The 115,343-nt window shown below is 66.7% G+C and carries 111 protein-coding genes (1 of these 111 running past the window's edge); 58 read left to right on the top strand and 53 right to left on the bottom strand.

The features are described from left to right. Positions 1 to 690 carry the 5' portion of a tRNA guanosine(34) transglycosylase Tgt gene (tgt, locus tag AB4Z27_RS03210; protein WP_092298860.1) on the bottom strand. It extends 441 nt beyond the left edge of the window, so the window shows 690 of its 1,131 coding nt (coding positions 1-690); its start codon is at positions 688 to 690; the stop codon falls past the left edge of the window. A 15-nt stretch (positions 691 to 705) separates the two neighbouring features. After that, positions 706 to 1,758 (bottom strand): tRNA preQ1(34) S-adenosylmethionine ribosyltransferase-isomerase QueA, encoded by a 1,053-nt coding sequence (gene queA / locus AB4Z27_RS03205; RefSeq protein WP_441592274.1) that lies wholly within the window; start codon positions 1,756 to 1,758, stop codon positions 706 to 708. A gap of 151 nt (positions 1,759 to 1,909) precedes the next feature. On the opposite strand from queA, the gene recG reads away from it, so the two are divergent. The 5 genes from recG (at position 1,910) to ubiA (ending at position 7,117) form a co-directional block, all read left to right on the top strand. Continuing rightward, the gene (recG, locus tag AB4Z27_RS03200) at positions 1,910 to 4,096 is read left to right on the top strand and encodes an ATP-dependent DNA helicase RecG (protein WP_092298866.1); all 2,187 of its coding nucleotides are present in this window, start codon (positions 1,910 to 1,912) and stop codon (positions 4,094 to 4,096) included. A 110-nt stretch (positions 4,097 to 4,206) separates the two neighbouring features. Next, positions 4,207 to 5,163: a LysR substrate-binding domain-containing protein gene (locus AB4Z27_RS03195; protein WP_092298869.1), complete on the top strand. Its 957-nt coding sequence runs from the start codon at positions 4,207 to 4,209 to the stop codon at positions 5,161 to 5,163. Between the two features lie 201 nt (positions 5,164 to 5,364). Next, positions 5,365 to 5,559, top strand: coding sequence for a hypothetical protein (locus AB4Z27_RS03190; protein ID WP_092298872.1), 195 nt, complete (start codon positions 5,365 to 5,367; stop codon positions 5,557 to 5,559). A 90-nt stretch (positions 5,560 to 5,649) separates the two neighbouring features. Beyond that, on the top strand, positions 5,650 to 6,135 hold the full coding sequence (locus AB4Z27_RS03185) for a Dps family protein (RefSeq protein ID WP_092298875.1): 486 nt from the start codon (positions 5,650 to 5,652) through the stop codon (positions 6,133 to 6,135). Between the two features lie 88 nt (positions 6,136 to 6,223). After that, positions 6,224 to 7,117 carry a 4-hydroxybenzoate octaprenyltransferase gene (gene ubiA / locus AB4Z27_RS03180; protein WP_092298878.1) on the top strand — a complete coding sequence of 298 codons (894 nt, stop codon included), beginning with the start codon at positions 6,224 to 6,226 and terminating at the stop codon, positions 7,115 to 7,117. A gap of 43 nt (positions 7,118 to 7,160) precedes the next feature. Here the strand turns inward: ubiA and proC are convergent, their stop codons facing one another. Continuing rightward, on the bottom strand, positions 7,161 to 7,991 hold the full coding sequence (proC, locus tag AB4Z27_RS03175) for a pyrroline-5-carboxylate reductase (protein ID WP_092298881.1): 831 nt from the start codon (positions 7,989 to 7,991) through the stop codon (positions 7,161 to 7,163). An 81-nt stretch (positions 7,992 to 8,072) separates the two neighbouring features. Further along, positions 8,073 to 8,762, bottom strand: a complete 690-nt coding sequence (locus AB4Z27_RS03170; protein WP_092298884.1) for a YggS family pyridoxal phosphate-dependent enzyme — start codon at positions 8,760 to 8,762, stop codon at positions 8,073 to 8,075. Between the two features lie 65 nt (positions 8,763 to 8,827). Here AB4Z27_RS03170 and AB4Z27_RS03165 point away from each other — a divergent pair, with 65 nt between their 5' ends. The 3 genes from AB4Z27_RS03165 (at position 8,828) to AB4Z27_RS03155 (ending at position 11,582) form a co-directional block, all read left to right on the top strand. Beyond that, the gene (locus AB4Z27_RS03165; RefSeq protein ID WP_092298887.1) at positions 8,828 to 9,871 is read left to right on the top strand and encodes a type IV pilus twitching motility protein PilT; all 1,044 of its coding nucleotides are present in this window, start codon (positions 8,828 to 8,830) and stop codon (positions 9,869 to 9,871) included. Between the two features lie 15 nt (positions 9,872 to 9,886). Further along, positions 9,887 to 11,026, top strand: a complete 1,140-nt coding sequence (locus AB4Z27_RS03160; RefSeq protein ID WP_092298890.1) for a PilT/PilU family type 4a pilus ATPase — start codon at positions 9,887 to 9,889, stop codon at positions 11,024 to 11,026. 61 nt (positions 11,027 to 11,087) lie between these two features. Further along, on the top strand, positions 11,088 to 11,582 hold the full coding sequence (locus AB4Z27_RS03155; protein WP_092298893.1) for a glutathione peroxidase: 495 nt from the start codon (positions 11,088 to 11,090) through the stop codon (positions 11,580 to 11,582). Positions 11,583 to 11,605: 23 nt separating this feature from the next. On the opposite strand, the gene AB4Z27_RS03150 is transcribed toward AB4Z27_RS03155, so the two are convergent. The 9 genes from AB4Z27_RS03150 to AB4Z27_RS03110 form a co-directional block, all read right to left on the bottom strand. Continuing rightward, positions 11,606 to 12,298: a helix-turn-helix transcriptional regulator gene (locus tag AB4Z27_RS03150; RefSeq protein ID WP_092298896.1), complete on the bottom strand. Its 693-nt coding sequence runs from the start codon at positions 12,296 to 12,298 to the stop codon at positions 11,606 to 11,608. A gap of 112 nt (positions 12,299 to 12,410) precedes the next feature. Continuing rightward, a complete protein-coding gene (locus AB4Z27_RS03145; RefSeq protein ID WP_092298899.1) occupies positions 12,411 to 13,136 on the bottom strand; it encodes an LrgB family protein in 726 nt (241 codons plus the stop codon). Next, positions 13,133 to 13,522, bottom strand: a complete 390-nt coding sequence (locus AB4Z27_RS03140) for a CidA/LrgA family protein (protein ID WP_092298902.1) — start codon at positions 13,520 to 13,522, stop codon at positions 13,133 to 13,135. Before AB4Z27_RS03140 ends, AB4Z27_RS03145 begins: the two co-directional genes overlap by 4 nt. A gap of 185 nt (positions 13,523 to 13,707) precedes the next feature. Next, positions 13,708 to 14,958, bottom strand: coding sequence for a glycolate oxidase subunit GlcF (gene glcF, locus AB4Z27_RS03135; protein WP_092298905.1), 1,251 nt, complete (start codon positions 14,956 to 14,958; stop codon positions 13,708 to 13,710). A gap of 28 nt (positions 14,959 to 14,986) precedes the next feature. Next, entirely contained in the window at positions 14,987 to 16,093 is a 1,107-nt protein-coding gene (gene glcE / locus AB4Z27_RS03130; protein WP_441643891.1) for a glycolate oxidase subunit GlcE, read from the bottom strand. Between the two features lie 40 nt (positions 16,094 to 16,133). Continuing rightward, positions 16,134 to 17,096, bottom strand: coding sequence for an ion transporter (locus AB4Z27_RS03125; RefSeq protein WP_092298912.1), 963 nt, complete (start codon positions 17,094 to 17,096; stop codon positions 16,134 to 16,136). A 60-nt stretch (positions 17,097 to 17,156) separates the two neighbouring features. Next, the gene (locus tag AB4Z27_RS03120) at positions 17,157 to 18,665 is read right to left on the bottom strand and encodes an FAD-linked oxidase C-terminal domain-containing protein (protein WP_092298915.1); all 1,509 of its coding nucleotides are present in this window, start codon (positions 18,663 to 18,665) and stop codon (positions 17,157 to 17,159) included. 195 nt (positions 18,666 to 18,860) lie between these two features. Beyond that, positions 18,861 to 19,751: a LysR substrate-binding domain-containing protein gene (locus tag AB4Z27_RS03115; RefSeq protein WP_092298918.1), complete on the bottom strand. Its 891-nt coding sequence runs from the start codon at positions 19,749 to 19,751 to the stop codon at positions 18,861 to 18,863. A gap of 15 nt (positions 19,752 to 19,766) precedes the next feature. Continuing rightward, positions 19,767 to 21,185 (bottom strand): FAD-binding oxidoreductase, encoded by a 1,419-nt coding sequence (locus AB4Z27_RS03110; RefSeq protein ID WP_441643890.1) that lies wholly within the window; start codon positions 21,183 to 21,185, stop codon positions 19,767 to 19,769. A gap of 140 nt (positions 21,186 to 21,325) precedes the next feature. On the opposite strand from AB4Z27_RS03110, the gene AB4Z27_RS03105 reads away from it, so the two are divergent. The 4 genes from AB4Z27_RS03105 (at position 21,326) to AB4Z27_RS03090 (ending at position 27,314) form a co-directional block, all read left to right on the top strand. Further along, positions 21,326 to 21,880, top strand: coding sequence for a cob(I)yrinic acid a,c-diamide adenosyltransferase (locus tag AB4Z27_RS03105; RefSeq protein WP_092298924.1), 555 nt, complete (start codon positions 21,326 to 21,328; stop codon positions 21,878 to 21,880). Positions 21,881 to 22,073: 193 nt separating this feature from the next. Then, positions 22,074 to 24,020, top strand: a complete 1,947-nt coding sequence (gene dnaK / locus AB4Z27_RS03100; protein ID WP_441643889.1) for a molecular chaperone DnaK — start codon at positions 22,074 to 22,076, stop codon at positions 24,018 to 24,020. A gap of 173 nt (positions 24,021 to 24,193) precedes the next feature. Then, complete coding sequence (gene dnaJ, locus AB4Z27_RS03095) at positions 24,194 to 25,327, top strand: molecular chaperone DnaJ (protein WP_092298930.1); 1,134 nt, start codon at positions 24,194 to 24,196, stop codon at positions 25,325 to 25,327. A 115-nt stretch (positions 25,328 to 25,442) separates the two neighbouring features. After that, positions 25,443 to 27,314: a chorismate-binding protein gene (locus tag AB4Z27_RS03090; RefSeq protein WP_441643888.1), complete on the top strand. Its 1,872-nt coding sequence runs from the start codon at positions 25,443 to 25,445 to the stop codon at positions 27,312 to 27,314. A 24-nt stretch (positions 27,315 to 27,338) separates the two neighbouring features. Here the strand turns inward: AB4Z27_RS03090 and AB4Z27_RS03085 are convergent, their stop codons facing one another. The 9 genes from AB4Z27_RS03085 to AB4Z27_RS03045 all read right to left on the bottom strand — a co-directional run bounded on the left by AB4Z27_RS03085 (position 27,339) and on the right by AB4Z27_RS03045 (position 34,978). After that, positions 27,339 to 28,016, bottom strand: coding sequence for an energy-coupling factor ABC transporter ATP-binding protein (locus AB4Z27_RS03085; protein WP_092298936.1), 678 nt, complete (start codon positions 28,014 to 28,016; stop codon positions 27,339 to 27,341). Beyond that, positions 28,013 to 28,711 (bottom strand): ABC transporter permease, encoded by a 699-nt coding sequence (locus tag AB4Z27_RS03080; RefSeq protein WP_092298938.1) that lies wholly within the window; start codon positions 28,709 to 28,711, stop codon positions 28,013 to 28,015. Before AB4Z27_RS03080 ends, AB4Z27_RS03085 begins: the two co-directional genes overlap by 4 nt. Before the next feature lie 10 nt (positions 28,712 to 28,721). After that, positions 28,722 to 29,543 (bottom strand): 3-methyl-2-oxobutanoate hydroxymethyltransferase, encoded by an 822-nt coding sequence (gene panB / locus AB4Z27_RS03075; protein ID WP_092298941.1) that lies wholly within the window; start codon positions 29,541 to 29,543, stop codon positions 28,722 to 28,724. 52 nt (positions 29,544 to 29,595) lie between these two features. Further along, positions 29,596 to 30,237, bottom strand: a complete 642-nt coding sequence (locus tag AB4Z27_RS03070) for a deoxynucleoside kinase (RefSeq protein ID WP_092298944.1) — start codon at positions 30,235 to 30,237, stop codon at positions 29,596 to 29,598. Between the two features lie 32 nt (positions 30,238 to 30,269). Then, entirely contained in the window at positions 30,270 to 30,788 is a 519-nt protein-coding gene (gene folK / locus AB4Z27_RS03065) for a 2-amino-4-hydroxy-6-hydroxymethyldihydropteridine diphosphokinase (RefSeq protein WP_092298947.1), read from the bottom strand. Position 30,789: 1 nt separating this feature from the next. After that, positions 30,790 to 32,367: a polynucleotide adenylyltransferase PcnB gene (gene pcnB, locus AB4Z27_RS03060; protein ID WP_441592287.1), complete on the bottom strand. Its 1,578-nt coding sequence runs from the start codon at positions 32,365 to 32,367 to the stop codon at positions 30,790 to 30,792. A 1-nt stretch (position 32,368) separates the two neighbouring features. Beyond that, entirely contained in the window at positions 32,369 to 33,043 is a 675-nt protein-coding gene (locus AB4Z27_RS03055; protein ID WP_092298953.1) for an HAD family hydrolase, read from the bottom strand. A 105-nt stretch (positions 33,044 to 33,148) separates the two neighbouring features. Beyond that, positions 33,149 to 33,856, bottom strand: coding sequence for a DnaA regulatory inactivator Hda (gene hda / locus AB4Z27_RS03050; RefSeq protein ID WP_092298957.1), 708 nt, complete (start codon positions 33,854 to 33,856; stop codon positions 33,149 to 33,151). A 51-nt stretch (positions 33,857 to 33,907) separates the two neighbouring features. Further along, positions 33,908 to 34,978: an AI-2E family transporter gene (locus AB4Z27_RS03045; RefSeq protein WP_092298960.1), complete on the bottom strand. Its 1,071-nt coding sequence runs from the start codon at positions 34,976 to 34,978 to the stop codon at positions 33,908 to 33,910. 184 nt (positions 34,979 to 35,162) lie between these two features. Here AB4Z27_RS03045 and purM point away from each other — a divergent pair, with 184 nt between their 5' ends. Further along, positions 35,163 to 36,215: a phosphoribosylformylglycinamidine cyclo-ligase gene (gene purM, locus AB4Z27_RS03040; RefSeq protein WP_092298963.1), complete on the top strand. Its 1,053-nt coding sequence runs from the start codon at positions 35,163 to 35,165 to the stop codon at positions 36,213 to 36,215. Between the two features lie 93 nt (positions 36,216 to 36,308). On the opposite strand, the gene AB4Z27_RS03035 is transcribed toward purM, so the two are convergent. From AB4Z27_RS03035 to mutL, 3 genes are read right to left on the bottom strand one after another with little or no spacing between them, the layout of a single operon-like run. Continuing rightward, positions 36,309 to 36,806, bottom strand: coding sequence for a GNAT family N-acetyltransferase (locus AB4Z27_RS03035; RefSeq protein ID WP_441643887.1), 498 nt, complete (start codon positions 36,804 to 36,806; stop codon positions 36,309 to 36,311). Between the two features lie 43 nt (positions 36,807 to 36,849). Beyond that, complete coding sequence (gene miaA, locus AB4Z27_RS03030) at positions 36,850 to 37,824, bottom strand: tRNA (adenosine(37)-N6)-dimethylallyltransferase MiaA (protein ID WP_441643886.1); 975 nt, start codon at positions 37,822 to 37,824, stop codon at positions 36,850 to 36,852. 10 nt (positions 37,825 to 37,834) lie between these two features. Continuing rightward, positions 37,835 to 39,793 carry a DNA mismatch repair endonuclease MutL gene (gene mutL, locus AB4Z27_RS03025; RefSeq protein WP_441643885.1) on the bottom strand — a complete coding sequence of 653 codons (1,959 nt, stop codon included), beginning with the start codon at positions 39,791 to 39,793 and terminating at the stop codon, positions 37,835 to 37,837. A gap of 110 nt (positions 39,794 to 39,903) precedes the next feature. Here mutL and AB4Z27_RS03020 point away from each other — a divergent pair, with 110 nt between their 5' ends. Next, a complete protein-coding gene (locus tag AB4Z27_RS03020; RefSeq protein WP_092301041.1) occupies positions 39,904 to 40,569 on the top strand; it encodes a VTT domain-containing protein in 666 nt (221 codons plus the stop codon). Positions 40,570 to 40,587: 18 nt separating this feature from the next. Here the strand turns inward: AB4Z27_RS03020 and AB4Z27_RS03015 are convergent, their stop codons facing one another. Further along, entirely contained in the window at positions 40,588 to 41,436 is an 849-nt protein-coding gene (locus tag AB4Z27_RS03015; protein WP_092301038.1) for a SirB1 family protein, read from the bottom strand. A gap of 13 nt (positions 41,437 to 41,449) precedes the next feature. After that, positions 41,450 to 43,000, bottom strand: coding sequence for a murein biosynthesis integral membrane protein MurJ (gene murJ / locus AB4Z27_RS03010; RefSeq protein ID WP_092301035.1), 1,551 nt, complete (start codon positions 42,998 to 43,000; stop codon positions 41,450 to 41,452). A 285-nt stretch (positions 43,001 to 43,285) separates the two neighbouring features. Here murJ and rpsT point away from each other — a divergent pair, with 285 nt between their 5' ends. Further along, on the top strand, positions 43,286 to 43,552 hold the full coding sequence (gene rpsT / locus AB4Z27_RS03005; RefSeq protein ID WP_092301032.1) for a 30S ribosomal protein S20: 267 nt from the start codon (positions 43,286 to 43,288) through the stop codon (positions 43,550 to 43,552). 159 nt (positions 43,553 to 43,711) lie between these two features. Here the strand turns inward: rpsT and AB4Z27_RS03000 are convergent, their stop codons facing one another. Beyond that, positions 43,712 to 44,017, bottom strand: coding sequence for a DUF3579 domain-containing protein (locus tag AB4Z27_RS03000; protein ID WP_092301029.1), 306 nt, complete (start codon positions 44,015 to 44,017; stop codon positions 43,712 to 43,714). Positions 44,018 to 44,441: 424 nt separating this feature from the next. On the opposite strand from AB4Z27_RS03000, the gene argF reads away from it, so the two are divergent. Next, complete coding sequence (gene argF, locus AB4Z27_RS02995; protein WP_092301026.1) at positions 44,442 to 45,365, top strand: ornithine carbamoyltransferase; 924 nt, start codon at positions 44,442 to 44,444, stop codon at positions 45,363 to 45,365. A 77-nt stretch (positions 45,366 to 45,442) separates the two neighbouring features. Then, positions 45,443 to 45,754, top strand: coding sequence for a pyrimidine/purine nucleoside phosphorylase (ppnP, locus tag AB4Z27_RS02990; protein WP_441592300.1), 312 nt, complete (start codon positions 45,443 to 45,445; stop codon positions 45,752 to 45,754). Between the two features lie 31 nt (positions 45,755 to 45,785). Here ppnP and murB read toward each other — a convergent pair whose 3' ends face one another. Beyond that, a complete protein-coding gene (murB, locus tag AB4Z27_RS02985) occupies positions 45,786 to 46,796 on the bottom strand; it encodes a UDP-N-acetylmuramate dehydrogenase (RefSeq protein ID WP_441643884.1) in 1,011 nt (336 codons plus the stop codon). 78 nt (positions 46,797 to 46,874) lie between these two features. Here murB and AB4Z27_RS02980 point away from each other — a divergent pair, with 78 nt between their 5' ends. Beyond that, the gene (locus AB4Z27_RS02980) at positions 46,875 to 47,360 is read left to right on the top strand and encodes a YajQ family cyclic di-GMP-binding protein (RefSeq protein ID WP_092301017.1); all 486 of its coding nucleotides are present in this window, start codon (positions 46,875 to 46,877) and stop codon (positions 47,358 to 47,360) included. 42 nt (positions 47,361 to 47,402) lie between these two features. Here the strand turns inward: AB4Z27_RS02980 and AB4Z27_RS02975 are convergent, their stop codons facing one another. From AB4Z27_RS02975 to AB4Z27_RS02965, 3 genes are all read right to left on the bottom strand, one after another. Then, complete coding sequence (locus AB4Z27_RS02975; protein ID WP_092301014.1) at positions 47,403 to 47,864, bottom strand: DUF192 domain-containing protein; 462 nt, start codon at positions 47,862 to 47,864, stop codon at positions 47,403 to 47,405. A gap of 168 nt (positions 47,865 to 48,032) precedes the next feature. Continuing rightward, the gene (locus tag AB4Z27_RS02970) at positions 48,033 to 48,224 is read right to left on the bottom strand and encodes a hypothetical protein (RefSeq protein WP_092301011.1); all 192 of its coding nucleotides are present in this window, start codon (positions 48,222 to 48,224) and stop codon (positions 48,033 to 48,035) included. A gap of 110 nt (positions 48,225 to 48,334) precedes the next feature. Next, positions 48,335 to 48,961 carry a pseudouridine synthase gene (locus AB4Z27_RS02965; protein WP_092301008.1) on the bottom strand — a complete coding sequence of 209 codons (627 nt, stop codon included), beginning with the start codon at positions 48,959 to 48,961 and terminating at the stop codon, positions 48,335 to 48,337. 238 nt (positions 48,962 to 49,199) lie between these two features. Between AB4Z27_RS02965 and icd the strand changes: the two genes are divergently transcribed. After that, on the top strand, positions 49,200 to 50,450 hold the full coding sequence (gene icd, locus AB4Z27_RS02960) for an NADP-dependent isocitrate dehydrogenase (protein WP_441643883.1): 1,251 nt from the start codon (positions 49,200 to 49,202) through the stop codon (positions 50,448 to 50,450). Positions 50,451 to 50,540: 90 nt separating this feature from the next. Here icd and AB4Z27_RS02955 read toward each other — a convergent pair whose 3' ends face one another. Next, complete coding sequence (locus AB4Z27_RS02955; protein WP_092301002.1) at positions 50,541 to 51,272, bottom strand: carbonic anhydrase; 732 nt, start codon at positions 51,270 to 51,272, stop codon at positions 50,541 to 50,543. Between the two features lie 200 nt (positions 51,273 to 51,472). Here AB4Z27_RS02955 and AB4Z27_RS02950 point away from each other — a divergent pair, with 200 nt between their 5' ends. Then, complete coding sequence (locus tag AB4Z27_RS02950) at positions 51,473 to 51,937, top strand: VOC family protein (protein ID WP_092300999.1); 465 nt, start codon at positions 51,473 to 51,475, stop codon at positions 51,935 to 51,937. Between the two features lie 206 nt (positions 51,938 to 52,143). On the opposite strand, the gene AB4Z27_RS02945 is transcribed toward AB4Z27_RS02950, so the two are convergent. Next, complete coding sequence (locus tag AB4Z27_RS02945) at positions 52,144 to 52,350, bottom strand: cold-shock protein (RefSeq protein ID WP_092300996.1); 207 nt, start codon at positions 52,348 to 52,350, stop codon at positions 52,144 to 52,146. 538 nt (positions 52,351 to 52,888) lie between these two features. On the opposite strand from AB4Z27_RS02945, the gene clpS reads away from it, so the two are divergent. The 4 genes from clpS to AB4Z27_RS02925 all read left to right on the top strand — a co-directional run bounded on the left by clpS (position 52,889) and on the right by AB4Z27_RS02925 (position 57,550). Continuing rightward, positions 52,889 to 53,215, top strand: coding sequence for an ATP-dependent Clp protease adapter ClpS (gene clpS / locus AB4Z27_RS02940; protein ID WP_008644942.1), 327 nt, complete (start codon positions 52,889 to 52,891; stop codon positions 53,213 to 53,215). Beyond that, positions 53,212 to 55,509, top strand: a complete 2,298-nt coding sequence (gene clpA / locus AB4Z27_RS02935) for an ATP-dependent Clp protease ATP-binding subunit ClpA (protein WP_092300994.1) — start codon at positions 53,212 to 53,214, stop codon at positions 55,507 to 55,509. Before clpS ends, clpA begins: the two co-directional genes overlap by 4 nt. 184 nt (positions 55,510 to 55,693) lie before the next feature. Continuing rightward, entirely contained in the window at positions 55,694 to 56,701 is a 1,008-nt protein-coding gene (locus tag AB4Z27_RS02930) for a tripartite tricarboxylate transporter substrate binding protein (protein WP_092300991.1), read from the top strand. A 3-nt stretch (positions 56,702 to 56,704) separates the two neighbouring features. Beyond that, positions 56,705 to 57,550: a VOC family protein gene (locus AB4Z27_RS02925; protein WP_441592305.1), complete on the top strand. Its 846-nt coding sequence runs from the start codon at positions 56,705 to 56,707 to the stop codon at positions 57,548 to 57,550. Between the two features lie 22 nt (positions 57,551 to 57,572). Here AB4Z27_RS02925 and dut read toward each other — a convergent pair whose 3' ends face one another. The 6 genes from dut to AB4Z27_RS02895 form a co-directional block, all read right to left on the bottom strand. Then, positions 57,573 to 58,070, bottom strand: a complete 498-nt coding sequence (gene dut, locus AB4Z27_RS02920) for a dUTP diphosphatase (RefSeq protein WP_092300984.1) — start codon at positions 58,068 to 58,070, stop codon at positions 57,573 to 57,575. Between the two features lie 84 nt (positions 58,071 to 58,154). After that, positions 58,155 to 59,189 carry an LLM class flavin-dependent oxidoreductase gene (locus AB4Z27_RS02915; protein ID WP_441643882.1) on the bottom strand — a complete coding sequence of 345 codons (1,035 nt, stop codon included), beginning with the start codon at positions 59,187 to 59,189 and terminating at the stop codon, positions 58,155 to 58,157. Positions 59,190 to 59,201: 12 nt separating this feature from the next. Beyond that, on the bottom strand, positions 59,202 to 60,401 hold the full coding sequence (gene coaBC, locus AB4Z27_RS02910) for a bifunctional phosphopantothenoylcysteine decarboxylase/phosphopantothenate--cysteine ligase CoaBC (protein WP_441643881.1): 1,200 nt from the start codon (positions 60,399 to 60,401) through the stop codon (positions 59,202 to 59,204). Positions 60,402 to 60,423: 22 nt separating this feature from the next. Continuing rightward, positions 60,424 to 60,966 carry a signal peptidase II gene (gene lspA / locus AB4Z27_RS02905; RefSeq protein ID WP_092300975.1) on the bottom strand — a complete coding sequence of 181 codons (543 nt, stop codon included), beginning with the start codon at positions 60,964 to 60,966 and terminating at the stop codon, positions 60,424 to 60,426. Continuing rightward, a complete protein-coding gene (gene ileS / locus AB4Z27_RS02900) occupies positions 60,966 to 63,845 on the bottom strand; it encodes an isoleucine--tRNA ligase (protein ID WP_441592311.1) in 2,880 nt (959 codons plus the stop codon). Before ileS ends, lspA begins: the two co-directional genes overlap by 1 nt. A gap of 113 nt (positions 63,846 to 63,958) precedes the next feature. After that, positions 63,959 to 64,957, bottom strand: a complete 999-nt coding sequence (locus AB4Z27_RS02895) for a bifunctional riboflavin kinase/FAD synthetase (RefSeq protein WP_441592313.1) — start codon at positions 64,955 to 64,957, stop codon at positions 63,959 to 63,961. Between the two features lie 190 nt (positions 64,958 to 65,147). On the opposite strand from AB4Z27_RS02895, the gene AB4Z27_RS02890 reads away from it, so the two are divergent. Then, positions 65,148 to 66,953: an ATP-binding response regulator gene (locus AB4Z27_RS02890; protein WP_441592315.1), complete on the top strand. Its 1,806-nt coding sequence runs from the start codon at positions 65,148 to 65,150 to the stop codon at positions 66,951 to 66,953. A gap of 69 nt (positions 66,954 to 67,022) precedes the next feature. Here AB4Z27_RS02890 and AB4Z27_RS02885 read toward each other — a convergent pair whose 3' ends face one another. Then, complete coding sequence (locus AB4Z27_RS02885; protein ID WP_092300966.1) at positions 67,023 to 67,682, bottom strand: response regulator; 660 nt, start codon at positions 67,680 to 67,682, stop codon at positions 67,023 to 67,025. Positions 67,683 to 67,916: 234 nt separating this feature from the next. On the opposite strand from AB4Z27_RS02885, the gene purN reads away from it, so the two are divergent. The 6 genes from purN (at position 67,917) to nadC (ending at position 74,946) form a co-directional block, all read left to right on the top strand. Further along, on the top strand, positions 67,917 to 68,576 hold the full coding sequence (purN, locus tag AB4Z27_RS02880) for a phosphoribosylglycinamide formyltransferase (RefSeq protein ID WP_092300963.1): 660 nt from the start codon (positions 67,917 to 67,919) through the stop codon (positions 68,574 to 68,576). Then, the gene (locus AB4Z27_RS02875) at positions 68,573 to 69,973 is read left to right on the top strand and encodes an RsmB/NOP family class I SAM-dependent RNA methyltransferase (protein WP_092300960.1); all 1,401 of its coding nucleotides are present in this window, start codon (positions 68,573 to 68,575) and stop codon (positions 69,971 to 69,973) included. Before purN ends, AB4Z27_RS02875 begins: the two co-directional genes overlap by 4 nt. Before the next feature lie 12 nt (positions 69,974 to 69,985). Then, positions 69,986 to 71,299: a mechanosensitive ion channel family protein gene (locus AB4Z27_RS02870; protein ID WP_441643880.1), complete on the top strand. Its 1,314-nt coding sequence runs from the start codon at positions 69,986 to 69,988 to the stop codon at positions 71,297 to 71,299. A gap of 302 nt (positions 71,300 to 71,601) precedes the next feature. Then, positions 71,602 to 72,792, top strand: coding sequence for a DesA family fatty acid desaturase (locus tag AB4Z27_RS02865; RefSeq protein ID WP_092300954.1), 1,191 nt, complete (start codon positions 71,602 to 71,604; stop codon positions 72,790 to 72,792). Positions 72,793 to 72,931: 139 nt separating this feature from the next. Beyond that, positions 72,932 to 74,086, top strand: coding sequence for a quinolinate synthase NadA (gene nadA, locus AB4Z27_RS02860; RefSeq protein WP_092300951.1), 1,155 nt, complete (start codon positions 72,932 to 72,934; stop codon positions 74,084 to 74,086). Beyond that, the gene (gene nadC, locus AB4Z27_RS02855) at positions 74,083 to 74,946 is read left to right on the top strand and encodes a carboxylating nicotinate-nucleotide diphosphorylase (protein WP_441643879.1); all 864 of its coding nucleotides are present in this window, start codon (positions 74,083 to 74,085) and stop codon (positions 74,944 to 74,946) included. The genes nadA and nadC overlap by 4 nt, the downstream gene beginning before the upstream one ends. Before the next feature lie 58 nt (positions 74,947 to 75,004). On the opposite strand, the gene nadB is transcribed toward nadC, so the two are convergent. The 4 genes from nadB to radC form a co-directional block, all read right to left on the bottom strand. Next, positions 75,005 to 76,624 carry an L-aspartate oxidase gene (gene nadB, locus AB4Z27_RS02850; RefSeq protein WP_092300945.1) on the bottom strand — a complete coding sequence of 540 codons (1,620 nt, stop codon included), beginning with the start codon at positions 76,622 to 76,624 and terminating at the stop codon, positions 75,005 to 75,007. 180 nt (positions 76,625 to 76,804) lie between these two features. Then, on the bottom strand, positions 76,805 to 76,975 hold the full coding sequence (gene rpmG, locus AB4Z27_RS02845; protein WP_008644909.1) for a 50S ribosomal protein L33: 171 nt from the start codon (positions 76,973 to 76,975) through the stop codon (positions 76,805 to 76,807). A 13-nt stretch (positions 76,976 to 76,988) separates the two neighbouring features. Next, the gene (rpmB, locus tag AB4Z27_RS02840) at positions 76,989 to 77,222 is read right to left on the bottom strand and encodes a 50S ribosomal protein L28 (RefSeq protein ID WP_006575661.1); all 234 of its coding nucleotides are present in this window, start codon (positions 77,220 to 77,222) and stop codon (positions 76,989 to 76,991) included. 204 nt (positions 77,223 to 77,426) lie between these two features. Beyond that, entirely contained in the window at positions 77,427 to 78,119 is a 693-nt protein-coding gene (radC, locus tag AB4Z27_RS02835) for a RadC family protein (protein WP_092301061.1), read from the bottom strand. A 118-nt stretch (positions 78,120 to 78,237) separates the two neighbouring features. Here radC and AB4Z27_RS02830 point away from each other — a divergent pair, with 118 nt between their 5' ends. The 7 genes from AB4Z27_RS02830 (at position 78,238) to AB4Z27_RS02800 (ending at position 85,447) form a co-directional block, all read left to right on the top strand. Beyond that, complete coding sequence (locus tag AB4Z27_RS02830) at positions 78,238 to 78,729, top strand: FKBP-type peptidyl-prolyl cis-trans isomerase (protein ID WP_092300942.1); 492 nt, start codon at positions 78,238 to 78,240, stop codon at positions 78,727 to 78,729. 26 nt (positions 78,730 to 78,755) lie between these two features. After that, positions 78,756 to 79,721 (top strand): 4-hydroxy-3-methylbut-2-enyl diphosphate reductase, encoded by a 966-nt coding sequence (gene ispH, locus AB4Z27_RS02825; protein WP_177220010.1) that lies wholly within the window; start codon positions 78,756 to 78,758, stop codon positions 79,719 to 79,721. Positions 79,722 to 80,398: 677 nt separating this feature from the next. Then, a complete protein-coding gene (locus tag AB4Z27_RS02820) occupies positions 80,399 to 81,601 on the top strand; it encodes a branched-chain amino acid ABC transporter substrate-binding protein (protein WP_092300936.1) in 1,203 nt (400 codons plus the stop codon). Positions 81,602 to 81,819: 218 nt separating this feature from the next. Beyond that, a complete protein-coding gene (locus tag AB4Z27_RS02815) occupies positions 81,820 to 82,755 on the top strand; it encodes a branched-chain amino acid ABC transporter permease (RefSeq protein WP_092300933.1) in 936 nt (311 codons plus the stop codon). Positions 82,756 to 82,768: 13 nt separating this feature from the next. Beyond that, a complete protein-coding gene (locus AB4Z27_RS02810) occupies positions 82,769 to 83,923 on the top strand; it encodes an ABC transporter permease subunit (RefSeq protein WP_092300930.1) in 1,155 nt (384 codons plus the stop codon). A gap of 13 nt (positions 83,924 to 83,936) precedes the next feature. Beyond that, positions 83,937 to 84,713, top strand: coding sequence for an ABC transporter ATP-binding protein (locus AB4Z27_RS02805; RefSeq protein WP_092300927.1), 777 nt, complete (start codon positions 83,937 to 83,939; stop codon positions 84,711 to 84,713). Between the two features lie 17 nt (positions 84,714 to 84,730). Continuing rightward, complete coding sequence (locus AB4Z27_RS02800) at positions 84,731 to 85,447, top strand: ABC transporter ATP-binding protein (protein WP_092300924.1); 717 nt, start codon at positions 84,731 to 84,733, stop codon at positions 85,445 to 85,447. Between the two features lie 79 nt (positions 85,448 to 85,526). Here AB4Z27_RS02800 and AB4Z27_RS02795 read toward each other — a convergent pair whose 3' ends face one another. Together AB4Z27_RS02795 and AB4Z27_RS02790 are read right to left on the bottom strand one after the other, a co-directional pair. Beyond that, positions 85,527 to 86,714 (bottom strand): acetylornithine transaminase, encoded by a 1,188-nt coding sequence (locus AB4Z27_RS02795; protein WP_092300921.1) that lies wholly within the window; start codon positions 86,712 to 86,714, stop codon positions 85,527 to 85,529. Between the two features lie 278 nt (positions 86,715 to 86,992). Then, positions 86,993 to 88,048, bottom strand: a complete 1,056-nt coding sequence (locus tag AB4Z27_RS02790) for a CDP-6-deoxy-delta-3,4-glucoseen reductase (protein ID WP_092300918.1) — start codon at positions 88,046 to 88,048, stop codon at positions 86,993 to 86,995. Between the two features lie 10 nt (positions 88,049 to 88,058). On the opposite strand from AB4Z27_RS02790, the gene AB4Z27_RS02785 reads away from it, so the two are divergent. The 14 genes from AB4Z27_RS02785 to AB4Z27_RS02720 all read left to right on the top strand — a co-directional run bounded on the left by AB4Z27_RS02785 (position 88,059) and on the right by AB4Z27_RS02720 (position 102,617). Continuing rightward, positions 88,059 to 89,087: an NAD-dependent epimerase/dehydratase family protein gene (locus AB4Z27_RS02785; RefSeq protein ID WP_441643878.1), complete on the top strand. Its 1,029-nt coding sequence runs from the start codon at positions 88,059 to 88,061 to the stop codon at positions 89,085 to 89,087. A 216-nt stretch (positions 89,088 to 89,303) separates the two neighbouring features. Continuing rightward, on the top strand, positions 89,304 to 90,266 hold the full coding sequence (locus AB4Z27_RS02780) for an ABC transporter substrate-binding protein (RefSeq protein WP_092300912.1): 963 nt from the start codon (positions 89,304 to 89,306) through the stop codon (positions 90,264 to 90,266). Between the two features lie 52 nt (positions 90,267 to 90,318). After that, positions 90,319 to 91,164 carry an ABC transporter permease gene (locus AB4Z27_RS02775; protein ID WP_092301058.1) on the top strand — a complete coding sequence of 282 codons (846 nt, stop codon included), beginning with the start codon at positions 90,319 to 90,321 and terminating at the stop codon, positions 91,162 to 91,164. Continuing rightward, positions 91,161 to 91,940: an ABC transporter ATP-binding protein gene (locus tag AB4Z27_RS02770; RefSeq protein WP_441592329.1), complete on the top strand. Its 780-nt coding sequence runs from the start codon at positions 91,161 to 91,163 to the stop codon at positions 91,938 to 91,940. The genes AB4Z27_RS02775 and AB4Z27_RS02770 overlap by 4 nt, the downstream gene beginning before the upstream one ends. A gap of 5 nt (positions 91,941 to 91,945) precedes the next feature. Continuing rightward, complete coding sequence (hutC, locus tag AB4Z27_RS02765; protein ID WP_092300906.1) at positions 91,946 to 92,719, top strand: histidine utilization repressor; 774 nt, start codon at positions 91,946 to 91,948, stop codon at positions 92,717 to 92,719. A 145-nt stretch (positions 92,720 to 92,864) separates the two neighbouring features. Beyond that, complete coding sequence (gene hutH, locus AB4Z27_RS02760; RefSeq protein WP_441643877.1) at positions 92,865 to 94,427, top strand: histidine ammonia-lyase; 1,563 nt, start codon at positions 92,865 to 92,867, stop codon at positions 94,425 to 94,427. Between the two features lie 57 nt (positions 94,428 to 94,484). After that, positions 94,485 to 96,179 (top strand): urocanate hydratase, encoded by a 1,695-nt coding sequence (hutU, locus tag AB4Z27_RS02755; protein WP_441643876.1) that lies wholly within the window; start codon positions 94,485 to 94,487, stop codon positions 96,177 to 96,179. Between the two features lie 32 nt (positions 96,180 to 96,211). Next, a complete protein-coding gene (locus AB4Z27_RS02750) occupies positions 96,212 to 96,817 on the top strand; it encodes a HutD/Ves family protein (protein ID WP_441592332.1) in 606 nt (201 codons plus the stop codon). Next, a complete protein-coding gene (gene hutI, locus AB4Z27_RS02745) occupies positions 96,814 to 98,067 on the top strand; it encodes an imidazolonepropionase (protein WP_441643875.1) in 1,254 nt (417 codons plus the stop codon). Before AB4Z27_RS02750 ends, hutI begins: the two co-directional genes overlap by 4 nt. After that, entirely contained in the window at positions 98,064 to 99,470 is a 1,407-nt protein-coding gene (locus AB4Z27_RS02740) for a formimidoylglutamate deiminase (RefSeq protein WP_092300897.1), read from the top strand. The genes hutI and AB4Z27_RS02740 overlap by 4 nt, the downstream gene beginning before the upstream one ends. Positions 99,471 to 99,497: 27 nt before the next feature. Further along, entirely contained in the window at positions 99,498 to 100,313 is an 816-nt protein-coding gene (gene hutG / locus AB4Z27_RS02735) for an N-formylglutamate deformylase (protein ID WP_092300894.1), read from the top strand. 207 nt (positions 100,314 to 100,520) lie between these two features. Next, positions 100,521 to 101,228: a hypothetical protein gene (locus AB4Z27_RS02730; protein WP_441592335.1), complete on the top strand. Its 708-nt coding sequence runs from the start codon at positions 100,521 to 100,523 to the stop codon at positions 101,226 to 101,228. Next, the gene (locus AB4Z27_RS02725) at positions 101,225 to 102,232 is read left to right on the top strand and encodes a M35 family metallo-endopeptidase (protein ID WP_441643874.1); all 1,008 of its coding nucleotides are present in this window, start codon (positions 101,225 to 101,227) and stop codon (positions 102,230 to 102,232) included. Before AB4Z27_RS02730 ends, AB4Z27_RS02725 begins: the two co-directional genes overlap by 4 nt. A gap of 10 nt (positions 102,233 to 102,242) precedes the next feature. After that, entirely contained in the window at positions 102,243 to 102,617 is a 375-nt protein-coding gene (locus AB4Z27_RS02720; protein WP_441643873.1) for a hypothetical protein, read from the top strand. Positions 102,618 to 102,714: 97 nt separating this feature from the next. Here the strand turns inward: AB4Z27_RS02720 and AB4Z27_RS02715 are convergent, their stop codons facing one another. From AB4Z27_RS02715 to AB4Z27_RS02700, 4 genes are all read right to left on the bottom strand, one after another. Next, on the bottom strand, positions 102,715 to 104,343 hold the full coding sequence (locus tag AB4Z27_RS02715) for a bifunctional aspartate transaminase/aspartate 4-decarboxylase (protein ID WP_092300882.1): 1,629 nt from the start codon (positions 104,341 to 104,343) through the stop codon (positions 102,715 to 102,717). Between the two features lie 19 nt (positions 104,344 to 104,362). Continuing rightward, positions 104,363 to 106,048 (bottom strand): aspartate-alanine antiporter, encoded by a 1,686-nt coding sequence (gene aspT / locus AB4Z27_RS02710; RefSeq protein ID WP_092300879.1) that lies wholly within the window; start codon positions 106,046 to 106,048, stop codon positions 104,363 to 104,365. Positions 106,049 to 106,319: 271 nt separating this feature from the next. Continuing rightward, on the bottom strand, positions 106,320 to 107,081 hold the full coding sequence (locus AB4Z27_RS02705) for a M48 family metallopeptidase (RefSeq protein ID WP_441643872.1): 762 nt from the start codon (positions 107,079 to 107,081) through the stop codon (positions 106,320 to 106,322). Positions 107,082 to 107,213: 132 nt separating this feature from the next. Next, positions 107,214 to 107,468 carry an RNA recognition motif domain-containing protein gene (locus AB4Z27_RS02700; RefSeq protein WP_092300873.1) on the bottom strand — a complete coding sequence of 85 codons (255 nt, stop codon included), beginning with the start codon at positions 107,466 to 107,468 and terminating at the stop codon, positions 107,214 to 107,216. Between the two features lie 194 nt (positions 107,469 to 107,662). On the opposite strand from AB4Z27_RS02700, the gene ppk2 reads away from it, so the two are divergent. Genes ppk2 through AB4Z27_RS02685 form a run of 3 tightly spaced genes read left to right on the top strand, consistent with a single transcriptional unit; the run spans position 107,663 to position 110,271 of the window. Then, entirely contained in the window at positions 107,663 to 108,520 is an 858-nt protein-coding gene (ppk2, locus tag AB4Z27_RS02695; RefSeq protein ID WP_441643871.1) for a polyphosphate kinase 2, read from the top strand. A 51-nt stretch (positions 108,521 to 108,571) separates the two neighbouring features. Beyond that, positions 108,572 to 109,201, top strand: a complete 630-nt coding sequence (locus AB4Z27_RS02690; protein WP_441643870.1) for a SulP family inorganic anion transporter — start codon at positions 108,572 to 108,574, stop codon at positions 109,199 to 109,201. Beyond that, positions 109,117 to 110,271, top strand: coding sequence for a SulP family inorganic anion transporter (locus AB4Z27_RS02685; RefSeq protein ID WP_441643869.1), 1,155 nt, complete (start codon positions 109,117 to 109,119; stop codon positions 110,269 to 110,271). Before AB4Z27_RS02690 ends, AB4Z27_RS02685 begins: the two co-directional genes overlap by 85 nt. On the opposite strand, the gene AB4Z27_RS02680 is transcribed toward AB4Z27_RS02685, so the two are convergent. Next, entirely contained in the window at positions 110,229 to 111,293 is a 1,065-nt protein-coding gene (locus tag AB4Z27_RS02680; protein WP_218158059.1) for an AraC family transcriptional regulator, read from the bottom strand. The genes AB4Z27_RS02685 and AB4Z27_RS02680 overlap by 43 nt on opposite strands. A gap of 182 nt (positions 111,294 to 111,475) precedes the next feature. On the opposite strand from AB4Z27_RS02680, the gene AB4Z27_RS02675 reads away from it, so the two are divergent. Genes AB4Z27_RS02675 through AB4Z27_RS02665 form a run of 3 tightly spaced genes read left to right on the top strand, consistent with a single transcriptional unit; the run spans position 111,476 to position 114,998 of the window. Continuing rightward, on the top strand, positions 111,476 to 112,456 hold the full coding sequence (locus tag AB4Z27_RS02675; RefSeq protein ID WP_092300861.1) for a quinone oxidoreductase family protein: 981 nt from the start codon (positions 111,476 to 111,478) through the stop codon (positions 112,454 to 112,456). 11 nt (positions 112,457 to 112,467) lie between these two features. Next, complete coding sequence (locus AB4Z27_RS02670; RefSeq protein WP_441643868.1) at positions 112,468 to 113,316, top strand: TauD/TfdA dioxygenase family protein; 849 nt, start codon at positions 112,468 to 112,470, stop codon at positions 113,314 to 113,316. Between the two features lie 20 nt (positions 113,317 to 113,336). Next, positions 113,337 to 114,998: a fatty acid--CoA ligase gene (locus tag AB4Z27_RS02665; protein ID WP_441592345.1), complete on the top strand. Its 1,662-nt coding sequence runs from the start codon at positions 113,337 to 113,339 to the stop codon at positions 114,996 to 114,998. Positions 114,999 to 115,082: 84 nt separating this feature from the next. On the opposite strand, the gene AB4Z27_RS02660 is transcribed toward AB4Z27_RS02665, so the two are convergent. Next, positions 115,083 to 115,343 (bottom strand): tripartite tricarboxylate transporter substrate-binding protein (locus AB4Z27_RS02660; protein WP_441643867.1); only part of this gene is annotated, 261 nt, incomplete at its 5' end.

The following is a 115,343-nucleotide window of genomic DNA, read 5'->3' as shown; positions in this document are numbered from 1 at the left end:
CATGTCTTCCTTGGGCTCGCCCACGGACAGCCCGCCGATGGCGTAGCCGTGGAAGTCCAACTCGGACAGCCCGGCCAGCGACTCGTCGCGCAGATCCTCGAACATGCCGCCCTGGACGATGCCGAACAGCGCGTTCGGGTTGTCCAGCCGCTCGAACTCGTCGCGCGAGCGCTTGGCCCAGCGCAGGCTCATGCGCATCGAGCGCGCGGCCTCGTCGTGCGTGGCGGGGCGGCCATCGATCTCATAAGGCGTGCACTCATCGAACTGCATGACGATGTCCGAGTTCAGCGTGCGCTGGATCTGCATCGAGATCTCGGGCGACAGGAACAGCTTGTCGCCATTCACCGGCGACGCGAACGTGACCCCATCTTCGGTGATCTTGCGTAGTTCTCCGAGTGAAAACACCTGAAAACCGCCTGAATCGGTCAGGATGGGCTTGTCCCAGCCGACAAAGCGATGCAGGCCCTCATGCGCCTCCACCACGTCCAGCCCGGGGCGCAGCCACAGGTGGAAGGTGTTGCCGAGGATGATCTGCGCGCCGATCTCGTTCAGTTCGAGCGGCGACATGGCCTTGACCGAGCCATAGGTGCCCACGGGCATGAAGATGGGCGTCTCCACGACGCCGTGGTTCAGGGTGACGCGGCCGCGGCGGGCGTTGCCATCGGTGGTCAGCAGTTCGAAATCGAGCATTTGGCGGGTCTCAGGTCAGTCCAGGCGGGTCAACAGCATGGCGTCGCCGTAGCTGAAGAAGCGGTAGCGTTGATCCACGGCGTGGCGATAGGTGGCGCGGATGGCCTCCACGCCGGCCAGCGCCGAGACCAGCATCAGCAGCGTGGACTTGGGCAGGTGGAAGTTGGTGATCAGGGCATCGACCAGCCGGAAGCGGTACCCCGGCGTGATGAAGATGTCGGTGTCGCCGCTGTGCGGGGCCAGCGTGCCGTCCGCCGCCGCGGCGGATTCGAGCGCGCGCAGCGAGGTGGTGCCCACGGCGATCACCCGGCCGCCGCGCGCGCGGGTCTCGCGCACCGCCTCGGCCAGTTCGGGCGTGATGGCGTACCACTCCGCGTGCATCTTGTGTTCGGCGAGGTTCTCCGTCCGCACCGGCTGGAACGTGCCGGCGCCCACGTGCAGCGTCAGGAACGCGCGGCGCACGCCCTTGGCATCGAGCCGCGCGAACAGCGCGTCGTCGAAATGGAGCCCGGCCGTCGGCGCCGCCACGGCGCCCGGGTTGCGGGCATAGACGGTCTGGTAGCGGGTTTCGTCGTAGGCGTCGGGATCGTGCGTGATGTAGGGCGGCAGCGGCAGGCGGCCGTATTGCTCGATCAGGTCCAGCGCGGGCGCGGGAAAGCGCAGCGTGAAGAACTGGTCGACGCGCGGCCCCACCGTCACGGCGAAGGCATCGTCGGCCAAGTGCAGTTGGCTGCCCTCAGCGGGCGTTTTCGACGCGCGCACCTGCGCCAGCACCGTATGGCTGTCGACCACGCGCTCCACCAGCACCTCTACCCGGCCGCCGCTCGGCTTCTGGCCGAAGAAGCGCGCCTTGATCACGCGGGTGTCGTTGAAGACCAGCAGGTCGTTGGGACCGAGGTAGTCCAGGATGTCGCTGAACGCGCGGTCGACCAGRCGCACGGCGTCGGCACGGTCTTCCGGCGCGGTCCGCTCCACCACGAGCAGGCGGCTGGCGCTGCGGTCGGGCAGGGCGGATTGCGCGATCAGCTCGGGCGGCAGGGGAAAATCGAAGTCGGATAGCGTCAACATTGCTTCAGAATAGCGGGCACGGCAAGCGGGTGGCGGCACCGGGTTAGGGCGTCGTCACAGGCATGGGTACAATCGGCGAATCCGACATTGTAAGGCTTGGGACGTCCGCGCATCGGCCAGTCCCCCGTTTACCGCCCATATTCACGCGCTGATGCCAGGCACCGCCACCGACTCCCTCGACCGTCGCGACGATAGCGAAAACAGCGAACCCAGCGACCGCAACGACACGTCCGTCGAGCGCGCCCCGAAGGGCAAGCCGGCCGCGCCGGCCAAGCCGTCGTCGGCCGTGGCCCGCCTGGCCAAGCTGGGGCTGCGCCGCCCGGTGGACCTCGTGCTGCACCTGCCCATGCGCTACGAGGACGAAACCGCGCTGGAAACCATCGGCGAGGCCATCCGCCGCGCCGGCATGGGCCTGGCCGCGCAGGTGGAGGGCGAGGTCATCTCGAACGAGGTTACCTTCCGGCCGCGCCGCCAGCTGGTGGTCAAGATCGCCGACGACACCGGCGAGCTGACGCTCCGCTTTCTCAATTTCTATGGCAGCCAGACCAAGCAGATGGCCGAAGGCGTGCGCCTGCGCGTGCGCGGCGAGATCCGCGGCGGCTTCTTCGGCGCCGAGATGGTCCACCCGCAGGTGCGCCCCGTGGTGCCCGGCGAGGCCCTGCCAGACCGCCTGACCCCGGTCTATCCCGCCACGGCCGGCATCTCGCAAGCCTATCTGCGCAAGGCGATTGGCGGGGCGATGTCCCGCACGCCGATGCCCGAGACGCTGCCGCAGGCCGTGCTGCAGGGCCCGGTTGCCCAGCTAAAGCTGGCGCCGCTGGCCGATTGCCTGCGCCTGCTGCACAACCCGCCGCCGCAGGAGAGCGAGGCCGCGCTGGCGGACCGCTCGCACCCGGCCTGGCAGCGGATCAAATTCGACGAATTGCTGGCCCAGCAGATCTCGCTGCGGCGCTCGCAGGCCGCGCGGCGCGAGAAGAACGCGCCGTCGATGCCGCGCCACGCGGACGGGCTGCTCACGCGCTTCCTGGCCGCGCTGCCGTTCCGGCTGACCGGGGCGCAGGAGCGCGTGGTGGAGGAGATTGCCGCCGACATGACGCGCCCGCACCCGATGCACCGCCTGCTCCAGGGCGACGTGGGCAGCGGCAAGACCATCGTGGCCGCGCTGGCCGCCTGCCAGGCCATCGACGCCGGTTATCAGGCCGCCCTGATGGCACCCACTGAAATCCTCGCCGAGCAACACTTCCGCAAGCTTTCCGCGTGGCTGGAGCCGCTGGGCGTGCCCGTGGTCTGGCTGGCCGGCAGCCTCAAGGCGAAGGAGAAGCGCGAGGCCGCTGCGCGCGTGGAATCGGGCGAGGCGCAGCTGGTCATCGGCACCCACGCGCTGATCCAGGACACCGTGCGCTTTGCGCGGCTCGGGCTGTCCGTGGTCGATGAACAGCACCGCTTCGGCGTGGCGCAGCGGCTGGCGCTGCGCGGCAAGGCGGGGGAGGCGGACACGAAAGCCGCGCCGGACAAGGTTCCGCATCAACTGATGATGTCGGCCACGCCGATCCCGCGCACGCTGGCCATGACCTACTACGCCGACCTCGATGTGTCCGTGATCGACGAACTGCCGCCGGGCCGCACGCCAATCGTGACCCGGCTCGTCAACGACGCGCGGCGCGACGAGGTGATCGAACGCGTGCACCACGCCGCCGCCGAGGGCCGTCAGGTCTACTGGGTGTGCCCGCTGATCGAGGAATCGGAGGCGCTCCAGCTACAGACTGCCGTCGAGACGTATGAAACGCTAATCGCCGCGCTGCCGGACCTGCGCGTGGGGCTGGTCCACGGCCGCCTGCCGCCCGCCGAGAAGGCTGCGGTCATGGGCGATTTCAGCGCCAACCGGCTCCAGGTGCTGGTGGCGACCACGGTGATCGAGGTGGGGGTGGATGTGCCGAACGCCTCGCTGATGGTGATCGAGCATGCCGAGCGCTTCGGCCTGGCCCAGCTGCACCAGCTGCGCGGGCGCGTGGGGCGGGGCAGCGCGGAATCGGTCTGCCTGCTGATGTATCAGGCGCCGCTCTCGCCCACGGCGCGCGAGCGGCTGGCCACGATGCGTGAGACCACCGATGGCTTCGAGATCGCCCGGCGCGACCTCCAGATCCGCGGCCCCGGCGAATTCCTGGGCGCGCGCCAGTCGGGCGAGGCCATGCTGCGCTTTGCCGACCTCAACACCGATGCCTGGCTGGTGGACTATGCCCAGGAAGCTGCCGAACTGATGCTGGCGCGCTTCCCCGAGGCCGTGGAAGCGCATCTTCTGCGCTGGCTGGGGGGGCGGGAGCACTTTTTGAAGGCGTGACGGCGCGTAAGACAAGTCTTATATGTGCCTAAGACRATACATTACAGTGCCGATCTGACAGAAGGCGCAATCGAAGTTAAAATCTATCGCCTAACCGAACCTGATAAGTCATGACGCTCACCGAACTCAAGTACATCGTCGCCGTGGCGCGCGAGCGCCATTTCGGCCGGGCGGCCGAGGCGTGCTTCGTTTCGCAGCCGACGCTGTCGGTGGCCATCAAGAAGCTGGAAGACGAGCTGACCGTGCAGATCTTCGAGCGCGGCACCTCCGAGGTGTCGGTGACGGCCATTGGCGAGCAGATCGTGGCCCAGGCCCAGCGCGTGCTGGAGCAGACCATGGCCATCCGCGAGATCGCCAAGCAGGGCAAGGACCCGCTGGCCGGGCCGCTGCGCGTGGGCGTGATCTATACGATCGGGCCGTACCTGTTGCCGATGCTGGTCAAGCAGATGATCGGCACGGTGCCGCAGATGCCGCTGATGCTGCAGGAAAACTATACGAACAAGCTGATCGAACTGCTCAAGCAGGGCGAGATCGACTGCGCGATCATGGCCGAGCCGTTCCCGGATTCGGGCCTGACCGTGCGCCCGCTGTACGACGAGCCCTTCGTGGTGGCCGTGCCGCGCGGCCATCAACTGGCCGAGCAGCGCAGTGTCGATCCGGACGAACTCAAGCAGCAGACCATGCTGCTGCTGGGCAGCGGGCACTGCTTCCGCGACCACGTGCTGGGCGTGTGCCCGGAGCTGTCGCGCTTCTCGCAGGCCGCCGACGGCATCCAGAAGACCTTCGAAGGGTCGTCGCTTGAGACGATTCGCCATATGGTGGCCAGCGGCGTGGGCATTACCGTGCTGCCGCGCACCTCGGTGCCCGACCTGAAGCCGCGCAACGACATGCTCGCCTACGTGCCCTTCGCCGATCCGGTGCCGGACCGCCGCGTGGTGCTGGCGTGGCGCAAGAGCTTCACGCGCCTGCCCGCCATGGAGGCGCTGGCCAATGCGGTGGCGGCGTGCGACCTGGCCGGCGTGAGCCGGATTGGCGACGCGGCGTCCGTGGAAGCGGTGGCCGCCTGAGCGGATTCTCACGACATCCACGTCGACATCGATCACGGCAGGGGCGCTTCCCTGCCGTTTTTGTTTGCGCCGCATCGAGACATAGCCAATCGCTATGCAATAGGTTGATATTATCGAATGTGAAGTTCGATAGATTTTCCTATACTTCACTCATCGACACCCCGCCTGCGGGGCATCCACCGACTGAAGCGGAGAAACACCATGACGATGCTCGACCTGTTCGTGACCGAATTCCAGCAACTGCGCACGGCCGCCGACGAGGGTCCGCGCACCGAGGAGGCCAGCCGCCTGCGCCGCAAGGTGGTGCGCAAGGAGATCGGCATGGCCATCGTCGCGCTGGGTGCGATGGCGATGTTCTTCCACGCGGCGCAGGGTTTTGCCTTCCTCGGCACATAAAGCTAATGCGATAATGGCCGCCGACTGCCCCCCGACAATCTGAATGGCGTGGGCTGGATTCCTCGTGGCTACAAACGGAGCTGAACGACCATGGCAAAGAAGAATGAGATGAGCGTGAACATCGGCATGTCCGACAAGGACCGCAAGAAGATTGCGGAAGGCCTGTCCAAGCTGCTGGCGGATACCTACACCCTCTACCTCAAGACCCACAACTTCCACTGGAACGTGACGGGGCCGATGTTCAACACGCTGCATACGATGTTCGAGACGCAGTACACCGAGCTGGCGCTGGCCGTGGACGCCATCGCCGAGCGGATCCGCGCGCTGGGCTACCCGGCACCGGGCACGTACAAGGAGTACGCGAAGCTGTCGTCGATCGCCGAGGAAGAAGGCGTGCCCGACGCGACCGAGATGATCCGCAAGCTGGTGGAAGGCCAGGAAGCCGTGGTGCGCACCGCGCGCTCGCTGTTCCCGGCCATCGATGCAGCGGGCGACGAGCCCTCGGCCGACCTGCTGACCCAGCGCATGCAGACGCACGAAAAGACCGCGTGGATGCTGCGCGCGATGCTGGCCTGAGTCTGTCTGACCAGCGCACAACGCGTCACGGCTATCCACGCCGCGACGCGTTTTTTGTTTTGTCTCGCCAGAAGTGAACGCAGTCCCCATGTCCGAACATTCCGCCGCCCCGCCGCAACCCCGCCGTCCCGGACGCCTCGCGCTCTACGCGCGGCTGGTGCGGATCGACAAGCCCATCGGTACCCTGCTGCTGCTGTGGCCCACGCTGTGGGCGCTGTGGATGGCTGCCGAAGGGCCGCCCGCCTGGGGTATTTTCTGGATTTTCTTCGTCGGCACGTTCCTGATGCGCTCGTCGGGCTGCGCCATGAACGACTGGGCCGACCGCGACTTCGACAAGCATGTGAAGCGCACCAAGGAGCGGCCGCTGACCGCTGGCTACATCGCCGGCTGGGAGGCGCTGGTGGTGGCCGCCGTGCTGGCGCTGGCGGCGTTCGCGCTGATCCTGCCGCTGAACGGGCTGACCAAGGCGCTGGCCGTGGTGGCGGCCGTGGTAGCCGGCACCTATCCGTTCTTCAAGCGATTCTTCGCGATTCCGCAGGCCTACCTCGGCATTGCCTTCGGGTTTGGGATTCCGATGGCGTTCGCGGCGGTGCAGGGGGAGGTGCCCCCCGTGGCGTGGCTGATGCTGCTGGCCAACGTCTTCTGGTCCGTGGCCTACGACACCGCCTATGCGATGGTCGACCGTGACGACGACCTGCTGATCGGCATCAAGACCTCGGCGATCACCTTCGGTCGCTTCGACGTGGCRGCGATCATGCTCTGCTACGCCGGCTTCCTGGGCCTGATGGCCTGGGCTGGCGCGCTGCTGGGGCTGGGCTGGCCGTATTACGCCGGGCTGGTGGGGGCGGCCGGTCTGGCCGGCTACCACTACACGCTGATCCGTGACCGCGACCGCATGAAGTGCTTCGCGGCGTTCCGGCACAACAACTGGCTGGGCGGGGTGGTGTTCGCAGGAACGGCGCTCGCCTACTGGCTGAAGTAAGCGGCCGTTCAGCGTTGGTCCGGACTCCCGCCCGGACTATTCCTCAGTCCTTGCCGAACTCGGCGCCCATCTCGCGGCCCCGGGCCGCCGCCGCGTGCATGGCGCGGACGAAGGCGTCCTGCATCTTGTCCGCGTCCATCGACGTCAGCGCCGCGTAGGTCGTGCCGCCCTTCGATGTCACGCGCTCGCGCAGCAGGGACACCGGCTCCGACGACTCGGCAGCTAGCGCGGCCGCGCCCCGGAACGTCTCCACGCCCAGCTGGCGGCCCTGTTCGGCGGTCAGGCCCATCTCCTTCGCCGCGCGCTCCATGGCTTCGATGAAGTAGAAGACGTAGGCCGGGCCGCTGCCCGAGAGGGCCGTCACGGCGTCGATCTGGTTGTCGTCATCGACCCAGACGCACTGGCCCACGGCTTGCGCCACAGCCGTGGCGATGGCGCGGTCCGCCTTGCTCAGGCCCGGCGCGGCGGCCAGGCCGGTCATGCCCATGCCGGCCAGCGCCGGGGTGTTGGGCATCGCCCGTACCAGGCGCGAGGTGCCCAGCCAGCGGCCCATGTCCTGGAGCCGGATGCCGGCCGCCACGCTGATGATCAGATTGCCCTGGCTGGCGCCCAGATGCGGCACGAGCGGCGCCACGGCGTCGCGGAACTGCTGCGGCTTGACCGCCAGCACGATGACGTGGCTGGCGCCGAAGCGGGCGTCCGGCGCGGCCTGGGTCCGGACGCCGAGCGTCTGTTCCAGCCGCTGGCGGGCATCGTCCGACGGATCGATGACGCAAATGGCGCGCGCGGGCACGCCGCGGGCCACCAGGCCGCCGATCAGGGCGGAGGCCATGTTGCCGCCGCCGAGGAAGCCGAAGGTGAGCGTATCGAGCATGTCTTTCCTTGTCTTTTCCGAATGTTGCCGGGTCGATGCGTGTCGCCCGGCGTTCTTGTGGGTGGGGGGGGCGCTGCGCCGTCAGGCGCGCGCGCCGAAAATCGCGGTGCCGATGCGCACCAGTGTGGCGCCCTCGGTGATGGCCGCGCCCATGTCCGCGGACATGCCCATCGAGAGCGTGTCTACRTGTAGACCGGATTGCCGGAGTTGATCAAGCAACCCGCGCAGCGCCGCGAACGGCCGGCGCTGGGCCTCCGGGTCGTCGGCCGGCGCCGGAATCGCCATCAGCCCGCGCAGCCGCAGGTTCGGCAGGGCGGCGATGGCCTGCGCCAGCGGCAGTACCTCGGCCGGCGCCACGCCGCTCTTGCTGGCCTCTTCGCTGATATTGACCTGGATGCAGACCTGGAGCGGCGCCATGCCCACCGGCCGCTGGGCCGACAGCCGCTCGGCGATCTTCAGCCGGTCGATGGCGTGGACCCAGTCGAACTGCTCGGCCACCGGCCGGGTCTTGTTACTTTGCAGCGGGCCGATGAAATGCCAGGCGATCCGGTCGCGCAGGTCGGCCAGGGCGGCGATCTTGTCGAGGCCTTCCTGGACGTAGTTTTCCCCGAAAGCGGCCTGCCCGGCCTGGAAAGCCGCCCGCACGGTGGCCGGCGCGACGGTCTTGGAGACGGCCAGCAGGGTGACCGCGGACGGGTCCCTGCCGGCTTGTTGTGCAGCCGCCGCGATGTCATTTAGCACGGCTTGCAAGTTGGCGGCGATTACAGACATAATCCGGCGGACATACCAAAGAAGTACACAACAACAAGTCGTATATTAGGGTGGGGTCATTATAGATGGACATCGCGCAGCTATTGGCTTTTGCGGTCAAGAACAAGGCATCCGATCTCCACCTCTCGGCAGACATGCCGCCGATGGTGCGTATTCACGGGGATATGCGGCGGATCAACGTGGCGGCCATGGGCCACAAGGACGTCCACGCCATGGTGTACGACATCATGAGCGACGTTCAGCGCAAGAGCTACGAAGAACGCCTCGAGGTCGACTTCTCGTTCGAGATTGCCGGCCTGTCACGGTTCCGGGTCAATGCCTACACCACGCAGCGCGGCTCCGCCGCCGTGTTCCGGACCATTCCGTCGAAAGTCCTGACGCTCGATGACCTCCATGCACCGGCCGTGTTCGCGGACCTCTGCATCAAGCCACGCGGTCTCGTGCTCGTGACCGGGCCGACCGGCTCGGGCAAGTCGACCACGCTGGCGGCCATGGTCGATCACCGCAACGACAACGACATGGGTCACATCCTCACGGTGGAAGACCCGATCGAATTCGTCCACACCTCCAAGAAAAGCCTGATCAACCAGCGCGAACTGGGCCCGCACACGCATTCGTTCTCGAACGCGCTGCGCTCGGCGCTGCGTGAGGATCCGGACGTGATCCTGGTGGGCGAATTGCGTGACCTGGAAACCATCCGGCTGGCGCTGACCGCCGCCGAAACCGGCCACCTGGTCTTCGCCACGCTGCACACGAGTTCCGCCGCCAAGACCATCGACCGGGTCGTGGACGTGTTCCCGCCCGAGGAAAAGGACATGGTGCGGACCATGCTGTCGGAATCGCTCGAGGCCGTGATCTCCCAGACGCTGCTCAAGACGCGCGACGGCAACGGCCGGACCGCGGCGCACGAGATCATGATCGCCACGCCCGCCATCCGCCACCTGATCCGCGAGAACAAGATCGCGCAGATGTACTCGATGATGCAGACGTCGAGCGGTATGGGCATGCAGACGCTCGACCAGTGCCTGAGCGACCTGATCAAGCGTGGCATGATCAACTACAACGACGCGCGGGCGATTGCCAAGAATCCCGACGCCTTCATGGGCTAAGGGGAGGCCGACGCCATGCTCGACCGCGAATCCGCCGCGAAGTACATCAACGACCTGCTGGAGCTGATGGTCAACAACCGCGGCTCGGACCTGTTCATCACGTCCGAATTCCCGCCGGCCATCAAGGTGGACGGCAAGATCACGCCCGTCTCTCAGCAGCCGCTCAACCCGGCGCAGGCGCTGGGCCTGGTCCGTTCGATCATGAACGAGCGCCAGGTGAAGGAATTCGACGAAAGCCGCGAGTGCAACTTCGCGATTACCGCGCCGAACGCCGGGCGCTTCCGCGTCTCGGCCTTCATCCAGCAGGGCAAGGCCGGCATGGTGGTGCGGACGATCAACACGCGCATTCCGTCGGTGGAAGACCTGGACCTGCCCACGTCGCTCCATGAGATCGTCATGGCCAAGCGCGGGCTGGTAATCGTGACCGGCGCCACGGGCTCGGGCAAGTCCACCTCGCTGGCGGCCATGCTCGACCACCGCAACGCGCACTCGTACGGCCACATCATCACGATCGAGGACCCGATCGAGTACGTGCACGCGCACCAGAACTGCGTCGTCACGCAGCGCGAGGTCGGCATCGACACCGAGTCGTGGCACGTGGCGCTGAAGAACACCCTGCGCCAGGCGCCGGATGTGATCCTGATCGGCGAAATCCGCGACCGCGACACCATGGAATACGCGATGCAGTACGCCGAGACGGGCCACCTGTGCCTGGCCACGCTGCACGCCAACAACGCCAACCAGGCCATCGACCGGATCATCAACTTCTTCCCCGAGGAGAAGCGCCAGCAGCTGCTGATCGACCTGTCGCTGAACCTCAAGGCGATGATCTCGCAGCGGCTGCTGCCGCGCGCCGGCCGCAAGGGCCGCGTGCCGGCCGTGGAGATCATGATCGGAACGCCGCTGGTGGCCGACCTGATCTTCAAGGGCGAGATCCACGAGCTCAAGGAAGTTATCAAGAAGTCCCGTGAGCAGGGCATGATCTCCTTCGACCAGGCGTTGTTCGAACTGTACGAGGAAGAGAAGATCGCCTACGAGGACGCGCTCAAGAACGCCGACTCGCTGAATGACCTGCGCCTGATGATCAAGCTCCACAGCGCCCGCCACCGCGACGCCGACCTGGGTGCCGGCACCGAGCACCTGAACGTCATTTGATCGGACGACCGGCGGGCGCGGTATGCTCGCGGTTGTCTGCAATGCATTCTCCGGAGCCGCCATGAGCAACGTCTACCAGTTCGAAGCGAAGTCCCTGTCCGGCCAGCCGGTGCCGCTGGCCGATTTCCACGGCAAGGTGCTGCTGATCGTCAACACGGCCAGCGAGTGCGGCTTCACGCCCCAGTACGCCGGGCTGGAGGCGCTGCACGAGGCCTACGAGCCGCGCGGCCTGGCGGTGCTCGGCTTCCCCTGCAACCAGTTCGGCAAGCAGGAGCCGGGCGACGCGGCGCAGATCGGCCAGTTCTGCGAGACGCGCTTCCAGGTCAAGTTTCCGATGTTCGAGAAGATCGAGGTCAACGGCGCCGGTGCCCATCCGCTCTACAAGTGGCTGACCTCSGAAAAGCCCGGCGTGCTCGGCACCCAGGGCATCAAGTGGAACTTCACCAAGTTCCTGCTGCGCCGCGAYGGCACGGTCTTCAAGCGCTACGCRCCSACGACCAAGCCCGAGGACATCCGCGCGGATATCGAGACGCTGCTGAGCGATCCGGCAGCCTGATGGGTCAGCCGGGCCTGACTGCCTCAGCCCGGCATATCGGACTGCACCGCGCGCAGGAAGCCGTTGAGCGAGCGGTCCGGCGTCTCGTGGAATTGCTCGTCGAGGATCTCGATGGTGCGGCAGCGGTCCAGCCGGAAGCTGCGATAGTCGGACCGCGCCGTGCACCACGCCGCCAGCAGCCAGACATTGCCCCAGAAGAACAGCCCCAGCGGCTGCACCACGCGCTCGGTGACGCGCTGCTGGGCATCGATATAGTCGAGCCGCAGCAGCCGTTGCGCGCCAATGGCGCCATGCACGGTGTCGAAGGCCTCGCGCACGGCCGGATGGTTGAGGTACTCGGGCGCGAAAATCCGGCTCTGCTGCGCCGCCACGCGGCGCGGGGGCGGCAGGGCGGCCATCAGCTTCTCCAGCGCCGGATCCGCCGCCGCGGCCAGCGCGCCGCCGCCCCAGGCCTTGAGCAGGCGCAGGCCGGCGACCATCGCTTCCACTTCCATCGCGGTGAACATCAGCGGCGGCACATCGTAATCCGGCCGCAGCCGGTAGCCGATGCCAGCCTCGCCCTCCACCGGCACCCCCGACAGCGACAGCGCCTGGATGTCACGGTAGACCGTGCGCTCGGACACGCCCAGCCGCTGCGCCAGCAATGCCGCCGTGGTCAGCCGGCGGCCACGCAGGACCTGCACGATCTGGAAGAGGCGGTCGGCACGGCGGCTCATGGGCTGGGGAAGAATGAAGGAGGCGGGGGGCCGGATGGGCGCATCATGCCCGCCGGCTCCTGACAGCGTACTGTCAGGAGGGTGTCAGGGGTGGCAGGGGAACCCGCCCCGGTCAGTGGGGCATCCATGCCGCCAGCACCGGCACCACGATGGCGGTCAGCACGCCGTTCAGGCCCATGCCCAGCGCGGCGAAGGCGCCGGCCTCCTGGTTGACCTGGAACGCGCGCGCCGTGCCGATGCCGTGGGCCGCCACGCCGGTGGCGAAGCCGCGAATCACGTAGTCGCGCACGCGCAGCATGTTGAGCAGGCCGGTGGTGCTGACCGCGCCGATGATGCCGGTGGCCATCACCAGCACGGCCGTCAGCGAGGGCAGGCCGCCGATCTTCTCGGACACCCCCATGGCGATCGGGATCGTGACCGACTTGGGCGCCAGCGAGCGCACCACCTCGGGCGACGCCCCCAGCGCGTAGGCGATGCCCACCGCCGACACCACGGCCACCAGCGATCCCGCCACCAGCCCGCAAAGCAGCGGGAAGACGTGCGCGCGCAGCTTCGGCAACTGGGTGTAGAGCGGCACCGCCAGTGCCACCGTGGCCGGCCCGAGCAGGAAGTGGACGAACTGCGCCCCGTCGAAGTAGGTCTTGTACGGCGTGCCGGTCACGGTCAGCACGGTGACGAGGATGGCCACCGAGATCATCACCGGGTTGGCCAGCGGCGAGTACCGCGCGCGCTCGTAGATCCGGAACGCGAAGACGTAGGCGATCAGCGTGGCGGTGAGCCCGATCAGCGGGCTGGCCGACAGGTAGACCCAGATCTCGTTCAGACGCGGCGACATCATGGCTGCGCCCCGCTATCGGCAGCTTCGGCGGCTTCGGCCTGGGGCGGCGCCGGCTTGCGCATCAGCGCCCGGGTGACCAGCGCGGTCACGACGATGGCCAGCCAGGTGGAGATGACCAGCGCGACGACAATCGGCATCCATTCGCCGCCAATCCGGTTGGCGTGGACCATGATGCCGACGCCGGCCGGCACGAACAGCAGCGACAGGTGCTTGAGCAGCTCGCTGGTGGTGTTCTGGATGATGGGGAGCAGGCGGTTGTCGAAGACCAGCCAGCCGAASAGCAGGAGCATGCCGATCACAGGACCGGGCACGGGCAGGCGCAGCGCGTAGCTGATCACCTCGCCCACGGTCTGGAAGACCAGCAGGATGGCAAACGTCTGGAGCATGGGGGCGCATCAGGGTCGAAATGTGCCGACATGGTACTCCGATGGCGCGGGCCGTGTTTTGCTCCCCYCTCCCTTTGGGAGAGGGCTGGGGGAGAGGGCAGGCGCATCCACGAAGCGTCACCGCGCAGTTCGCTCAATCCCTCTCCCCCGACCCCTCTCCAACAAGCGGGCGAGGGGAGAACTCCCTACGCGCAGACCATGCGCTCCACCAGTTCCACCCAGTGCATCACCGGCGTGTCGGTGCCGCTTTGCAGGTGCGTGATGCAGCCAATATTGGCCGAGACGATGGCATCGGGCGAGGAGGCCTGGAGCTTGGCGAGCTTGTCGTCGCGCAGCGGATAGGACAACTCCGGCTGCAGCACCGAGTACGTACCCGCCGAGCCGCAGCACAGGTGGCTGTCGGCGCAGAGCCGCACCTCGATGCCCAGGCCGGTCAGYAGCGCCTCCACCTTGCCGCGGATCTGCTGGCCGTGCTGAAGCGTACAGGGCGGATGGTAAGCCACGCGCCGGCCCTCGCGCGGCACGGCGCCGGCCAGCTTGTGCAGGTCGTCGGCGAAGTCGGGCAGGATCTCGGACAGGTCGCGCGTCATCGCCGAAACCCGTGCCGCGCGCTCCGCGTAGGCGCGGTCGTGGCGCAGCAGGTGGCCGTAGTCCTTCACCATCACGCCGCAGCCGGAGGCCGTCATGACGATGGCCTCCGCGCCGGATTCGATATAGGGCCACCAGGCGTCGATGTTGGCGCGCATATTGTCCAGCCCGCCGTCGTGGTCGCCGGTGTGGAAGCGGATCGCGCCGCAGCAGCCGGCCTCGCTCGCCACCACCAGTTGCACGCCGAGCTTGTCCAGCACGCGCGCGGTGGCCACGTTGATGTTGGGCGACATCGCCGGCTGCACGCAGCCGTCCAGCAGCAGCATCTTGCGGGTGTGCGTGGTGCGCGGCCACGGCCCCGTCGGCGAGGTGATCGCCGGCAGCTTGTTGCGCAGCGCCACCGGCAGCATCGGACGCATCATCTGGCCGAGCTTCAGCGCCGGGCCGAACAGCTTCGGCCGGGTCAGCCCCTCGCGCAGCAGCCAGCGCGCCATCCGCTCTTTTGCGGGGCGGTGGATGCCTTGCGCCTCGAGCCGCTCATCCACCACCTTCCGGCCGATGTCGACCAGCCGCCCGTACTTCACGCCGGACGGGCAGGTCGATTCGCAGTTGCGGCAGGTCAGGCAGCGGTCCAGGTGCAGCCGCGTGCTTTCCGTCACGGGCTGGCCCTCGAGCATCTGCTTCATCAGGTAGATGCGGCCGCGCGGGCCGTCCAGCTCATCGCCGAGCAACTGGTAGGTGGGGCAGGTGGCGGTGCAGAAGCCGCAGTGCACGCACTTGCCGACGATGGACTTGGCTTCTTCGCCTTCGGGCGTGTTGCGCAGGAATTCGGCCAGTGTGGTTTGCATGGTTCGGGGGGCTTGGGCGGTGGGCGGCTCAGAGGCCGGTGTACAGGCGCTGCGGATTGAAGATGCCGGCGGGGTCGAAGGTGGCCTTCAGCCGCTTGTGGATGGCGGCCAGCGGGGCCGACAGCGGCGTGAACACGCCGACTGCCTTGTCGCCGTTGCGGAACAGCGTGGCGTGGCCGCCGGCAGCCTGGGCGATGGCGCGCACCGAATCGGCCGAGACCGTGGCGGGGTCGCCCTCGGGCGCCAGCCACCAGCGCTGGCCGCCGCCCCATTCCACAAGCTGCGCGCCGGGCAGGTCCAGCGGCGGGGCGATGGGCGGCACGGCAATGCGCCACAGCGCGCGACCATCGTCTTTGGTGTGGGCCGGGGCGAAGAAGGGGTGGGACTGCTCGCGCAGCGCGGCCCAGAGCGCGAGCGCCTCGCCGGGCTCGACGCGATCGCCGCCCAGCTTCTCGCACGCGGCGCGCACGGCCGCCGTGGCGCCCGAGAGCCGCACGTCAAGCACGCCGTCCTGCCACGCCGACGCCGCGATCGGCAGCGGCTGGCCGCCCCAGCGGTTCAGGCGCTCGATGGCTTCGGCCTGCGGCAGCGCAAAGCGGAGCGTGGCGTCGTCGAACGGTATCGGCAGCACCTTCAGCGAGACCTCCAGGATCAGGCCGAGCGTGCCGAGCGAGCCGGTCAGCAGCCGCGAGACGTCATAGCCGGCCACGTTCTTCATCACCTGCCCGCCGAAATGCAGCACCTCGCCGCGTCCGTCCATCAGCTGCACGCCGAGCACGAAATCGCGCAGCGCGCCCACTGACTGCCGGCGCGGGCCGGACAGCCCGGCCGCCACGGCGCCGCCCAGCGTGGCGATGCCGGGCGCGGCGAAATGCGGCGCCTCGAAGGCCAGCATCTGGCGACGTTCGGCCAGCGCGGCCTCGATCTCGGCCAGCGGCGTGCCGCAGCGTGCCGTGACCACCAGCTCCGCCGGGTCATAGTCGACGATGCCGGCGTAGGGGCGGGTGTCGAGCACGGTGCCGACCAGCGCCTGGCCGTAGAAGTCCTTGCTGCCGCCGCCGCGCAGGCGCAGCGGGGCGCGGCTGTCGCCGGCCTGGCGGATGGCATCGCGAAAGGCGTCGAGTGTGGCTTCCATATGGGGGACCCTTGGCGTTTTTTGTTGGGTTGTCGTCGAATCAGGGCTGGCGCGGCGGCGTCTTGCCGGGGCCGCCGAGATCCTCGAACCCCGTCGGGTTCTCGACCTGATAGGGAGGCAGCACCGTCCCGCAATGCTTGCAGAAGCCCGCGTCGGGGTCGTGCCCCTCGGTCAGGCAGTGCTCGCAACAGCGCGTGGTCAGCGGCCGCCGGATGATGCTGGCCGCCAGTTCCGCGCCGACGATGCCGGTCGGGAAGGCGATGATCCCGTAGCCGAGCAGGATGGTCAGCGAGGTGATGAACTGCCCGATGGGCGTGCGCGGCACGATGTCGCCGAAGCCGGTCGTGGTCAGCGTGACGATGGCCCAGTACATGCTGACCGGGATGCTGGTGAAGCCGTGCCGCGGGCCTTCCACCACGTACATGATCGTGCCGAGGATGATCGTGATGATGAACACGGTGCCCAGGAACACGAAAATCTTGCGGCGGCTGTTGGACAGCGCCATGGCCAGGATCTGGGCTTCCTCGAAATAGACCGTGAGCTTGAGGATCCGGAACACGCGCAGCAGCCGCAGCAGCCGCACGTCGATCAGGAAGGCCAGTTCTGGCACGAAGAACGCGGCCCAGGTCGGGATGATCGAGATGAAGTCGATGATGCCGAAGAAGCTGAACGCGTAGCGCAGCGGCCGGCGCACCACCAGCAGCCGCATCACGTACTCGGCCGTGAACAGCAGCGTGAACATCCACTCCAGCAGCGTGAACGCCAGCCCGGCGCGCGCGTTGATCGACGGCACGCTGTCCAGCATCACGATGGCCACGCTGGTCACGATGGCGATCAGCAGCACGATGTCGAACAGGCGCCCCTGGCGCGTGTCGGCCTCGAAGATGATCGTGTACCAGCGCTGGCGCCAGCCGGCTTCGGGCTGGCCCAGGCGCTGCCGGGTGCGCGCGTTGAGGAAGCGCTCCTGGCGGGCGTCCCGTTGGTGGGTGTTGGGGTTGGGCATGGGTGGCGATGGTGAGCGGGTAGCGGTGGGGCGCGTGGCCCGCCCGGTACCCGCCCGCGCTCAGAAGCGCGGCAGGTCCGGATGCGGCAGCAGGCCGCGCCTGACGTGCATCTTGCCGTACTCGGCGCAGCGCGCCAGCGTCGGGATGGCCTTGTCCGGGTTCAGCAGCCGGGCCGGGTCGAAGGCGGCCTTCACGCCGAAGAACGCATCGCGCTCGGCCGGCGAGAACTGCACGCACATCGAATTCAGCTTCTCCACGCCCACGCCGTGCTCGCCGGTGACGGTGCCGCCCAGTTCCACGCAGGACTCCAGGATGTCGGCACCGAACAGTTCGGCGCGATGCCATTCGTCGAGGTCCTCGCCGTTGAACAGGATCAGCGGGTGCATGTTGCCATCGCCGGCATGGAAGACGTTGATGCAGCGCAAGGCGTACTTGCGTTCCATCGCCTCGATCCGCTTGAGCAGCGTGCCGATGTGCTTGCGCGGGATCGTGCCGTCCATGCAGTAGTAGTCGGGCGAGATGCGCCCGGCGGCCGGGAAGGCGTTCTTGCGCCCGCTCCAGAAGCGCAGCCGTTCGGCCTCGCTCTGCGACACCGTGATCCGCGTGGCGCCCGAGCGGCGCAGCACCTCGCTCATCCGCTCGATCTCCTCGGCCACTTCCTCGGGCGTGCCGTCCGATTCGCACAGCAGGATGGCGGCGGCGTCGAGGTCGTAGCCCGCCTTGACGAACTCCTCCACGGCGGCCGTGGCGGGCTTGTCCATCATCTCCAGGCCGGCCGGGATGATGCCGGCGGCAATCACGTCGGCCACGGCGTTGCCGCCTTTTTCCACATCGTCGAAGCTGGCCATGATGACCTGCGCGAGCTGCGGCTTGGGAATCAGCCGGACCGTGATCTCGGTGGCGACGGCCAGCATGCCCTCGGAGCCGATCAGCGTGGCCAGCAGGTCCAGTCCCGGCGCGTCGGGCGCCTCGGAGCCGAAGACCACCACATCGCCCTCCATCGTCACGGCGCGCACGCGCAGCACGTTGTGCACGGTGAGGCCGTACTTGAGGCAGTGCACGCCGCCCGAGTTCTCGGCCACGTTGCCGCCGATGGAGCAGGCGATCTGCGAGGACGGGTCGGGTGCGTAATAGAGATTGTGCGGCGCGGCGGCCTCGGAGATGGCGAGGTTGCGCACGCCGGGCTGGACCACGGCGGTGCGCGAGTAGGAATCGACCGAGAGGATGCGCTTGAACTTGGCCAGCGACAGCACCAGCCCGCCGGCGATGGGCATCGCCCCGCCCGAGAGGCTCGTGCCGGAGCCGCGCGGCACTACCGGCACCCCGAGTTCGTGGCACAGGCGCAGGATGGCGCAGACCTGTTCCTCGGTGTCGGGCAGGACCACGGCGTCGGGCACCTGGCGGTAGGCGGCCAGGCCATCGCACTCGTACGGCACGGTGTCCTCGGCCTTCCAGAGCACGGCGGCAGGCGGGAGGATGCGGGCCAGGCCGGCCAGCAGCGCGGCGCGGGGGCCGTCGGCCTGCGTGGCAGCGCCGGCCAGGGTGTGGGCGTCTTGCGGGGCGTTCATGGCAACTCCTTGACGAGCCRGCCGCCGCGCATCGCTTCACGCACCCGGCCGGGACGGCAGACTATAGCGCAGGCCCCCTGCCACGGGAGCCTCCRCCCACGTGAATTCGGCATGGCARGCCGATCAAAACTGCTCATGCCATGCGCCCCGGCCCGGCTGGCGCGCGCTTCTCTCTCCAGCCTAGTGGCCCGGACGCTACCAGTCCAGCCCGAGCAGCCAGTCGACGAAGTAGCGCGCCTCTGGCTGGAGCGGCGCTTGCTCGCGCTCGACGATGTAGTAGCCGTGCGGCGAGACCGATTCCACATCGAGCAGCTTGACCATCTGTCCGGCGGCCAGCCACTGGCGCGCCATGCGCTGGCGCACCAGTCCCACGCCCTGGTTCGAGACGATGGCTTCCAGCATCAGGCCGATATCGTTGAATTGCGGGCCGGTCTGGGGCTCCGGCCAGTCGAGCCCGGCGGTCTCGAACCACGGCCGCCACGGCTCCAGCGGACTGCGCAGCAGCACGAGGTTGTGCAGGTCGTCTGGCTTGGCGATGGCGCGCCCGTTGACCCGCTCGTAGTACTCCCGCCCGCACGCCGGAAACACCGGTTCGACTAGCAGTTTCGTGGTTTTGAGGCCCGAATAGCGTCCCGTGCCGTAGCGGATCTCGACATCGGTGTCCTCGGCCTTCACATCGAGGAAGGGCACGGACAGGTGCAGTTCCAGGTCGATATGGGGGTAGAGCGCGCCGAACTCGGGCAGGCGCGGCACCAGGTGCTGCCGGCCGAACGTCGGCGGAATGGCCACCCGCAGCCGCGTGCGCAGCTTGTTGTACTCGGGKCGGGCCAGTTCGTTGAGGGACTTCAGCGCGTCCTGCACATTGCGCTGGTAGCGCGTGCCGGCGGCGGTGAGCCGCAGCGCGGCGTTGGAGCGCACGAACAGGTCGTCGCCCCATAATTCCTCCAGATTCTTGATGCGGTGCGAGACCGCGCTGGGCGTGACGGACAGTTCTTCCGCCGCACGCGCGAAGCTGCCAAGCCGCGCGGCGGCCTCGAACGCGATCAGCAGGTGCAGGGGCGGGACGCGGTGGAACACCGATGCCATGGCGCGGGCCCCCGGTCAGCGCGCCGCGCTGAAGATCTTGCCCGGATTCAGAATCTGATTGGGATCGAGCGCCGCCTTGATCGCCCGCATCAGGTCCAGTGCATCCTCGCCGTGCTCCTGCACGAGGAAACCCATCTTGTGCAGCCCCACGCCGTGCTCGCCGGTGCAGGTGCCGCCCATGSCCAGCGCCCGTTCGACGATGCGGCGGTTGATGTCCTCCGCCTCGGCCATTTCCTCGGGCTTGGCCGGGTCGACCAGGATCGCCACGTGGAAGTTGCCATCGCCGACATGGCCGACGATGGGGCAGGGCAGCTGCGAGGCGTTCAGGTCGCGCTCGGTCTCGGTCACGCAGTCGGCCAGGCGGGAAATCGGCACGCAGACGTCGGTTGTCACGGACTTGCAGCCGGGCTTGAGCTGCAGCATCGCRAAGTAGGCCGTATGGCGCGCATTCCAGAGCCGGCTGCGGTCTTCGGGGCGCGTGGCCCATTCGAAGCCCTGGCCGCCGTGCTCGTCGGCAATCTGCTGCACGGTTTCGGCCTGCTCGCGCACGCCGGCCTCGGTGCCGTGGAACTCGAAGAACAGGTGCGGGGTTTCCGGCAGCGTGAGGTTGTCGTGGCGGTTGATCGCGCGGATGGCCAGCGCATCGACGAACTCCACGCGGGCCACCGGCACGCCAAGCTGGATGGTCTGGATCGTGGCGCGCACGGCGTCGCCCATGCTCGGGAACGCGCACACGGCGGCCGAGATCGCTTCCGGCTGCGGGTAGAGCCGCACGGTGACCTCGGTGATGATGCCGAGCGTGCCTTCGCTGCCGACGAACAGCCGGGTCAGGTCATAGCCGGCCGACGACTTGCGCGCCTGGGTGCCGGTGCGGATCACGCGGCCGTCCGCCGTGACCACGGTCAGGGCCAGCACGTTCTCGCGCATCGTGCCGTAGCGGACCGCGTTGGTGCCGGAGGCGCGCGTGGCGCACATCCCGCCCAGCGAGGCATCGGCGCCCGGGTCGATCGGGAAGAACAGCCCGGTGTCCTTGATTTCCTGGTTCAGCTGCTTGCGGGTCACGCCCGGCTGCACCGTCACGGTCAGGTCCTCGGGATGCACCGCCAGCACGCGGTTCATCTGGGAGAGGTCCAGGCTGATGCCCCCGGCCACGGCCAGCAGGTGGCCTTCGAGCGACGATCCGGCGCCGTAGGGGATCAGCGGCACCCCATGCTGGTTGCAGAGGCTGGCCAGTTCGGCGATTTCCTCGGTGGTGTGGGCGAAGACCACGGCGTCCGGGGCGGCGGGCGGGAACGGGGATTCGTCGCGGCCATGGTGGGCGCAGACGCCGGCCGAGGTGGAAAACCGTTCGCCGAAGCGGGCGGCCAGTGTCTCGGCCAGGGCAACGGGAAGGGGACGGCGCGCCAGGGCGGCGGCGGGCGTGGGGTGGTTCATGCTTTTGTCTCCGGCGAATCYCGCCATTCTACGCCGTCCGCGTCACGCGGCGGACCGCATCGCGGCGCCCGGAACCCGCCCCGAAGCCCGGGTTCGGGGCCATAATTGCGCCACTTCAAACCAAGACGAGGGAGACCGGCATGGGTAACCGCCTGTCCAAGATCGCCACCCGCACCGGTGACGCCGGCACCACCGGGCTGGGCGACGGCAGCCGCACGGGCAAGAACAGCGAGCGCATCGCCGCCATCGGCGACGTGGACGAACTGAATTCCCACATCGGCCTGCTGCTGACCGAGCCGGACCTGCCGGATGACGTGCGCGCCGCCCTGCTCCATATCCAGCACGACCTGTTCGACCTGGGCGGCGAGCTGTCGATTCCGGGCTACACGCTGCTCAAGGAAGCGCAGGTGATCCAGCTGGACGACTGGCTGGCGCACTACAACGCGAACCTGCCCCGGCTGGCGGAGTTCATCCTGCCGGGCGGCAGCCGCGCCGCCGCCCAGGCCCACGTCTGCCGTACGGTGTGCCGCCGGGCGGAGCGGGCGCTGGTGGCGCTGGGCGCCACCGAGGCCCTCAACGAGGCGCCGCGCCAGTACCTGAACCGGCTCTCGGACCTGCTGTTCGTGCTCGCCCGGGTGCTGAATCGGGCCGGCGGCGGCACCGACGTGCTCTGGCAGCGCGAGCGGCAGTCCTGATATCCGCAAAAAAGATAACAATAAGCCACTTTTTGGCCGCTCCCGACGCAGGCACGGTGCTACCCCGCAAAACCGAGAAAATTACTCGGAATTGCGGGTTCTGCCCTTGAAATGCCCCCGGACGGCCACATTTCGCACTCAGGTTGAATTGCAGCCGCTGCGCCAAAGCAGGGCTCAATAGGAGAGAACACAAATGGGTAAGATCATCGGTATCGACTTGGGTACCACCAATAGCTGCGTTGCGATCCTGGAAGGCAACACGCCGAAGGTCATCGAGAACGCCGAAGGCACGCGCACCACCCCGTCGATCATCGCCTACATGGAAGATGGCGAGATCCTGGTCGGCGCGCCGGCCAAGCGCCAGGCGGTCACGAATCCGCGCAACACGCTGTACGCCGTGAAGCGCCTGATCGGCCGCAAGTTCGAAGAAAAGGAAGTGCAGAAGGACATCGGCCTGATGCCCTACGCCATCGTCAAGGCCGATAACGGCGACGCATGGGTGGGCGCGCGTGACCAGAAGCTGGCCCCGCCGCAGGTGTCCGCCGAAGTGCTGCGCAAGATGAAGAAGACCGCCGAGGACTACCTGGGCGAGCCGGTGACCGAAGCCGTGATCACCGTGCCGGCTTACTTCAACGACTCGCAGCGTCAGGCGACCAAGGACGCCGGCCGCATCGCGGGCCTGGACGTCAAGCGCATCATCAACGAGCCGACTGCCGCCGCGCTGGCGTTCGGCATGGACAAGAACGAGAAGGGCGACCGCAAGATCGCCGTGTACGACCTCGGCGGCGGCACGTTCGACATCTCGATCATCGAGATCGCGGACGTGGACGGCGAGAAGCAGTTCGAAGTGCTGTCGACCAACGGCGACACCTTCCTCGGTGGCGAGGACTTCGACCAGCGCATCATCGACTACATCATCGGCGAGTTCAAGAAGGACCAGGGCGTTGACCTGTCCAAGGACGTGCTGGCGCTGCAACGCCTGAAGGAAGCCGCTGAAAAGGCCAAGATCGAGCTGTCCAGCTCGCAGCAGACCGAGATCAACCTGCCGTACATCACGGCGGATGCCTCGGGTCCGAAGCACTTGAACCTGAAGATCACGCGCGCCAAGCTGGAAGCGCTGGTGGAAGACCTGATCAAGCGCACGATCGACCCGTGCCGCACCGCCATCAAGGATGCGGGCGTCAAGGTGGGCGATATCGACGACGTGATCCTGGTCGGCGGCATGACCCGCATGCCCAAGGTGCAGGAGCAGGTGCGCGAGTTCTTCGGCAAGGAAGCGCGTAAGGACGTGAACCCGGACGAAGCCGTGGCCGTCGGTGCCGCSATCCAGGGCTCGGTGCTGTCSGGCGACCGTACCGACGTGCTGCTGCTGGACGTGACGCCGCTGTCGCTGGGCATCGAGACGCTGGGCGGCGTGATGACCAAGATGATCAGCAAGAACACGACCATCCCGACCAAGCACGCACAGGTCTTCTCGACGGCCGACGACAACCAGCCGGCGGTGACGATCAAGGTGTTCCAGGGCGAGCGCGAGATGGCCAGCGGCAACAAGCTGCTGGGCGAGTTCAACCTGGAAGGCATTCCGCCGTCGCCGCGTGGCACGCCGCAGATCGAGGTCTCGTTCGACATCGACGCCAACGGCATCCTGCACGTGGGCGCCAAGGACAAGGCCACCGGCAAGGAAAACCGCATCACYATCAAGGCGAACTCGGGTCTGTCGGAAGACGAGATCCAGCGCATGGTGAAGGACGCCGAGGCCAACGCCGAGGAAGACAAGCGCGCCCGTGAGCTGGCCGATGCCCGCAATCAGGCCGATGCGCTGGTCCACTCGACCCGCAAGGCCGTGGCCGAGCATGGCGACAAGCTCGAGGCCGGCGAGAAGGAAAAGATCGAAGTCGCGATCAAGGAACTGGAAGACGCCGCACGCGGCGGCGACAAGGCCGAGATCGAAACCAAGATCAACGCGCTGTCCGAAGCGAGCCAGAAGCTGGGCGAGAAGGTCTACGCCGACATGCAGGCCAAGGCCGGTGAAGCCGGCGGTGCGGCCGGTGCCGCGGGCGGCCAGCAGCAGTCCCAGGCGCAGCCGCAGGACGATAACGTCGTGGACGCCGAGTTCAAGGAAGTGAACGACAAGAAGTAAGCGGGAATCAGCGGGAGCGGCGCAGGTGCATCCAGCGCCACTCCCGCCCCGACGCCGGGCGATGGTGTTCTGACACAGGGTGAGAAACCGTGGTCGAACACCTCGCTCGGCTTTTTTGCTATTCGCCCGACCGGTGATTCTTTGCCGGGCAGGCCAATCAGGTAAGAGCCACCATGGCAAAACGTGACTATTACGAAGTGCTCGGGGTAGGCAAGAACGCGAGCGACGAAGAGATCAAGAAGGCTTATCGCAAGCTCGCGATGAAGTACCACCCGGACCGCAATCCGGACAGCAAGGAAGCGGAAGACAAGTTCAAGGAGGGCAAGGAAGCGTACGAGATGCTCTCCGACCCCGAGAAGAAGGCGGCCTACGACCAGTATGGCCACGCCGGCGTGGACCCGAACATGGCTGGCGGCTTCGGCGGCGGCCAGGGCTACGGCGGGTTTGCCGAAGCCTTCGGCGACATCTTCGGCGACATCTTCGGCCAGCAGGGCGGCCAGCGTCGCGGCAACGGCCCGCAGGCCTACCGTGGCGCCGACCTGCGCTACAGCATGGAAATCTCGCTGGAGCAGGCCGCGCATGGCCACGAGGCGCAGATCCGCGTGCCGCACTGGGAAGACTGCGAACACTGCCACGGCAATGGCGCCGAGCCGGGATCGTCGGTGGAAACCTGCCCGACCTGTAACGGCGTGGGCCAGGTGCGTGTGTCGCAAGGCTTCTTCACGATGCAGCAGACCTGCCCGAAGTGCCACGGCAGCGGCAAGTTCATCCCCAAGCCGTGCGTGAAGTGCCATGGCCAGGGCAAGCTGAAGTCGCAGAAGACGCTGGAAGTGAAGATTCCGGCCGGCATCGACGAAGGCATGCGCATCCGCTCGTCGGGCAATGGCGAGCCGGGCATCAACGGCGGCCCCCCGGGCGACCTGTATGTGGAAGTGCACATCAAGGCGCACGAGGTATTCGAGCGTGATGGCGATGACCTGCACTGCCAGATGCCGATCTCCTTCGCCACGGCGGCGCTGGGCGGCGAACTGGAAGTGCCGACGCTGGGCGGCCGCGCCAGCTTCCCGGTGCCGGAAGGCACGCAGGGCGGCAAGACGTTCCGGCTGCGTGGCAAGGGCATCAAGGGTGTGCGGTCGGGCTATCCCGGCGACCTCTACGTCCATGTGAACGTGGAAACGCCGGTCAAGCTGACCGAGGCCCAGAAGGACATGCTGCGTGAATTCGACCGCTCGGTGCACGAGGGCGGCTCGCGCCACAGCCCGCAGGAGCAGTCCTGGCTGGACAAGGTGAAAAGCTTCTTCAGCTAAATCGCCGGATTGCCCGGCAGGCAGGACGATGAAACCGGCCACGTGACCAGCGTGGCCGGTTTTTTCATGCCCGGCGCGGCGATAATGCGGCATTGATGCACCCTGCCGAGTTGCCGTGGTTCCGCCGTCCCCCGCCCCCTCCAGCGCCAGTTTCGACCCCTTCGTCCTGCTTGACGATGCCGCCGCCGCACCCGGCGTGGCGGCGTCGCGCCTCTATACGGRGTTTGTCCAGGCCSATGTCCTGCCCGCCGGCACCGATCCCGCCACGCTGGATGCGCTGCTGGCCGCCGGCTGGCGCCACGGGCTGCATGCCACGCTGTTCGCGCCGTACGAGTACGGCGGGGCGCTGGTCGGGGCGCCGGTCCATTGCGGCGATGCGCTGCCGTTCCATGACGGCGCGCTGCAACTGCTCTGGTTCCGCGACCTGGCCCGGCTTGACGGCGACGCCGTAGGCGCATGGCTGGCCGCGCGGGCAGAATCCTCCCCGGCCGGGGCGATGGACGTACGCGCCGAGCCGTCGCACGCCGTCTACGCGGACGCCATCGCGCGCATCCACGCCTATATCGAGGCCGGCGATACCTATCAGGTGAATTTCACGCAGCGGCTCCGCTTCTCCGCCTTCGGCGACCCGGTGACGTTCTACGCCGCGCTGCGGGCCGCGCAGCCGGTGCCGTTCGGCGTGCTGGCCTGGCTACCCGGCGATGGCTGGGTGCTGTCGCTATCGCCCGAGCTGTTCGTCGAACACGACGGCGCCGGGCATCTGGTGACCCGGCCGATGAAGGGCACCGCGCCGCGCATCGGGGACGCCGAGCAGGATGCCCGCGCCGCGCGCCGGCTGGCTGCCGACGCCAAGAACCGGGCCGAAAACGTGATGATCGTCGACCTGCTGCGCAACGACCTGGGCCGCATCGCCCAGCCCGGCAGCGTGGCCGTGCCCGACCGCTTCGTGGTCCAGCCATTCGGCCGCGTGCTGCAGATGACCTCCACCGTGACGGCCACGGCGCGGCCCGGCACCGGCTTCGGCGCGCTGATGGCGGCGCTGTTCCCATGCGGCTCGATCACCGGCGCGCCCAAGCGGCGGACCATGCAGATCATCGCCGAACTGGAAACCGCGCCGCGCGGCCTCTACACGGGCGCCATCGGCTGGCTCGATGCGCCGGCCGATGGCCAGCCCTGCGGCGCCTTCGGCATGTCCGTGGCCATCCGCACGCTGGTGCTGGGGCCGCAGGGTGACGACGGCCTGCGCCGGGGCGAGATGGGGGTGGGCGGCGGCATCGTCCATGACAGCGTGGCCGCCGACGAATTCGCCGAGTGCGGCTGGAARGCGCGCTTCCTGACTGCGCACGATCCCGGCTTCACGCTGTTCGAGACCATGCACGCGCGCGATGGCGTGGTGCTGCACCGCGAGCGCCATCTGACGCGGCTGGCGCATTCCACGGCCGTGTTCGGCTTCGCGTTCGACCAGCCCGCCGCGCGGGCGGCCATGCAGGCCGAGGCAGGGCGGCTGGGCGATGGCGACTGGCGGCTGCGGATGGCCGTCGACAAGGCCGGCGCRCTGGCCTTCGCGAGCGGCCCGCTGGCGCCGCGCGCCGAGCCGGTGGCGCTACTCGACCTGGCCGCGACGCCCTTGCCGGTGGCCGACCCGATGCGCCGCCACAAGTCCAGCGCCCGCGCCACGTTCGATGCCGGCTGGCAGGCGGCCGAGCGCGAGGGCGGCTTCGACGCGCTGTTCTTCAACACGCGCGACGAGTTGCTCGAAGGCGGACGCAGTTCGGTGTTCGTGAAGGTGGGCGGGCGCTGGCTGACGCCGCCGCTGTCGGCGGACATCCTGCCGGGCGTGATGCGCGCCGTGGTGCTCGAAGCGGGCGACGCACTGATCGACGGCCCGATCGAACAGGCCGTKGTCACGCGTGAGATGGTGCGGCACGCCGAGGCCATCGTCMTCGCCAATGCGCTGCGCGGGACGATGCGGGCGCGGCTGCGCTAAATAGGAAGCGTAGGCGCCAGCCGCCTACCGATGCCGCGTATCGAGCCGGCCGTCCCCCAGTTTCCATCTGACCACCCCGGGCAGGTTGATCAGTTCCCGGTCGTGGCAGACCATCACCACGGAGCGGCCTTCCGCCGCCAGTTCCCCGATCAGCGCAATCACCTGCTCGCGCGCGTGGCCGTCGAGGTTGGAGGTCGGTTCGTCGAGCAGCAGCAATTCCGGCTCCAGCACCTTGGCTCGCGCCAGCGCCACGCGCTGGACTTCGCCACCGGACAGCTTTTCCGGCGCGGTGTCCTGCACATGGACGATGCCGGCCCAGCCCAGCGCCGCGCCCACGCGCCGCTCGATCTCGTCGTGCGCCACGCCCCGGGCCCGCAGGCCATAGGCGATGTTGTCGCGTACCGAGGTGCGGAACAGGTAGGGATGCTGGTGCATATAGGCCACGCGCTGGCGCAGCGCGGGCGGGAGCGGCGTCAGCGGCGCCTCGCGGTGCTTGCCGCCTTCGTCTTGCCACGCCACGGTCGCGCCCGGTGCCGGCTCCAGCCCGGCCATCATCCGCAGCAGCGTGGACTTGCCCGCGCCGTTCACGCCGGTCAGCGCCACGGCGGCGGCGCGCGGGAATACCAGTTCGGGGATGTCGAACAACTGGCGAGCGCCGACGCGCCGCGCCAGTCCCCGCACCGTCAGCAGTGCGCTGGTCATCGCCGGAACCCTCCCGCGCCTTGCAGCCAGGCGAGCATGATGTTGACGGCCAGCGCCAGCGCCACCAGCACGATGCCGAGCGCGATGCCCTGCGCGAACTCGCCCTTGCTGGTCTCCAGCGCGATGGCCGTGGTGATGGTGCGCGTGGAGCCTTCGATATTGCCGCCGATCATCAGCGCCGAGCCCACCTCGGCAATCACGCGCCCGAAGCCGGCCACCACGGCCGCCATCAGGCCGAAACGCAGTTCGCGCAGCACGGTGAAGAAGGTGCGCCAGCGGCCGGCGCCGAGCACCCAGGCGGTCTCGCGCAGGCGCGGATCCGCCGCCTGCATGGCCGCGAGCGAGAACGCCAGCACCACGGGAAAGCCGATCACGGCCTGCCCGAAGACCATGCCGGATGGGGTGAACAGCAGGGAGAAACTACCCAGCGGCCCCTGCCGCGTGAACAGCAGGTAGAGCACCAGGCCAACCAGCACCGTCGGGAACGACAGGAAGGCCTGCGCCAGCACCACCACCACGCGCCGGCCGGGAAAGGCATGGGTGGCGATCAGGTAGGCGGCGCCGATGGCCGGCACGGTAGCCAGCGCCAGGCCAAGCACCGCCACCATCAGCGAGGTCCAGACGATGAACCATAGCGCGCCGTCCCCGCTGCCCAGCAGGCGGAAAGCGTCCAGCGTGGCCGTGCCGATCTCCACGTGGGCGCGCTCAGGCGGAGAACGTGTGCTCGACGGCCGGGAAGCTCCCGTCCTTCACGGCGGCGACATAGGCGCGCACGGCGGCCTCGATCGAGGTCTGGCCGTCCATGAAGTTGCGCACGAACTTGGCCTTGCGGCCCGGATAGATATTGAGCATGTCCTGCAGCACCAGCACCTGGCCGGAACAGTCCACGCCGGCGCCGATGCCGATGGTCGGAATCGTCAGCTGTGCCGTGACCTCGCCAGCCAGCGCGGCCGGCACGGCTTCCATGACGATCAGCTGCGCACCGGCGGCCTGCAGCGCCAGCGCGTCACGCTTGAGCTGCGCGGCGCCGGCATCGGTCTTGCCCTGCACCTTGAAGCCGCCCAGCGCGTGCACCGACTGCGGGGTCAGGCCGATGTGGGCGCACACCGGAATGCTGCGCTCGACCAGGAACTTCACGGTGGGAGCGAGCCAGTCGCCGCCTTCCAGCTTCACCATCTGCGCGCCCGCGCGCATCAGCGCGGCGGCGCTCTCGAAGGCCTGCGTGGGCGTGCCGTAGGTGCCGAACGGCAGGTCCGAAACCAGCAGCGCGGTCTGGTTGCCGCGCGCCACGCATTCGGTGTGATAGACCATGTGCGGCAGCGTGACGGGCAGCGTGGTCTGCTGGCCCTGCATTACGTTGCCGAGCGAATCGCCGACGAGGATGACTTCCACGCCGCAGAAATCGAGCAGTGCGGCGAAGCTCGAGTCGTAGGCAGTCAGCATGACGATCTTGTCGTCCGCGGCACGCATGGCCTGGAGCTTGGGAATGGTGACGGTCTTGCGGGAGGGGTCGAGGAGGTAACTCATGGCAGTGCCCGTGGGGGTGTGTGGCTGCCTGGGCCTGAGGCGGGCAGGGCGGTCAGGGGGCCGCGAGATTCAGGAAGGCCTTGCGGCCCCGCATGTTCTCGATGCGCGACAGTAGTGTACGGAAATCGCCGTCGTTGTCCACCGGATTGAAGCGCGCGGTGTCCACGATCAGGACCGGCGCCTCGTCGTAGCGGTGGAACAGTTCGCCGTAGGCGTCGGTCAGCCGCTGGAGGTAGGTTTCGTCGATGCCGGACTCGCCAGGCAGGCCGCGTCGCGCAATCCGCTCGCGCAGCAGCGACGGCGTGGCCTGGAGCATGATGACCAGGTCCACGCGCTGGGCCGGCACCTGGAGCCGGGCGGCGAGCGCGTCGTAGAGCGCGAGTTCGTCGGCTTCGAGGGTCAGCGCCGCATAGAGGCGGTCACGTGCGTAGAGGAAATTGCCGATCACGCGCTGGCCGGCCAGCAGCGCGGCCTGCCATTGCTGGATCTGGGTGGCGCGCTGGTCCAGGCAGTGCAACTGCATCGGCAGTGCATAGCGCTGCGGCTCGCGGTAGAAGCGTTCGAGGAAGGGGTTCTGGCGTGCGCCGTCAGGCAGTTCGCCGGCCTGGAGCGTGCGGGCCAGGCGCTGCGCCAGCGAGGTCTTGCCGGAGCCGACGGGCCCTTCGACGACGATGCGGCGCAGATGGTCGAGCATGGCTCGTGGGGTGCCGATGGATCAGGCGTGGATCACGCCTGCGTGCCGCCTTCCTGAAGGCGGGGGCATTTGCATGAGGAAAACTTCTCGATGCGCTGGTCGCGCACGCCGGGCAGGAAGTCCGCCGCGCGGCCACGGCCCGGGATGACCAGCTCGCCGTCCAGCTCCACCAGCGGCACCAGCACGAAGGCGCGCTCGGTGATGCGTGGATGCGGCACGGTCATCGCCTCGGAGTCGATCCGGTCGGCGCCGAACAGCAGCAGGTCGAGGTCCAGCGTGCGCGGCGCGTTGTGAAACGGGCGCTCGCGGCCGAACTGGTCCTCGATGTGGTGGCAGATGCGCAACAGCTGCGGCGCGGTGAAGGACGTCTCCACCTTCACCACGGCGTTGAAGTAGTCGTCGCCGCTGGCGTCGACGGGTGCGGTGCGGTAGAACGAGGACTTGGCCAATACCGTGATGCCGACCTGCTGGGCCAGGCACACGATGGCGTCCTTCAGTGCCTGGCGGGCATCGCCGAGATTGGCGCCGATGCCGATAAAGGCAAGTGTCATGTTATTCCTCCGGCTGGGCGCGGCCGGACTCCGATGCGGCTTGACCCCCCTCCGCCGCGTCCGTGTCGCCCCGGGAAGAAACTTTATCCGATTTCCGCGGACCGCGCCGACGACGCTTCTTGCGCGCCGGGCCCTCGCCATCGACGCCCGCGAAGCCTTCGCCCTCGTCGGCACCCTGGCCGCCCTGGCCACCGGCGGCGCCCGAGCCACCCTTGCCGCGCTTCTGGCGGGTGGCCTCGATCATGTCTTCGCGCGTATCGGGCGGCGCGTTCTGGAAGTCGGTCCACCATTGGCCGATTTCAGCCGGCTGTTCGCCCGATTCGCAGCGCAGTTGCAGGAAGTCATAGCCGGCACGGAAGCGCGGCGATTCCAGCAGGCGGAACGGCATGCGGCCCACGCGCTTCTCGAAGCGCGGCTGCATGCCCCAGATGTCGCGCATGTCGGTGACAAAGCGGCGCTGGATGGCCAGTTGGCCGGTCTGCTTCTCCAGCACCATGTCCATGGCCGTGTTGAGCGCCGCAATCGCGTGCTCGCCCTCGTCGCGCAGCTTGTTCCAGCGTTGCAGCACGTGGTGCCACAGCAGCGCGGCGAACAGGAAACCGGGCGACACCGGCTTGCCGGCCTGCACGCGGCGGTCGGTGTTGTCGAGCGCCAGCTGCACGAAGCGCTGGCCCATCGGCTGCTCCAGCGCCACGTCCAGCAGCGGCAGCAGGCCCTTGTGCAGGCCGGCCTTGCGCAGCTCCTGCAGCGAGGCCCAGGCGTGCCCGGACATCAGCAGCTTCAGCATTTCGTCGAACAGGCGCGCGCTCGGCACGTTGTGGATCAGCGGGGCCAGTTCGGCGATGGGCTCGCGCGTCGCTTCGTCGATCGAAAAACCTGTCTTGGCCGCGAAGCGCACCACGCGCAGCATGCGCACCGGGTCTTCGCGGTAGCGCGTGACCGGGTCGCCGATCATCCGCAGCGTGCGCGCGCGGATGTCTTCCATGCCGTGATGGTAGTCATGCACGGTCTGCGCGGCCGGGTCGTAGTACATCGCGTTGATCGTGAAGTCGCGGCGCTCGGCGTCCTCGGCCTGGGAGCCCCAGACGTTGTCGCGCAGCACGCGGCCGCTGGCGTCGATCGCGTGCGTCTTGCTGTCCAGCTCGGCGCGCTTCAGGCGRCGGCCYTCGGGCAGCGTCTCGCTGGCAATGGCGTCCACCAGCGCGCGGAACGTCGAGACCTCGATGATTTCCTGCTCGCGGCCGCCGTAGAAGGTCACGTGCACGATCTGGAAGCGCCGGCCGATGATGCGCGAGCGGCGGAACAGTGCCTGCACCTCTTCGGGCGTGGCGTTGGTCGCCACGTCGAAGTCCTTCGGCTTGATGCCGAGCAGCACGTCGCGCACGGCGCCGCCGACGATAAAGGCCTGGAAACCGGCCTGCTGGAGCGTGGCGGTGACCTTGACCGCGTTGCGCGAGAGCAGCGTGGGGTCGATCTGGTGTTCGTCCACGTTGACGATGCGCTGCGTATGGGCGCGCCCGGTGCGGCGCAGCTTGGGGCCAGGCTTGCCGAGCAGCCGGTTGATGAGCTTCTTGATCACGTCAGAACAGGTCCATGATGCGCCAGCCGGCCGCGGCCGCATGGTTGCGCAGGCGGTCGTCGGGATTGGCGGCGATCGGCTCGCTGACCTTTTCCAGCAGCGGCAGGTCGTTGGCGGAATCGCTATAGAACGTCGTGGTGCCGAAGTCTTCCCACTGGGTGCCGAGGCCCTTGAGCCACTGCTCCACGCGGGCGATCTTGCCCTCGCGGAAGCTCGGCACGCCGAAGACCTCGCCCGTGAAGGCGCTTTCCGGCTTGCCGTCGGACGTGGCCGGCTCGGTGGCGATCAGGTGCTTGATGCCGAAGGCCTGGGCGATCGGCGCGGTGACGAAGCTGTTGGTAGCCGTCACCACGGCGCACAGGTCGCCCGCCTCCAGGTGCTTGTAGACCAGCGCCTTGGCCTGCGGGGTGATGACCGGGTCGATCACCTCGCGCATGAAGCGCTGGCGCCAGGCGTCCAGCCGGTCACGCGGATTGGCAGCCAGCGGGGCCAGCGCGAAGCGCAGGAACGCCTGGATATCCAGGGTGCCCGCCTTGTATTGCCCATAGAACTCGTCGTTCTTGCGACGATAGGATTCCTCGTCGACAACGCCCATGCGGACCAGGAAGCGGCCCCATTCGTGGTCGCTGTCGGTGGGGATCAGGGTGTGGTCGAGGTCAAACAGTGCCAGATTCATGGGCGGCGATTTTACATTAAGGTACACATGGCGGTTGGCGCGGCTTGGCGCGCCAGGACCATTTTGGGAGCGGATTTCGTGCCAGCTTCGGCGCGGATTCGCGATTTATTCGCGGAATTCCGCAAACATCTCGCGCAGCAGCGGCAGGGTGACCGCGCGCTTGCGCTCGAGCGAATACGTGTCCAGCGCGTCCAGCAGGGCCATCAGGCTGGGCATGTCGCGGTAATGCCGCGTGACCAGCCAGTGGGGGATTTCGGGCGATAACTGCAAGCCACGCTCGCGCGCGGCCTGCAGCAGGGCGGCCATCTTGTCGTCATCGGACAGCGAGGCCACCTGGTAGACCAGCCCCCAGCCGAGCCGGGTGCGCAGGTCTTCACGTACCGGCATGGCACGCGGCGCCAGGCCGCCCGCCACCACCAGCGCGGTGCGCACGTGGGCGCGCACCTCGTTATACAGCGAAAACACGGCGATCTGTCGCGCTTCGTCGAGCAATTCCACATCATCGACGGTGTAAAGCCGGCAGGACGGGTCGAAATTGAAGTCGGCGAGCGCGTGGTGCGGGCTCAGGTAGCGGCAGTTCAGGCCGGTATGGAGCGCCGCGTCGCACACTGCGTGCAGCAGGTGGGTGCGCCCCGAGCCGACCTCGCCCCACAGGTAGATCAGCCGGTCGTTGGCGTGTTCCTGGGCGATGGCGGCCGGCAGCTCGCGCAGGCGCTGCACCGGCTCCCGGTTCGAAGCCACGAAAAAGTTCTCGAACGTGGACGGCGGCGGGCTGCCGAGCTCGAGCGAAAGCTGCTTATGACGCGATGACATGACGTTTTCGTAACTTCCTACCTCGGTTCCATCAGTTTCTGTGGGCTTCAATCAGTTGCGATACAGATCGCTAGCCATGTAAACGCGCCGGATCTGCCGCGCGCCGACCAGCAGCACCGCACAGGTCGGCAGGGCCAGCAGCACGCCGAAGAAGCCAAACAACTGGCCGAATGCCAGCAGCGCGAAGATCACCACCAGCGGGTGCAGCCCGATGCGCTCGCCCACCAGGCGCGGCGTCAGGTAGAAGCTTTCCACGAACTGCCCGATGCCGTATACCACGGCCACGGCGCCCAGCCCGTACAAATTRCCGAATTGCAGCAGCGCAGCCAGGATCGCCAGCGCTAGCCCCAGCCCGAAACCGATGTACGGGATGAACACGGCCAGCCCGGTGAACACGCCCACCGGAACGCCCACCTCGAACCCGGCGATGGTCAGCCCGATCGAATAAAGTGCAGCAAGAATCACCATAACCAGGATCTGGCCGCGCAGGTACTGGGAAAGCAGCGCATCGGTCTCATTCGACAGCTCGCGCACCTTCGGCACCCAGCGGCGCGGCACCAGCCGCTCGATACGCCGCATGACCATATGCCAGTCCATCATCAGGTAATACATGACGATGGGGATGATGAACAGCATCCCGAACACGCTGATCAGGGCCGAGCCGGACACCTTCGCATAATTCAGCAGCACCTGGAACAGGTCTTCCGGGCTCGCCGCGAAGCGGTCCTGGAGCATGTTGCGCAGGCCGGGGAAGTCAAAGCGCACGCGCACCCCCAGTTCTGCCAGGCGGGGCGACACCACATTGTTGAGCTTTTGCAACAGCAGCGGCACCTGCTCGCGGATCTGCGGGATCTCGCGCTGGAGCACGGCGATCAGCAGCAGCACCAGCAGCACCACGATAATGGTCAGCAGGCCGATCATCAGCGTCACGCCGATAAAGCGCGGCACGCGGCGGCGCTGCAGCCAGTCCACGCCCGGCGTGAGAATGTACGCAAAAATGAACGCGAACAGGAAGGGCGTGAGCACCGGCGCCAGCGCCACGATGGCGGCGAACAGGCCGGCGGCCACGACGATCCAGATCAGGATACGTTTGGAGTCTGGCGAGAGCAGGGGAGCGTTCATCGAAAGGGTCCGGAAACCGCCGGGCGGGGCACTTTGGCCGGTCTGGTGACCGGGTGTCGCCGCGAAACTGGTAGCCGGGAGCCTGTATCCGTTAAAATCGCGATTCTAACGGACTCGCGCCCGCCCTCCGTGGCGCCGGRCGCCGTAATCCACACTTTACCTCGTCAAAGACAAGCAGGATCTCATGAGCGCATCCCAGAACGCCGGCCAGGCAGGCCTTTCCTACCGCGATGCCGGTGTTGACATCGACGCCGGCGACGCGCTGGTAGACCGCATCAAGCCGTTCGCCAAGCGCACCATGCGTGAAGGCGTGATGGCCGGCATCGGCGGATTCGGCGCGCTGTTCGAACTCTCGAAGAAGTTCCAGGAGCCGGTGCTGGTGTCCGGCACGGACGGCGTGGGCACCAAGCTCAAGCTGGCCTTCCAGCTGAACCGCCATGACACCGTGGGCCAGGATCTGGTGGCGATGAGCGTCAACGACATCCTGGTGCAGGGCGCCGAGCCGCTGTTCTTCCTCGACTACTTCGCCTGCGGCAAGCTGGACGTGGACACGGCCGCTACCGTGATCCAGGGCATCGCYCATGGCTGCGAACTGGCCGGCTGCGCGCTGATCGGCGGCGAGACCGCCGAAATGCCGAGCATGTACCCGGACGGCGAGTACGACCTGGCCGGCTTCGCGGTGGGCGCGGTGGAAAAGCGCAAGATCATCGATGGCAGCACGATTATCCCGGGCGACGTGGTGCTGGGCCTGGCTTCGTCGGGCGCGCATTCGAACGGTTACTCGCTGGTGCGCAAGATCATCGACGTGGCCAAGCCGGACCTGAACGCCGACTTCCACGGCCAGCGCCTGCAGGACGCCATCATGGCGCCGACGCGCATCTACGTGAAGCCGCTGCTCTCGCTGATCGAGACGCTGCCGGTCAAGGGCATGGCCCACATCACCGGCGGCGGCCTGACCGAGAACGTGCCGCGCGTGCTGGCCGACAACGTCACCGCCGTGATCCAGAAGGATGCCTGGACGCTGCCGCCGCTGTTCCAGTGGCTCCAGGAGCAAGGCCGCGTGGCCGATGCGGAAATGCACCGCGTGTTCAACTGCGGCATCGGCATGGTCGTGATCGTGGCGAAGGAAGACGCCGAACGCGCGATCCGTCACCTCCAGGCGGCTGGCGAAGCCGTGTGGCAGATCGGCGAAATCCGCGAACGCGAGGAAGGCCAGGCTCAGACCGTGGTGGTCTGAGCGCGGTCCAATCCCTCGCAGGATGGCAAAACGCCCGATGGCAACATCGGGCGTTTTTGTTTTTGGGCTTGCTCGATGCAGGGGCGCAGGGCCTCAGGGCTGGCCGCCGAGCTTGGTCAGCGCATCCCCGGTCACGCGGCAGATGCGCCAGTCCGGCATCACGTTGGCGCCCATCGCCTGATAGAAATCGATCGACGGCTGGTTCCAGTCCAGCACCGACCATTCGAAGCGCCCGCAGCCGCGCGCCACGGCGATGCCGGCCAGATGGCGCAGCAGCGCCTTGCCCAGTCCGTGGCCGCGCCACGCGGGCTCCACGAACAGGTCTTCGAGGTACAGCCCCGGCTTGGCCAGAAAGGTCGAGAAATTGTGAAAGAACAGCGCGAAGCCGACTGCCTGCCTGCCGGCTGCCGTCTCCACCTCCACCAGCACCGCCTCGGCATGTGGGCGGTCGCCGAACAGCGCGGTCTGGATTTTTTCCGGCGTGGCTTCGACGAGATGGGTGAGCTTTTCATACTCGGCCAGCGCGGCGATCAGGCGAAATAGCGTGGTGCTGTCTSCGGGCTCGGCAGGGCGGATGGCGAAGGCGGTCATGGGAACGGTAGTAAGCGGCGAATGCGGGAATGAGTCGGGAATGCTACYCCAACATCCCAGCCAGCCGGGCCACCTGGGCCACGTAGTCCGGGGCGAGGCAGTCCACGCTGACGCGCTCGGGCGTGCTGCGCAGCCAGGTGAGCTGGCGCTTGCAGAGCTGGCGCGTGGCGGCGATGCCGCGTTCGCGCATGGTCGAGGCATCGCAGGCGCCGTCGAGGAACTCCCACACCTGCCGGTAGCCGACGCAGCGCATCGACGGCAGGCCGAGATGCAGGTCGCCGCGCGCGCGCAGCCGTTGCACCTCGTCGATCAGGCCGCCGGCCAGCATCGCATCGAATCTTTCCGAGATCCGCGYGTGCAACACCGCGCGATCCGACGGCTCCAGCGCAATCACGCGGTAGCGCGCATCGGCCGCGCCGGTGAAGGTGCGGGCATCAGCCTGGCGGGCCAGCAGCGCGGACATCGGCTGTCCGCTTAGTCGGAAAATCTCCAGCGCGCGCTGGATGCGCTGCGCATCGTTGGGCGCCAGCCGGGCGGCGGTCACCGGGTCTACCTCGGCCAGCATCGCGTGCAGCGCCGGCCAGCCGCGTTCGGCCGCCAGGGCGTCGAGTTCGGCGCGCAGCGTGGCGTCGGCCTGCGGCAGGTCGTTCAGGCCCTGCGTCAGCGCCTTGTAATAGAGCATGGTCCCGCCCACGATCAGCGGAGCCCGGCCGCGCGCGCGGATCTCGGCGATCAGCCGCTCGGCATCGGTCACGAACTGCGCGGCGGAGTAGCTGTCGACTGGATCGATGATGTCGATCAGATGGTGCGGCACGCTGGCCAGTTCGTCGCGCGTGGGTTTGGCGGTGCCGATGTCCATCTCGCGATAGACCAGCGCGGAGTCGAGGCTGATGATCTCCACCGGCGTGTGCGCGGCCAGCGCCAGCGCGGCGGCGGTCTTGCCGGAGGCGGTGGGGCCGAGCAGGCAGACGACCGGCGGCAGGGCGGAAGACAGCGGAGCGGAAGACAGCGCAGACATCGACAAACTGTTACTGGCCACGCAGGAACAGCCGGTCCAGCTCGGCCACAGTGAGCTGCACCCAGGTGGGGCGCCCGTGGTTGCATTGGTCGGCGCGCTCGGTCTGCTCCATCTGGCGCAGCAGCGCGTTCATCTCTTCCAGCGTGAGCTTGCGATTGGCGCGCACGGCGCTGTGGCAGGCCAGCGTGGCGAGCAGCTCGTTCTGGCGCTCGGCCAGCACGCGCGAGCCGCCATAGGACTGGAGGTCGCGCAGCACGTCGCGCGCGAGCGCCTCGGCATCGGCCTGCTTGAGCAGTGCGGGAATGGCACGCACGGCCAGCGTGGTCGGGGAGACCGGGGCGATGTCGAAACCGAGCAGGGTCAGCGTTTCCTGATGTTCCTCGGCCGCGCCGAWCTCGACCGGGCTGGCCGGCAGCGTGACCGGGATCAGCAGCGGCTGTACGGCTAGTTCACGCGCTTCGAGTGCCGTCTTGATCTGCTCGTACAGGATGCGTTCGTGCGCGGCATGCATGTCCACCAGCACCAGCCCGCGCGCGTTCTGCGCCAGCACGTAGATGCCGTGGAGCTGGGCCACCGCGTAGCCGAGCGGGTGATCGGCCTCGGCGCCGTCCGTATCGTGCTGGACGAAGGGCGAGGAGGTGCCCATCGGCAGGCGRTCGAGCAGGCTGGGCGGTTCGTCGGCCCGGGCGGCCTGGGCATCGGCCAGCCAGGCGGGCGGCTGCGYGGMYGGCTGCCAGGCGCGGCCGGCGCCATCGCCAGTGGCCTCGCGCACCATGCCGAGATAGGCCTGACGCGGCTGAGCGATGCCGAGTTCGGTCTGGCGGCCTGCGGAGTAGTTAACCCACTGCGGCGCCGCGCCGGGTACGCCGCCGGCCATGCCGCTGCCCCCGATCGGGCTTGCGTTCGGCATCATGGCGCCATCCGCTGCATCGGTATGCAGGCTGTCGCCCTGTTCGCCGGCCTGCCGCGCCAGGCAGCGCTGCACGGCGTGGTAGACGAACTGGTGCACCGCGCGGGATTCGCGGAAGCGCACCTCGATCTTCGACGGATGCACGTTCACATCGACCATTTCCGGCGGCAGGTCCAGGCACAGCACGTACGACGGGAAGCGGTCGCCATGCAGGACGTCCTGATAGGCGCTACGCACGGCGTGGTTGAGCAGCTTGTCGCGCACAAAACGGCCGTTGACGAAGAAGTACTGCTGGTCCGGCCGCCCCCGGGACGCCGTGGGCAGCCCCGCGAAGCCATAGAGGTGCAGCGTGCCGGCTTCCTCGTCCAGCGCSAGYCGGGCGCGTGCGAAGTCGGTGCCGAGCACCTGCGCGGTGCGCGTGGCCACGTCGCCGCCGTTCCAGTGCTCGAGCGGCTTGCCGTTGTGATGGACCGAAATTGTGACATCGGGCCGCGCCAGCGCCGCYCGCCGGATCATCTCCAGGCAGTGTCCCAGCTCGGTTTGTTCCGTTTTAAGGAACTTTCGGCGCGCTGGCGTGTTGAAGTACAGGTGCTGCACATCGACCATCGTGCCGACCCCGCCCGAGGCGGGCTGGAGATGGCCGGTGTCGGCGCTGACCTGGGTGGCATGGGCGGCATCGGCGGTGCGGCTGGTCAGCACGAGGTGCGAGACCGAGGCGATGGACGCGAGCGCCTCGCCCCGGAAGCCCAGCGTGAGCACCGACTCCAGTTCGTCGAGCGAGGCGATCTTGCTGGTGGCGTGGCGCGTCAGCGCGACGGGCAGTTCGTCGGCGGGAATGCCGCAGCCGTTGTCCGTGATGACCATGCGCCGCACGCCGCCTTCCTCGAGCCGGATGGCCAGCTGCGTGGCGCCGGCATCGAGTGCATTTTCGAGCAGTTCCTTGACCACCGAGGCGGGCCGTTCCACCACCTCGCCGGCGGCGATCTGGCTGATCAACTGGTCCGGCAGGGCGCGGATGGGGCGGCTGGGCTGGGTGGTGCGGAGGGCGTCGGCAGGCATGCGGCGATTATACGTGCGGCCGGACACCTTTTCGGCACACTTGGGCCGCCCGGGTGACGGACGCGCCCGGCGGCTCTTGTATCATGGGGACCTTCTTCTAGGGGATCAGTTTGGACACCGTATTGCAACTGCTGGACATGGTCCTGCACATCGACAAATTCCTCGGCCAGTTCGTTCAGGACTATGGCGTCTGGGTGTACGGCATCCTGTTCGCCATCGTCTTCGCCGAGACCGGCCTGGTGGTGCTGCCGTTCCTGCCCGGCGACTCCCTGCTGTTCATTGCCGGCGCCATGTGCGCCACCGGGGCGATGAACGAGTGGGTGCTTTGCGGCCTGCTGTTGGTGGCCGCGATCACGGGCAACACGGTCAACTACTTCGTGGGGAGCTGGATCGGGCCGAAGGTGTTCGACCACCAATGGCGCTTCCTGGACCAGAAGGCGCTGCGCAAGACGCACGACTTCTACGAGCGCCACGGTGGCAAGACGCTGGTGATGGCGCGTTTCATCCCGATCGTGCGGACTTTCGCGCCGTTCGTGGCGGGGGTGTCGCAGATGACGTTCGCGCGCTTCCAGATGTTCAACGTGCTTGGCGCGGTGGCCTGGGTCTGCGGACTGGTGTTCGCCGGCTACTTCTTCGGCAATTTGCCCTTCATCAAGCAGTACCTGAACCTGATCGTGCTGGCGGGCATTGGTGCGGCGGTGGTGCCGCTGGTGCTGGGCGGGCTGTGGAAGCTGGTACGCGGCAAGCCGCGCACCCGTGCGGATCTCAAGGACTGATGGGGATGAGCCCAGCGATTAGCTGAGGCTCCGGCTCATCATCCGCAGCGCCGGCATGCGGTCGCGGATCTGGGTCGTATCGGCCGCATCGGGACGGGCCTGGACGTAGGCTTCCAGGTCCTCCAGCGCCGGCCGGAAGCACTCCAGGTTGGCATACGCCAGCCCCCGATCGCGCACTTCCTCGATCGAATTCGGCAACAGGATCACCAGGCGGTTCTGCACCGCCAGCAGCCGTTGCCAGCGCGATTCCTGCAGGTAGATCGCCTTCAGGTTGCGCAGCAGGCGGGCGACGATCTCGCGGTGGCTCGCCACCTGCAGRAACAGCCCCAGCGGCACCTGGTTCGGGTCCGAAATCCCCTCCCGTTCGAGGTAGGGGTCCAGCATCTCCTGCAGTTGCTCCTTCGACAGCGTCTCCCCGGTGAGCGGGTCCAGCACCACCTCGCCGGCGGGGATGGTCATGCGCACGAGGAAATGATTCGGGAACGACACGCCCTTGAGCGGCAGCCCGATCTGCTGCCCCAACTCCATATAGAGCACGGCCAGCGTGATCGGAATGCCGCGCCGCTGGCGCAGCACCACGTTCAGGTAGGAATTGTCCGGATCGTAGTAGTCGTTGGCGTTGGCGCCGAAACCGAGATCGCGGTAGAAGAAATGATTGAGCAGGCGCAGGCGCTGGATGGCGGGCGTGCCCTCGGCAATCCGCCGCTTGAGCCGCAGCGCGAGTACGTCGAGGGAGGCCAGTTCGGCTTGGAGGTCGAGGTCCGGGTACGCGTCCTGGGCGATGGAGAGCGCGGTTTCCGTCAGCGGGATGCCGTTTTCGTCGGCCACGAGGCTGGCGAAGTAATCCAGGACTTTCGTGGATGTCATTGCGGGTTCCTGACTAGCCGGCGCGGCGCCGGAAGGCGGCGTAACGCAGCCCCATGATCCACAGTGTACCGAAGTAGACCACCGCCGCAAGTACCAGGCACGACGCCATCAGCGCGATGCGCGCAAGCGGCGTGGCGCCCATCGCCACCCAGTCGAAGTTCCGGGCGAACCACAGCAGCATGCCCGCCAGGATCAGCACCGCCGCGAGCAGCCGGGCGAGAAACAGGCCCCAGCCCGGGGCCGGCCGGTAGAAGCCGCGCCGGCGCAGGCCGAAGAACAGCAGCAGGGCGTTGACGGTGGCGCCGAAGCTGATCGACAGCGCCAGCCCGGCGTGGCCCAGCAGCGGCACGAAGACGTAGTTCGACGCCTGCGTGATGACCAGCACCAGCAGCGCGATCTTCACCGGCGTGCGGATGTCCTGCCGCGCGTAGAAGCCCGGCGTCAGGATCTTGATCAGGATCAGCGCCACCAGGCCGGTGCCGTACGACACCAGCGCCTGGCGCGTCATTTCCACCGCGTGGGCGTCGAACTTGCCGTAGTGGAACAGCACGGCCGTCAGCGGCGTGCCGAACACGAACAGGCCCACGGCGGCGGGCACGGCCAGCAGGAAGGTCAGGCGCAGGCCCCAGTCGAGCAGGCCCGAGTACTCCTCGCGGTCGTCCGTGGCGCTGGCGCGCGAGAGGCTCGGCAGCAGGATGGTGCCCAGCGCCACGCCCAGCAGCGCGGTCGGGAATTCCATCAGGCGGTCCGCATAGGTCAGGTACGAGACGCTGCCGGCGGCCAGGTGCGAGGCGATATTCGTGTTGATGATCAGGCTGATCTGCGCCACCGACACGGCCAGCAGCGCCGGCAGCATCTGACGGATCACGCGCCGCACGCCGGCGTCCGACCAGGCCGCGCGCAGGTTGAACGAGAGCCGCGGCATCACGCCGAGCCGGCGCAGCGCCGGCACCTGGATGACCAGCTGGAGCACGCCGCCCGCCAGCACGCCCCAGGCCTGGGCATAGATCGGCTGGCTCATGTGCGGGCCGACGAACAGCGCCGCCACGATCAGGCAAAGGTTCAGCAGCACCGGGGTGAAGGCCGGCACGGCGAAGTTGCGCCAGGTATTGAGGATGCCCGACGCCAGCGCCACCATCGAGATCAGGCCGATGTACGGGAACATGACGCGCGTCATGAACACTGCCGAGTTGTAGGTCTCGGAGTCGCCCCGGAAGCCGGTGGCCACCACCGTCATCACCACCGGGGCGCCGATCACGCCCAGCACGGACACCGCCACGAGCACCCAGGACATCACCGTGGCCACCGCGTCGATCAGGTGGTGGGTCTCGTCCGGCCCGCGCTTGCCGTGGTATTCGTTCAGGATCGGGACGAAAGCCTGCGAGAATGCGCCCTCGGCAAAGACCCGGCGTAGCAGGTTAGGTATGCGAAACGCCACATTGAAGGCGTCGGTCATGTCCGAGGCGCCGAAGGCCCGGGCAATCAGGATTTCGCGCACCAGCCCCGTGATGCGGGAGAGCATGGTCAGGCTGCTGATGGTGGCGAGCGCTTTGAGCAGGTTCAAGATGGGCCGTGAAAGTTGCTGCGGCGCCACGTATGAGGCGGGGGCCGGCTGGGAATGTGGCGGCTATTATACGGATCGGGCCGCGCGGCACGCCCAGGATGCGGCAGGTGCGTATCGGTCTTGCCCACCGTGCCGGCATGTGTGTATAATCGCCGATTCGCAAAGGACAGTCGCGTTCCGGATTCGTGTGTCAGAGCATCCCGGGTCGCACGATGTGACTTAATTGTTGCGTCCCAAATTATTGCGTCGCCCCGGGCGCGCATTCTGAATTCAGGAAGAAATTACATGGCAAATTCCGCACAAGCCCGCAAGCGCGCGCGCCAGGCCGTCGCCCAGAACGCTCACAACTCGAGCCTGCGTTCGCGTCTGCGCACCGCCGTCAAGGCCGTTCGCAAGGCAATCAACGCTGGTGACAAGGCCGCCGCTGCCGAGATCTTCAAGCAGTCGCAGACCGTGATCGACAGCATCGCCGACAAGAAGATCGTGCACAAGAACAAGGCTGCACGTCACAAGTCGCGCCTGTCGGCTGCCATCAAGTCGATGGCTGCCTGATTGCCGCACGGGCCGCTTCGGCGGTCCTGTAGCAGTCCGAGTGGTACCGCAGTGCGCCGGATCGGCATCGGTCCGGYATGAAAAAAGCTCGTCAATGCGACGAGCTTTTTTGCGTTCTGACGCCAGCTTGGCCCGGGTGTCCGGGCCGGGCAGGGATCTTCAGTCGTTCAGGAAGCAGGCTTCCACCACCTGGAGGTTGTTGTCGCGGGCGAAGTTGAGGACGAAGTCGAGCGCCTTCGGCTCGATGTCGCGCAGGCGGGTGTCGACCACCACGTTCTTCACGCCGGCCACGATCACGGGCCGCACATAGGGCGAGTAGGTCAGGCGGGGATCGCCAGTGTCGCCCTCGGGGCGAAATTGCGCCATCACGCCGCACAGCCGCTCCGCCCAATCGCTCGGTCGAAAGGTCTTGCCTTCCTTGGTGACGCCTTGGATGAAGTATTCGCGAACGTTGGGGGTGGTCATGGGACTGCGGGGATAAGACGGTGACTCGACGGTAAACCCGCTGGACGGGCGCCCGTTTGACGTGTCCGGCCGGCGATTGGTTCGCACGCATCCGGATGGGAGAGCGGGGCGCTTTGTCTGCGGGGGCACTTTTGATGCCGACGGCGGGCGGTGGCATGGGTATGCCGGGGCCCCGCGTGAATCAGCCAGTATTATATCTTATATAAGACCTGCGCATAGGGGCGAATCCTGTCGGGAAGCTGTCAGCGCGAGCATGCGGGCCGATCTGCCCGGGCTCGCCAAAGCTGGAATAATCCCTTATGATTCTTGCAATTACATTGCGTAAGCGACGCGAAAGGCGGCTCCGCGACACGCTCCGACCCTCAGGGACAGCCAGTACCGGCTTCCGGGTTGCGTGTCCTGATCGAGCYGCCTTCTTTGTTTTATGAGCCCAACCCCGATCAAGCATTACCTCCAGTTCAGCGATTTCGGACCCGAAGAGTACGAATACCTGCTGGACCGCGCGCGGATCCTCAAGGCCAAGTTCAAGAACTACGAGACATGGCACCCGCTGCACGACCGCACGCTGGCCATGATCTTCGAGAAGAATTCCACGCGCACGCGCCTGTCGTTCGAAGCCGGCATCCACCAGCTCGGCGGCCATGCGGTGTTCCTGAACACGCGTGACTCCCAGCTGGGCCGCGGCGAGCCGATCGAGGACGCCGCGCAGGTGATCTCGCGCATGGTCGACATCATCATGATCCGCACGTTCGGCCAGGAGATCCTGGAGCGTTTTGCCGCGCATTCGCGCGTGCCGGTCATCAACGGGCTCACCAACGAATACCACCCGTGCCAGGTGCTGGCCGATATCTTCACCTACATCGAGCAGCGCGGCAGCATTGCCGGCAAGACGGTGGCGTGGATCGGCGATGCCAACAACATGGCGTACACCTGGATCCAGGCCGCCGAGCGCCTGGGTTTCACGTTCCATTTCTCGGCGCCGCCGGGATACCAGCTCGATCCGGCCATGGTGCCGGCCACGGCCGCACACCTCGTCAAGGTGTTCGATAATCCGCTCGATGCCTGCCAGGGCGCGCACCTGGTGACCACCGATGTCTGGACCAGCATGGGCTTCGAGGCCGAGAACGACGTGCGCAAGCGCGCGTTCCAGGACTGGATGGTGACCACGGCGATGATGGACCGCGCCACCGATGACGCGCTGTTCATGCACTGCCTGCCCGCCCACCGTGGCGAGGAAGTGGAAGCGGCGGTCATCGACGGCCCGCGCAGCGTGGTCTGGGAGGAAGCCGAGAACCGCCTCCACGTGCAGAAGGCGCTGATGGAATTCCTGCTCTGCGGCCGCTACTGAACACCGCGCCACACCCGACGAAATGGGGCCTGCAAGGGCCCCGTTTTTACGTCCAAATCCCTGAGGAGAATGAACAAATGAGTCAGTTCGACAATGTTTCCGTCGTCAAGAAGGCCAACCTGTACTTCGACGGCAAGTGCGTGAGCCACACGGTGGTGTTTCCCGATGGCACGCGCAAGACGCTGGGCGTGATCTTCCCGGCCACGCTGAACTTCAATACCGGCGCGCCGGAGATCATGGAGATCAACGGCGGTAGCTGCCGCGTGCGTCTGGCCGGTTCGGAGGAATGGAAGACCTATGCTGCGGGCCAGCAGTTCGACGTGCCAGGCAACAGCAATTTCGATATCGAAGTGACCGAGACGCTGGACTACGTCTGCCACTTTGGCTGATTTGCCGGGGTGAGGGGGCCGCGCAGCGGCCTCAGAGGATCACCGGCTCCGGCTCGATCCGCACGCCGAAACGCGCCTGGACCGTATCGACGATGCGGTCCGCCAGCTTCAGCAGCGCGGCACCCGTGCCGCCGCCGTGGTGTACCAGCACCAGCGCCTGTTTACCGTAGACGCCCACCGGGCCGTCGTCCAACCCCTTGAACCCGCACTGATCGATCAGCCAGCCCGCCGCGAGCTTGTAGCCGCCATCGGGCTGTGGATAACTGACCAGCGACGGGTGCGCGGCCAGCAGCGCGTTGCGCAGCGCGGCATCGACCACAGGATTCTTGAAGAAACTGCCAGCGTTGCCGATCTTGGCCGGGTCCGGCAGCTTGCGCGAGCGAATGGCCACCACGGCATCGCGGACCCGGGCCGCATCGGGCGCCGCCACGGGGTCCAACTCGCGCGCCAGTTCGCCATAGTTGAGCACCGGCACCCATGCCTTCGGCAGGCGCAGCGTGACGGCGGTGATCAGGTAGCGCTCGCGCCCCTCGCGCTTGAACAGGCTGTCCCGGTAGCCGAATGCGCACTGTTCGCGATCCAGGGTGACGAAGACGCCAGTCTGGCGGTCATAGGCGCGCAGGCTGGCGAAGCGCTCGCGCAACTCCACGCCATAGGCGCCGATGTTCTGGATCGGCGCCGCGCCGGCCGTGCCGGGGATCAGGGCGAGGTTTTCCAGCCCGGGGTGGCCGTCCGCGATGGTGCGGCCCACCAGCCCGTGCCAGTTCTCGCCGGCGCCGGCGGTGACCAGCCAGTCGTCGCCGTCTTCCGCCACCGCGTAGCCGGGAATTTCCATCAGCAGCACCAGCGCGTCGAGGTCGCCAGTCAGCACCACGTTGCTGCCGCCGCCCAGCACCACCAGCGGCASGCCCTGCGCGCGCGGGTCGGCCAGCGCGGCCAGCAGGTCGGCTTCGGAGCGAATGTGGGCCGCGAGGCGCGCCCGGACATCGAAACCGAATGTATTGTGCCGGCGCAGGGGATAGAATTCGTGGAAATCTGCCATCAAGGGAAGGGTTTGCGGCCGCCGCGGCGGGCGACCCGGACTGCGGGGTAGGCCCGATTATACGTAGGAGAATCGAAAATGCCGTCGTTCGACGTAGTGTGTGAAGCCAATATGGTGGAAGTGAAGAACGCCGTGGAGCAGTCCAACAAGGAAATCTCCACGCGCTTCGACTTCAAGGGCTCCGACGCCCGTGTGGAGCAGAAGGAAGGCGAGCTGACCGCGTTTGCCGACGATGACTTCAAGCTCGGCCAGGTCAAGGACGTACTCATCAACAAGATGGCCAAGCGCAACGTGGACGTGCGCTTCCTCGACTACGGCAAGACCGAGAAGATGAGCGGCGACAAGCTCAAGCAGGTCATCACGATCAAGAAGGGCGTGACTGGCGACCTGGCCAAGAAGATCGTCCGCATGATCAAGGACAGCAAGATCAAGGTGCAGGCCAGCATCCAGGGCGACGCCGTGCGCGTCTCCGGCACCAAGCGCGACGACCTGCAGTCGGTGATCGCGCTGCTGCGCAAGGATGTTTCCGACGCGCCGCTGGACTTCAACAACTTCCGCGACTAAGCGCCCGCCGGCGCGGCGGCMTGCGCCGCGCCGAGACCTGTCTTATTGCGCCTGCCGCGCCTGCTGCGGCAGGCCGCCAATCTTCGCGCCCGGCTTGATGCCCTTCTGCGCGAACCATCCCTTGTTCATCTCGAGCGCATAGCGCACCGCCGCGCGCGGGCAGTGGTTGTCTTCGCTCTGCGGGGCCATGTCCTCGATGTTCACGATGCTGCCGTCGTCGGCCAGGAAGGCGATCGAGAGCGGCAGGTTCGTGTTCTTCATCCAGAAGCAGTGACCCGCCTTCTCATCGAAGACGAACAGCATGCCGGCGTTGGCGGGCATGGTCTTGCGATACATCAGGCCACGCTCGCGCGCCTCCGGGGAGGCGGCCACTTCGGCCTGGATGGCATACATGCCGGCCGTCAGCGGGATCACGGGCAGCGCGGCCTGCGCCTGGGCGAGGCTGGCGAAGGACGTCAGCGCGGCGGCGCCGGCGGCCAGCAGAATCTTGGGCACGAGTTGCATGGCTTGGGAGAGGATTTGGATGTTCGACCGCCGAGAGCATAGCGCAGCCCGGCGCCACCGCGCTTGCGCGGACACATCGGCGCAAGAAAAAAGGCAGGCCGCCGATGCGCGCCTGCCTTTCCGAGGGGCGGCGCGCCGGGCTTGCGCCGGGCCGCCGCAGCACCGCCCTTACTGGGTGGTGGTTGCCGAAGCTGCCTTCTTGGTGGAGGCGTGCTTCGTGTGCTTTTTCTTGCTGGTCTTCGCGGGCTTGGTGGCTTCCTTGGCGGCCGGTGCAGCGTCCGTGGCGGGAGCGGCCGGAGCCTGGGCAAACGCGCCAGTGGCGAACAGTCCGACAACCAGGGCAGCGATCAGTTTTTTCATTGCGAGTACCTCAAAGTGGGTTCTGCGTAGGGAAATCGACGGGACCGTGGCTGTCCCGTCTGCCCTCTGAAACGGCGCGCGCAATCGCGCCGTTGACGTCGCGCTTGTCACTATTTGTAACGGCGCCTTACCGGTGGACGAGCCTGCGGGCGAGGGGATGGCCTTGGCGACGACTGCGGCAGGCCGAGCACGGCCGGGTCGATCTCGCACCAGGCGCCAGGCGCCAGTCCCAGCTCGGGCAAGGCCAGCGCGCCGATGCCCACGCGCACCAGCCGCAGCGTGGGAAACCCCACGGCGGCGGTCATCCGCCTGACCTGGCGATTCTTGCCCTCGCGGATCTGCAATTCCACCCAGGTGGTGGGGATGGCCGCGCGGAACCGGATTGGCGGATCGCGGGTCCAGAGCCAGTTGGGTTCGTCGACGATGCGCGCCGAGGCGGGCAGCGTGCGGAAATCGCCAAGATCGACGCCGGCGCGCAGCGTGGCCAGCGCGGCGGCATCCGGCACCCCTTCGACCTGCGCCAGGTAGGTCTTGGCCAGCTTGTGGTGCGGGTCCGCGATGCGGGCCTGGAGCGCGCCATCATCGGTCAGCAGCAGCAGGCCCTCGCTGTCGGCATCCAGCCGGCCGGCCGGATAGACGCCGGGCACGCGCACGCAGTCGGCCAGCGTCGGCCGCGTAGGGTGCGCGGAGAACTGGCTCATCGTGTTGAACGGCTTGTTCAGGGCAATCAAGGTCATGGGCGCGAAGTATGCCAGCGCGGGCGGACTGCGGACAGCGGCCCGATTTGGCGAATCCCAAATCCATGTTGCATAATAATAAGACTAGTCTTATGTCTTATATAAGACTCATTTGACAATATCCATGCGAACCGAGCAGCGAGGCGGGCTTCCCCTCTACAATGCCTCGCATCAGTCACGCATTGGCGTTGCCGGGCACCGGCCGGGCAGCGGACACAACCCGCAAGTGGAGACGTTCATGTACCAGCACATCAAGGTCCCGGCAGGCGAGAAGATCACGGTCAACGCCGACTCCTCGCTCAACGTGCCGGACAATCCCATCATTCCGTATATCGAGGGCGACGGCACGGGTGTGGATATCACCCCGGTGATGCTCAAGGTGGTGGACGCAGCCGTGGAAAAGGCCTACGGCGGCAAGCGCAAGCTGGCCTGGATGGAGATCTACGCCGGCGAGAAGTCCACGCGCCTCTACGGCCCGGACGTGTGGCTGCCGGACGAGACGTTGCAGGTGGTGAAGGACTACGTGGTGTCGATCAAGGGTCCGCTGACCACGCCGGTGGGCGGCGGCATCCGCTCCCTGAACGTGGCGCTGCGCCAGCAGCTCGACCTTTACGTCTGCCTGCGCCCGGTACGCTACTTCAAGGGCGTGCCCTCGCCGGTGCGCGAGCCGGAGAAGATCGACATGGTGATCTTCCGCGAGAATTCGGAAGATATCTATGCCGGCATCGAGTGGGAGGCTGGCAGCGAAGGCGCCAAGAAGCTGATCAAGTTCCTGCAGGACGAGATGGGCGTCAAGAAAATCCGATTCCCGGAGACGTCGGGCATCGGCGTGAAGCCGGTTTCGCGCGAGGGCACGCAGCGGCTGGTGCGCAAGGCGATCCAGTATGCAATCGACAACGACAAGCCGTCGGTCACGCTGGTGCACAAGGGCAACATCATGAAGTTCACCGAGGGTGGCTTCCGTGACTGGGGCTATGAGCTGGCGCTGCAGGAATTCGGCGCGGAGCTGGTCGACGGCGGCCCGTGGTGCAAACTGAAGAATCCGAAGACGGGCCGCGATATCGTCATCAAGGACGCGATTGCCGATGCCTTCCTGCAGCAGATCCTGCTGCGTCCGGCCGAGTATTCGGTCATCGCCACGCTGAACCTGAACGGCGATTATGTCTCTGACGCGCTGGCGGCCCAGGTGGGCGGCATCGGCATTGCGCCGGGCGCGAATATGTCCGACACCGTGGCCATGTTCGAAGCCACCCACGGCACTGCGCCGAAATATGCCGGCAAGGATTATGTGAATCCAGGCTCGGAAATCCTCTCGGCAGAAATGATGCTGCGCCACATGGGCTGGACCGAAGCGGCCGACCTGATCATCCGGTCGATGGAAAAATCGATCCAGTCGAAAAAGGTGACCTACGACTTCGCGCGGCTGCTGGAAGGCGCCACGCAGGTGTCCTGCTCGGGGTTCGGACAGGTGATGATCGACAATATGTAAGGGCGGTTCCGGCCTCACTGGCCGAAGTCGAAGACAAAACCCCGGTGGCTGAAAGGCCGCCGGGGTTTTTTGTTGGATTGCGGGTACCCCTTACTGACTCAATCCAATCGTCCGCCCATTCAACGGCTGTACCGGCCGGGCGTTCATTGGATAAAGCGCCTTGAATGCCGCGATCTGCGCCGCCGAGATTCCTACCGGCTGCTTTATCACGTGCCACAGCACGCCCTCGCTGCATGGCGGCGTGGTCAAGCTGCCGGTGTAGGCAAAATAGGTGCGATCCTTCGGCAGCAATGCCTCCGGGTTCAACGTGCCAGCCAGTTTCACCGGCTCGGCGCCGTGGGCCGGCATGGACGAGAAAACCTGTTCGATGATTGGATTGGCGCCGCCCTCCTCGAATAGCACGGCCACGACGGCGAGTTGCCCGGTACTGTTCATATGGACCATGTGCGCGACCATCGGATAGGTCTTGCCGTCGATGACCTCTTCGCTCGGGGTATGGAAGTGGAACTGGATGAGTTCGTAGTCGCCCGAAGGCAGGTGCGCCTTGCTGCCGCTCTCTGGCCGGACGGCGATGGTGTGGCCGTTGTTGAGCACCTTGGCACTGCCGGCGGCGTACGCGAAGCGGATCGGCTTGAACCCGCCGGGCACGGCACCGCGGATGTCAATCGGCGATTGTTCCTTGCCGAGCTTGCAAGTCGCGTATTCGGCGTCCAGGTCGCCCCAGGCGGGGCTTTCGTAGGTCCACGGTGCGTGATGCGGCGCTGCCGCAATCGCGCTCAAGGCGCACGTGGATAAGAGGGCGGCGGACAGCAACTGTTTCATGTGAAATTCCGTTTCTGAGGGGCGCGGCGCGCAGTCTACCGGCTCGCGTGCCGGACCAGAACGTCAAGACGGTATTTTCAGAAATGCACGATGTGCATGCCGCCGCGCYATATGCATTGCACCGCGACATGGACCCTTCTGGCGATTGACCTCGCCATCCGCTACAACATCAGAACTCAGTGTTTTACGAGGAGACCTTCATGGATGACCCGTTTGGAAGACGCGCGCTCGGGGCGGCGCTCTTCTACAAGGATCCGCTGACCGCGCTCGACTGGCTCGAACGCGCGTTTGGCTTCGAGCGCGTGATGGTGATTACCGACAAGGAGGGCCATCTCGTGCATTCGGAGATGCGCTATCGCGACAGTTACCTGATGGTGGGGAGCGAGTGGGCCGACTACACGGCCAGCCCGGCGTCGGTTGGCGGCAAGAACACGCAGGCGGTGCACGTGCACATGCCGGACGGTCTCGACGACCATTGCGAGCGGGCGCGCGCCGCCGGCGCGGTGATCGTGCGCGAGCCGGAAGACCAGTTCTACGGCGATCGCGTCTATTCGGCGCGCGACCCGGAGGGCCATGTCTGGAGTTTCGGGCAGTCGGTGCGCAAGGTCAGCCGCGAGGCGGCCGAGCTGTCCAGCGGGCTGAATATCGAGGGGTGGACTGGCTGACGCATGCCGCGCCGACCGTGCAAAACAAGAAGCCCGGTTTTCACCGGGCTTCTTGTTGGATGCGTGGCGTGTCGCTTGTGAACCGCTACTGCAGCGTGCCGCGCTGGCGGACCAGCGTGGCACAGGATCCCGTTCCGGGGGAGCGCGTCCCCCCGCATCCGTTTGACCGCCGCGGCTCTGAGGCCCGTACGGTCGCGGCGCGACTTTTACTGCGCGTCCTGGATATTCGTGGCCTGCTTGCCCTTAGGGCCCTGCACCACCTCGAACTCCACGCGCTGGCCTTCCTTCAGCGTCTTGAAACCCGCCATCTGGATTGCCGAAAAGTGCGCAAACAGTTCTTCCTCGCCATCGTCCGGCTTGATAAAACCGAAACCCTTGGCGTCATTGAACCATTTGACGATACCGCTAGCCATAAACTCCCCCAACGAAAAAACAGATTTTCAAGCGGGGAAACCTGTGGCCAGCCGCATGACGCCGGCGCGCCCGCCGGGCCGATCCTTGTCGGATTCGGCCGGTGGAATCGCCGGGTCTTGTGGAGCGCGTGGCAAGACATTGCGATCCGCCTGATAATCAGGTGGAAAACGTCGTGCCGACGCCGGTCGTGGGCCTCCCTGCTCACGGAATCATCCGGGCCGGCCTTGTACGTTTGGCTCGCCGGTCGGGCCTGGATGTGCGACCGATTTTTCTGGCAAACCACCATACTGTCAAGCTGGCAGATTCCCCACTCGGCGTAGGGTGTGGCGGGATTGAAACGGCGCGGAATGGTACCTTTGCGACAGGCGTGCAGCCTGCCCGAAGGCCGGGCGCGCCGTGCACCACGGACGTGCGGCGTAAGTCGTTTGCGGCATTTCCGTGCGTTCGGACACGTTGGAACTTTCCGAAGGTGTGGCCCTTGAATACGTGGCCATTTCCCCAAATTGCAGACTTGTGAGTAAGGGTTAGAATAAAGCCATGGCGACACGGCTGGCGAATACCCCACAACGCGAGACAGGCACCGTCATCGAACGGAAGGAGCAACAGCTCAAACCCCCGGCGATGTACAAGGTGGTCCTGCTCAACGACGACTACACACCGATGGAGTTCGTCGTGATGATCCTGCAGCAGTATTTCAGCAGGGACCGGGAAACGGCGACGCAGATCATGCTCACCGTCCACCGGGAAGGCAAGGGCGTTTGCGGTATCTACACGCGGGATATCGCGGCGACCAAGGTCGAGCTTGTATCAACCCATGCGCGGCAGGCGGGCCACCCGTTGCAGTGCGTGATGGAGGAAGCATGATTGCGCAAGAATTGGAAGTAAGCCTGCACATGGCTTTTGTCGAAGCCCGCCAGGCGCGCCACGAGTTCATTACCGTGGAACACCTGCTGCTGGCGTTGCTCGACAACCCGACGGCAGCCGAAGTGCTGCGCGCGTGCGCAGCCAATATCGAGGACTTGCGCACCAGCCTGAAGAACTTCATTGCCGATAACACCCCAGTCGTACCGGGGTCGGACGAGGTGGACACGCAACCCACGCTGGGCTTCCAGCGGGTGATCCAGCGCGCCATCATGCACGTGCAGTCCACGTCCAACGGCAAGAAGGAAGTCACTGGCGCCAATGTTCTGGTGGCTATCTTCGGCGAAAAGGACTCACATGCGGTCTACTACCTGCAACAGCAGGGAGTGACGCGCCTCGATGTCGTCAATTTCATCAGCCACGGCATCCGCAAGGACCAGTCCGAGCCGGCCAAGCACGGCGAGGGTAATGCCGAGGGCGAGGGTGGCGACGGCAAGGAAAGTCCGCTCGAGCAGTACACCCAGAACCTGAACGCCCTGGCCAAGGCCGGCAAGATCGATCCACTGATTGGCCGGGATTCCGAGGTGGAGCGCGTGGTGCAGGTGCTGTGCCGCCGACGCAAGAACAACCCGCTGCTGGTGGGCGAGGCTGGCGTGGGCAAGACCGCCATCGCCGAGGGTCTGGCGTGGCGCATCACCAAGAACGAGGTGCCYGACATCCTGGAAAAGGCTGTGGTGTACTCGCTCGACATGGGCGCGCTGCTGGCCGGCACCAAGTATCGGGGCGATTTCGAACAACGCCTGAAGGGCGTGCTGAAGTCGCTCAAGGACAATCCGAACGCGATCCTGTTCATCGACGAAATCCACACGCTGATCGGCGCAGGCGCCGCCTCGGGCGGCACGCTGGACGCCAGCAACCTGCTCAAGCCGGCGCTGTCGTCTGGGGCGCTCAAGTGCGTCGGTGCGACCACGTTCACCGAATATCGCGGCATTTTCGAGAAAGATGCGGCCTTGTCGCGTCGTTTCCAGAAGATCGACGTGGTCGAGCCCTCGGTAGAYCAGACCGTGCAGATCCTGCGTGGCCTGAAGTCKCGSTTCGAGGAGCACCACGGCGTCAAGTACGCCGCCGCGGCACTGACTGCTGCAGCCGAACTGTCGGCGCGCTTCATCACCGACCGTCATCTGCCGGACAAGGCSATTGATGTGATCGATGAGGCAGGTGCTGCGCAGCGCATCCTGCCGAAGTCGAAGCAGAAGAAGACCATTGGCAAGGGCGAGATCGAGGACATCGTCTCGCGCATCGCGCGGATCCCGCCGCAGAGCGTGAACCAGGACGATCGCAGCAAGCTGCAGACGCTGGATCGCGACCTGAAGTCGGTGGTGTTCGGGCAAGACCCGGCCATCGAGGCGCTGTCGTCGGCCATCAAGATGTCGCGGGCTGGCCTGGGCAAGACGGACAAGCCGATCGGCTCGTTCCTGTTCTCGGGCCCGACCGGCGTCGGCAAGACCGAAGTCGCCAAGCAGCTCGCCTTCATCATGGGCATCGAGTTGCTCCGCTTCGACATGTCCGAATACATGGAGCGCCACGCGGTCAGCCGCCTGATCGGTGCGCCTCCGGGCTATGTCGGCTTCGATCAGGGTGGTTTGCTGACCGAGGCGGTGACGAAGAAGCCGCACTGCGTGCTGCTGCTCGATGAGATCGAAAAGGCRCATCCGGATATTTTCAATATCCTGCTGCAGGTGATGGACCATGGGGCGCTGACCGATAACAACGGCCGGCGCGCTGACTTCCGCAACGTGATCATCATCATGACCACGAACGCGGGGGCGGAGACCATGAACCGCGCCACGATCGGCTTCACGAGCGCGCGCGAGCAGGGCGACGAAATGGCGGACATCAAGCGTATGTTCACGCCGGAGTTCCGCAACCGCCTGGACGCGACCATCAGCTTCCGTTCGCTGGATGAGGAAATCATCCTGCGCGTGGTGGACAAGTTCCTGATGCAACTGGAAGAGCAGTTGCACGAGAAGAAGGTGGAAGCGAGCTTCACCGAGACCCTRCGCAAGTTCCTGGCCAAGAAGGGYTTCGATCCGCTGATGGGTGCGCGGCCGATGCAGCGCCTGATCCAGGACATGATCCGCAAGGCACTTGCCGACGAACTGCTGTTCGGCAAGCTGGTGACCGGCGGCAAGGTGGTCGTGGACCTGGACGAGGGCGATCAGATCAAGCTGACGTTCTCCGAGGCCGATCCGGAACCGCCGGAGGCACCGGAAAGCGAACAGCGCGCCGAGGCCTGAACCTGACGAGGCGTTGCGGGCCGGCCTCAGTGCCGGCCCGTTTGTTCCTGGATTGTTCCATTTCTGGGCGATCAACGATGCCCGCGCCAGCAACGTGGGCGATCATCGGGCAAAATAGAGGGTGGCGGCGTGCCGCCCTTTCTTTTTTGTACGCGGTCGGTTGACCGCCCAGCCTGAGTTATCGATGTCTTCTCCCGAACGCGCGCGGCTCCGCCGCCTGCTGCTCAAGACGCTGCCGATGGGGGCCATGCCCGCGTCCCTGGCGTCCTTCGCTGCCGTGACCCATGCCGACACCGGTATCGGCAACCGGCCGATTGCGATGGTGTTGCCGTTCCCACCGGGTGGCAGCGTGGACATCGTCGCGCGCCAGCTGCAACCGGGGCTGAAGACTGGCCTCGGCCAGACCGTCGTGGTCGACAACAAGCCCGGCGCGGGCGGCCTGATCGCCAGCAGCACCGTGGCGCGCGCCAAGCCGGACGGCACGACGCTGCTGATGGCGTTCGATACGCACGCGATCAACCCATTTGCGTACAAGAACCTCCCGTACGACACCTTCAAAGACTTCACGCCGATTACCCAGTTGGTGCGTTTTCCGCTGGTCATTGCCGCGAACCCGGGCGTGGGTGCATCGAACGTCAAGGAATTGATCGAGCTGGCCAAGGCCAAGCCGGGCGGCATCCGCTACGCCTCGTCGGGCATCGGCAGCCTGAATCAGCTTGCCGCCGAGGCGCTGGCCACCGAGGCSGGCGTGCAGTTCCTCCACGTGCCCTACAAGGGCGGCGGCCCTGCCGTGCAGGCCGTGCTGGCGGGCGAGGTGGACGTGTTCTTCAGCAGCTTCGCGGCAGTGCAGGCGCACGTCGCGGCCAAGACCATCAAGGTGCTTGGCGTGACTGGCACGAGCCGCATCCGCCAGTTGCCGCAGGTGCCGACCGTGGCCGAGCAGGGCTTCAAGGGCTTCGAGGCCTATTCGTGGATCGGCGTGTTCGGCCCGGCCGGCATGCAGCCCGCCACGGTGATGCGACTGCACGACGCGTTGGCGGAATCGATCCGTCAGCCCAAGGTGGTCGAGGCGCTGTCGGCACAGGGGTTCGAGATCGCCGTGGGTACGCCGGCGGACCTCGGCAACCTGGTGCGGCACGAGCACGACAAATGGCAGGCCGTGGCCCGCAAGGCCAATATCCAGTTCGAATAAGCGATGACGGCTGTCTCCGAACCGTTCGATCACGCCGTGGTGGTCTGCGGCGATCTTGATGCCGCCGCCGCCAATTGGCGTGCACTCGGCTTCACATTGACCCCGCGCGGCTATCACACGCTTGGTTCGCAGAACCACTGCATCATGCTGGCGCGCGATTATCTCGAGCTGCTCCACGTGACCGCGCCGAGCCCGAGCCGCCAGTATTACTGGGACGCCCAGCAGCGCGGCGACGGTTGCGCGGCGATGTCCTGCAAGAGTCGCGATGCGTTTGCCACGGCGGCACGACTGCGTGCGGCGGGCTACAAGACATCCGATCCGATCGAATTCTCTCGGCCGGTGCGGCTGGACGATGGTTCGGAGCATCCGGCCACCTTCCGCGTGACGGCCCTCGACGACGCCCCCGGCGCGCGTTACTTCGTCTGCGAGCACCGCACGCCCGAGCTGCTGTGGCGTCCGGAATGGCTGGCGCACGCAAACGGCGCCACCGCCATCGAGGCAGCCTACTTGGTTGTGGAAGCGGGGCAGGTGGGGGCGGCGGCTGCCGCCTATGTGGAGATCACGGCCGGCAAGCTGATTGCCGCCGATGATCGCGTCGCGCGCATCGCGGTGGATGGCGCCGAACTGGTTATCTCGACGGCCGACGCGCTCGCCGAGGTGACGGGTACGCTACAAATCACCGCCGAATCGACGGGCTATGCCGCGATCCGGCTCAGGACCTCGGATCTGGCGAAAGCGCGCACTTACTGGGGCACGCAGTCGATTGCCACCGTGGACCTTGGCCCGCAGGCCACACTGATCCCGGCGGCCAGCGCCAACGGCGTGGCGCTGATCTTCGCGCAGGCCTGATCGAGCCTTACAGGTTCGGCGCTCAGCCGGCCTTGGCGTGATGCACGCCGGTCGAGCCGAAGCCGCCCGCGCCGCGGGCGGTGTCCGCCGAGAACTCGGTCACGGTCGTGAATACGGGCCGCAGCACCGGCACGAACATCATCTGGGCGATGCGCTCGCCGGGCTGGATCACGATCGGCTCGGTGCCGGGCGCATTGCGATTCCACACACTCACCATGATTTGGCCTTGGTAATCGGCGTCGATCACCCCGATCGTATTGCCGAGCACGAGACCTTTCTTATGTCCCAGGCCCGAACGCGGCACGATGGTGGCGGCCATGTACGGATTGCCCATGTGCACGGCGATGCCGGCCGGCACCAGTTGCGCGGCGGTGCCGGGGGCGATGCTGACCGGGCCGTCCACGCAAGCATGCAGGTCGATGGCGGCGGCCATGTCGCTCTGGTAGGCCGGCAGGCCCCAGTCATTGAGGCGGGTGTCCAGGACCTTGATTTCRACGGCGGGGTTCAGGGGTGCGGTCATGTGCAAATCCGGGTAGTTGGCTCAGGAAAGAGCCAGGAAAGTATCTTAAGAAGGCGGGATGGGATGATACCGCGCGTGCGCGGCTCAGCCGRCCGACGCGCCGRAGAGGTCGAACGCCTCGGCGAGCAACTGGTAGGTGCGCAGCCGCGCCGCGTACGAAGCCGTCACGCTCAGCACCACCAGCTCATCGGCCGCGAAGCGCTCGCGCAACGCCAGCATGCGCTCGGCCACCACCTCGGGCGTGCCGCAGATGGTGCGCGGACGTTCGCGCTCGATGATCATGCGATCGCGCTCGCTCGGCGTGAAATCGGCCGCCTGGGCCAGCGAGGGGATCGGCGCGTTGACGCCATACGCCATCTGCAGGCGGCGGATGTCCACGGCGCGCTCCAGTTCTGCCGCTTCCGCCTCGGTATCGGCGCAGATCACGAAGACCGCCGCCGCGCTGTAGGGGGCATCCTCATAGCCGGGTTCGAAGCCGGCCCGGTACTGCTGCGCCACGGCGTGCCCGCCATGGGCATTGATGAAGTGGGCGAAGGCAAAGCGGAGGCCGAGCTTGGCGGCCAGCGCGCCGCCGAAATCGCTTGAGCCGAGCACCCAGAGTTCGGGCCGGGTGCCGATGGCCGGCTGCAGCAGCACGCCTTCGGCCACGTGGCCGGGCGGCACCTCGCCGCGCAGCAGCCAGGCCAGGTCCTGCACCTGCTGGGGAAACTGGTCGCCCCGGTTGTACTGGCCCATGGACACGGCCTGCGCCGTGCGCATGTCGCCGCCGGGCGCGCGGCCCACGCCCAGATCGATCCGGTTCGGGAACAGGCCTTCGAGCATGCGGAACTGCTCGGCCACCTTGAAGGGGCTGTAGTAGGGCAGCATCACGCCGCCCGAGCCGAGCCGGATACGGTTTGTCACACTGCCGAGCCGCGCCAGCATGACCTCGGGCGCCGGGTTGCACACGCCCTGCAGGCCATGGTGCTCGGCGCACCAGTAGCGGGTGTAGCCGAGGTCGTCGGCGAGTTGGGCCAGTTCGACGGTGGCGGCCAGCGCGTCGCGCGCGCTGTAGCCGGCAATCACCGGGCTCTGGTCGAGCACGGACAGGCGCAATTTGGGACGATTCACAGCAGTCATGCTTACGAAGGCTCAGACGGGTTTGCGCGGCAGGCGTTGGCCGATGGCGGCCACGAGGTCGCGTGCGAGCGAGAGCTTGTCCGCGCGCGGCAGCCGGGTCATGCCGCCCGCATCGAACAGCACGATCTCGTTGTCGTCCATACCGAAGGTGTGGTGGCCGATGTTGCCCACCAGCAGCGGCACGCCCTTGCGCTGGCGCTTCTGCTCGCCGTACTGCTCCAGGTTCTCGCTTTCGGCGGCGAACCCCACGCAATAGGGCGCATCGGCGCGCGCGGCCACGGCGGCCAGGATGTCCGGATTCTGGATGAACTGCAGCGTTGGCGTGTCGGTGTCGTTGGCCTTCTTGATCTTCTGCCGGGAGACCTCGGCGGGGCGCCAGTCGGCCACCGCTGCCACGGCGACGAAGACGTCGACATCACGCAACTGCGCCATCACCGTGTCGTGCATCTGCTGGGCGCTGCGCACGTCGGTGCGCACCACGCCGCGCGGCGTGTCCAGCGCGGTGGGGCCGGCCACGAGCAGGACATCGGCGCCGGCCTCGCGAGCGGCGCGGGCAATCGAGAAGCCCATCTTGCCCGACGACAGGTTGGTGATGCCGCGCACAGGATCGATCGCCTCGAAAGTCGGCCCAGCCGTGATCAGCACGCGCTTGCCGGCGAGCGGCTTGGGCTGGAAGAAGGCGACGAGATCCTCGACGATCTCCGCCGGTTCCAGCATCCGACCGTCGCCAATCTCGCCGCACGCCTGGTCGCCGGTGCCCGGGCCGAGGATCGCCACGCCGTCCGCGCGCAGTTGCGCGGCGTTGCGCTGCGTGGGCGCGGCGGCCCACATCTGGCGGTTCATCGCCGGCGCCACCAGTAGCGGGCATTCACGCGCGATGCAGAGCGTTGTCAGCAGATCGTCGCACAGGCCGTTGGCCACCTTGGCCAGGAAATCGGTGGAGGCTGGGGCGATCAGGATGGCATCGGCCTCGCGCGAGAGGTCGATGTGGGCCATGTTGTTATCGATGCGCGCGTCCCACTGCGACAGGAACACGGGTCGCCCCGAGAGCGCCTGCATGGTCACGGGCGTGATGAAGTGCGTTGCCGCCTCGGTCATCGCCACCTGCACGGTGGCCCCGGCCTTGGTCAGCAGGCGGACCAGCTCGGCCGACTTGTAGCAGGCGATGCCGCCGGTCAGGCCAAGGACGATGTGCTTGCCTCGCAGATCCATGGGTAGGCTCTCAGGGTTCCAGTCAGTGACGACGAACGCGTCGCAGTTCGTCCAGAATCAGCAGCACCGCGCCGACCGTGATGGCGCAATCGGCCACGTTGAACGCCGGGAAATGCATGTTGCGCCAGTGGAAGTCGAGGAAGTCGATCACATGGCCGTACAGCACGCGATCCACGACGTTGCCGATGGCGCCGCCCAGGATCAGGGACACCGCCAGGCAGAACAGCTTCTGTCCCGTATGGCGGTACAGCAGCCAGACGATGAACCCGCCCACCACCACGCCCAGCAGCGTGAAGAACCAGCGCTGCCAGCCGCCGGCATCGGCCAGGAAGCTGAACGCCGCGCCCTTGTTATAGACCAGCACGAGGTTGAAGAAGCGCGTGACCGGGCGCGACTCGCCGTACTGGAACGACCGCGTGATCAGGATCTTGAAGAACTGGTCGATCAGGACCACCAGCAGCGCGAAGGCCATCCAGAGCCACGGCGTGACGTTGGCACTGCCACGGCTCTTGGAGGTTTTGCGGGCCGGCGTGGCGCGCGTCGATCGGGTGGAGGACGATGCCATCAGGCGTGGCTCCTGTGTTCACCGGCGCCGAACAGGTTGCTGTCGCAGCGGCCGCAAAGGGTCGGATGTTCGGGGTTATGGCCCACATCGGCGCGGTAATGCCAGCAACGCTCGCACTTTGCGTGCGCCGACGGCGTGACTGTGACGAGCAGGTCGCCGCCTTCCGGCGCGGCCGTGACCTTGGCCGCAGAGGTCAGCAGCACGAAGCGCAGGTCGTCGTGCAGGCTTTGCAGGGCCTCCAGCACCGGGCCGCCGGCCGCGATCGTGACTTCGGCCTGCAGCGACGAGCCGATCTCGCCTTCCACACGCACCGACTCCAGCTGCTTGGTCACTTCCGCGCGCACGGCGCGGATTTCGTGCCACTTTTGCAGGAGATCGTCGGCGTTGTCGACGGCGGGCACCGCGTAGTACGTGCTCGTGAAGATGGTGTCCGTGTGCGCGGTGCCGTGGGCGAAGATCTGCCATGCTTCCTCGGCCGTGAACGACAGGAACGGCGCCATCCAGTGCAGCATGGCCTGGGTGATGTGATACAGCGCGTTCTGGGCGGCGCGGCGGGCCTGCGAGTCGGGCGCCGTGGTGTACAGGCGGTCCTTGAGCACGTCCAGGTAGAAGCCGCCCAGGTCTTCCGAGCAGAAGGTCTGGAGCTTGGCCACCACCGGGTGGAACTCGTACGCCTGGTAGTGCGACAGCACTTCCTTCTGCAGGCGGTCCGTCAGGGCCACGGCGTAGCGGTCGATCTCGAGCCATTCCGAGGCCGGCAGCGCATGCTTGGCGTGATCGTAGTCGGTCAGGTTCGACAGCAGGAATCGCAGCGTATTACGAATCCGGCGATAGCCTTCCACCACGCGCTTCAGGATTTCGTCCGAGATCGACAGTTCGCCGGAGTAGTCCGTGGAAGCCACCCACAGGCGGATGATCTCGGCACCCATCTTATTGGAGATGTCCTGCGGCGACACGGTGTTGCCGACCGATTTGGACATCTTGCGACCTTCGCCGTCCACGGTGAAGCCGTGGGTCAGCAGCGCCTTGTAGGGCGGCTTGCCGTACAGCATCGAGGCGGTCAGCAGCGACGAGTGGAACCAGCCGCGATGCTGGTCCGAGCCTTCGAGGTACAGGTCCGCCAGGCGGCCATCGGGCGTATCGGCGGACGGATCGTAGAGATCATCGCGGTGCGAGCCCCGGATCACGGTCCAATGCGTGGTGCCGGAGTCGAACCAGACGTCGAGCGTGTCGCGGTTCTTTTCGTAGACGGCGGCCTCATCGCTTAGCAATTCCTTCGGATCGAGCGCCTGCCAGGCCTCGATGCCGTGCTGCTCCACGCGCTGGGCGATCTGCTCCAGCAGCTCCGGCGTGCGCGGATGCAGGGCGCCCGTTTCCTTGTGGACGAAGAACGCCATCGGCACGCCCCATTGGCGCTGGCGCGAGAGCGTCCAGTCCGGGCGGTTGGCGATCATATTGTGCAGCCGCTGCTTGCCCCAGGCGGGGAAGAACTCGGTGGCCTCGATGCCGGCCAGCGCGGTTGCGCGCAGCGTGGGGCCGTTGTCGACCGGGTTCACGTCCATCCCCGCGAACCACTGCGAGGTGGCGCGGTAGATGATCGGCGTCTTGTGACGCCAGCAGTGCATGTAGCTGTGCTCGTACTTATGCGAGTTGAACAGGTTTCCAGACTCGCGCAGCACCTCCACGATCTTGGGGTTCGCGGCCCAGATCGACAGCCCGCCGAACAGCGGCAGCGTGCTGGCGTAGACGCCATCGCCCATCACCGGGCTGATGATGTCCGCGTCGGGCATGCCGTGCGCCTTGCACGACTGGAAGTCTTCCACGCCATAGGCCGGCGCCGAGTGGACGATGCCGGTACCGGTATCGGTGGTCACGTAGTCGCCGAGGTAGACCGGCGAGGTGCGCGCGTAGCCGGCATCGATCTTGGCCAGCGGGTGGTGGAAGCGGATTTCCGACAGCGCGTCGCCGCGCGCGGTGGCCACCACGCTGCCTTCCAGCGCGTAGGTCTTGAGCTGTTCCTCGACGCGGTCCTTGGCCAGGATCAGGAAGCCGCGCGGCGTGTCCACCAGCGCGTATTCCACTTCCGGGTGCATGTTCAGCGCCTGGTTGCTCGGGATGGTCCACGGCGTGGTGGTCCAGATCACCACCCAGCCGGGCTTGCCTTCGAGCTGCGCCACCGGCACGTGGAAGGCGTGCGCGAGCTTGTCGACTTCCGCGAACGGGAAGCCCACGTCGATCGACAGGTCGGTCTTGTCCTTGTACTCGACCTCAGCTTCGGCCAGCGCCGAACCGCAGTCGAAACACCAGTTCACGGGCTTCAGGCCACGGAACACGTAACCCTTCTCCATGATCTTGCCCAGCGCACGCAGCTCATCGGCTTCGTTGCTGAAGTTCATGGTCAGGTAGGGGTGGTCCCAGTCGCCCAGCACGCCCAGGCGCTCGAAGTCCACCTTCTGGCGGGCGATCTGTTCGGTGGCGTAGGCGCGGGCCTTGGCCTGCACTTCCTGCACCGGCAGGCCCTTGCCGAATTTCTTCTCGATCTGGATCTCGATCGGCATGCCGTGGCAGTCCCAGCCCGGCACATACACGGCGTCCAGCCCTGTCAGCCCGCGCGCCTTGATGATCATGTCCTTGAGGACCTTGTTCACGGCGTGGCCAATGTGGATGTCGCCGTTGGCATACGGGGGGCCATCGTGCAGCACGAACTTCTTCGCGCCCTTGCGCGCGGCGCGAATCTTCTTGTAGAGCTGCTTGTCCTGCCACTGCTTCACCCATTGCGGCTCGCGCTTGGGCAGGTCGCCACGCATGGGGAAGGGGGTATCCAGCAGGTTCACCGGATACTTGCTTTTCTCGGGCTTGGCGCGTTTCTCGTCGGACATGTTCGATTCTCGGGGCAATTCAGTGGGGCGCGGCGGGTGGAATGGCCGGCGCGCTGGTCATGGGGTACGGCGGGGCGGGTCCCGGCTGCTGCACCTTCGGCAGCGGCCGGCCGCTAGCTAATTCGGTCGGTGGCGGAGGTGGCGAAGTCGCGCCGGCCCGGGCCGGCCTCGGTGCCGCCGGGGGCGGCCAGGCCGAAGAAGGCGCGGGCGTCGAGGGTGTCCTGGGCGATGGCCGCCGTCAGGGCCTCGAGCGTGTCGAAGCGCGCTTCATCGCGCAGCTTCTTCATGAATTCCACGCGGACCAGCTTGCCGTAAAGGTTCTCGTTGAAGTCGAACAGATGCACTTCCAGCAGCACGCGGCCGGCATCCTCGACGGTGGGGCGCACGCCGATGCTGGCCACGCCGGGCAGCGGATGATCGGCCAGCCCGTGCACCTGCACCACGAAGATGCCGTTCACGGCGGGCCGCTTGTGCGAGATCTTGAGGTTCAGCGTCGGGAAACCGAGGTCGCGGCCGAGCTTGCGGCCGTGGATCACGTGGCCGCTGATGGCGTAGCCATGGCCCAGCAGGCGTCGGGCGTGTTCGAGGTCGCCATCGGCCAGCGCCTGCCGCACGGCCGAGCTGGAGATACGGATGCCGCCTTCGGAGACGGAGCCCATTTGCTCGACGTCGAAGCCGAACTGGCGGCCCGCTTCCTCAAGATAGGCAAAGTCGCCGGCGCGGCGGGCGCCGAAGCGGAAATCATCGCCCACCAGCACCCAGCGCGCGTGCAGCCCGTGCCAGAGCACGTTCTCGACGAAGGCTTGCGGAGACTGGGCGGCGAAATGGGCGTTGAAGTGCTCCACCACCACGCGGTCCACCCCGTTGCGGCGCAGGGCGTCGAGCTTGTCGCGCAACAGCGCGATGCGCGTGGGCGCGCGCTCGGGTGTGAAGAATTCGCGCGGATGCGGCTCGAACGTCATTACACAGAGCGGCAGGCCGCGGGCATCCGCGGCGGCGCGCGCGCGCGCGAGCAACGACTGGTGGCCGCGATGCACACCGTCGAAATTGCCGATGGTGAGCGCGCAGGGCGCCCGGCTTTCGGCGTTGGGCAGGCCGCGGAAGACTTTCACGAGGACGGCGGACTAAGCGTTTTGGGGAAAGGGGGCATTATAAGGCGAATGGGGCGGCTTGCCCCGCTTTGGGGGCGGACCGGGGCGGGCAGGGCGGCGCCTTGCCCGCAAGCGTTGACTTTGTGCGTCATCCGGCCCGCCAGGCGTGGCGCCCTCAGGCAAAAGGCGGCATGATATGCGCGACTCCGACATGCCACGGCCCCCTTTGAACGCGCTGCTCAACAAGATCTTGCCCCCGCCCGGGCCACAACTGGACACCGAGACGCGGGCCAAGCTGCTTGCCACGGTGCACCGCGTTTCGCCCACCGGCATCGCCGCGTCGGTCCTGCTACCGTGGCTGACCGCCGCTGCCTTCTGGAGCGAGGCCAACCACTTCGCCCTGCTGGCCTGGTGCGCGATCATGGCGGTCCTGACCGCCGGCGGCACCTGGTTCTACCTTGGCTACCAGCGCGACGCCGGCAGAATGAGCCGTTCGGCGCACACGCGCAAGTGGTGGAACCACATGCGCGCGATTGCCTTCCTCACCGGCCTGACCTGGGGCAGCTCCGCGCTGCTCCATCTGTATTCCAGCTCCGTGGTGTTCTCGAGCGTGCTGTACCTGCTCACGCTCGGCGTGCTGGCGGGCGGCGCCACCTCGCAGTCGCCTATCCCGTCGAACCTTGTCTTCGCGGGCGTCCCGATCCTCGTGCCGAATGTCTTGCTGGCCGATTTCGCCTTCCCGAACCATGGCGGCTACGTGCAGGTGCTGCTCGCCCTGTACGCGCTGATGCTGGCGCGGCACGCGCTGAACCTGCAGCAGACGCTGGTGCGCGCCATCCAGCTGGAGAGCGAAAGCCGCCGGCTGGCCAAGCAGTTCCAGGAGGAAAAGGAGCGCGCGCTCCACGCCAGCGAGGAGAAATCCCGCTTCCTGGCCGCTGCCAGCCACGACCTGCGCCAGCCCGTGCATGCGCTGGTCATGCTCGTGGAAGCGTTGCGTGCGCGCAACCAGTCGAGCTCGCTCCATCCGCTGGTGGAGCAGGTGGCGGCCGGCACGCAGACCATCGACCTGCTGTTCCGGTCCTTGCTCGACCTCTCCAAGCTCGAAGGCCGCAAGGTGCTGCCGACGCTGGAGCCTTGCGAGCTGAGTTCGCTGATCAACGATGTCATGAGCCAGTTCGCCGCCGATGCGCGCGACAGCGGCCTGACCCTGAGCCCGCGCGTGCCGAGCGAGCTGTACGCGATGGCCGAGCCGGTGCTGCTGCGCCGCGCGCTGTTCAACCTCGTGCAGAACGCGCTGCGCTATACCAAGCGCGGCGGCGTGCTGGTGACGGCGCGGCAGCGGCGCAAGCACATCCGGCTCGAAGTCTGGGACACCGGCGCCGGCATCACGCCCGAGCACCTGCCGGACATTTTCTCGCCGTATTACCAGGTCCATAACCCGCAGCGCGACCCCTCGCAGGGCCTGGGGCTGGGTCTGGCGATCTTCAAGGAATGCGTGCGGTTGATGCGCGGCACCTACGGCGTGCGCTCGGTGCCGGGCAAGGGCTCGGTGTTCTGGTTCGCGCTGGCGCCGGTGCCGGCGGAGACCATCGAAGCCGTGCGCGCCATGCGCGCCAACGTCCAGGCGCAGGAGGCCAAGCCGGAACGGCTGCGCGGCACCGTGCTCGTGGTGGACGACGACAGCCAGATCCGCAAGGCCTGGATCGCGCTGATGGAGGCGTGGGGCATCCGCGTGGCCTGCGCCGCCCATGGCGCCGAGGCCGACGCGCTGTTCGCCAAGGGGCTGAAGCCGGACATCATCTTCTGCGACCTGCGCCTGCCCGGCAGCGAAAACGGGCTGGACCTGCTCGAACGCTGGCAGACCACGCAGCCCCAGGCGCGCAGCGCGCTGCTGACCGGCGACCTGAAATCGGCGGCGCTCCAGGCGGCCGAGGAGGCGGGCTACTTCGTGCTGCCCAAGCCGGTGGACCCGAGCAACCTGCGCATGYTGCTGCGGCGCTGGCTCCATCCGGCCTGATCGCTGTTCTGCAATGCAAAACGCCACCGCTMGGGGGGTGGCGTTATTGCTTGAAGATCCTACGATGAATTACTGGCGAAGCCGGAACCGTTCCATGCGCGACATGACCTGCATCCGCGTGCGCACGCCCAGCCGTTGCAGAATGGCGGAGACGTGCTCCTTGACCGTATTCTCGGTGAGGCCCAGCTTGCGGGCGATGACCTTGTTCGGCAGTCCTTCCAGCACCAGCGCGAGCACCGAGCCCTGGCGCGGCGTCAGGCCCAGTTCGGCCGGCGTCACGGGAATGCCGTGGGCGGGGCCGAAGGACTGGGAGCGGCCGGAGAGCGCCTCGTCGGTCGGGAAGCTGGTATCGCCGGCCAGCACTTTGCGCACGGCGGCCGTGAACGCGTTGGCATCGAGGTGCTTGCCCACGAAGCCGCAGGCGGAGAGCGCCCGCGCGCGGCCCACGATCTCTGGCGTGGCCTCGGCGGACATGAAGATGAAGCGCGCGCTCGGGATCACGGTCTTGAATGCCAGCATGGCATCGAAGCCGGTACCGTCGTTCAGCCAGATATCGAGCAGCACGATATCGGGGCGCAATCCCTGGTTTAGCGAGTGGAGGGCTTCCTTGGCACTGCCCGCCGCGTGGACGGCGACATCGGGCATCACCTCCGCGAGAAATGCGGTGGTGCCTGAGAGGGCCATAGGATGATCATCGACCACCAACAAAGTCGGTGCAGCGTTCGACATGCGTATTCCCGTCTAATTTCCCGTCTCGTCCTTGTTGTCACCTACTTGCACAGTGGCGCGTGGACGTAGTGACCACTCTATCAGAGCGGGGGAGGCGTCACAATCCATCACACAGGGGTATATGCATCGTACTGGGCGCCGCGCGCCCGCTCCGGAGGCCGGTTTCGCGTGAATTAAGTACCTAATGTGCTCGCTTTGCAAGCGTTTGGACCACAGCTTGGTAGAATCGCGCCGATGAAAAATATTGTGATCCTGATTTCCGGGCGTGGCAGCAACATGGAAGCCATCGTCCGGGCCTGCGCCGCGGAGCAGTGGCCGGGGCGCGTGGCGGCGGTGCTATCGAACCGTCCCGACGCCAGCGGYCTGGCGTTTGCGGGGGAACACGGCATTGCCACGGGCGTGGTGGACCACAAGCAGTACCCCGATCGTGCCGGTTTCGATGCGGCGATGCGCGATGCCATCGACGCGCACCAGCCCGATCTCGTTGTGCTGGCGGGCTTCATGCGCATCCTGACGCCCGAATTCGTGGAGCATTACGCGGGCCGGATGCTGAATATCCACCCGTCGCTGCTGCCCAGTTTCCCGGGTCTCCATACCCATCGCCAGGCCCTTGAGGCCGGCGTCAAGTTTCACGGGGCGACAGTCCATTTCGTCACTCCGGAGCTCGATCATGGTCCGATCGTGCTGCAAGCAGCACTCGATGTTCTGCCTGGCGACACTCCCGAGTCGCTCGCCACGCGTTTGCTCGACTGCGAGCATGTGATGTATCCCCGCGCCGTCCGCTGGTTTGTGGAAGACCGTCTGCAGGTACGAGACGGCGTGGTTCAAGTTCAACCGGCCGAACCGCAGTGGTTCCTGGCCCTCTCCGCTCCGGCGGCAGGCATCTCTCAATGAGTCGTAATCCCGCAACACCTCAGGACAAAAGCCAGCGTTCGCGCGGCAGCAAAGGCAAGGGCAGCCCGATCCGCATGGCCCCCACGCCGCGCCCGCAAGGGGTGGATGGCGCACATGGACGCTCGGGTAGCCTGCAGGCTTTCCACCTGCAACACATCGAACGGCTGCTGGGCAAGGTGCTGCTGTTCGCACGCCCGGCCGACGCCGTGGTCAGCTACTACTTCCGCGAGAACGCGAAACTCGGTCATCGGGATCGCGGCATCATTGCCGAGGCGATCTATGCAGTGTTGCGCCGACGCGTCGAATTCGGCCAATTCGCCGAAAGTGGCACCGGTGCGGCCACCCGCCGACTGGGCCTGCTGGGCCTCGCCGCGACGCTGGGCCGCGATGTCCTGAGCCCGTTCCTTTACCCGGATGAAGCCGAGTGGCTGGACCGTCTGACGACGATCGAGCGCTCCAGCCTCTCGCCGCGCGTGCGGGCGAACCTGCCGGAATGGCTCTACGACGACCTCGTCGCGCACCATGGCGAAGCCTTCACCACCGCCCTCGGCGATGCGTGGCTGCGTCCCGCGCCGCTGGATCTGCGCGTGAACACGGCCAAGATCTCCCGCGAAGAAGCGCTGGCCGAACTGGAAACGGCTGGCATCGCCGCCGAAGTCGCCCCGATGTCGCCCGCCGGCATCCGCCTCAAGGGCAAGCCCGCGCTGAACCAGTTGCCGCTGTTTATCAACGGCGGCGTGGAAGTGCAGGACGAAGGCAGCCAACTGCTGTGCCACCTCGTGGCGCCCAAGCGTGGCGAGATGGTTGTGGATTTCTGCGCCGGCGCGGGTGGCAAGACGCTGTCGCTGGGCGCCGCCATGCGCTCGACCGGCCGGCTCTACGCCTTCGACGTCTCCGAGAAGCGTCTGGCCAACCTGAAGCCGCGCCTGGCGCGCAGCGGGCTGTCGAACGTCCATCCGGTGCTGATCGATTCCGAACGCGACGCCAAGATCAAGCGTCTGGCTGGCAAGATCGACCGCGTACTGGTGGATGCGCCTTGCAGCGGCCTCGGCACCCTGCGCCGCAACCCGGACCTGAAGTGGCGCCAGTCGCCGGAGTCGGTGGTTGAGCTGACCGCGAAGCAGTCGGCCATCCTTGACTCGGCGGCCCGCCTGGTGAAGGGCGGCGGACGAGTCGTATATGCGACTTGCAGCGTGCTGGAAGCTGAAAACGAGGCAATCGTCCGCGATTTCCTGGCAACCCACGAGAATTTCCGCCTCGTGCCGGTGGCTGAAGTGCTGGCCGAGCAAAAGATCGAAGTGCCCCAGTTGCCGGCAGAAGGCGGCATGTTGGCGCTGTTTCCGCATATCCATCAGACCGATGGCTTCTTCGCGGCGGTGTTGGAACGCACCCGATAAGCCCCGGCGCCCATGGAGCATTCCGGATTTGGCAAGATGCTGGACGACCTGCTCCGCGATGCAGGCGGGCCGGGCTTCTTCTGGCAGCTTGGGGTGCTGGCCGCCTGCCTGGTGGTGGCATGGCCGCTCGCGCGCCATGTGACCCGCCGGCTGGAAGCGCGCTACGAATCCTCGAGTTTCTCGCTCCGGCTGGCCGCCGTCAGCCTTGAGCGGGCGATGTTTCCGCTGATTGGCTGGCTGCTGGTCCTGGCCGCGCGCTTCGCGCTGGCGCCGTTCCTGTCGATCAGCGTGCTGCGGCTGGCGCTGGTGCCGCTGTTCGGCATCACCTCGCTTTATGTCGGYTTCTATATCCTGCGGCGCATATTGTCGGGCAACGGGCAGTTGCACGGCATGCTGGTGCTGGTGGAGAAGGTGCTGACCACGGTGGTCTGGCTCGGCATGGCGCTGTACGTGCTGGGCGTGCTGTCCGACGTGATGGCGTGGATGCATGCGGTGCGCTTCTCGATCGGCGGCAAGCACGACGTCAGCCTGGCCAGCACGCTGATGGCCGTGGTCTGGATTCTGCTGACCGTGCTCGCGGCGATGTGGTTTGGCTCGTGGCTCGAGGAGCGGTTGATGCGCGCGCCGAGCCTGGATTCGAACCTGAAGGTGGTGCTTACGCGCATCGCCAAGGCGTTGCTGCTGCTGGTGTCGCTGCTGCTGAGCCTGTCGCTGGTCGGCATCGATCTGACCGTGCTGTCGGTATTCGGCGGCGCGCTGGGCGTGGGCCTCGGCCTGGGCCTGCAGAAGATTGCCAGCAACTACATCTCGGGCTTCATCATYCTGCTGGACCGCTCGGTCAAGCTCGGCGACCAGATCACGGTGGACAAGTACACCGGCATCGTCTCGCAGATCCGCACCCGCTACACCGTGGTGCGTAATGGTGACGGCGAGACGCTGGTGCCGAATGAGCAACTTGTCGCCCAATCGGTGCAGAACCATTCGTTTTCAGGGACAAATGTGCGCGTAGCGACACGCGTGCAGGCCGACTACGCCGCCGACCCCGAAACGGTGATCACGCTGCTCCAGGATTGCGTGCGCGGCCTGCCGCGTGTGCTGCCCGAGCCGGCCCCGGCTGCGTTTCTTGTCATGTTTGCGGACAGCGGCATCGAGTACGAGGTGGCGGTCAACATTGCCGACCCGCAAAACGGCAAGCTCGGGGTGCAATCGGCGATGAATCGTGCTATTTGGCGCACTTTCCGCGAACATGGCATCGCGATCCCGTATCCCCAGCGGGAGATGCGCGTGCTGGCATCCCAGGCGGCGCCTGCGCCACCCCTCGCATGAAAGGGGAACGAAAGCCATAGGGGGCACTCAAAGTCGGGGAAATAGCGGATGTTCGAGTGGCGCCGATCCGGTAGAATACCGGGTTGACGCGCGCTTGCAGAGCAAGCCGCAGCCCCACACAAAACAGCCGCCAGATTGCAGCGGCTCGTGCCTTCGCCCGGCTCCCATACTGTTTCGACAGGTTGCGCCAGGCGCCAGTAATAATCGCAATCGCCTGATTTCGCAGTCTTTTTTCTGCGCGTTCGCCGTGCCGCACCATTGTGCCGCGCTGCAAGACCTTCGATTCACAGACGGAGAACAGTTTGTTCGACTCAATTCTTGACTGGGCCGCCAACGGCCTTGCCAACTGGTCCTGGTGGGAGATCGTGATCTTCACCCTCGTGGTGACGCATATCACGATCGCCGGCGTGACCATTTTCCTGCACCGCTGCATGGCGCACCGGTCGCTGGACCTGCACCCTATTGCGCAACACTTCTTCCGCTTTTGGCTCTGGCTGACGACGGGCATGGTGACCAAGGAATGGACCGCCATCCACCGCAAGCACCACGCCAAGTGCGAGACCGAGGACGATCCGCACAGCCCGCAGACCCGCGGCATCCGCAAGGTGCTGCTGGAAGGCGCGGAGCTGTATCGCGAGGAAGCCAAGAACAAGGAAACCGTCGCCAAGTTCGGCCATGGCACGCCTGACGACTGGGTCGAGCGCAACGTGTACTCGCGCTTCGCCTGGCAGGGCGTTGGCCTGATGCTGATCATCGACGTGGCGCTGTTCGGCGTGATCGGCCTGTCGGTCTGGGCCGTGCAGATGCTCTGGATCCCGATCCACGCGGCCGGCATCATCAACGGCCTGGGCCACTGGTGGGGCTATCGCAACTACGATTGCGAGGATGCTTCGACCAACGTGTCGCCGTGGGGCTTTATCATCGGCGGCGAAGAGCTGCACAACAACCACCACACGTATCCGACGTCGGCCAAGTTCTCGATCAAGTGGTACGAGATCGATGTGGGCTGGTGGTACATCCGTGCGATGCAGTCCGTGGGCCTGGCCAAGGTCAAGAAGACCCCGCCCAAGGCGCGTCTGGTGGATGCCCGCCCGGTGGACCACAACACGCTGGAAGCGATCATCGCCAACCGCTACGACGTTATGGCGCGCTACGCCAAGGCCGTGAAGAGCGCATACAACGAGGAACTGGAGAAGCTGAAGGAAGGCCGTGCGGCCGACTACAGCCACTTCAAGCTCGCCCGCAAGTGGTTCCATCGCGAGGAAGGCAAGCTGGCCGCGCCGCAGCGCCAGCAACTGGCCAGCATCGTCGAGCAGAACAAGGCGCTGCATACCTTCGTGGAAATGCGCCGCGAACTCGCCGCGATCTGGGGTCGTTCGAGCCTCACACGCGAGCAGCTGCTCCAGCAACTGCAGGCGTGGTGCCATCGCGCCGAAGCCAGCGGAATCCAGGCCCTGCAAGAGTTTTCGCTGCGCCTGCGCCGGTACGCCTGATACAATTCTCGTCGCGCCCGCATGGTAAAAGCCCCGCCCCTGGCGGGGCTTTTCTTTTCGCTACACTCCCCCATGTCCAGGTCAGACCGCGTGCTTCCAAGCGCGGCGGCCCACGGGTGCCCCGAGGAGTACTGCTGAGATGACCCCACAAACGATCAAGTCCATCGAGTTCGAGAAACCGAACCTGACGGATACCGAAAGCGCAGCCGGCGGCAGTTGCGTGGCCCATGCCTGGGCCAAGGTACCGCCCGCGCTGACCCCCGACGAGCGCCAGGCACTCAAGGCCCGCATCCGCAAGCTGCTCAAGGAGCGCAACGCGGTGCTCGTGGCGCACTATTACGTCGATGCCGACCTGCAGGACCTGGCCGAGGAAACCGGCGGCTGCGTGTCGGACTCGCTGGAAATGGCGCGCTTCGGCCGCGATCATGCGGCTCAGACGCTGGTCGTGGCCGGCGTGCGCTTCATGGGCGAGACCGCCAAGATCCTGAGCCCCGAGAAGACCATCCTGATGCCGGACCTCGACGCCACGTGCTCGCTGGACCTGGGCTGCCCGGCTGACGAATTCTCGGCATTCTGCGACGCCCACCCGGATCGCACGGTGGTGGTCTATGCCAATACCAGTGCGGCCGTGAAGGCCCGTGCGGATTGGATGGTGACGTCGAGCATCGGCCTGAAAATCGTCGAACATCTACACGCGCGCGGCGAGAAAATTCTTTGGGCACCGGACAAGCACCTCGGCGGCTACATCCAGAAGGAAACCGGCGCCGACATGCTGCTGTGGCAGGGCTCCTGCCTGGTGCATGACGAGTTCAAAGGCATCGAGCTGGACCTGCTGCGCAAGGACTATCCGAATGCCAAGATCCTGGTGCACCCGGAATCCCCGGCCAATGTGGTGGCGCAGGCGGACGTGGTGGGTTCCACGAGCCAACTGATCGCGGCGGCCCAGCACCTCGACGCCAACGAGTTCATCGTGGCCACCGACAACGGCATCCTGCACAAGATGCGGATGGCCGCGCCGGGCAAGCACTTCATCGAGGCTCCCACGGCCGGCAACAGCGCCACCTGCAAGAGCTGCGCGCATTGCCCGTGGATGGCCATGAATGCGCTGACCAATCTGGCCGAAGTGCTGGAAACGGGGCGCAACGAGATCCAAGTGGACCCGATCATCGGCCAGCGCGCCGTTACCTGCATTGATCGGATGCTCAACTTCGCCGCGCAGCAGAAGGCCAATGTGCGGCCGGCCAGCGATCTGGCCCAGACSGGCGCGCTGTTCCAGGGAGTGGGCCCGGCATGACTGTGAATTCCGTGTTCGATAGTTACGGCCCGGCGCTGCCCGCGGCGCTGGCAGCCAACGTGCAGGCCGCGATTGCCGAGGATGTGGGCACCGGCGACCTGACGGGCCTGCTGATTCCGGCCGACAAACCCGTGCAGGCGCGCGTGATCGTGCGCGAGAGCGCGGTGCTGTGCGGCCAGCCCTGGTTTGAGGCGTGTATGGCGGCCGTCGATGCGCGGCTCCAGGTGCGCTGGCTCAAGGAGGAGGGCGCGCGGATGGCCCCCGATGATGTGGTGTGCGAGATTGCCGGCCCGGCCCGTGCGCTGCTGACGGCGGAGCGGCCATCGCTGAACTTCCTGCAACTGCTGTCCGGCGTGGCCACGGCCACCCGGCGCTATGCGGATCTGATTGCCGGCACGCGGGCCCGCGTGCTCGACACCCGCAAGACGCTGCCCGGCCTGCGCCTGGCGCAGAAGTACGCGGTGCGCATCGGCGGCGGCGAGAATCAGCGGCTGGCGCTCTATGACGGCATCCTGATCAAGGAAAACCATATCGCGGCGGCGGGCAGCATCACGGCGGCCATGCAGGCTGCGCTGGCGCTGGGCACGGACGCCTCGGTGCAGATCGAGGTGGAGTCAATCGCCGAACTGGAAGAGGCACTCGCTGCCGGCGCCAAATCGGTCCTGATCGACAACTTTACGGTGCCGATGATGCGCGAAGCGGTGGAAATCAACCGTGGTCGGGCGCTGCTGGAGGTGTCGGGCGGCGTCAATGCCGAGTCGATTCGGGAATTCGCCGAAACGGGCGTGGACCGGATCTCGGTGGGCGCGCTGACCAAGGATGTGCGCGCGACCGACTATTCGCTGCGGATCGTTGGGTAACGCGCAAAGCGCATCGCAAAAGGGAAGGGGCCGTATCGGCCCCTTTTTCACGTCTGTTTTACGACTTTTGCTTGTTCTGTCGATGCTGCGCCGCGCGGCCCAGCAGCGGCTGGAGCACGGTCGGCAACGCCTTGGGCAGCGTGTCGGGGTAGTCGCGGCTGAAGTGGAGGCCCCGGCTTTCGTGGCGCGAGTACGCGCTGTCGACGATCAGTGCCGCCACTTCGACCAGATTGCGCAGTTCCAGCAGGTCGCGCGTGACGCGGAAGTTGGCGTAGTACTCGGCAATTTCCTCGCGTAACAGACCAATCCGGTGCTGGGCGCGCTCGAGGCGCTTGTCCGTGCGGACGATGCCGACGTAGTTCCACATCATGCGGCGCAGTTCGTCCCAGTTGTGGGACACCACCACTTCCTCGTCCGCATCGGCCACGCGGCTGGCATCCCAGGCGGGCAGGCTGATATCCGGCGCGCCGGCCTTGTCCTGCCGGGCGATGTCCTCGGCGGCTGCGCGACCGATCACCATGCATTCGAGCAGCGAGTTGGAGGCCAGCCGGTTTGCGCCGTGCAGGCCGGTGCAGGCGGTCTCGCCCACGGCATAGAGGTTCGACAGGTCCGTGCGACCCGCAGTGTCGGTCACCACGCCGCCGCACGTGTAGTGGGCGGCCGGTACCACGGGAATCGGCTCGCGGGTGATATCGATGCCCAACTCCAGGCAACGTGCGTAGATCGTCGGGAAATGTTCCTTCAGGAACGCTTCCGGCTGGTGCGTGATGTCGAGGTAGACGCAGTCGAGGCCGCGCTTCTTCATCTCGAAGTCGATCGCGCGCGCCACCACGTCGCGCGGTGCCAGTTCGGCACGCGGATCGTGGTCGGGCATGAAGCGGGTGCCGTCGGGCAACTTCAGCAGGCCACCTTCGCCACGTACCGCCTCGGAAATCAGGAACGACTTGGCGTAGGGGTGGTAGAGGCAGGTCGGGTGGAACTGGATAAATTCCATGTTCGACACCCGGCAGCCGGCGCGCCACGCCATGGCGATGCCGTCGCCGGTTGCGGTGTCGGGGTTGGTCGTATAGAGATAGACCTTGCCCGCGCCGCCGGCGGCCAGCACCGTGTGGGTGGCCGTGATGGTACGCACGGCGCCCGTGGTGTCGTCGAGCACATAGAGGCCGTAGCAGCGGTTGCCTGGCAGGCCGAGCTTGGTGGCCGTGATCAGGTCGATCGCGAAGTGGTCCTCGATGATCGTGATGTTCGGGTGCTGGCGTGCCTGCTCGGTCAGCGTGGTGACCACGGCGTGGCCCGTGGCGTCCGCCGCGTGGATGATGCGGCGCCGGCTGTGGCCGCCTTCGCGCGTCAGGTGGAAGCCCAGTTCTGCCTGGGCATCGCGGGTGAAGGGCACGCCCCGGTCGATCAGCCACTGGATGGCCTCGCGTCCATGCTCCACGATGTAGCGCGTCGCGCCTTCGTCGCACAGGCCGGCGCCGGCGACCAGCGTGTCCTGCGTGTGTTCGTCGTGGCTGTCGCCGGAGTCGAGCACTGCGGCGATGCCGCCCTGGGCCCAGTCGCTGGCGCCATGCGTCATGGCGCGCTTGCTGAGGATGACAACCCGGTGGCTATCGGCCAGTTGCAGCGCGACGGTGAGGCCGGCCAGCCCGCTGCCGACGATCGCGACGTCGAAGTTCATGGTGCAGGGTTCGCGCGGAGCGAATGCGCGTCAGGGAAAGCTGGAAAGTGTACACCCGCATACCGGTTCGCGGACGCCCCAGCCCTTGCCGCATAAGGGTTTGCGGTCAATAAAAACGGGCAACAAAAAACCCCGCGAAGCGAGGTGCTCGGCGGGGTTCTTCATCGGAGACCGGATCAATTACTTGATCTTGGTTTCCTTGTAAGGCACGTGCTTACGGGCGACGGGATCGAACTTCGAGATCTCCATCTTTTCCGGCATGGTGCGCTTGTTCTTGGTGGTCGTGTAGAAATGACCCGTACCTGCGGTCGATTCCAGCTTGATCTTGTCGCGTCCGCCTTTGCTGGCCATGTTGTACTCCTATTTAGACTTCGCCGCGTGCGCGCAGGTCGGCGAGCACGGAGTCGATGCCTTTCTTGTCGATCAGGCGCAGGCCGGCGTTCGAGACGCGCAGGCTCACCCAGCGGTTTTCCGATTCAACGAAGAAGCGGCGATTCTGCAGATTGGGCAGAAAACGGCGCTTGGTCTTGTTGTTTGCGTGGGAAACGTTGTTGCCGACCATCGGCGCTTTCCCGGTCACTTGACAGACGCGTGCCATGAAGCACTCCTAAATCTTATTCGTGGACAATGTTCGCAACAGATCAACAAAAGGCGCGCGGGCCCGGACTGCAGCGGATTGAGACTTCAGCAAAACGAACATTATAGACCGGAAACGACTGGCGAATCAACGCCTTCCGCGCTGAGGGGAAGACTTAGTGTTGTGCCGCAGGTTTGCCGTGCTGCCGGGATCACGTGGACGCGCTCACGTGGGCGGGACGGCGGGCAGCCGGTCATGCTCGGCGAACGAATAGATATCGCTGCCGGCGACAATGTAATGGTCCAGCAGCCCGATGTCCAGCACGGCGAGCGCCCGGGCGAGGTGCCGTGTGGTGGAAAGGTCAGCGAAGCTGGGTTCTACGGGGCCGTGCGGGTGGTTGTGGGCGACGATGACATGGGCGGCGTTGTATGAAAGCGCTTCGCGCGCCACTTCTCGTGGATAGACCGTGACGCCACCCAGGGATCCGCGTCCAAGCTCTACATTGGCGAGCAGGCGGTACGCACTATCCAGATAGAGGGCGATGAAGACCTCGTGCGGCARGCGCGACAGCGTCAGCCGCAGGTAGGCGCGGACCGCGCGCTCGGAATCCAGGCCGCGCGGGGCCTTGAGCGTCTCGGCCAGCGCGCGCCGGGTCAGTTCCGGCACCACGCGCAGCTGGGCCTGCTTGGCGGCGCCCATGCCCTTGATCGTGGCAAGGGTATCGGTATCTGCGGCAAACAGCCGCGTCAGCGAGCCGAAGCGCCCCAGCAGCTCCCGGGCGAGGTCCACGGCGCTCTTGCCGGGGCTGCCCACACGTAGGAAAACAGCGAGTAATTCGGCGTCGGACAATGCTCCCGGGCCGCCCAGCGCCAGCTTTTCGCGGGGGCGCTCCTGGGCGGGCCAGCGGGGAATTGGCAGCATCGACATCGAATCGTCTCCAGAAATTGCCACACTAACTGTCATGCCGGCTGCGACGGAGGCCGGCGGCAGACGGGCCAGTCGAATACAATACGGGTTGTTGACCGGTTGATCACCCATGAATTTGCAAACTTTTGCGTCAGAAGCGGAAGGCGGCGGCGCGGCTGCCCGCAAGACAGTCCTGGCGGACTCCTTCCTGACCCTCCACTACAGCATCTCCCTCGAGAACGGCACCGAAGTCGTGAGCACGTTCGAGGAAAAACCCGCCACGCTGCTGCTTGGCCAGGGCCAGCTCGCGCCCAACCTCGAGGCGGCGCTGCTCGGCATGCCCGAGGGCCAGCGCATGACTTACCGCCTGGCGCCGGAGCATGCCTTCGGCCCGCGCAACCCCGAACTGCTGCAGTGGGTCTCGCTGGCCACGCTGCGCGAGAACAGCTCGTTCGAGGAAGACTATTCGCCCGGCGACCTCGTGGAATTCAATGCACCGAACGGCGGCAAGTACGCCGGCGTGCTAAAGGAATTCGGCGAGACCGCCGCGCTGTTCGACTTCAACCACCCGCTGGCCGGACAGACCATCCTGTTCGATGTCCAATTGATCGGAATTCTCTGATGTCAGCCGTTGTGACGGACCCCAGCATGCCCGAGCTCACCCTCCCCATCGACGCCGAGATCCTGATGGCGCAGCCGCGTGGCTTCTGCGCCGGCGTGGACCGCGCGATCGAGATCGTCGAACGCGCGCTGGCGCTGTTCGGCGCGCCGATCTACGTGCGCCACGAGATTGTCCACAATGCCTACGTGGTGGCCGATCTGCGCAACAAGGGCGCGGTGTTCGTCGACGAACTCGACGAAGTGCCACCCGGTTCGACCGTGATCTTCAGCGCGCATGGCGTGTCGAAGGAAGTGCGCGCAGACGCCACCGCGCGTGGCCTGACCGTGTTCGACGCCACCTGCCCGCTGGTGACCAAGGTGCACGTCGAGGTAGGCAAGATGCGCGCCGAAGGCTGCGAGATCATCATGATCGGCCACAAGGGGCATCCCGAGGTGGAAGGCACGATGGGCCAGGCCGAGCGCGGCATGCTGCTGGTGGAGTCGGTCGAGGACGTCAACCGTCTGGCCGTGTCCGACCCGTCGCAACTGGCCTACGTCACGCAGACCACGTTGTCGGTGGACGAGACTGCCGAGATCGTGGCGGCGCTGAAGGCGCGCTTCCCGGATATCCGCGAGCCCAAGAAACAAGACATCTGCTATGCCACGCAGAACCGCCAGGACGCCGTGAAGTTCATGGCGCCGCAGGTGGAAGTGGTGATCGTGGTGGGCAGCCCGAACAGCTCGAACTCGAACCGCCTGCGCGAGCTGGCGGATCGCCTCGGCGTGCCGGCCTACATGGTCGACGATCCTGACCAGCTCAAGCCCGAGTGGGTGGCAGGCAAGCGCCGGATCGGCCTGACCGCAGGGGCCTCGGCCCCCGAAGCACTGGCCCAGGCCATCGTCGAGCGCCTGCGCACGTTCGGCGTGCGCAGCGTGCGAGCGCTGGAAGGCGTGGAAGAGAACATGTCCTTCCCGCTGCCGCGCGGCCTCGCCAGCGTGTCCGTGCAGTCCTGATCCTGCCTGTTTCCGCCTGATTGCCGGACATCGACCTGAAGCGGGTCGGTGTCCGCGCCCGTCGTTCTCCCCGTCCCGCCGCTTCTTCTTCCTTCCCCGTTTTTCGCTGTTCTGCCATCGCACCGCGCTGGTGCGTATCGTTGCGTCCGCTATTTTTGTCGCGACGTGCGCTGCCGCACTATCGGAGACATTTAAGGACTTACAAAACCGCACCCGGCGCCATAATGCCGCAATACGTGTCTTAACACCCAGACAATATCAGGGTAATCCCCGAGGATGGGGTTTTCCCTATTATGGTGCGGCGCTACATTCTGCACATTAGAGAGGCGGCCCGGTATTTGAAATGAAATACCTAATTAATACCTGGCCATTATATGTGGCGCGGCGCAGGCTTGTGACGTGGCGCAAGCGCCTCCGGCGAGACTCGGGCACGATTCTTGTAAGCACRGGTGACGGGTCTGCCAAATGGGCGGAGATTGCCCCAATCTGTGCATTGGGGAAATTCCCTAGCGCAATTGGTGGGTAAATGGTTCAGGTTGTTGCGTCGCGTATTGCATCCGCAAAGAAAGGGGATACAATGCGCGCGTTTCAAATTGAAACTAAACAAAGGGCGGTCCAGGGAATACGTCCGGGAGGCGTAGTATTTCCCTGTTTTTGTGAATCCTAGGAGATCACTCATGCAATTCACGTTTGCCAAGATTCTGCCGATCGCGGCCGCTGTGGCGCTGGTCGCTGCATGTGGCAAGAAAGAAGAAAAGCCGGCTGATGCGGCAGCATCGGCACCTGCCGCGGCGGCACCGGCTGCAGGTGGCGGTGAAACCATCGTCAAGATCGGCCACGCGGCTCCGCTGACGGGCGGCATTGCCCACCTTGGCAAGGACAACGAAAACGGCGCGCGCCTGGCCGTGGAAGAAGTCAACAAGACCGGTCTGGAAATCGGCGGCAAGAAGATCAAGCTGGAACTGGTGGGCGAAGACGACGCCGCCGATCCGAAGACCGGCACCGCCGTGGCCCAGAAGCTGGTGGACGCGAAGGTCGTCGCCGTGGTGGGTCACCTGAACTCGGGCGTCTCGATCCCGGCTTCGAAGATCTACAGCGATGCCGGCATCGTCCAGATCTCGCCGTCGTCGACCAACCCCGACTACACCAAGCAAGGCTTCAAGACCACGTACCGCGTGGTGGCTACCGACGCCCAGCAGGGTCCGGCACTGGCCAACTACGCCGCCAAGAGCCTGGGCGCCAAGAGCGTGGCCATCGTCGACGATGCCACCGCCTACGGCAAGGGCCTGGCCGACGAGTTCGAGAAGACCGCCAAGGCTTCGGGCGTGAACGTGGTGGCACGTGAAGCCACCAACGACAAGGCCACGGACTTCAAGGCCATCCTGACCAAGATCAAGGGCAAGAAGCCGGACGTGATCATGTACGGCGGCATGGATGCCACCGGCGGTCCGTTCGCCAAGCAGGCCAAGGAACTGGGCATCACCTCGAAGATCGTGGGCGGCGACGGCGTGTGTACCGACAAGGTGGCTGAGCTGGCCGGCGATGCCGTGACCAACATCATCTGCTCGGAAGCCGGTCTGGCCCTGTCGAAGATGGAAGCCGGCGACGACTTCCAGAAGCGCTACCAGGCACGTTTCAACGCCCCGGTGCAGATCTACGCACCGTTCACGTATGACGCCGTGATGGTGGTCGTCGATGCCATGAAGCGCGCCAACTCGTCCGAGCCGGCCGCCATCCTGGCCGAAATGCCCAAGACGAACTACAAGGGCGTGATCGGCAACATCGCCTTCGACGAAAAGGGCGACATGAAGGAAGGCACCATCACGCTGTACGAGTACAAGGACAAGAAGAAGTCCGTCCTCGACGTCGTGAAGATGTAATTCCGGGCTTACCGGCCCATCCGAACGGCACCGTGAGTATTTTGCGGTGCCGTTCTTTTTAGTCTCGCCAACGGTTGACAGCATCCTTACCATGGATGGAACAGGGCGGGCAGCACACCAGCAAGTCATCACCTCTCTACCCGACCCATCCAACATTACCGTCCCACCCACGGCATCCACACCATGCCGCGCGGCCTGGGGCTGAAGCAGGAGTTTTCATGGATATCTTTATCCAGCAGATCGTGAACGGTCTGGTGCTCGGCAGCATCTATGCGCTGATCGCACTGGGCTACACCATGGTCTACGGCATTCTGGGCATCATCAATTTCGCGCACGGCGACGTGCTGATGATTGGCGCGCTGACCGCGCTGTCGGCCATCATGGGGCTGCAGAAGTTCGCGCCCGGCCTGCCCGAGTGGCTGACGCTGGTGATCGCCACGCTGATCGCCATGCCCGTCTGTGCAGTACTGTCCTTTTCGATCGAGCGGATTGCCTACCGGCCGCTGCGCAACGCGCCGCGCCTGGCCCCGCTGATCACCGCCATCGGCGTCTCCATCATCCTCCAGACGATGGGCATGCTGATTTGGTCGCGCAACCCGCTGACCTTCCCGCAGCTGCTGCCCTCGAGCCCGATCGACATCGGTTCCACGGGCGCCACCATCACCGGCAAGGAAATCGTCATCATCGGCATGGCCGTGATGGTGATGGCTGGCCTGCTGGCCCTGGTCAACCGCACCAAGCTCGGCCGCGCGATGCGCGCCACCGCCGAGAACCAGAAGGTGGCGGGCCTGATGGGCGTGAACCCCAACTTCGTGATTTCGGCCACGTTCATGATCGGCGCCGCCCTGGCGGCGCTGGCAGGCGTGATGATGGCCACCAACTACGGCAACGCGCACTTCTACATGGGCTTCATCCCCGGGCTGAAGGCGTTCACCGCCGCGGTGCTGGGCGGCATCGGCAACCTGGCCGGGGCGATGGTCGGCGGCATGCTGCTGGGCCTGATCGAAGCACTGGGCGCCGGCTACATCGGCGACCTGACCAACGGGGTGTTCGGCTCGAATTACCAGGACGTGTTCGCGTTCGTCGTGCTGATTACCGTACTTGTGTTCCGTCCGTCCGGCATCATGGGCGAACGCGTGGCCGAYCGCGCCTGAGGAGAGCGAATCCATGAATACTCCGATTCCATCCACGGCCGTCGCGGCACCGTCGCGCGTGCCGGCCAAGACGCTGGCGGCCCTGCTGGGCTTCCTCGTCGTGGCGCTGTGCGCGCCATTCTTCGTCCAGACCTTCGGCGGCAACTACTGGGTGCGCGTGCTCGACTTCGCGCTGCTCTACATCATGCTGGCGCTGGGCCTGAACATCGTGGTCGGCTTTGCCGGCCTGCTGGACCTGGGCTACATCGCGTTCTACGCGGTGGGCGCCTACCTSATGGCGCTGCTCGGTTCGCCGCACCTCGCCAACCAGTTCGAGTGGATCCACCAGCTGTTCCCGAACGGGCTGCATCTGTCGATGTGGTTCGTGCTGCCCATTGCACTTGGGGTGGCGGCGCTGTTCGGCGTCATGCTGGGCGCGCCTACCCTCAAGCTACGGGGCGACTACCTGGCCATCGTGACGCTGGGCTTCGGTGAGATCGTTCGTATTTTCATGAACAACCTGGACCGCCCGGTCAACATCACCAACGGCCCCAAGGGCATCACGGCGGTAGACCCGGTGCACATCTTCGGCTTCGACTTCTCGAAATCCCACGAGATCTTCGGGCTGAAGTTCACGCCGGTGTTCATGTACTACTACCTGCTGGTGTTCYTGGTCATCGTGATCGTGTTCATCTGCCTGCGCCTGCAGAACTCGCGGATCGGCCGGGCCTGGGTGGCGATTCGTGAAGACGAGATTGCCGCCAAGGCGATGGGCATCAACACCCGTAACGTGAAGCTGCTGGCGTTCGCCATGGGCGCCTCGTTCGGTGGTGTGTCGGGTGCTGTATTCGGCGCATTCCAGGGCTTTGTCTCGCCCGAGTCGTTCACGCTGTGGGAATCGATCTACATCCTGGCCATCGTGGTGCTGGGCGGCATGGGCCATATCCCGGGCGTGATCCTGGGCGGCATCCTGCTGGTGGGCTTCCAGGAACTGCTGCGCGTGGTGGCGGAGCCGATGCAGACCGGCCTGTTCGGCCATGTCATCGTCGATGCCGAGGTGCTGCGCCAGCTGATGTTCGGCCTGGCACTGGTGGGGGTGATGCTGTATCGCCCGGCCGGCATCTGGCCGTCGCCGCGCAAGGAAGATCGCCCGGTGGTGCGCCGGGCGGGCAGCGTTGGCCGTTTCTGACCAGGAGGACATCATGAGCAACAACGAATTCCTCCTGTCCGTACAGGGGGTCAACAAGCGCTTCGGCGGCCTGCAGGCCCTGTCCGACGTGGGCCTGCAGATCCGCAAGGGCGAGATCTATGGCCTGATCGGCCCCAACGGCGCCGGCAAGACCACGTTCTTCAACGTTATCACCGGCCTGTACACGCCCGATTCGGGCGAGTTCGTGCTGGGCGGCAGCGCCTACCAGCCGACGGCCGTGCATGAAGTGGCCCGGACCGGCATTGCCCGCACGTTCCAGAACATCCGCCTGTTCGGCGAGATGACCGCGCTGGAGAACGTGATGGTGGGCCGCCACGTGCGGACCAAGGCCGGCGTGCTCGGCGCGATCTTCCGTCCGCCCTCGGTRCGGCGCGAGGAAGAGGGCATCGAGGACATGGCCCACGATCTGCTGGACTACGTCGGCATCGGCAAGTACGCCAACTTCACCGCGCGCAACCTCTCCTACGGCCACCAGCGCCGCCTGGAGATTGCCCGCGCGCTGGCCACCGAGCCCAAGCTGCTGGCGCTGGACGAGCCYGCGGCCGGCATGAACGCCACCGAGAAGGTGGAGCTGCGCGGCCTGCTCGACAAGATCCGCAACGACGGCCGCACCATCCTGCTGATCGAGCACGATGTGAAGCTGGTGATGGGCCTGTGCAACCAGATGACCGTGCTGGACTACGGCAAGGTCATCGCCCAGGGCCTGCCGCAAGACGTGCAGAACAATCCCGCGGTGATCGAGGCTTACCTCGGCGCATCGGCACACTAAGGCGGGAGAGACGCGCAATGAAACAGACAGTACTGAAGATTTCCGGCCTGAAGGTCGCCTACGGCGGCATCCAGGCCGTCAAGGGCGTGGACCTGGACATCCACGACGGCGAGCTGGTGACGCTGATCGGCGCCAACGGCGCGGGCAAGACCACCACCATGAAGGCCATCACCGGCCTGCAGGGCTGGGCCGGCGGCGACGTGGAGTACATGGGCAAGTCGATCAAGGGCGTGCCCAGCTACACGCTGCTGAAGCAGGGTCTGGCGATGGTGCCGGAAGGCCGCGGCGTGTTCGCGCGCATGACCATCACCGAGAACCTGCAGATGGGCGCGTACACGCGCAACGATGACGCGGGCATCAAGCGCGATATCGACCGCATGTTCGAGACCTTCCCGCGCCTGAAGGAGCGGGCGGACCAGCTGGCCGGCACGATGTCTGGCGGCGAGCAGCAGATGCTGGCCATGGCGCGCGCGCTGATGAGCCAGCCCAAGCTGCTGCTGCTGGACGAGCCGTCGATGGGTCTCTCGCCGATCATGGTCGAGAAAATCTTCGAGGTGGTCCGCACGGTGTCCGCGCAGGGCGTGACCGTACTGCTGGTGGAGCAGAACGCGCGCCTGGCGCTGCAGGCTGCCCACCGCGGCTACGTGATGGAGTCCGGCCTGATCACCATGAGCGGCGACGCCAAGCAGATGCTGGACGACCCCAAGGTGCGCGCGGCCTACCTGGGCGAGTAATCGCCCGGCAGCATCCCGGCCAGTAAAAAAGCCTCGCGATTCGCATCGCGAGGCTTTTTTTATCGACCGAAGCCGGGGATCAGGCCAGCTTCTTGAGCAGCGTGCGCAGCATGCCGATCATCTGGTCGATCTCGCCGCGCGTGACGTTCAGCGCCGGCATGAAGCGCAGCAGGCCCGGACGCGGGGCGTTCAGCAGCAGTCCTTCCGGCCCCATGTCGCGCGCTTCTTCGACGATCTGCGCGCCGATCTCCTTGTTCAGCACGAGCGCGCGCAGCAGACCTTCGCCACGCTCGCCGCCCAGGCCGAATTCGGCCGACAGCGCCAGCAGCTGCTCGCGCAGGTACTCGGCCTTGGCCTTTACCTCGTCCAGGAAGCCCGGCGCGGTCAGCTGGGCGATCACGCTGCTGCCCACCGCCGTCATCAGCGGGTTGCCGTTGTAGGTRCCGCCCTGGTCGCCGGCCTCGAAGCTGGCCACCTCGGCCTTGCAGAGCAGGGCGGAGAGCGGCACGCCGCCGCCGATGCCCTTGCCCAGCGTCATGATGTCCGGCTCCACGCCCGACAGCTCGTAGGCGAACAGCGTGCCGCAGCGGCCGCAGCCGGTCTGCACTTCATCGACGATGAACAGCAGCTTGTGCTTGTCCGCCAGCGCGCGCAGGCCCTGCATGAACTCGCGCGTGGCGGGAATCACGCCGCCTTCGCCCTGCACCGGCTCCAGCATGATGCCGACGGTCTTGTCGGTGATCAGGGCCTCCACGGAAGCCAGGTCGTTCAGCTCCGCCTTCGGGAAGCCCGGCACCTGCGGCGCGAAGATGGTGTCCCAGCCGGCCTTGCCCGACGCGCTCATGGTGGCGAGCGTGCGGCCATGGAAGCTGTGGTCCATGGTGATGATCTCGTACGCGCCGTTCTTGTGCTTGCGCCCCCACTTGCGGGCCAGCTTGATGGCGCCTTCGTTGGCCTCGGCGCCGCTGTTGGCGAAGAAGACCTTGTCGAAGCAGCTGTTGTCGGTGAGCTGCTTGGACAGCACCAGCATCGGCTCGTTGTAGAAGGCGGGGCTCGGGTTCAGCAGCTTGCGGGCCTGCTTCTCCAGCGCCTCGATCATGCCTTCGTTCGAATGGCCCAGGCTGTTCACCGCCCAGCCCTGCACGAAGTCCAGGTATCGCTTGCCGTTATGGTCCGTCAGCCAGGAGCCCTTGCCTTCGGTGAAGACCAGCTCGGGGCGGTTGGTGATGTACATCAGGGATTGGACGGGAAAATCGGCAAATGCCATGGCGGACTCCTGGGTTCGGCGAGTAAGGGGTGAGAGGATCAGACCGGCAAAAACAAAAAGCCACGGGGRTTGCCCGTGGCTTGTCGACCTGAACAGATGCAATGGACGGTCAGCCGCGAGGCACCCTGAGAGGGAGCGACGTACGTGCGCGGCGTCGGAGCATGATCGTGTTCATGTCGGCCAATATAAGGCGCATGCACCCGGGTGTCAAAACCAAATGTGGAAAGTCTGGCAGACCCGGGTGGCATTGTTGTGTCGACGGAACGGCTTGGGGGTGGTCAGGCGGCCCCGGCCGGGTGCATGTCGGCCTCGGACGTGAACGAATCGGCGAAGAACGCGTCCTCGTGCAGTTTGCACTGGGCGGTGAAGTCCGTGCGGGCCGCGTTGACCATCACCGGGGCGCCGCAGGCGTAGACCTCGTGGCCGGACAGGTCCGGATGATCGTCGATCACGGCCTGGTGCACGAAGCCGGTGCGGCCAGCCCAGTTGTCGTCGGGCTGGGCGTTGGAGATCACCGGCACGTACTGGAAGTTCGGCAGGTCGCGCGCCCACTGCTCGCACAGCGTGTGCATGTAGAGGTCGGCCGGGCGGCGGCCGCCCCAGTACAGCGTCATCTTGCGGTCGATGCCGGTATAGGCGGCATGCTCGACGATGGCCTTGATCGGCGCGAAACCCGTGCCGGAGGCCAGCAGGATGATCGGCTTGTCCGAGTCCTCGCGCAGGAAGAAGCTGCCCAGCGGGCCTTCGAAGCGCAGGATGTCGCGCTCCTTCATGGCCGGGGCGCCTTCCTTGGCACCGAACACGTAGTCGGTGAACGCGCCGCCGGGCATATGGCGGATGTGCAGCTCGATCGGGCCTTCCTCGTGCGGCGGCGTGGCGATGGAGTAGCTGCGGCGCTTGCCGTCCCGCAGCAGGAATTCCACGTACTGGCCGGCCAGGTACTGCATGCGCTCGGTGGCGGGCAGTTGCAGGCGGATGGCGATCACGTCGTCCGCCAGGCGCTCCAGCGTGCTCACGCGGCAGGGAATCTTCTTGATGGGGATGTCACCGGCGCCGTGTACTTCGCGGCACTCGATGGTGATATCCGAAGTGGCGTTGGCGCAGCAGAACAGCGCGCGGCCTTCGGTCTTTTCCTGGGCCGTCAGGGCCGAGGCGGCATGGTCGCCCTGGACGAAGCTGCCTTCGACCACACGGCCCTTGCAGGAGCCACAGGCGCCGTTCTTGCAGCCGTAGGGCAGGCCGATGCTGTGGCGCAGGGCCGCGCCGAGGATGGTTTCATCGGCAGCCACCTCGAACTTGTGGCCGCTGGGCATGACGGTTACTTGATAAGCCATAATCAGGTCTATGAGCCAAATTCTGTCGCCGCATGCGGCATTGTCTTACTCCCGGGCGGGTCGCCGCCTGGGCCGTCCGCGCCTGCTGATCGTCGGCTGCGGTGATGTCGGTTCGCGGGTGCTGCGCCTGCTGGCGACGCGCATGCGCGTGTTCGCCGTGACGTCGCAGCCTGCCCGGCGGGCCGAGTTGCGCGCCGCGGGCGCGGTGCCGCTGGTGGCCGATCTGGACCGGCCTGCCACGCTGGCAAGGCTGCGTGGACTGGCGGACCGGGTCATCGACCTGGCCCCGCCGCCCGCGCAGGGGAATGGCGATCCGCGCACACGTGCCTTGCTGGCTGCGTTGCGCCGTACGGCACGGCGCCGCGCCCGGTCGGGGCGCATGGCTGCCCACGCCGCCAGCGAGGCCGCCATTCTACCCGAGCGAGGCTGGCACCGCGCGTTTGAGGCGGCGGCCCGGCATCAGTCCGCCGGAGCCTTTGTCTATGCCAGCACGACTGGCGTCTATGGCGATCGGGGCGGCGCCCGCGTCCAGGAATTCGACACCGTGCGGCCGAAGACGCCCCGGGCGCGCCGCCGCGTGGCGGCCGAGTCCGCCGTGCGCCAGTTCGGGCGCGACGCAGGCTGGCGCGCCAGCATCGTCCGCATTCCCGGCATCTACGCGGCGGACCGCCTGCCCGTAGCCCGCCTGCACAAGGGCACGCCGGCGCTGGCGCCGCAGGACGACGTCTACACCAGCCATATCCACGCCGACGACCTCGCCCGCACCATGATCGCGGCGCTCTGGCGCGGCCGGCCCCAGCGCGTGGTGCACGCCAGCGACGACACCGAGCTGCGCATGGCCGATTACTTCGACCTCGTGGCAGACCGCCGTGGCCTGCCCCGGCCCCCGCGCATCACCCGCGAGCAAGCGCGCGAGGTGATCGAACCGGCACTGCTGAGCTTCATGAGCGAATCGCGCCGGCTCGACAACGGCCGGCTCAAGCGCGAGTTGCGGCTGCGGCTGCGCTATCCCACCGTCACGGACTTCTTCGACGCCTGACTGGGCCCTGACCCAGCCTGCGGCTCCCTGGCACACCGCTTGCGATTCCTATCGCCGCGGTGCTGCTGTCTATACAGGACTGTGCACAATCACCCCATAACGGTGCGATTCAAGGCGTATTCGGCGCTTTTATAGGGCACTCGCCTAGTGCAAACCCCGCGTTGACTTGTATAGACAGGCATTGCACCATTGCCCGACCACAAAGGAGCCGACAGCATGACCCTGCACCGCCGCGCAACGCTCGCCGCCATCGCCCTCGCATCCCTCGTCACCACGCTCGCCGTCCCGGCCCACGCGCAGAACACGCCCGTGACGCTCGGCATGAGTGGCTGGACCGGCTTCGCCCCGCTCACGCTCGCCGACAAGGCCGGCATCTTCAAGAAGAACGGCGTGGACGTGGATATCAAGATGATTCCGCAGAAGGACCGTCACCTGGCGCTGGCCTCGGGCGCGATCCAGTGCGCGGCCACCACGGTGGAGACCCACGTGGCCTGGAATGCCAACGGCGTGCCGATCACGCAGATCGTGCAAYTGGACAAGTCTTATGGCGCGGACGGCCTGGCCGTGCGCGGGGATGTGAAGTCCTTCGCGGACCTCAAGGGCAAGACCATTGGCGTGGATGCGCCGGGCACCGCGCCGTACTTCGGCCTGGCGTGGATGCTCAAGAAGAACGGCATGACGCTCAAGGACGTGAAGCTGACCACGCTGTCCCCGCAGGCCGCGGCGCAGGCTTTCGTGGCCGGGCAGAACGATGGCGCGATGACCTACGAGCCGTATCTGTCGACGGTGCGCGCCAATCCGGACAAGGGCAAGATCCTCGCCACCACGCTCGACTACCCGATGGTCACCGACACCCTCGGCTGCGCGCCGAAATGGCTCAAGGACAATCCCAAGGCCGCCCAGGCGCTGGTGGACAGCTACTTCGAGGCGCTTGAGATGATTCGCAAGGATCCGGCCAAGTCGAACGAGATCATGGGTGCGGCGGTCAAGCAGACCGGCGAGCAGTTCGCCAAGTCGTCGGCCTACCTGCGCTGGCAGGACAAGGACGCCAATCGCACCTTCTTCGCGGGCGAGCTGGCCAGCTTCAGCAAGGAGGCCGCGGCCGTGCTGCTCGATATCGGCGTGATCCGCCAGGCGCCGGACGTGACCACGCTCTATGACGCCCGATTCCTCAAGTAAGCCGGAGGCCGCCGTGAGCCAGATTTCCCAGGTTTCCACGCCCGTGGCGCGCATGCCCGCACCGGCGAACGGTGCAAGCGGCGATGACAGCACCGCCGCCGCGCGCCGCCGCCATCCGTGGCTGTCGCCGCTGGTGCCGGTGGGCGGCCACGCGCGCTGGCTGCTCGGCCTGTCGTTCTTCGCGGTCTTCTTCGCGGTGTGGGCGGCGGTCACGCTGGGCGGCTTCGTSCCGCGCACCTTCCTGGCCGAYCCGCTGACCATGGCGCGCGAAGGCGTGGTCCTGTTCACGCAATACAACTTCCTCGGCGACATCGGCATGACGGTGTGGCGCGTGGTCGGCGGCTTCTTGCTGGCCGCCGTGCTGGCCGTACCGCTCGGCATCTTCATGGGCGCGTACAAGGCGGCGGAAGCGTTCTTCGAGCCCTTTGTCTCGTTCTGCCGCTACCTGCCGGCCTCGGCCTTTATCCCGCTGCTGATCCTCTGGGCCGGCATCGGCGAGACGCAGAAGCTGCTGGTGATCTTCATCGGCTCGTTCTTTCAGATTGTGCTGATGGTGGCGGTGACGGTGGGCGGGGCGCGCAAGGATCTGGTGGAGGCCGCCTACACGCTCGGCGCTACGCCGCGCGGCATCGTGCGGCGCGTGCTGATTCCGGGCGCGGCGCCGGAGATTGCCGAAATCCTGCGGCTGGTGCTGGGCTGGGCCTGGACCTATGTGATCGTGGCGGAGCTGATCGGCTCGTCGTCCGGCATCGGCCACATGATCACGGACAGCCAGGCGCTGCTCAACACCGGGCAGATCATCTTCGGGATCATCGTTATCGGCTGCATCGGGCTGGTGTCCGATCTCGTCTTCAAGCTGGCCAACCAGCGCCTGTTTCCGTGGAGTTCGATCAAATGAGCGCGCTGTCGATCCAGCAGGTTTCTCGTACTTTTTCGAATCCGCGCGGTGGCGTCACCCAGGCGCTGCTGCCGGTGGACTTCGATGTGCGCGATAACGACTTCGTCACCATCCTTGGCCCGTCAGGCTGCGGCAAGTCCACGCTGCTGCGCATCGTGGCAGGGCTGGACACGCCCTCGGGCGGGCGCGTGCTGCTCGACGGCCAGCCGGTGGCCGGGCCGGGCGCCGATCGCGGCATGGTGTTCCAGTCGTACACGCTCTTTCCGTGGCTGACCATCGAGCAGAACGTGCGCTTCGGCTTGCGTGAGCGCGGCATGAGCGCGGCGAACCAGAAGGAGCGGAGCGACTATTTCATGGCCCGCGTGGGGCTGCGCGGCTTCGAGCACCACTACCCGAAGCAGCTCTCGGGCGGCATGCAGCAGCGCACGGCGATTGCCCGCGCGCTGGCCAACGACCCCAAGATCCTGCTGCTCGACGAGCCCTTCGGCGCGCTGGACAACCAGACCCGCGTGCTGATGCAGGAGCTGCTGCTCGGCATCTGGGAGTCCGCGCGCAAAACGGTATTATTCGTCACGCACGATATCGACGAGGCCATCTTCATGGCCAACCGCGTGGCGGTGTTTTCCGCCAGACCGGGTCGGATCAAGAGCGAGATCGCGGTGGATTTCCCCCATCCGCGCCATTACACGATCAAGACTTCGCCCGAGTTCTCCGCGCTGAAGGCGCGGCTGACCGAGGAAATTCGTGCCGAGGCCATGGCCGCGGCCGAGCACTGACCGCCATGAATCACCCCGCTGCCGGCCCCATCCCGACCAACCCCTCCACGCCTTCGGCGCCCTCCGCGCTYTATCAGCAGGTGAAGGAGTACATCGCCCGCCAGATCCAGAGCGGCGCATGGCAGCCGGGCGACCGCGTGCCGTCGGAGCAGGAGCTGGTGACCCGGTTCTCGGTGTCGCGCATGACCGTCAACCGGGCGCTGCGCGAGCTGTCCGAGCAGGGCAGGGTGGTGCGCGTGGCCGGCGTGGGCACCTTCGTGGCGGAGCACAAGCCGCAATCGACGCTGCTCTCCGTGGTCAACTTGCAGGACGAGATCCGCATGCGCGGCCATGACTATGCGTGCGATGTGATCCTGGTGGAGCGCGTYTCGGCGTCGATCGAGGTGGCGGCGGCGCTCGAGCTGCGCACCGGCGAGTCGGTCTATCACTCGGTCTGCGTGCATCGCGAGGACGGCGTCCCGGTGCAGYTGGAAGACCGCTACGTCAATCCGCGCGTGGCGCCGGACTTCATCACCCAGGATTTCCGCGATACGCAGCCGGGCGAATACCTGCTGCGCAACGTGCCTTACGACCAGGTGGAACACGTGGTCGATGCGATTGCCGCTACCCCCGAGCAGGCCGCGCAACTGGAAATGCCGCCGACCCAACCGTGCCTGCTCCTGACGCGGCGCACCTGGACGAGTGGCGTGCCGGTCACGTTCGTGCGCTGCCTGCATCCGGGCAACCGCTATCGCCTCGGCAGCCGCTTCCGCGCCGACGGCAATCCGGCCTTCGGCTAAAACTGAGTAGCTGGGGCCAGTTAGTACTGGCCTTCGGCCCCCATTTTCGACTAACCTGTATAGACAGGCTCATACAACTGATTTTAGAACGCGGTTGAGCCGATTCTCAAAAGATCCCCAAAGATCCAACAGGACGATGCAGCACATGACCACTCCCGATTCCCGCCCCGACCTGACGCTGGACCCCGGCCACGTCACCCTGGCCGACCTGCGCCGCATCTACCGGGGCGAAGTGCGCCTGGCGATGGCGGACGCGGCCTGGGCCGGCGTGCGCGCGGCGCAGGCCACCGTGCAGGACATCATCGACGCCGACGCCGTCGTCTACGGCATCAACACCGGCTTCGGCAAGCTGGCCCAGTCGCGCATTCCGCATGACAAGCTGGCCGAGCTGCAACGCAACCTCGTGCTCTCCCACAGCGTGGGCACCGGCCCGGACCTCGCGGCGGACACCGTGCGCCTGATCCTGGCGATGAAGGCCATCAGCCTCGCGCGCGGCCATTCGGGCGTGCGCCCGGCCGTGATCGAGGCGCTGCTGGCGCTGGCCAACCACGGCGTGACGCCGTGTATCCCGGCCAAGGGCTCGGTGGGCGCCAGCGGCGACCTCGCCCCGTTGGCCCATATGTCGTGCACGCTGATCGGCGTGGGCGATGTCTATATAGATAGCCGCCGCGTGCCGGCGGCGCAGGGGCTGGCCCACGCCGGGCTGGAGACCTTCGCGCTCGGCCCCAAGGAAGGGCTGGCGTTGCTGAACGGCACGCAGGTGTCCACGGCGCTGGCGCTGGCCGGCCTGTTCGCCGCCGAAGACGCCTTCGCGGCCGGATTGGTGGCCGGGGCGCTCTCGCTCGAAGCCATCAAGGGCTCGGTCAAGCCGTTCGATGCGCGCATTCACGCCGCGCGGGGCCAGGTCGGCCAGATCGAGGTGGCCGGTGCGGTGCGGGCGATGCTCGACGGCAGCGAGATCGTCGATTCCCACAAGGGCTGCGGCCGCGTGCAGGACCCGTACTCGATCCGCTGCCAGCCGCAGGTGATGGGCGCCTGCCTGGACAACCTGACTCATGCCGCGCGCATCCTGCGCATCGAGGCCAACGCGGCGTCCGACAACCCGCTGGTCTTCCCCGAACAGGGCGACGTGGTCTCGGGCGGCAACTTCCACGCCGAGCCGGTGGCCTTCGCCGCCGACATCCTCGCGCTGGCCATCGCCGAGATTGGTGCGATTTCCGAACGCCGGCTGGCGCTGCTGCTCGATACCGGGCTGTCCGGCCTGCCGCCGTTCCTGGTGCGCGATGGCGGCCTGCACTCCGGTTTCATGATCGCGCAGGTGACGGCGGCGGCACTCGCCTCCGAGAACAAGTCGCTCTCGCATCCGTCCAGCGTGGACAGCCTGCCCACCTCCGCCAACCAGGAAGACCATGTGTCGATGGCCACCTACGGCGCGCGCCGGCTCGGCGAGATGGCGGCCAATACAGCGGTGATCGTCGGCATCGAGGCGATGGCCGCSGCGCAGGGCATCGAATTCCAYCGGCCGCTGAAGTCGTCGCCGCTGGTGGAGCAGGAACTGGCGCGCATCCGCGCCCGCGTGGACTTTGTCGAGGGCGACCGCTACCTCGCGCCCGACATCGAGGCCATGAAGCAATGGGTCGTGCAGGGCGATGCCGGGGCCGGCTGGCCCGAGGCCGTGCGCGCGATCCTGCCGACGAATGCCAGCTGATTTCAGCCTCTGACCCCCATCTGACAAATTCGAATCTCCCAACGGAGCCCCCCGACCATGAACGCTAACGAACACCAATTCCAGCGCGGCCAGCGCGAGATCCGCGCGCCGCACGGCAGCCAGTTGCATTGCAAGAACTGGCTGATCGAAGCTGCCTACCGGATGATCCAGAACAACCTCGACCCCGATGTGGCCGAGCGCCCGCAGGACCTGGTGGTCTACGGCGGCATCGGCAAGGCCGCGCGCAACTGGGAATGCTTCGACGCCATCCTGGACAGCCTGCGCCGCCTGGGCGAGGACGAATCGCTGCTGGTGCAGTCGGGCAAGCCGGTGGGCATTTTCCGCACGCACCCGGACGCGCCGCGCGTGCTGATCGCCAACTCCAACCTCGTGCCGCACTGGGCCAACTGGGACAAGTTCAACGAGCTGGACCGCGCCGGACTGATGATGTACGGCCAGATGACGGCCGGCTCGTGGATYTATATCGGCACGCAGGGCATCGTGCAGGGCACCTTCGAGACCTTTGTCGAGGCCGGCAACCAGCACTTCGGCGGCGACCTCGCCGGCAAATGGATCCTGACGGCCGGGCTGGGCGGCATGGGCGGCGCGCAGCCGCTGGCCGGGGTGCTGGCCGGAGCCTGCGTGCTGGCCATCGAGTGCGAGGAATCGCGCATCGACTTCCGGCTGCGCACGCGCTATGTGGACAAGAAGGCCACTACGCTGGACGAGGCGCTGGCCATGATCGCCGACGCCACCGCGAAGAAGGAGGCCATCTCGGTCGGCCTGCTCGGCAACGCCGCCGAGATCGTGCCGGARCTGGCGCGTCGCGCCCAGGCCGGCGGCATGCGGCCGGACATCGTCACTGACCAGACCTCGGCCCATGACCTCGTCAACGGCTACCTGCCCGAAGGCTGGACCGTGGCGCAGTGGGAAGACCTGCGCCAGCGCGACCCGAAGGCGGTGGAAGCCGCCGCGCGCGCGTCCATCGTCAAGCATGTGAAGGCGATGCTGGCCTTCAAGGCGATGGGCGTGCCGACGCTGGACTACGGCAACAACATCCGCCAGGTAGCGTTCGACGAAGGCGTGAAGAACGCGTTCGATTTCCCGGGCTTCGTGCCGGCCTATATCCGCCCGCTGTTCTGCCGTGGCAAGGGGCCGTTCCGCTGGGTGGCGCTGTCGGGCGACCCGGAAGACATCTACAAGAYCGACGCCAAGATGAAGGAGCTGTTCCCCGAGGACAAGCACCTGCACCGCTGGCTGGACATGGCGCGTGATCGCATTGCCTTCCAGGGCCTGCCGTCGCGGATCTGCTGGGTGGGGCTGGACGAGCGCCACCGCGCCGGGCTGGCGTTCAACGAGATGGTGAAGTCGGGCGAACTCAAGGCGCCCATCGTGATTGGGCGCGATCACCTCGACTGCGGCTCGGTGGCCTCGCCGAACCGGGAGACCGAGGCCATGCGCGACGGTTCCGATGCCGTGTCAGACTGGCCGCTGCTCAACGCACTGCTGAATACCGCCGGCGGCGCCACCTGGGTCAGCCTGCACCATGGCGGCGGCGTGGGCATGGGCTTCTCGCAGCATGCCGGGGTCGTYATCGTCTGCGATGGCACCGACGCTGCCGCGAAGCGCATCGAACGTGTACTCTGGAATGATCCGGCCACGGGCGTCATGCGCCATGCCGATGCCGGTTACGAGAGCGCCATCGCCTGCGCCCAGGAGAAGGGCCTGGACCTGCCGATGGTGAAGGGTTGAAGGGTTGAACGCTTGAAAGGTTGGAAGCGAGCATGAAGGAACTGGAGCCGGGTGTGGTGCGGTTTGCCCTCGACGCCATCGCCCCCACGCCGTGGAAGAACGGCGGCGGTACCACGCGCGAGATCGCCGTGTGGCCGCCGGGCGCGGGCATGGACGCCTTCGCGTGGCGCGTAAGCGTGGCGGACATCGTCGCCGACGGGCCGTTCTCGGCCTTCCCCGGCATTGACCGCCAGATCGCGCTGCTGGACGGCGCCGGCGTGCATCTGCAGGCCCACGACGACTCGTTCTGCCACCGGCTCACGGCCATCGGCGAGCCGTTCGGGTTTGCCGGCGACACGGCCGTGCACGCCACGCTGGTGGAGGGCCCGACGCGCGACTTCAACGTGATGTCCCGGCGCGGGGTGTGCCACGCCGACGTGACCCTGCAGCGCCAGCCGTTCGACGTGGAAACCGGCAACGATGCCGTGATGGTGTTCGTGATCCGGGGCGAATGGCGCGGTGCCGATGGCCTGACGCTACGGGATGGCGAGGGCCTGCTGGTGTCGGCAGGCGCTGCGCCGGGCCGGCTGGCGCTGGCACCGGCCGAAATCTCCGCGCTGTGCCTGCGCGTGTTGCTGCAAATGGAGCCTGCYCAATGACGATTTCCCACGCGCCGTCTGCCGATGGCGTCTGGCACCACTGCCACCTGCTGCCCGAGCCCGGGCAGGACACGGCGCTCCGCGATGGCGCTATCGTCGTGGCCGATGGCCGCATCGTCTGGATCGGCGCGCACGCGGCGCTGCCGGACAGTTATCTCCACCTGCCGCGCCACGACGCCGGGGGCGCCTGGATCACCCCCGGTCTGGTCGATTGCCATACCCATCTGGTCTATGGCGGCCAGCGCGCCGACGAGTTCGCGATGCGGCTGGCCGGCGCCAGCTACGAGGAGATTGCCCGGGCCGGTGGCGGCATCGTCTCCACGGTGCGCGCCACGCGCGAGGCCGACGAGGACACGCTGTTCGCCCAGGCCGCGGCGCGGCTGCAGCCGCTGCTGGCCGAAGGCGTGACCGCCATCGAAATCAAGTCCGGCTATGGACTCTCGCTGGACGCCGAGCGCAAGCAGTTGCGCGTGGCGCGCCGGCTCGGCACGGCCTTCGGCGTCACCGTCCACACCACCTTCCTGGGTGCGCACGCGCTGCCACCCGAGTACGTGGGCCGGGCGGACGACTATATTGATCTGGTCTGCGACACCATGCTGCCGGCGCTGGCCGGGGAAGGGCTGGTCGATGCCGTGGACGCATTCTGCGAGGGCATCGGCTTCTCGCCCGCGCAGACCACGCGCGTGTTCGAGGCCGCCGCGCGGCACGGCCTGCCCGTCAAGCTCCATGCCGAGCAACTCAGCAACCTCGGCGGCGCGGCGCTGGCGGCGAGCTTCCACGCGCTGTCCGCCGACCATCTCGAACATCTGGACGAGGCCGGCGTACGCGCCATGGCCGCCGCCGGCACCGTGGCCGTGCTGCTGCCGGGCGCCTACTACTTCCTGCGCGAYACCCACCTGCCGCCGCTGGCGCTGCTGCGCGAGCACGGCGTGCGGATTGCGCTGGCGACCGACCATAACCCGGGCACCTCGCCGACCACCTCGCTGCTGCTGATGATGAACATGGCCTGCACGCTGTTCCGCATGACYGTGCCCGAGGTGCTGGCCGGGGTGACCACCCACGCGGCGCACGCGCTGGGCGCGGCGGACCGGCATGGCACGCTCGCCGCCGGGCGAGCGGCGGACTTCGTGCTGTGGCAGGTGGCCACGCCRGCCGAGCTGGCCTACTGGTTCGGCCGCAATCCCTGCGCGGCAGTGGTGCGGCAGGGACGKATCTATCCGACTGGGGCTAGCGTGGGGGGCACGCCATGAGCGCGGGCCATCTCTTCGCACCGTCCGCCCTGCTGCCCGAAGGCTGGGCGCGCAACGTCCGCCTGGGCTGGGACGCGCAGGGCAGGCTGACCGAGGTCACGCCCGACGCCACCGCCGCCCCGGGGGACGAACACGCGGCGGGCCCGGTGCTGCCGGGCATGCCCAACCTCCACTCGCACGCATTCCAGCGCGGCTTTGCCGGGCTGACCGAGTACCGCAGCATCACGGCGGACGAAGACCCGGCCGGCGGCGACTCGTTCTGGAGCTGGCGCACGCTGATGTACCGCTTCGCGCTGCGGCTCTCGCCGGACGCGCTGGAGGCCATCGCCACCCAGCTCTATATAGAGATGCTGCGCGCCGGCTATACCAGCGTCTGCGAATTCCATTACGTCCATCATGATCCGGAGGGCCAGCCGTACGCCACGCCCGCCGAGATGTCGCTGCGGCTGCTGCGCGCGGCGCACCGGGCCGGCATCGGCATGACGCTGCTGCCGGTGCTGTACCAGACCGCCGGTTTCGGCGGCAAGCCGGCGCAGGCGGACCAGCGGCGCTTCCTGCACGACACCGATGCCATGCTGGCGCTGCTCGCCGACCTCGCCCCGGCCTGCGCCGAGCACGGCGCGCGGCTCGGGCTGGCGCCGCACTCGCTGCGCGCGGTGCCGCCGGAGAGCCTGGCGCGCGCCGTGGCCGGGCTGCATGCGATGGACGCCACCGCGCCGGTGCACATCCATATCGCCGAACAACAGAAGGAGGTCGATGACTGCCTCGCGTGGTGCGGCGTGCGGCCGGTGGAGTGGCTGCTCGATCACGCGCCCGTCGATGCGCGCTGGTGCCTGATCCACGCCACGCATATGGATTGGGACGAGCGCCGGCGGCTGGCCCACAGCGGCGCGGTGGCCGGCATCTGCCCGACCACCGAGGCCAACCTCGGCGATGGCGTGTTCGATGCCGCGCCCTACCTCGCCCAGCAGGGCGCGTGGGGCATCGGTTCGGACAGCCACGCGAGCGTGAGTGTGGCTGAAGAACTACGAACCTTCGAATACGGCCAGCGGCTGGGCCTGCAACGGCGCAATGTGCTGGCTTCGGCGCAGCATGCCCAGGTGGCGGACCGGCTCTGGCTCGAAGCCGTGGCCGGCGGCGCCCGCGCGGCGGCGCGTAACGTGGCCGGGCTGGCGGTGGGCCAGCAGGCCGATTTCCTCGTGCTGGACGGCGCCCACGCCACGCTGGCGGGGCTGGACGGCCCGCGCGCGCTGGCGACCCACGTGTTCGCCAGCCACGGGCATGAGACACTAGCGGAAGTCCGCACCGCCGGCATCCGCCGGGTGCAGCAGGGTTCGCATCCGCAACAAACGGAAGCGGCCCGGTTGTTCGCCGCCACGCGCGCCGGCCTGCTGGCCGACTGATCTCCTGAAGCAGCCCCCTACATCACGATGTCCTTCACCACCGATACCCCCGCTTTCACCCTGCATCGCGGCACGCGCCCGCTGCTGGTGTCGATGCCGCACGTCGGCACGTACCTGCCCGCGCCGCTGGCCGCCCGCCTCACGGCCGAGGCGCGCACCGTGCCCGATACCGACTGGCACATGGACCGGCTCTATGAATTCGCGCGCGAGCTRGGCGCCTCCGTGCTGATGGCCACCCATTCGCGCTACGTGGTGGACCTGAACCGCCCGCCCGATAACGCCAACCTGTACCCGGGCCAGGACACCACGGGCCTGTGCCCGGTCGACACCTTCGACAAGACGCCGGTCTACGCCGATGGATCGAAGGGCCCGGACGACGCCGAGATCGCCCAGCGCCGCGACGCGATCTGGCATCCGTACCACGCCGCCCTGCAGGAAGAACTGAAGCGCCTGAAGGCCGAACACGGCACCATCGCGCTGTGGGACGCCCACTCGATCCGCTCGGTGCTGCCGCGCTTCTTCGACGGCAAGCTGACCGACTTCAACCTCGGTTCGGCGGATGGCGCGAGCTGCGACAAGGGCCTGGCGGACGATGTGCTGGCGATTGCCAGCGCGGTGCCGGCGCACACCGCCGTGCTCAATGGCCGCTTCAAGGGTGGCTACATCACGCGCCAGTACGGCAACCCGGCCAACGGCGTGCACGCGATCCAGCTCGAGCTGACGCAGTCGTCGTACATGGAAGAGGTCTACCCGTTCGCCTACGACCCRTCGAAGGCCGGCGCCATCCAGCCGGCCATCCGGCAGATGCTGGAGACGGTGCTGGGGTTTGTGGAAGCGCGCTGAGGGTTTGAGGCGCTGACCCTCTTCCGCTGTTGGGGGAAGGGCGCCTGACTCAGGCCGCTATTGCTCGGGGACAATTGCATTCCCATTGCAATTAGGAAGTGGCCCCGAGCGATTTCATTGATCGCGTCGCATTCAAGAGAATTGCTATAGACGTTGGTGATCGCATTGCGTCAGCCTTTTGGCTTTTGCCAGGAAGGGAGACGTAAGGTGAAGCAAAACGACGCGCCGAATGCAAGGCCATGCGGGCACATCCTGCATACGGATCCACCTCTCTACGTGCTCGTCACGTACTGCCCGCAGCGCGCTCAACCGGACTTCGTCCGGGCCTCCTGCGAGGCCATCGACGAGACCTATCATGGGCGTCCTGGCAATGCCCTGACGGTTTTTCTGTCGCCGTTCGATGCCTATCTGTCTGCGGCATACATCTCGCAACCCGGCGAGCCGTATCACGTCGTGCACGCCGCTCGTTTCGACCCGCGCGAACTGATCCACACCAACGGCGGCAAACTCCATATTTCCCTTCATTGCGGTTTCGGGGCTCACGACGGGCGACTCGTCAGACGGCGTGCGGGCAGTATCGTGACGCTCTCGGCGGAACAATCCTGGGACATTGATTCCCACAACGTCAGTGCCGTCGATATCAACCTCACGGATCATGACCTCAAGGGATATCAAAGCCTTCGAGACGCTGCAGGACTCTTCGCGCACGCGGAATCCCACGCGCCGTTCCTGAGCCTGCCTCACCCGGCAAGGGCGCAGGCCGTCGGGCGCGCCATTGCTTGCATGGAAGGCACCGTGGATCTGTCGCACAAGGCGAACCAGTGCGCGATTTATGATCCGGAAGCCGGCGCATGGCATTTCGTCCCCATCGGCGTGTTCTTCGACGCCCAGAATGAGGAGGCGTGCCCATCATGACATCGGCCGATACGCGTTACTTGATCGGGGAAGGTGACAAGACTGGAACAGGCGGTTATCAGTCCGCCAGCAGCACGTCGACCAATATGGGGAAGCGCATTGCGTTGGAAGGAGACTATGCGAGCTGCCCCGCCTGCAAGGCTGGCGGTCCCGTCTATAACGACTGCGACCCGCGATGGTACGAGAACGGAAAAGCCGTGCTCGTCGAGGGCGCCCGGGTCTTCTGTCAATGCAAGGAGAAGCCGCGTGTTTTTGCCTCGCAACGCACGATGTCCACTGAGGTGGTCAGCGGGAATACTGGTGCTACCGCGCCGACGGTCCTGTCTCCTTCGCAATGGGTAGATGCAAGCCGTCACAAAGCCAGCCATAGGGACACCGCGACGGCGCTGGCAGATCATCCCACGCTGATCTGCCCGAACATGACCAATGACGCCTTCGCCGCGCTCGCGATGGATCTATGCGCGATTCTCGTGGCTCGCACCGAGGCACGACTGGCGGAATTGCGCCGCTGGGATGCCGAAGCCAGACGCAATGTTCAAACGTGGTTTGGCGTTACGGATAGCCGGACACGCGAGACGCTGAGCAGTGGGTTGGGCCGGATGCTGGCCGTATTCAGGCGCTTGCGGCCGGCCAATTTCGTACGGTACTCGCCTTCGGCGCTTGAGTTTGTTGGCTGTGTTTCCAAGCCGGACGCAGAAAAGCGCGGCGTCGTTGCGGCTGTTTGCAAACCGGACGTCAAGACCCATACGATTGCCATAGCATTGAATTTCTGCGAGATGCCGGATGACCATGACCGCAAAGACTCTCAACTCCTCACCTTGGCACATGAGGTCTCACATTTCCACGACACCATGGATACGGAGGATCATCACTATTTCCTCTGGAATGCCATCGCGCTTGCGCGCGCCAGGCATCCCGCATGCATCACGAACGCAGACAACGTGGCGGGGTATGTTGTCGTACATGGCCCGATCCCTGATAGCTTTGGCGTTGGTATGCGGTAGCGCCATCGCAATGGCATGCAAGCCGGGCGAGCAGTTCAACGCGAGGTTTTCCACCGAGGCCGATCAGTTAGCCGGTGCGGAGGCTGGCAGGCTAGGTGCCTGGGTTGCGGAGCTGCAGCGCAGCTACCCAAAACGCGATCTGTWCATCCTGGTGAGCTATGTAAAGGAACGGGGAGCATCCGAGGCCATTGCGGAGCGGCGCGCCGACTGGATAAAGGATTTCCTTGTCAGCATGGGCGAGGAGCCGAAGACCATCGTCTACGGCGGGGCGACGGTGCGCCTGAATCCGACAGGGCGGGACTACAGCGGCGCCACCGATTCCTCTGTCGCCATCGAATTTGGGCCGGGGTGCCCGAATCGATGCTGCGGAGCGCTGCGCGAGTAATTGGGCGCCAGCGGCGCTTGAATGCCGACGGTTTTCTCCCCTCGCCCTTCGGGAGAGGGGCGGGGGAGAGGGCAGGCGGTTCAACCTGCCCCGCCGCTTACTTCTTCGTCACCTTCGCATCGGCCTTGTTGCCGGTCGCCTCGTTGTACCGTTCGACATATTCCTCGAACAGTTTCCGGATCGAGCGGCCGATCTTCACGTAGTCGGACTCGTTCAGGTTCGCCAGCGACACCCGGCCGGACGGRTGCTGCGTGCCGAAGCCCCGGCCSGGCAGCAGGACCACGCCGGCTTCYTCGGCCAGGCGGAACAGCAGTTCCACCGGCTCGGCCGAGCCCAGCACCCACTTCACGAACTCCGGCCCGATGGCCTTGCCGCCCAGTTGCTCGATGTCGAGCAGGGTGTAGTAATCCACCGCATTCGGGTCGTCCGCGTTCTCCGGCGCGATGCCGATCTCGCGGAACAGGGCGGCCTTGCGGTTGCGGATCAGCCGCTTCATCGCCTGCTTGTAGGCGTCCGGCGTGTCCATCAGCGAGAACAGCGAGAACAGCACCATCTGCACCTGCTGCGGCGTGGAGAGCCCTGCCGTGTGGTTCAGGGCCACGGTACGGCTGTCCGCCACGATGCGGTCGATGAACTTGAGCTGGTCCGGCGTGGTGGTGATGGAGTTGTAGCGCTTGTGCAGTGCCTTGCGCTGCGCCTCCGGCAGCTTGGCCAGCTGCTCGTCGAAGATGTTCTCGCGGTGCGTGGCAATCACGCCCAGCCGCCAGCCTGTGGCGCCGAAATACTTCGAGAACGAGTACACCAGGATGGTGTTGCGCGGGCAGAGCGCGAACAGCGAGACGAAGTTATCGGCAAACGTGCCGTACACGTCATCGGTGAGGATGATCAGGTCCGGGCGGGATTCGACGATGGAGGCCAGGTACTCCAGGCTCTCGTCGCTCATCCGCACGGACGGCGGGTTGCTCGGGTTGACCAGGAAGAAGGCCTTGACCTTGGGGTCGCGCAGCTTGTCCAACTCCTGCTTGGAGTACTGCCAGCCCGCCTTCGGGTCGGCATCGACCATCAGCTCCACGAGCTGGTAGTCGTTCAGCTCGGGGATCTCGATATAGGGCGTGAAGATCGGCATGCCCAGCGCGATGGTGTCGCCGGCCTTGATCAGGTGGTTCTCGCGGAACGAGTTGAACAGGTAGGTCATGGCGGCCGTGCCGCCTTCCACCGCGAACAGGTCGAACTCGCCGATGAACGGATGGTCGCCGATCATCTCCTTGCGGATGTACTGGCCGACGACGACCTCGGACAGCTTCAGCATGCGGTCCGGCACCGGGTAGTTGCAGGCCAGGATGCCTTCGCACATCTCGTACAGGAAATCCCCGGCGTTCAGGCCGAGCTGGTCGCGCACGTAGGACACCGCGCCGGCCAGAAACTTCACGCCGGGCACGTTCTCGAATTCSCGGGCGAAGAGGTCGAAACGCTCCTCGATGCCATCCCGCCGCGGAAAGCCGCCCACGCCCTCGGGCATGTACGAGAACGACCGCTCCGACTCGCGCATCGCGAACAGCCCAAGCTGCCAGAAGCCATGGCGTGGCACGGTGGCCAGGAAGTTCGGATTGCCGCGCCCGGCGTTGAGCATCAGGCGGTTGGCGTCGCCGCTGGCCAGCTGGATCAGTTCGTCCTTGAGTTCGAACGGCGACAGGCTGGAGAGTTTTGCAAGATCCGGTTTGCTCATCAATCGCTCCTTCAGGAAATCAGACCAGTCCGACCACGAGCGGACCCAGCAGGGTCAGCAGCACGTTGGCCAGCGCGTAGGTGATGGCGAACGGCACGGTGGGCACCGGGCTTTCCGCCTTGTCGAGGATGCCGCCGAAGGCGGGGTTGGCGCTGCGCGAGCCAGACAGCGCGCCGGCCAGCAGCGCGGCGTTGTCGTAGCGCAGCACGTAGCGGCCGAACAGCATGGTCAGGAACAGCGGCAGCAGGGTGACCACGGCGCCGAGCAGGAAGATGGTCACGCCACTGTCGCGCAGCGTGTGCACGGCCTGCAGGCCCGAGTTGATGCCGACGATGGCCACGAAGGCGGCCAGGCCGAAGTCCTTCAGCAGCTGGCACGCGGCCGTCGGCATGGCGCCGTACATCGGATGCTTGGACCGCGCCCAGCCGAACACCAGGCCGGACAGCAGCGCGCCGCCGCCCGAGCCCAGCGTAAGCGGGATATCGCCGATGCGCACTACCAGCAGGCCGATCAGCAGGCCCACCAGCACGCCGGTGCCGAAGTAGACGAAATCGGTCTTCTCGCTCGGCACCAGCTCGTAGCCGGCGCGCTCGGCGGCGCGCCTGGTGTCCGCCGGGGTGCCGTAGAAGGTGATGATGTCGCCGTGCTGGAGCTTCAGGTCGGGCAGGATCGGCAGCGCGTGGTCGTAGCGCTCGATGCGTTCCAGGTACACGCCGTGCCGCATCTCGCGCTCCACGCCGGCCACGATCTCGCCCAGCGGCTTGTTGTTCATGCCGGTGGCCGTGAACACCGCGCGGCGRGTCTGCATGACCATGCCCATGCCTTCCGCRTCGGCAATTTCCTCGCCGATCTGGAGCGCCGTGGGCACCATGGCGTCGCGWCGGCCCACCAGCAGCACGACGTCGCCCTCGTTCAGCACCGTGTCCTGCTTGAACTCGAGCGCCTTGCCGCCGCGCTGGATCTTCTCCACCGTGACGAGGTCCTCGCCGCCCATCTCGATCTGGGCCACGGTCTTGCCCGCCGCCCCGCCCACGCGGAACAGCCGGCCCACCAGCCGGGGCAGCGCGCCGGCCTGGCCCGGCCCGAACTGCGGCAGGCCGCCGTGCATGGACGCCTCCACCTTCTTCGAGTCAGTCTTCAGGTCGCTGCCCATGAAGCGGGGCAGGATGTTCACGCAGACGATGATCGCGCCGAGCGAGCCGAACACATAGGTCACCGCGTAGCCTATCGCCACGTTGGCCTGCATGATCTTCACCTGGTCCGGCGGCAGGCCGAGCTTGGTGATGGCGTCCCCGGCCGTGCCGATGATGGCCGACTGGGTCATGCCGCCCGCCGCCAGCCCCGCCGCGATGCCCTTGTCGAGGTGGAAGATCTTGGCCAGCACCACCACCGTGACCAGCCCCGCCACGGCCATGAACACCGCCATGGCGATTTCCCGCAGCGAACTGCGGTTCAGCGAGTTGAAGAACTGCGGGCCGCTTTCATAGCCCACCGCGTAGATGAAGACCGCGAACATCACGGCCTTCACGCCGTTGTCGATCTCCACGCCCACCTGGCTGATGATCACGGCCGCCAGCAATGAGCCGGCCACGCCACCYAGCTGGAACTTGCCGAAYGTGATCTTGCCGATGGCGTACCCGACCGCCAGCGACAGGAACAGCGCCGACTCGGGTGATTTCTGGAAGATGGTRTGCAACCAATCCATGGGACCTCCTGAAACGCGACACAGGGTCAAAGTTTTGACGGGGAACGGCRGGGGGTGTGTGACGCAGCGGGAGGCGAACTGGGAGGGCGGGTGAAATCCATGGCGCGGCGGGGGCTCCTCGTCGGACGCCTGCCGGSGGCGGCAGACGTGAAGGATTATCCGCGTGGCGTTATTCAGCCCGTACTGAATTGTTTTGGATGCGTATTAAACGCATTGGAGGAATGTGACGAATCGGACGCCGCGCCGGGGGTGGCGCCGGCGTCGCAAATCATTACTTGCCGCTGGCAAGCCGCTCCTGGATATGCTGGGCGCGCTGGGCCGAGCCCGGGTGCGAGCTGAGCATGCTGGACTGGCCGCCATCGAGCGTCGCCATCTTCTGGAACGCGGTGACCAGCGCCTGGCGGTTAGCGCCATTCCTGGTCAGCAGGTCGAACGAGTAGTCGTCGGCGGCGCTTTCCTGGCGCTGGGAGAACTGCGCGTTGACGAACTGCTCGCCGATGGCGGCCAGTTGCGACGAGGACAGCGCGGTCAGCGTGGCGTTGCCGGTGGCGCCGAGCAGCCCGCGCGCGGCGGCGGTGGTGTAGGCCACCTGCATGGCCGACCTGGTGTGGCCGAGCGCCACGTGGCCGACCTCGTGGCCGAGCACGCCGCGGACCTCGTCGTCGCTCATCATGTCCATCAGCCCGCTGTAGACGCGCACGCAGCCGTTGGCCATGGCCCAGGCGTTGACGTCCTTGGTCACGTAGACCTTGGCGTCCAGCGGCAGGCCGGTGTTCTGCAGGCCACTCATGACCGTGGCCAGCCGCTTGGTGTAGGGGCTGTCGGCCGGGGCGAGCGTGTTCTTCTTGTCCATCTCGGCGCAGGACTGGTCGGAGAGYTGCTTGACGCTCATGTCGGAGAGCGTGGCGGCGGTGAACAGGCTGCCGCCGGCCTGCGTCAGGCTGTTCATGTCGGCACCGGCGCAGCCGGCGARCAGCAGCGCGCAGCCAAGGGCCGCGCTGGCCGATGCGGCGGGGGCGGTGAAGCGGTTCATAGTCTTCCCTGAGTCGTCAAATGTCATGGCATGCAGACAACATCCACGGGGGATGCGGCGCAGGGAAAGGATAGGCAAGCCGGCGGGGGGCTGGCTAGTGGAGTTCGTCCGACATGGCTGACGGCGGGTGGCTCAGGTAAACCGCTCGTGCAGCACCATCACGGACAGCCGCTTGTTCTTCCAGTACATGTCGTGGATGCGCGGGCGCAGCAGCTGGAGCGCGTCCGCATCCACTGCGTGGAAGGTCAGCATGACCGAGGGGCGCGAGCCGTCGCCCTCGATATGCTCGATCTCGTCCGGCGCCGGAATGCCGTACTTGCCGAGGAAGGCGAGCAGTTCCTCGTCGGTGGTGCCGTCCGGTACGTTGGTCAGCATGAATAGGGCCATGATCGCGCCTCCTGGCGGAACCGGGTGAATGGCGGGTCGGCGGTGCCCGCAATCGAACCTTAGCCCCACGCGCCGCGCGCGGCAACCGGGGCGGGCCCAAAGGCCAATCTGTTTCCCTTTGCCTCCGCCCGGCAAAGCCACCACACTGTAAGCGGAACGCTCCCTGTTTCTCCCCTGCCAGAGGAGGGCCGCGCATGAGCAAGTCATCGAAGAAGGGCAAGGACCGCGCGCCGGAGGACTCGTACCCGTCTCCCCCGCCGCCGCCGCCGGAGGCGGGCGCGCGCATGTCGAACAAGGACTATCTCGCGGCGCTGCGCGAACTCCATGTGGAGCTGGTCAAGCTCCAGCAATGGGTGGTGCAGAGCGGCAGCAAGATCTGCATCGTCTTCGAGGGGCGCGACGGCGCCGGCAAGGGCGGCACGATCAAGGCGCTGACCGAGCGCGTGAGCCCGCGCATCTTCCGCGTGGTGGCACTGCCCGCCCCGACCGACCGCGAGAAGAGCCAGATGTACGTGCAGCGCTACCTGCCGCACCTGCCGGCCGCCGGCGAGATCGTCATCTTCGACCGCAGCTGGTACAACCGCGCCGGCGTGGAGCGCGTGATGGGTTTCTGCACGCCGGACGACGTGGAGAGCTTCCTGCGCTCAGTGCCGCTGGTGGAGCGCGCCATCGTCGCCTCCGGCGTGATCCTGATCAAGTACTGGCTCGAAGTGAGCCAGGCCGAGCAGACCCGGCGGCTCCAGGCGCGCATCCATGATGGCCGCAAGACCTGGAAGCTGACCGGCATGGACCTGAAGTCCTACAGCCGCTGGTACGACTATTCGCGTGCGCGCGACGCCATGTTCGCCGCCACGGACACCCCCGACACGCCCTGGTACGTGGCCGATTCGAACGACAAGCGGCGCGCGCGCCTGAACATCATCAGCGACCTGCTGGATCGGATTCCGTACCAGGCGCCGGCGCGCAAGCCGCCCAAGCTGCCCGAGCGCCAGAAGCGCGGCGGCTACCGCGAGTCGGACCACCCGTTCCGCCATATCGCCACGCGGTACTGACGATATTGACGATACCGGCGCCGCCAGGGCGCTGGCACGCGGAGGGCGCGCATGAAAGCCGATGGAGCGCTGCACGGGTGGATGCCGGCCTGGCTGGCCGGCTATCGCCGCGAATGGCTGCGGCCCGATGTGGTCGCGGGCCTGGGTGCGGCGGCCGTGGTCATTCCGAAGTCGCTCGCCTACGCCACCATCGCCGGGCTGCCGGTGCAGGTGGGTCTGTACACGGCCTGCGTGCCGATGGCGATCTACGCGCTGCTCGGCACCTCGCGGCTGCTCAGCGTGAGCACCACTACCACGCTGGCGATCCTGGCCGGCGCGGCGCTGGCGCAGGTGGCTGCCGCCGATCCTTCGGCAAACCTGCTGGTGGCCTCGGCCACGCTGGCCCTGCTGGTGGGGCTGGTGCTGGGGRCCGCGTGCGCGCTGCGGCTCGGCTTCGTCGCGGACTTCATCTCGGAGCCGGTGTTGGTGGGCTTCAAGGCCGGCATCGGCATCGTCATTGTGGTCGACCAGATTCCCAAGCTGCTCGGCATCCATTTCGCCAAGGGGTCGTTCCCGCACAACGTGTGGGCGACGTGCAGGGCGCGCCGCATGCGTCGATGCCGACGTTGGCGATTGCGCTCGTCACCCTCGCCCTGCTGGCGTTCATGGTCTGGCGCCTGCCCCGGGCGCCGGCGCCGCTGATTGCGGTGGCGCTCGGYGTGGCGGCCGTGGCGCTGCTGGACCTGCCGGCGCGCGGCGTGGAGATCGTCGGGCGGGTGCCCACGGGGCTGCCGGCGGTGATGCTGCCGGACCTGTCGATGGTGGCCACGCTGTGGCCGTCCGCGCTCGGCATCGCGCTGATGAGCTTCACCGAGACCATCGCCGCTGGCCGGGCTTTTGCGCACGAGCGCGAGCCGCCGCCGCAGCCGAACCGCGAACTGCTGGCCACGGGGCTCGCCAATGCCGGCGGTGCCCTGCTCGGGGCGATGGTGGCCGGTGGCGGCACCAGCCAGACCGCCGTGAACCAGCGCGCCGGGGCACGCTCGCAACTCGCCGCGCTGGTCACGGCCGGCGCCGCGCTCGGCACCATGCTGCTGCTGGCGCCGGTGATCGGCCTGATGCCCAATGCCACGCTGGCCGCCGTGGTYATCGTCTATTCGATCGGGCTGATCGATCCGGCCGAGTTCCGCGCCATCCGCAAGATTCGGCGCATGGAGTTCGTGTGGGCGCTCGTCGCCATGGCTGGCGTGGTGGGGCTGGGCACGCTGCAGGGCATTCTCGTGGCGATCATCGTGTCGCTGCTGGCGCTGGCCTACCAGGCGGCCGACCCGCCGCTGTACGTGCTGGCCCGCAAGCGCGGCACCAATGTGTTCCGGCCGCTCTCGCCGGAGCATGCCGGTGACGAGGTCTTCGCCGGGCTGCTGATCCTGCGGCCCGAAGGGCGCGTGTTCTTCGCCAATGCGCGGCGGYTGGGTCAGCGCATGCGCCAGCACGTGACGGAGGAYATGCCGCGCGTGGTGCTGCTCGACCTYTCCGGTGTGATCGATCTCGAATACACGGCGCTCAAGATGCTGATCGAGGCCGAGCGCGCGCTGGGGGAGCAGGGCGTGTCGCTGTGGCTGGCCGGGCTGAACCCCGAGGTGCTGGCGATGGTGCGCCGCGCCGCGCTGGCCGACGCGCTGGGCGCGCACCGGATGTTCGCCACGCTCGAACAGGCGCTGGTCCGGTTTCAGTCGCCGGAAACTTCGTCGCCGGCGGCTTCGTCGTCGTAAGCCGTCTCGTCAGGCGGCCCCGGCACCCGCGTGGCGGCCTGCGCGCGCCATGCCGAGGGCGCCATGCCGAACTCCCCCGTGAACCAGCGCGTGAACGTGCTCGGTGAGCCGTAGCCGAGCAGCACCGCCACCTGCGCCAGCGGCACCCGGGGGTTCTCCACATGGCGCGGGGCCTGCTCGCGCCGCACCGCGTGCAGGATGTCGTGGAAGCTCGCGCCTTCGTCGCCGAGCGCGCGCTGCAGCGTGCGCAGGCTCATGCCGAGCCCTTGGGCGACGGAAGCACCGGTGGCGCGGCCCATCGGCAACAGCAGGGCGATGGCGCCGCGTACCTCATGGGCGACGGTCGGCGCGGCGGGCCGGGGCAGCGCCTCCACCACGCGCTGGGCGTGGCGCGCCATGGCCGGATCGGCGCCCGGATTCGGCACGTCGAGGTCGACGGCGCGGCAGACGATGCCGTTGTACTCGTCGTTGAAGGCCAGCCCGCAGCGGAACAGTCGCCGGTGCACGCTCTCGTCGGCAGGCGCCGGGTGCGTGAAGCACACGCGCAGCGGCTGCCAGCGTGCGCCAAGCAGCGCGTTGCAGAGGCGGAAGACCACGCCCATCGCCAGTTCGCCGGCCTGGCGCGAGGGCGCCTCGCCCACCACTTCCACGCGGATGATGACCGAGCTGCCGGCGTCTTCGAGCAGCATCGCCACGGATTCGTTGACCAGATGGCGGTAGCGGATGATGGTGGCCAGCGCCGCGCGCAGGTTGGGCTGGTGGGCGATCAGCAGGCTGATGACGCCGAAGTCCGCCAGCTGGCGCGACTCGGCCATGCGCAGCGCGAAGTTGTCGCAGCCGCTGGCTGCCGCCGCGTCCTCGAGCAGCGTCACGCAGGCGGCCATCGGCACACGGAAGTCCGGATCGGCCAGCAGGGTGCGCTTGAGGCCGGCCTGGCGCAGCAGGGGCTGCACATTGAGCCCGCGCGCCTCCGCCACTTCRAAGAAATTGGTAAGCGCCGCGGCGCGTATCCGTGTATCCAAGCCGTCTCCCCCTGGCTGTGTGCCCGGTGTGATCCCGGGCATCCGTGCGCCGATGATAGGCGCGGGTGGCGCGAATTGCAAAGTCGATGGAAGGAATTGTCACGCGTGCCGCGACCCCCCGGGCCTACATTTGGGCTCAACGCGGCGCAAGGTGTGCCGCTCCGCCTGACAGGAGAGTTGGCATGGCAAGAATCGTACGCATGATGGAAACGGGTGGCCCCGAGGTACTGCGGCTGGAAGAGGTGGAAGTGGGCGATCCCGGCCCGGGCCAGGTCCGCATCCGGCACGTGGCTGTCGGCCTGAACTACGCCGATACCTACTTCCGCAACGGCACGTATCCGGTGCCGCTGCCGTCCGGCATGGGCGTGGAAGCGGCTGGCGTGATCCAGGCCGTGGGCGAGGGCGTGCGCAACGTCGCCGTGGGCGACCGCGTGACCTACACCGGCTTCCTGAACACGCTCGGCGCGTACAGCAGCGAGCGCATCATGCCGGCGGCGCCGCTGATCCGGCTGCCCGAGTCGATYGGCTTCGAGACCGCSGCCGCGATGACCATGCGCGGCCTGACCGCCGCCTACCTGATGCGCCGCATCCACGCGTTCCGGCCGGGCAACACCATCCTGCTGCACGCAGCCGCTGGCGGCGTGGGCTTGATCGTCTCGCAGTGGGCCAAGCTGCTCGGSCTGACGGTGATCGGCACGGTGTCCACCGATGCCAAGGCCGCCATCGCCGCCGCCCATGGCTGCGACTACACCATCAACTACAGCCATGAGGATGTGGCCCAGCGCGTACGCGAGCTGACCGACGGGCAGGGCGTGGACGTGGTGTTCGACAGCGTCGGCAAGACCACCTTCATGTCCTCGCTGGACTCGCTGCGTCGGCGCGGCACGCTGGTCTGCGTCGGCACGGCTTCCGGCCCGATCCCGCCGTTCGACCCGGTGCTGCTGGCGATGAAGGGCTCGCTGTTCGTCACGCGCCCGGCGCTGGCCGACTACATCGCCGATCCGGCCGAGAAGGCGGAGCTGGCGGGCGAACTGTTCGACCACGTCGGCGCCGGCCGCATCGGCATCGAGATCCACCAGACCTATGCCCTCGAAGATGCCGTGCAGGCGCACCGCGACCTCGAGTCGCGCCGCACGACCGGTTCGTCGATTTTCGTGATTTGAAGGAGACCGCCATGCGAGTGGAACCCCTGACCTGCCATATCGGCGCCGAACTGTCCGGCGTCAACCTGGGCGAGGCGTCGCGCGATGCCGGCCTGTTTGCCGAGATCAAGTCGGCGCTGCTCCAGCACAAGGTGCTGTTCCTGCGCGACCAGGACATCACCCGGGCCGAGCACGTGGCCTTYGCGCGCCGCTTTGGCGAGCTGGAGGACCACCCGGTGGTCGGCAGCGACCCGGAGCACCCCGGCCTGGTGCGCATCTACAAGTCGCCCGACAGCAAGGTGGAGCACTACGAGAACTCGTTCCACTGCGACGCCACCTGGCGCGCSGCGCCGCCGATGGGCTGCGTGCTGCGCTGCGTGGAAACCCCGCCCGTGGGCGGCGACACGATCTGGGTGAACATGGCCGAGGCGTACCGCCGGCTGCCGGACGACATCAAGATCCGCATTCACGGCCTGCGCGCCAAGCACAGCATCGAGCACACCTTCGGCGCCAATATGCCGCCGGAGAAGCGCGCCGCCCTGGCGGCCCAGTTCCCGATGGTGGAGCACCCGGTGGTGCGCATCCACCCGGAAACCAGCGAGCCCGTGCTGTTCGTCAACGCCTTCACCTCGCACTTCGCCAACTACCACCGGGGCGACACCGTCCGCTTCGGCAAGGACTTCATGCCCGGCTCGGGCAACCTGCTGCAATACCTGTGCGCGCAGGCCGAGGTTCCCGAGTTCCAGGTGCGCTGGCGCTGGACGCGCAACAGCGTGGCGATCTGGGACAACCGCTGCACGCAGCACTACGCCGTGCAGGAYTACGCGCCTACCGTGCGCAAGATGGAGCGCGCCGGCATCGTCGGTGACGTGCCTTACTGACTGACCGCGAGATGCCTCACATGACAGATTTCAAGACCGATGCCCGCATCGTCTCCACCCCYTCGGCCTACGCCTACCCGCTGCTGGTCAGCCAGTTGCTCGTCAACGCGCTGAGCCTGAGYCCGGAGCAGGAGATCACCTACCAGGGCACCACGCGCTACACCTACCGGGCGTTCCGCGGCCGCATCGGCCAGCTGGCCTCGGCGCTGGGCGCGCTGGGTGCCCGCCACGGCAGCACCGTGGCCGTGATGGACTGGGACAGCCACCGCTACCTGGAATGCTATTTCGGCGTGCCGATGATGGGCGCCACGCTGTTCACCGTGAACGTGCGGCTTTCGCCGGCGCAGATCCTGTACACGCTCAACGACTCGCAGGCCGAGATCGTGCTCGTGCACCGTGACTTCCTGCCGYTGCTCGAGGAGATCCGCGACCAGCTAACCGGCGTCAAGCGCTTCGTGCTGATGGCCGATGGCGAGCCGGCGCCGGCCACCACGCTGCCGCTCGACGGCGAGTACGAGGCGCTGCTCGCGGCGGCCTCGCCGGACTACCCGTTCGCGGAGTTCGACGAGAACACCCGCGCGGCGATGTTCTACACCACCGGCACCACGGGCGACCCCAAGGGCGTGTCGTACAGCCATCGTCATATCGTGCTGCACGCGCTRACCACGGCCACCACGCTGTGCTCACCGCGTACGGGCCAGCGCCTGCATCGGGAGGACGTGTACATGCCGATCACGCCGATGTTCCACGTGCTGGCGTGGGGCATCCCGTACGTGGCCATCCTGCTGGGGCTGAAGACGGTGCTGCCGGGCCGCTACGTGCCGGCGCAGCTGCTGGCGCTGCGTGCGTCCGAGGGCGTGACGTTCTCGCACTGCGTGCCGACCATCCTCCAGATGCTGCTGCAGACCGCCAGCGAAACCGGGCAGGACCTGTCCGACTGGCGCGTCATCATCGGYGGCTCGGCCCTCCAGCCGGCGCTGTGCGCGGCGGCGCTCGATGCCGGCATCGACGTGTTCTCGGGCTACGGCATGTCCGAGACCGGACCGATCGTCGCGCTGGCCCAGCTCGCGCCCGGTGTCCGTCCGGCCAGCCGCGAGGCCGAGATCGCCATGCGCTGCGCCACGGGGAGACCGGTGGCGATGGTCGACTTCCGCATCGTGGACGAACAGATGCGCGACGTGCCGCACGATGGCCGCCATCAGGGCGAGATCGTGCTGCGCGCGCCGTACCTGACCGAGTCGTACCACGGCAAGCCGGAGGCCTCCGAAGCGCTGTGGGCCGGCGGCTACCTGCATACGCAGGACATCGCCGTGATGGGCGCGGATGGCGGCGTCCGCATCGTCGACCGCATCAAGGACGTGATCAAGACCGGCGGCGAGTGGGTGTCGTCGCTCGAGGTGGAGGGGCTGGTGGCGCAGGTGCCCGGCGTGCGCGAGTGCGCAGTGATCGGCGTGCAGGACGCACGCTGGGGCGAGCGGCCGATGGCCTTCGTGGTTGGCCAGCCCGGCCACGCGGTGGATGCGGCCGATATCCGCCAGCGCCTGCTGGACCATGTGGCCGGCAACCGCCTCAGCAAGTTCGCCGTGCCGGAGGCGGACCGCATCGTCTTCGTGGCGGAGATCCCCAAGACCAGCGTCGGCAAGATCAACAAGAAGCAGCTGCGGGAATCCGCGCAAGGCTGACCCCGGCCGGGGAAGGAGAGCAGCAAAAAGGCCAGCCGCGAGGCTGGCCTTACTCATTGCCCGATCGGATCGGGCGGGATTGGATCAAGGCTGGATATTGAACGTCTTCACGATGCCTGCGTTGCGGTCGAACTCGGCGCGCACGGACTGGCTCAGTTGCGGTAGCGGCAGTTCGGCGATGGGCTCGTAGCCGAGCGCTTCCATGCGGGCGCGGACCTTGGGGGTCTGCGCGGCCTTGTCGACGGCGGTCTGGATCTTGCGCGCCAGGTCTTCCGGCATCTGGCCCGAGGCCACCACGCCGATCCAGTTGCTGAAGTCGACGTCCGGATAGCCGAGTTCGGCGAA

This window comes from Cupriavidus sp. KB_39 (assembly GCF_052114485.1).
Classification (GTDB): Bacteria; Pseudomonadota; Gammaproteobacteria; order Burkholderiales; family Burkholderiaceae; genus Cupriavidus.
The sequence above is the reverse complement of the archived record's forward strand: the minus strand, read 5'-3'. Positions and strand labels throughout refer to the sequence as shown.

Coding starts and splice junctions, on each gene's coding strand:
- recG (WP_092298866.1), top strand. CDS start 1,910: ATGCCAGGCACCGCCACCGACTCCCTCGACCGTCGCGACGATAGCGAA.
- AB4Z27_RS03195 (WP_092298869.1), top strand. CDS start 4,207: ATGACGCTCACCGAACTCAAGTACATCGTCGCCGTGGCGCGCGAGCGC.
- AB4Z27_RS03190 (WP_092298872.1), top strand. CDS start 5,365: ATGACGATGCTCGACCTGTTCGTGACCGAATTCCAGCAACTGCGCACG.
- AB4Z27_RS03185 (WP_092298875.1), top strand. CDS start 5,650: ATGGCAAAGAAGAATGAGATGAGCGTGAACATCGGCATGTCCGACAAG.
- proC (WP_092298881.1), bottom strand. CDS start 7,991: ATGCTCGATACGCTCACCTTCGGCTTCCTCGGCGGCGGCAACATGGCC.
- AB4Z27_RS03165 (WP_092298887.1), top strand. CDS start 8,828: ATGGACATCGCGCAGCTATTGGCTTTTGCGGTCAAGAACAAGGCATCC.
- AB4Z27_RS03160 (WP_092298890.1), top strand. CDS start 9,887: ATGCTCGACCGCGAATCCGCCGCGAAGTACATCAACGACCTGCTGGAG.
- AB4Z27_RS03150 (WP_092298896.1), bottom strand. CDS start 12,298: ATGAGCCGCCGTGCCGACCGCCTCTTCCAGATCGTGCAGGTCCTGCGT.
- AB4Z27_RS03145 (WP_092298899.1), bottom strand. CDS start 13,136: ATGATGTCGCCGCGTCTGAACGAGATCTGGGTCTACCTGTCGGCCAGC.
- glcE (WP_441643891.1), bottom strand. CDS start 16,093: ATGGAAGCCACACTCGACGCCTTTCGCGATGCCATCCGCCAGGCCGGC.
- AB4Z27_RS03125 (WP_092298912.1), bottom strand. CDS start 17,096: ATGCCCAACCCCAACACCCACCAACGGGACGCCCGCCAGGAGCGCTTC.
- AB4Z27_RS03120 (WP_092298915.1), bottom strand. CDS start 18,665: ATGAACGCCCCGCAAGACGCCCACACCCTGGCCGGCGCTGCCACGCAG.
- AB4Z27_RS03105 (WP_092298924.1), top strand. CDS start 21,326: ATGGGTAACCGCCTGTCCAAGATCGCCACCCGCACCGGTGACGCCGGC.
- dnaJ (WP_092298930.1), top strand. CDS start 24,194: ATGGCAAAACGTGACTATTACGAAGTGCTCGGGGTAGGCAAGAACGCG.
- AB4Z27_RS03085 (WP_092298936.1), bottom strand. CDS start 28,016: ATGACCAGCGCACTGCTGACGGTGCGGGGACTGGCGCGGCGCGTCGGC.
- panB (WP_092298941.1), bottom strand. CDS start 29,543: ATGAGTTACCTCCTCGACCCCTCCCGCAAGACCGTCACCATTCCCAAG.
- AB4Z27_RS03070 (WP_092298944.1), bottom strand. CDS start 30,237: ATGCTCGACCATCTGCGCCGCATCGTCGTCGAAGGGCCCGTCGGCTCC.
- folK (WP_092298947.1), bottom strand. CDS start 30,788: ATGACACTTGCCTTTATCGGCATCGGCGCCAATCTCGGCGATGCCCGC.
- AB4Z27_RS03055 (WP_092298953.1), bottom strand. CDS start 33,043: ATGAATCTGGCACTGTTTGACCTCGACCACACCCTGATCCCCACCGAC.
- hda (WP_092298957.1), bottom strand. CDS start 33,856: ATGTCATCGCGTCATAAGCAGCTTTCGCTCGAGCTCGGCAGCCCGCCG.
- rpsT (WP_092301032.1), top strand. CDS start 43,286: ATGGCAAATTCCGCACAAGCCCGCAAGCGCGCGCGCCAGGCCGTCGCC.
- AB4Z27_RS03000 (WP_092301029.1), bottom strand. CDS start 44,017: ATGACCACCCCCAACGTTCGCGAATACTTCATCCAAGGCGTCACCAAG.
- argF (WP_092301026.1), top strand. CDS start 44,442: ATGAGCCCAACCCCGATCAAGCATTACCTCCAGTTCAGCGATTTCGGA.
- ppnP (WP_441592300.1), top strand. CDS start 45,443: ATGAGTCAGTTCGACAATGTTTCCGTCGTCAAGAAGGCCAACCTGTAC.
- AB4Z27_RS02980 (WP_092301017.1), top strand. CDS start 46,875: ATGCCGTCGTTCGACGTAGTGTGTGAAGCCAATATGGTGGAAGTGAAG.
- AB4Z27_RS02975 (WP_092301014.1), bottom strand. CDS start 47,864: ATGCAACTCGTGCCCAAGATTCTGCTGGCCGCCGGCGCCGCCGCGCTG.
- AB4Z27_RS02970 (WP_092301011.1), bottom strand. CDS start 48,224: ATGAAAAAACTGATCGCTGCCCTGGTTGTCGGACTGTTCGCCACTGGC.
- AB4Z27_RS02965 (WP_092301008.1), bottom strand. CDS start 48,961: ATGACCTTGATTGCCCTGAACAAGCCGTTCAACACGATGAGCCAGTTC.
- icd (WP_441643883.1), top strand. CDS start 49,200: ATGTACCAGCACATCAAGGTCCCGGCAGGCGAGAAGATCACGGTCAAC.
- AB4Z27_RS02955 (WP_092301002.1), bottom strand. CDS start 51,272: ATGAAACAGTTGCTGTCCGCCGCCCTCTTATCCACGTGCGCCTTGAGC.
- AB4Z27_RS02950 (WP_092300999.1), top strand. CDS start 51,473: ATGGATGACCCGTTTGGAAGACGCGCGCTCGGGGCGGCGCTCTTCTAC.
- AB4Z27_RS02945 (WP_092300996.1), bottom strand. CDS start 52,350: ATGGCTAGCGGTATCGTCAAATGGTTCAATGACGCCAAGGGTTTCGGT.
- clpS (WP_008644942.1), top strand. CDS start 52,889: ATGGCGACACGGCTGGCGAATACCCCACAACGCGAGACAGGCACCGTC.
- AB4Z27_RS02925 (WP_441592305.1), top strand. CDS start 56,705: ATGACGGCTGTCTCCGAACCGTTCGATCACGCCGTGGTGGTCTGCGGC.
- coaBC (WP_441643881.1), bottom strand. CDS start 60,401: ATGGATCTGCGAGGCAAGCACATCGTCCTTGGCCTGACCGGCGGCATC.
- lspA (WP_092300975.1), bottom strand. CDS start 60,966: ATGGCATCGTCCTCCACCCGATCGACGCGCGCCACGCCGGCCCGCAAA.
- ileS (WP_441592311.1), bottom strand. CDS start 63,845: ATGTCCGACGAGAAACGCGCCAAGCCCGAGAAAAGCAAGTATCCGGTG.
- AB4Z27_RS02885 (WP_092300966.1), bottom strand. CDS start 67,682: ATGTCGAACGCTGCACCGACTTTGTTGGTGGTCGATGATCATCCTATG.
- AB4Z27_RS02875 (WP_092300960.1), top strand. CDS start 68,573: ATGAGTCGTAATCCCGCAACACCTCAGGACAAAAGCCAGCGTTCGCGC.
- nadC (WP_441643879.1), top strand. CDS start 74,083: ATGACTGTGAATTCCGTGTTCGATAGTTACGGCCCGGCGCTGCCCGCG.
- nadB (WP_092300945.1), bottom strand. CDS start 76,624: ATGAACTTCGACGTCGCGATCGTCGGCAGCGGGCTGGCCGGCCTCACC.
- rpmG (WP_008644909.1), bottom strand. CDS start 76,975: ATGGCCAGCAAAGGCGGACGCGACAAGATCAAGCTGGAATCGACCGCA.
- rpmB (WP_006575661.1), bottom strand. CDS start 77,222: ATGGCACGCGTCTGTCAAGTGACCGGGAAAGCGCCGATGGTCGGCAAC.
- AB4Z27_RS02830 (WP_092300942.1), top strand. CDS start 78,238: ATGAATTTGCAAACTTTTGCGTCAGAAGCGGAAGGCGGCGGCGCGGCT.
- ispH (WP_177220010.1), top strand. CDS start 78,756: ATGCCCGAGCTCACCCTCCCCATCGACGCCGAGATCCTGATGGCGCAG.
- AB4Z27_RS02820 (WP_092300936.1), top strand. CDS start 80,399: ATGCAATTCACGTTTGCCAAGATTCTGCCGATCGCGGCCGCTGTGGCG.
- AB4Z27_RS02800 (WP_092300924.1), top strand. CDS start 84,731: ATGAAACAGACAGTACTGAAGATTTCCGGCCTGAAGGTCGCCTACGGC.
- AB4Z27_RS02790 (WP_092300918.1), bottom strand. CDS start 88,048: ATGGCTTATCAAGTAACCGTCATGCCCAGCGGCCACAAGTTCGAGGTG.
- AB4Z27_RS02785 (WP_441643878.1), top strand. CDS start 88,059: ATGAGCCAAATTCTGTCGCCGCATGCGGCATTGTCTTACTCCCGGGCG.
- AB4Z27_RS02770 (WP_441592329.1), top strand. CDS start 91,161: ATGAGCGCGCTGTCGATCCAGCAGGTTTCTCGTACTTTTTCGAATCCG.
- AB4Z27_RS02740 (WP_092300897.1), top strand. CDS start 98,064: ATGAGCGCGGGCCATCTCTTCGCACCGTCCGCCCTGCTGCCCGAAGGC.
- AB4Z27_RS02725 (WP_441643874.1), top strand. CDS start 101,225: ATGACATCGGCCGATACGCGTTACTTGATCGGGGAAGGTGACAAGACT.
- AB4Z27_RS02700 (WP_092300873.1), bottom strand. CDS start 107,468: ATGGCCCTATTCATGCTGACCAACGTACCGGACGGCACCACCGACGAG.
- ppk2 (WP_441643871.1), top strand. CDS start 107,663: ATGAGCAAGTCATCGAAGAAGGGCAAGGACCGCGCGCCGGAGGACTCG.